The organism is Pseudomonas sp. FW305-20, from assembly GCF_058788075.1.
Genome location: NZ_JBYTAJ010000004.1, coordinates 1 through 115343, shown reverse-complemented (window position 1 = coordinate 115343; position 115343 = coordinate 1). Strand labels below are relative to the sequence as shown.

The window sequence follows — 115343 nt, the reverse complement described above, 5'->3', positions numbered from 1 at the left end:
AGATTGAAAATGGCCTACGATTTTGACCTTTATGTGATTGGTGCCGGTTCCGGCGGTGTGCGGGCTGCGCGTTTTGCTGCCGGTTTTGGCGCGAAAGTGGCTGTGGCCGAGAGCCGCTACCTGGGTGGCACTTGTGTGAATGTCGGCTGTGTGCCGAAGAAACTGCTGGTTTACGGCGCGCATTTCGCCGAAGACTTCGAACAGTCGCAAGGTTTTGGCTGGACGCCGGGTGAAGCGAAGTTCGATTGGGCGACACTGATCGCCAACAAGGATCGCGAGATCAATCGACTGAACGGTATCTATCGCAATCTTCTGGTTAACAGCGGCGTGACCTTGCATGAAGGCCACGCCAAAATCGTCGACCCGAACACGGTCGAGATCAATGGCGAGCGCCACACCGCCAAGAACATCCTGATTGCTACCGGTGGCTGGCCACAGATTCCGGAAATTCCGGGGCACGAGCACGCGATCAGTTCCAACCAGGCGTTCTTCCTTAAAGAGTTGCCCAAGCGCGTTCTGGTGGTAGGCGGTGGTTACATCGCCGTCGAATTCGCCGGGATCTTCCATGGTCTGGGCGCTGAAACCACGTTGCTGTATCGCGGTGAGCTGTTCTTGCGCGGCTTCGACGGTGCGGTGCGTAAACACCTGCATGAGGAGTTGACCAAGCGCGGCATGAACCTGCAATTCAACGCCGACATCGAGCGTATCGACAAGCAGTCCGATGGCAGCTTGAAGGTGAGCCTCAAGGACGGCCGTGAGCTGGAAGCGGATTGTGTGTTCTACGCCACCGGTCGACGTCCGATGCTCGATAATCTTGGGCTGGAAAACACCGGCGTCAAACTCGACAAGAAAGGTTTTGTCGAAGTTGACGAGCAGTATCAGACGGCTGAACCGTCGATCCTGGCGCTTGGCGATGTAATCGGTCGGGTTCAGCTGACGCCAGTCGCTCTGGCCGAAGGCATGGCCGTGGCGCGACGTTTGTTCAAGCCTGAGCAGTATCGCCCGGTGGATTACAAGATGATCCCGACCGCGGTATTCAGCTTGCCGAACATCGGCACGGTCGGTTTCACCGAGGAAGAGGCCCGGGAGGCCGGTCACGATGTGGTGATCTTCGAAAGCCGCTTCCGTCCAATGAAGCTGACCCTGACCGAATGCCAGGAGCGCACCCTGATGAAGCTGGTGGTGGATGCCAAGACCGACAAGGTTCTGGGCTGTCACATGGTTGGTCCGGATGCTGGAGAAATTGTGCAGGGCTTGGCAATCGCCTTGAAGGCGGGTGCCACCAAACGCGATTTCGATGAAACCATCGGCGTGCATCCAACTGCCGCCGAAGAGTTCGTCACCATGCGCACGCCGGTCGCGGGTTAATCGTCCTTTTGAGGCTCTGATGCGTCTGGCGCTGTCGCAATGACGGCTGCCAGGCGCACGGTCTCATCAAGGCTCGCCTGAGTCTTGATTAGCTCAATTTCCAGCGCTTTGTTTATCTGCGACTGTTCATCGACGTTCTGTTTCAGTGACTGGCTTTCCAGCAGGGCAGCGCGCAAGCGTTCCTGGAGGAGGGTGCGTTCGCTGTCGATGCGATTGACCTGTTCCAGCAGCTGATCCTGTCGAGCGTTGGTTTGCTTGAGTTGATCTTGCAGCAGGCTCAACTCTCTCAGGGTGCCACGGTTCTCCGTCAACAAACGTTCGTTGTCGCGGTGCAGTTGCGTGATCTCATCCTGGCGCACCAATGCGCTTTGCTGGGCCTGGCGCAACTCCATTTGAATCTGCTGCACCTGGCTTTCGTGGCGGCGCTGCTCCTGCTCGCGCTGTTCTTTGACGGCATTGCGGTAATGCTCCAGGGCATCGCGAGCGTGCAGGTGCTTTTCTTCCAATGAGCGGATCTGCTCATCCTTGTCTTGCAAGCGTAATTCGAAATCGGCCAGTGCCTGGTTCAGTCCGGCGTTGCGGGTTTGCTCGGTCTGCAGCATGGCGCTTGTTTCCAGCAGGGCTTCGGACTCTTGAGTCAGTGCCAGGCTTTGAATCTCGTACTGCTGCTGTAGTTGCGTGTTGGCTTGTTGGGCTTCATGCAACTGCGTATCCAGCGCATTCTTTTGTTTATCGAACTGCTCGCGGGCCTGATCGATGGGCTCCTGAGCCTGCTCCTTGAGTCTTTGTGCCAACCGCGAGACCAGTCCCGCCAGCTCGTCATCAATCGGTTCTGGCGCTACCTCGATGCGCTCGGCACCGTCATCCAGCTCCTTCAAATAGCGATGAATCGTGGTTTTCGAGCCAGTGTTGCCCATCTCGATCCGTACCGCATCGATGCTTGGGTTTTCACCACGCGCCAGAATTGCCAGGCGCGCCGCTTGCACCACCGCTTTGTTTACACCGCCACGAGCCATGAGTTCTCCTACGATTTCGTACTGTGGTACATGCCACTTAAGTACGCAATGTACCACGCCAAACCAAAACTTAAAATACGACAAGTATTCATGCGGGATATACTGGTATTACCCCGTGTGATGAGCCCTCTGGCGCGTTTTCACCCGCCAAAGCGGTACGTTTTAGAGAGTTGAGCCCATGACTGAGCTGGATCGTTATCTGCAAGCCGCCACCCGCGACAACACCCGTCGCAGCTATCGGGCGGCCATCGAGCATTTTGAAGTCAGTTGGGGCGGTTTCCTGCCGGCGACCAGTGACAGTGTGGCGCGCTACCTCGTTGCTCATGCGGGAGTGCTGTCGATCAATACCCTTAAGTTGCGTTTGTCAGCGCTGGCGCAATGGCACAACAGTCAGGGTTTTCCCGATCCCACCAAGGCGCCGGTGGTGCGCAAAGCCTTCAAGGGCATTCGCGCGCTGCACCCGGCTCAAGAAAAACAAGCCGAGCCATTACAGCTTCAACATTTGGAGCAAGTGGTTGCCTGGCTGGAGCAAGAAGCGCACACCGCAAAATCTGAACAGGATCAACCTGCTCTGTTGCGGGCCAGGCGCGACAAAGCGTTGATCCTCTTGGGCTTCTGGCGCGGTTTTCGTAGTGATGAGTTGTGCCGGTTACAGATTGAGCACGTGCAAGCAGTTGTCGGCTCAGGCATCACCCTGTATTTGCCGCGAACCAAGAGCGACCGCGAAAACCTCGGCAAGACTTACCAGACGCCAGCGTTGCAGCGCCTATGCCCGGTGCAGGCGTACATCGACTGGATCACCGAAGCCGCATTGGTCCGTGGACCGGTATTCCGGGGCATCGACCGTTGGGGTCACCTGAGCGAGGAGGGACTGCACGCCAATAGTGTGATCCCGTTGTTGCGCCAGGCGCTGGAGCGCGCCGGCATCCCGGCCGAGCATTACACCAGTCATTCCTTGCGGCGCGGCTTTGCCACGTGGGCGCATCAGAGCGGGTGGGACTTGAAGTCGTTGATGAGTTATGTGGGTTGGAAGGATATGAAGTCCGCCATGCGCTATGTTGAAGCCAGCCCGTTTCTCGGGATGACACCGCTCGCGGAAAAAACCATTGGCGCCGCCAAGTAAGTTTTCTTCTATTAATACGTTCGGCTAATAGCGAAAACCAATGAGCAACATGAGCTTTGCCAATGAGCCATCCGGCAATCGAGTCGGTAGGATTCACGCCATCAACTTCTCAACCAAACTTTTCAACCCTGACGGAGAGTCATCGATGCCTATCATCAACAGCCAAGTTAAACCGTTCAAAGCTACCGCCTACAAAAATGGCGACTTCGTACAAGTGTCGGACGCTGACCTGAAAGGCAAGTGGTCTGTCGTGTTCTTCTACCCAGCCGACTTCACCTTCGTTTGCCCGACCGAACTGGAAGACCTGGCTGACAACTACGACGCGTTCCAGAAGCTGGGCGTCGAGATCTACAGCGTTTCCACCGATACCCACTTTGCCCACGCTGCCTGGCATAACACTTCGCCAGCCATCGGCAAGATCCAGTACACCATGATCGGCGACCCGACTCACGCCATCTCCCGCAACTTCGACGTGCTGATCGAAGAAGCTGGTCTGGCTGACCGTGGCACCTTCGTGATCAACCCTGAAGGCCAGATCAAAATCGTTGAGCTGAACGATGGCGGCGTTGGCCGTGACGCTTCCGAGCTGCTGCGCAAAATCAAGGCTGCTCAGTACGTCGCTGCTCACCCAGGCCAGGTTTGCCCAGCCAAGTGGAAAGAAGGCGAGGCCACTCTGGCTCCGTCCCTGGACCTGGTCGGCAAGATCTAAGTCTGTGGATCGCATCATCAGGGCGGGTTTCCGCACCTAAGTAAGCTGCAACCGCCCAATAAAAACGCCCGGGCGAGATTCGCTCGGGCGTTTTTTTACGAAATGAAAAAAAGGAAATCGCCCGTATGTTGGACGCCAATCTTAAAGCCCAGTTGAAGTCGTACCTGGAACGGGTCACCCAGCCGATCGAGATCGTTGCCTCCCTCGACGACGGTGCGAAATCCCAGGAAATGCTCGCTCTTCTGAAAGACGTTGCCAGTCTTTCCAGCCAAATTACCTTGCTCGATAACGGTGACGATGCACGTAAACCATCGTTCTCGATCAACCGCCCGGGTGCCGATATCAGCCTGCGTTTTGCCGGCATCCCGATGGGCCACGAATTCACATCCCTGGTGCTGGCCTTGCTGCAAGTCGGCGGTCACCCTTCGAAAGCCAGCGTTGAAGTGATCGAACAGATCCGCTCGCTCAAAGGTGAGTTCAGCTTCGAGACTTACTTTTCGCTTTCCTGCCAGAACTGCCCGGACGTGGTCCAGGCACTGAACCTGATGGCTGTGCTGAACCCGAACATCCACCACGTCGCCATTGACGGCGCGCTGTTCCAGGCGGAAGTCGATGACCGTCAGATCATGGCCGTGCCAAGCGTTTACCTGAACGGCGTGACCTTTGGCCAAGGCCGCATGGGCCTGGAAGAAATTCTCGCCAAGATCGACACCAGCGGCATCGAGCGTCAGGCCGAGAAGATCAGCGCCAAAGAAGCTTTTGACGTATTGGTCGTCGGCGGTGGTCCGGCCGGTGCTTCGGCCGCGATCTACGCTGCCCGCAAAGGCATTCGTACCGGTGTGGCGGCTGAACGTTTTGGTGGGCAGGTGCTCGACACCATGGCCATCGAGAACTTCATCTCCGTGCAGGAAACCGAAGGGCCAAAACTGGCCGTAGCACTGGAAGAACACGTCAAGCAATACGACGTCGACATCATGAACCTGCAACGCGCCGACAAGTTGCTGCCGGGCAAAAATGGTGAGTTGCACGAAGTCCACTTCGCCAGCGGCGCGACCCTGAAAGCCAAGACCGTGATCCTGGCGACCGGTGCGCGGTGGCGTGAAATGAACGTCCCGGGTGAGCAGCAATACCGCAACAAAGGCGTTGCGTACTGCCCGCACTGCGACGGTCCGCTGTTCAAAGGCAAGCGCGTGGCGGTGATTGGCGGCGGTAACTCCGGCGTCGAAGCGGCCATTGACCTGGCGGGTATTGTGTCCCACGTAACGCTGCTGGAGTTCGACGTACAGCTGCGCGCCGATGCGGTCTTGCAGCGCAAGTTGCACAGCCTGCCGAACGTCACCGTTATCACCAGTGCGCAAACTACTGAAGTGTTGGGCGACGGCCAGAAGGTCAACGGCTTGCGTTACAAGGATCGTCAGTCGGACGAGTTGCGTAGCGTCGAGCTGGAAGGGATCTTCGTGCAGATCGGTTTGCTGCCCAACACCGACTGGCTCAAAGGCACAATCGAGTTGTCGCCTCGCGGCGAGATCATAGTCGATGCCCGCGGTGAAACGTCGATGCCGGGTGTGTTCGCTGCCGGTGACGTGACTACCGTGCCGTACAAGCAGATCGTGATTGCGGTGGGCGAGGGCGCCAAGGCTTCCTTGAGCGCATTCGATCACCTGATCCGGACCTCGGCTCCGGCATAAATCCTCGGTGCTGAAAACACAAAAAAACCCATGAGCGATCATGGGTTTTTTTTGTGCCTGAAACTGATCGTGGGAACGATCAGTGGCAGCAAACTTTTTACATCGGTGCGGGCTGGATGATCTCGACCCAGTAAGCATCCGGGTCTTTGATGAACGCCAGGCTCTTCATACGGCCGTCATTCAGGCGTTTCTGGAAGTCGCAGCCCAACGCTTCGAAGCGCTCGCATGCAGCGACGATATCCGGCACCGAGATGCAGATGTGGCCAAAACCACGCGGGTCGGTGTTGCCGTTGTGGTAAGCGAAGTCCGCGTCGTTTTCGGTGCCATGGTTGTGGGTCAACTCGAGAATGCCGGGAATCGACTTCATCCACTCGGTGCGAGCAGCAGCGTCGGCCGGAATCTGGTTTTTATCAACCAGTGCCAGGAAGTACAGGCTGAACTCGGCTTCCGGGAAGTCGCGTTTCTCCACCAGCGAAAAACCCAAAATGCGCGTGTAGAAATCCAGCGACTTGGTGATGTCCTTGACTCGCAACATGGTGTGGTTGAAGACGAACTTCTGGGTGGCGGTGTCAGGTTGGGCAGTCACGCCTGGGAAGGTGTTCAATTCGTGCAGGCTCATGGGCCCTCCGGAAAATAAGTGGAGCTAACGAATGGCGACAATGATACGCAAGGGTTCTGACATCACCAAACTCAAACAGTCGGCTCTTGCCTGACCGACGGGCGAGGCTCAGACTTTGCGGCTCAATCCGTGAGTGTTCATTGCAATGATGCGTATCTGTAAATCGATGTTCGTCCTGATCTGCGTGCTTGCAGGTATTAACAGCGCTCATGCAGGCGAGCCAATCATGACCTGGCCCAACGGCTGGGAGGTTGAAGCTGTCCCGCAAGCTGACGCCAAAACTCAGGTGTCCCGTCAGCGCGCGGTGAAAAACGATCAGGACGGCACGCCGGTGATGGTGATGGAATTGACCATGTCCCAAGTGGAAAGCGGACATCACGTGAATCTACAGGGCGTGTTGCTGGAGATGCGCAAGTCGGTGCAAAAGGATTTCTTTCAAGGCGGTTATCAAAGTGTCTGCAACAAGATTCACCCGACGACCTTGAGCCGCTTATCAGCGCTGGAAACTACCTGCACGATCACGCAGAACGGAAGGCATGTGCTCTCTCAAACATTGGTTGCCGCCGTGGACGGCGATAAGGCCTATGTTCTTTCCTACGCGGGGCAGGCAGAGGTTTATAAGGCAAGTCAGGATGAAATAGAGGCGGCCCGTAACAGCCTGAAACTTTAGTTAAAGATTTCAATGGCTGCCGCTTTCAGCACATTCGGAAATTTTTAGATACCCAAACGGATTAAGCACAAAGTTATTCAACAAGTAGCGAGTTGATCGACGCCAATCGTTGCATTTAGAAGGCATCCATGAAAAAGCCCTGCATCGGCAGGGCTTTTTTGTCACCGCGAGTGCTTAGCCACGCAGCCAGGAATCAACGGTAGCTGCACCGTACTGTTCCTTCCAGGCTTTCAGGCCGCGGTGGTTGCCACCCTTGGTTTCAATCAGTTCACCGGTGTGCGGATTCTGATAAACCTTGACCACGCGAGCGCGGCGGGTTTTGGGTGTTGCCTGTTGCAGCCCGGATTTTGCCGGGTTCGGATCGAGAATGGCGATGATGTCGCGCAGGCTCTTGCCGTAGGTTTTCATCAGCCCCTGGAGCTTTTCTTCGAATTCGATTTCTTTCTTGAGCCCGGCATCATTCTTCAGGGTTTCCAGCTGTTTGAGCTGCTCTTGAAGGGCCTTTTCAGCTGCACGAAATTCAGCGAGTCTGGACAATATCTTTACTCCAATAGTGTGTTTGGCTGATACCAACCGCAAACAAAGCTATAAGCCAAGAGCCTTGAAGCGACCCGGTGATAATGGCTCACCTGCCAATCTAGCGCAGGCATGAAAAATTGTAGTAGTTAATTGGCCAAGAGTAAATCCTGTCTTTTTCTTCATGTAACAACAGTAGTCTTTTGATTCAAATTGGTGCGTGATTTCTTGTCGCATCGCTGAGCGCCGCTAGTTAATGGTGACTTAATGCGTTAATGAAGTCCGTGCCGGGCATTGGCCGGCCAAACAGATAACCTTGCAAGAAGTTCACGCGGTGAGCGGTCAGATAATCGGCAGGACCGGACGCCTTCCAAAAAGAGTTCAGGTAGAGGCCATGATAGTTGGCCCTCGGTAAGTGTGCCGCTTAGCGGTAGTTCAGACGTTCGGCCAGCTTGATGAAAGCCAGCGCCGCAGGGGATGACTGGCGTTGATCGAGGACTGCCAGACCGACCTGACGGGCGACCTGTGGCGACAGCGGTTTTTTCACGTAGCGATTGTCGCGGTCGTCCGGCAATGAGCTTTCGGCGACGACCGTCAGCGCGTCGCCCCGGCCAACAGTATCCAGTGTGCTCAGTAGCTGTGAGCAGCGATAACGGATGTTCGGTGTCAGCCGCGCGGCACTGAATAGCCGCGATACCAGTTCCGACGAACCGGCCTCGGTCAAGACAAAAGGGTCGTTGCACAAATCGCTCAAGCTCAGGCTGTCGTGGTGGGCCAGCGGATGATCGGCGGGCAGCAGCGCGACCATTTGGTCCTCGATCAGCGCAAAGGTGTCGAATCGTTCCTCGGGCAATACCACAAAGCCGATATCGATACGCCGCTCCTCCAGCCACTGGATCACTTGCCGGTCCGGGCCTTCATCTATATGGACCTCGATGCCCGGGTGAGCCGCGCGGTAGTGCTGCAGGATCTGCGGCAGCAGTTTGATCGATGAGGTCGGGCCGAACGAGCCGATGCGCAACGTGCCGCGTTTCATTCCACGAGCATCGGCCGCTTCCTGACGCAAGGTGTTGGCCAGGCCCAGCATCGCCCGGGCACGCAGCAAAAGCTGTTGGCCGATGTCGCTGAGTTCGACCTGGGACTGATGTCGGCGCAGCAGCTCGACGCCCAGTTCCTGTTCCAGAGACTTGAGGGCGTGAGAGACCGCGGATTGGGAAATCCCCAAGCGATTGGCTGCAGCGGTAAAACCGTTCAGCTCGGCGACCAGGGAAAATATCTCCAGTTGAGTAAGGGTCATGAGTTTTTACTCATTTTACGATGAGAGGGTATTAGTCGAATGATACGTCATCTCTCCCAATTCTCCGTCCTGGAAACTTATGACGACTTATGAGCAAAGCTTGTCCAACCCGTCGGACATCCCGGTTTATCTGAAACTGGCTGCCGTCACCATGATCTGGGGCGGCACCTTTGTCGCCGGGCGGTTTCTGGCCGACAGCCTCAGCCCCTTGTTTGCCGCCAGCCTGCGATTCTTGCTGGCCAGCGGGGCGTTGCTGGTGTTTCTGCTATTGGCCCGGGTGCCACTTGCAAGGCCCGCCCCCAGGCAATGGCTGCAATTGGCGCTGCTGGGGTTCTTCGGGATCTTTTTCTACAACCTGTGCTTCTTTTATGGCCTGCATTACATCAATGCTTCACGGGCGTCGTTGATTGTGGCGTTGAACCCGGCCGTGATCGGGCTGGCGTCGTGGCTGTTGTTCAAGGAACGCTTGAGTCGCATAAAGGTTTTCGGAATCGCGATCTGTATTGCCGGGGCGAGCCTGGTGATCGTCAGCCGTAACCCGCAATTGTTGGCCGACAACATTGATGCCTGGATCGGCGATCTGTTGATCTTCGGCTGTGTGCTTGGCTGGGGCGTTTATTCGCTGTTCTCCAAAGATTTGAATCAAACCCTGGGGCCGGTGCAAACGGTGACGTATTCGATTCTGTTGGGCACGCTGATGCTGTGGGCGACCACTGCGGTTCGCGGTGAGTTGAGTGTGGCTGCACTCGCCAGCCTCGGACCAACCCAATGGATGAGCCTGATGTACCTGGGCGTGTTGGGTTCGGCGCTGGCCTATATCGGCTATTACGACGGCATTCGCAAAATCGGCGCGACGCGTTCAGGCGTGTTCATCGCCCTGAACCCGCTGACGGCGGTGATCCTCGGTGCACTGTTGTTAGGCGAGCAGTTGACCCTGGCGATGTGCCTGGGGGGAGGGCTGATCCTCGTGGGGATTTTCCTGTGCAACAAACCCCTTGCGCGAGCAGGGAAAAAGGGGATTTGATACAGAAGGCGGACAAACCTATTTACGCTGTGTAGAATCGGGTTACGCATATAAGAATAATCGTCTTCTGCAAAGCAGAAGCCTCGCCCGCAAGAGCCTTGGGTCGACAATGAAGAGTTTTGGGTTTCAATTGATCTACGGTGACTTCCTCGCCCGCAGCGTGCGGGGCATCTCCTGCGCGCCACCCGCCGTTCTCAGCATTGCTAGCAACTAACGATCCGTTAATTGACAAGAAAATGATGAGGCGCCAACCATGGCAGATTTATACGAAAACCCAATGGGCCTGATGGGCTTTGAATTCATCGAATTCGCATCGCCGACCCCGAACACCCTGGAGCCGATCTTCGAGATCATGGGCTTCACCAAGGTCGCGACCCATCGTTCCAAAGATGTGCACCTGTATCGCCAGGGCCAGATCAACCTGATTCTCAACAACGAACCCCACAGCGTTGCTTCGTACTTCGCGGCCGAGCACGGTCCGTCCGTGTGCGGCATGGCATTTCGCGTCAAGAATGCCCAGCAGGCGTTTGCCCGGGCCCTGGAACTGGGCGCCCAGCCGATTCACATCGAAACCGGCCCGATGGAACTGAACCTGCCCGCGATCAAGGGCATCGGCGGCGCGCCGCTGTACCTGATCGACCGTTTCGGCGAAGGCAGTTCGATCTACGACATCGACTTCGTGTTCATCGAAGGTGTCGACCGCAATCCGGTCGGTGCTGGCCTGAAAATCATCGACCACCTGACCCACAACGTTTATCGCGGTCGCATGGCCTACTGGGCCAACTTCTACGAGAAGCTGTTTAATTTCCGCGAAATCCGTTACTTCGACATCAAGGGCGAATACACCGGCCTGACCTCCAAGGCCATGACCGCGCCAGATGGCATGATCCGCATCCCGTTGAACGAAGAATCGTCCAAGGGCGCCGGGCAGATCGAAGAGTTCCTGATGCAGTTCAACGGCGAGGGCATCCAGCACGTTGCCTTCCTGTCCGATGACCTGATCAAGACCTGGGATCACCTGAAAAGCATCGGCATGCGCTTCATGACCGCGCCGCCGGAAACCTATTACGAAATGCTCGAAGGTCGTTTGCCGAACCACGGTGAGCCGGTTGATCAACTGCAGTCGCGCGGCATTCTGCTGGACGGTTCGTCCGAATCAGGCGACAAGCGTTTGCTGTTGCAGATCTTCTCGGAAACCCTGATGGGCCCGGTGTTCTTCGAATTCATCCAGCGTAAAGGCGACGATGGTTTCGGCGAAGGCAACTTCAAGGCGCTGTTCGAATCCATCGAGCGCGATCAGGTTCGTCGTGGTGTACTCTCCACCGACTAAGCCATTTCAGATGTAAAAAAGCCCGGTCAGCAGCAATGCTGGCCGGGCTTTTTCGTGCCGGTTCTACATCGATTTACGTCGATGCCGGACCAGATGCTTGAACCCTTCGAACACCAACACAACCACCGCCAACCAGATCGGAATGTAGGTCAGCCACTCACCGGGCTTGATGCTTTCCCCCAGCAGCAACGCAACGCCGAGCAACAGCACCGGCTCGACGTAACTCAACAACCCGAACAGGCTGAACGGCAACAACCGGCTGGCGATGATGTAAACCACCAGCGCCGAAGCACTGATGATGCCAAGCACCGGGATCAGCAGCGAGAGCCACGGGTATTGATCGAACACGTTGAAACCCTGTTCACCGCCCTGAACGAACCAGAGCGCCACCGGCAACATCAAGGCCATGTCCATCCACAAACCGCCAAGGTTGTCGGTCGCCAGTCGTTTGCGCAGGATGAAATAGAGCGGATAACCGATGACGACCAGCAAGGTCGCCCAGGAAAAACTGCCGACCTGATACAGCTCGTTAAGCACCCCGAGGGACGCAAAAAACACGGCAACCTTTTGCAGGTAAGACAGGCGCTCGCCATAGGCGAACCGTCCGGTCAGCACCATGGACAGCGGCAACAGGAAGTAGCCCAAGGACACGTCGAGGCTATAGCCATTGAGCGGCGCCCACATGAACAACCAGAGTTGCAGGCCAAGCAGGGTCGCGGAAACGATCAGGCCGGCAAGCAATTTTGGTTGAGCAACCAGCCGCCGGAAAAGGGCGATTACGAGTTTCCATTCACCAGAGACCACCATGAACACTGTCATGCAAGGCAGGGTCAGGAGCATTCGCCAACCGAAGATTTCCACGCCGCTCAAAGGCGTGAGCAACGATGTGAAGTAATACATGACGGCAAACAGCACCGAGGCTGAAACCGATAGAGCGATACCTTTAGACAAACTGTCCTCGCGAAGTTGAACGTGAAACGGCTGCGGAGGATACGTGGTTTTCGAGTTGAATATTGATCAACAGAGCCTGATCGTTCCCACGCTCTGCGTGGGAATGCAGCCCGGGACGCTCCGCGTCCCTTTCGAGAACTGGAACGCGGAGCGTCCCTTGAGGCATTCCCACGCAGAGCGTGGGAACGATTAAGCATCAAGTGATCAAGGGATAAATCTCAAGCCAGACGCGGTTTGCGTCCCGATACAAAGTGGCTCACATCATTAAACCCCGGTGTCGACGCGTGCCCAGGCACAACCAGCGAATCAATGAACGCTTCATCCTCAGCCGTAATCTTCACCGCTTGCGCCTTGGTGTAGGCATCCCATTGTTCTTCAGTACGCGGCCCTACGATGGCCGAGGTGACGGCGCTGTTATTCAGCACCCAGGCGATGGCGAATTCGACGATGCCCACGCCGCGATCCTGGGTGTACTGCTGGATCTGCTGCGCAATGCGCAGGGATTCGACGCGCCATTCGGTTTCCAGAATGCGCTTATCGGCGCGGCCGGCGCGGCTGTTGGCGTCTGGCTTCACGTCCGGCGCGTATTTACCGCTGAGCACGCCACGCGCCAGCGGGCTGTAAGGCACCACGCCCAGGCCATAGTTTTGCGCGGCGGTGATCTGCTCGGTTTCCGCCTGACGGTTGACGATGTTGTACAGCGGCTGACTGATCACCGGCCGATCGACACCCAGGTGATCGGCCACACGAATCACCTCGGCGATGCGCCAGCCACGGTAATTCGACAAACCCCAATAGCGAATCTTGCCCTGGCGGATCAAGTCGCCGATGGCCGACACCGTGACTTCCAGCGGCGTGTTGTGGTCTTCGCGGTGCAAGTAATAGATGTCGAGATAGTCGGTGCCTAAACGCGTCAGGCTGGCGTCGATGCCATTGAACAGGTGCTTGCGGCTCAGGCCGCTGCGGTTCGGAACGCCGTCCACCGGGCCGAAACCGACCTTGGTCGCCAGCACCCATTCGTGACGGTTACCTGCAATCGCTTCGCCGACGATCTCTTCGGAGCGGCCGTTGGTGTAAACGTCCGCGGTGTCGATGAAGTTGATGCCCTGGTCCCAGGCCTTGTCGATGATCCGCAGGGAATCTTCGGTGCTGGTCTGTTCGCCGAACATCATGGTACCCAGGGTCAGGGTGGAAACCTGTAAACCCGAATGACCCAGCGTGCGGTAGCTCATGACGAAATCCTTTTACCGGTGGGAGAAAGGCTCAATCAAATACCAGAACGACTGTCCAGAGCAAACGCAAATCTCGAACATCCGGTGCCGATCGTTCCCACGCTCTGCGTGGGAATGCCTCAAGGGACGCTCCGCGTTCCAGCTCTCGAAAGGGACGCAGAGCGTCCCGGACTGCATTCCCACGCAGAGCGTGGGAACGATCAATCAAGGGACCCTCGTCAGACGCGCAGGGTGCGGGTCATGCGTAGCGCCAACAAACTCCCGCAAACAATCACGCCCGCCAGCAGGTAAAGCGCGGCATCGGTCGAGCCGGTGCTGTCCTTGACCCAACCCACCAGATACGGACTCAGGAACCCGGCCATCTGCCCCATGGAGTTGATCAGCGCCAGACCACCCGCCGCAGCGCCCGCGCTCAGCAGCGCAGTCGGCACCGGCCAGAACATCGGCAGGCCGGTGAGGGCGCCCATAGTAGCGATGGTCAGGCCAAGGATGGCGATGGCTGGCGTAGTCGCAAAGTTCACCGCGATCAGCAAACCGACCGCGCTCATCAGCATCGGCACCACCAAGTGCCAGCGACGTTCTTTGCGCAGGTCCGCAGAGCGGCCGACCATCAACATGAACAGCGCTGCCAGCAGGTACGGAATTGCACTGAGCCAGCCGATTACCAGGTTATCGCTGAAGCCCATATTCTTGATGATCGACGGCAGCCAGAAGTTGATCGCATAGACGCCGCTCTGGATGCAGAAGTAGATCAGACCGAAAGCCCAGATAGCGGGATTCTTGAACACGGCCAGCAGCGAGTCGGTGGTGGTTTTCGGTTTGTTGGCCAGATCGATAGCGTGGTCGGCTTCCAGCACCGAGCGCTCGAACGGCGTGAGCCATTTGGCGTTGGCGTAACTGTCGCTGAGCAGGAAGTAGGCGAGGGCACCGAGGATCACCGTCGGAATGCCTTGTAGCAGGAACATCCACTGCCAGCCCGCCAAACCACCTTGGCCTGCGGCGAAGTGATTGAGAATCCAGCCGGAAAACGGGCTGCCGAGTAGGCCGGACACTGGGATCGCGGACATGAACAGCGCCATGATGCGGCCACGGCGGAAGGTCGGAAACCACTGCGAAAGGTAGAGCACCACGCCCGGGAAGAACCCGGCTTCAGCCGCGCCCGTAAACAGACGCAAGGTGTAGAACTCGGTCGGAGTGGTGACGAACAGCAAACAGGTCGACAGCGTGCCCCAGACGATCATCATCAGCGCGATCCAGCGGCGCGGGCCGAATTTGGTCAAGGCCAGGTTGCTGGGGACGCCGCACAACACGTAACCGATAAAGAAGATCCCGGCCCCGAGGCCGTACACGGTTTCGCTGAATTTCAGCGCATCGAGCATCTGCAGCTTGGCAAATCCAACGTTCACCCGGTCGAGGTAGTTGAACAGGTAGCAGATGAAGATGAAGGGGATCAAACGCAAGGTAATGCGTTTGTAGACGGCGTTTTTTTCGTCAACGATGGCCTGGGTAGCGGCGGCGCTCTGTGACATGGCGGGCTCTCTCTTTATTATGATTTTTTGCGATGCAAGGGTAACGTTGACCGCCCGGTGAGTCTCGGCCACCGCTTGGGTCATTGTCTTTGTGCCTGAGCACAGGGTTTGCAACCAAGGCCTGTGCGGGTGAACAATCCGCTCCATCACGCTTTCAAGGATCCGCGCTATGTTCGAACTCGATCACGACCTGGCCCAGGACATCGTCGACCGGGCAATGGCTATCCTGCCGTACAACGTCAACGTCATGGACAGCCAGGGCCTGATTCTTGGCAGCGGCGAACCGGAGCGGGTCAACACCCGGCATGAAGGCGCGCAACTGGTGCTGGCCAATGGGCGGGTAGTGGAAATCGACGCCCAGACGGCGATTCATTTGAAGGGCGTGCAGCCGGGCATCAACCTGCCGCTGTTGCTCGATCAGCGTTTGATTGGCGTGCTGGGCATCACCGGTGAACCCGAGCAATTACGCACCTATGCCGAACTGGTGCGGATGACCGCGGAGATGCTGGTCGGCCAGCGCAATCAGCAGGCCGAACAGCAATGGCGGCGCCAGCGATGCGACGATCTGCTGGCATTGCTGCTCAGCGAGGCCGGGGATTCGCCACGGTTGATCGATGAAGCGCAGCAGCTCGGGCTCAAGCCGCAGATGACGCGGGTGCCTTATCTGTTCGAGTTAGGGGTGGAGCATGGTCCGGGGCAAACCGTCGAAGCACTCAACGCCTGGCTGACCTCGCGCTACCCGGACAGTTGGTGCGTGAGTTCAGCCAAGTCATCGTTGCTCTGGTGCCGACCGGCGGCGCAGGCGATCGAGAATGACCGGTTGCTGGAAAAACTCGACGGCCTTGGCTGGAACATTTTGCGCATCGCCGTAGGCGGGCAGGCGGATGGATTGTCCGGGCTGCGTCGTTGCTATCGACGCGTCGGCGACTTGCTGGCCTATGGGCGAGAGGTGTTGCCACACTCGCGTTTGCTGACGCTCAACCGTTATCGGTTGCCGGTGATGCTCTGGCGCCACCGCAACGACGACGCGCTGGACGAGTTGCTCAAACCGCTGCGTAAAGTCATCGCCAAGGATGGCAACGGCCAACTGCTGGCGACTCTGCGCTGTTGGTGCGATCACGATGGCCAGAGCCAGGCTTGTGCCGATGCGCTGGGCATCCATCGCAACAGTTTGCGTTACCGGATGGAGCGGATTGCCGAGCTCAGTGGTGTTGATCCGCTAAGACTCGACGGGATGCTTGCGCTCTACCTAGGTGTCCAGCTACTCCCACAAACCGACGCACCGAACACCAACCTGTAGCAGCGCCACAACGGCAGCTGCTACAAGGAATGTGTAGGGACAGATAGGTTTTGTGGAAATGAACAATAAACGCCACACCGGCTTGTGCAGCGGACCGGCGTTATTGTTCTTGCCTGCTGGCAGCATGGAACGCATTGGAACTGGAGAATTCGCATGAAAATCGTCATCGCCCCCGATTCGTTCAAGGACAGCCTGAGTGCCCAGGGTGTGGCCGATGCCATTGCGCTGGGGTTAGCGCAGGTTTGGCCCGACGCGCTCCTGGTCAAATGCCCAATGGCGGACGGCGGGGAGGGAACCGTCGAGTCAATTCTGGCAGCGTGCGAGGGCGAACGGCGCCGCACCCAAGTCCGTGGGCCGCTCGGCGCAACGGTTGAGGCCGCTTGGGGCTGGTTGCCCCAGAGCCACACCGCGATCATCGAAATGGCCGAGGCCAGTGGCCTGCAACTGGTTCCGCCGGGCAAGCGTGATGCCTGCATCAGCAGCACGTACGGCACCGGCGAGTTGATCCGCGCGGCACTCGATGCCGGGGCGCAACGGGTCATTCTGGCGATTGGCGGCAGCGCCACCAACGATGGCGGGGCGGGAGCGATGCAAGCTTTGGGTGTCAAGCTGCTGGACGCCCAGGGCCAAAAACTGGCACCGGGCGGCTTGGCCCTCGCGCAACTGGCGCGAATCGACATAAGTGAAATCGACCCGCGACTGGCCGAGGTGCAATTCGACATCGCCGCCGACGTCAACAATCCACTGTGCGGCCCTCACGGTGCCTCAGCGATTTTCGGTCCGCAAAAAGGCGCATCGCCCGAGCAAGTCCAACAACTGGATCGCGCCCTCGGGCACTTTGCCGAACGCTGCGCTCAAGTCTTGAACAAAGACGTCCATGACGAACCGGGTAGCGGTGCGGCAGGCGGTCTGGGGTTTGCTGCCAAGGCGTTTCTGAGGGCGCAATTCAAGGCCGGGATCGAAGTGGTCGCCGAACTGGTTGGCCTGAACGATGCGGTCAAGGGCGCCGACCTGGTGATCACTGGTGAAGGTCGTTTCGATGCCCAGACCTTGCGTGGCAAGACGCCGTTTGGTGTGGCGCGTATTGCTCGGCAGCACGGCGTTCCGGTGATCGTCCTCGCGGGGACACTGGGCGAGGGTTATCAGGCGCTGTACGAACATGGCATCGATGCCGCGTTTGCCTTGGCCAGTGGGCCGATGACGCTGGAACAGGCGTGTGCCGAGGCACCACGGTTGTTGCGGGAGCGGGCGAGTGATGTAGCGCGGGTCTGGCAAGTGGCCGCTCGCAAAACCTGAAGCCCCCCGCGATCCTGTAGCAGCTGCCGAGCTTGCGAGGCTGCGTTCGGCTGCGCAGCAGTCGTAAATCCGGTAGCCGGTTTTTCCTGACACACCGCGGCGCATGACTTCACGACTGCTTCGCAGCCGAACGCAGCCTCGCAAGCTCGGCAGCTGCTACATGGAGCTAGAGTGTTTCATGGATGAAACACTCGCAACCTCCTGAAATTTATTTCTCAACGCCCCGCAGGAAACCTAATCCCCCGCCGATACAACCAATAGGCCCACACAAACCTATTCCAACAGTGGCGCCAAACTGACGCGCGTGCGCCGCCGCCCGCCCTTCAGCGATCACGCAAGGATGCTCGTAGCCTCATCACCCGAGAATCATCCTATGTCACTGCGTAATCTGAATATCGCGCCTCGAGCTTTCCTGGGTTTTGCCTTCATTGCCTTGCTCGTCATCGTGCTGGGTGTGTTTGCCGTGAACCGCATGACGAGCATCCACCAAGCCTCCATCGAAATGGAAACCACGCAGCTGCCCAGCGTCGGGTTTCTCGGAAACCTGACGGAAAACGTCCTGCGCATGCGCATTCTCTCGTTTCGGGTGTTGGTCAACCGTGATCCGGCCGCGTTGCAGGAAGCCCAGACGCGTATCGGCGTGCTGGTCGACAAGGTTCGCAGCGCCCAAGCCAGTTATGCCGCGTTGTCGGCCTCGCCGGAAGAAGCTGCGCTGTACAAGACGTTCACGGTAACGCTGGACAACTACATGCAAGCCCAGAACCAGATGCTGGAACTGTCGCGGCAGAACAAGCTCGACGAGATGCGCACGCTGATCAACACCCGGATCAAGGAAGGTACGGACCAGATGGGCGAGCAGTTGAACAAACTGGTGGCGCTGAATAATTCCGATGCGAAAACCGCATCGGCCGCAGCGGGCGATCTGTACCGCAGCGCGATTACCGGCATCGTCGCCGTGGCGGTCATCGCGGCGCTGATGACCGTGCTGCTGGCCTGGCTGCTGACCCGCAGCATCGTCACGCCGCTGAACCGCGCGTTGCTGGCGGCGCAAACCATTGCCGGCGGCAACCTGACCAATGTCATCGAGGTCGACGGCACTGACGAACCGGCCCGCTTGCTCAATGCCTTGTCCGCGATGCAGGCCAGCCTGCGCAAAACTATCGAACAGATCGCCGGTTCCGCCACCCAATTGGGTGCGGCCGCGGAAGAACTCAGTACGGTCACGCATGAAGCGTCCCGCGGTCTGCAACAGCAGACCAACGAAATCGAACAGGCCGCCACTGCGGTCAACGAAATGACCGCCGCCGTGGAAGAAGTGGCGCGCAACGCAGTGTCGACGTCCGAAGCCTCGAACCAGTCGACCCAGGCCGCCCGCGAAGGTCGCGACCGTGTGGTGGAAACCGTCGGCGCGATCCAGACCATGACCCACGATGTGCAAAACACCTCGGTGATGATCGAAGGCCTGGCCGCTCAGGGGCGCGACATCGGCAAGGTGCTGGACGTGATCCGCGCCATCGCCGAGCAAACCAACCTGCTCGCACTGAACGCCGCCATCGAAGCCGCCCGTGCCGGTGAAGCCGGGCGCGGTTTTGCGGTGGTGGCGGACGAGGTCCGGGCGCTGGCCCATCGCACCGCGCAATCGACCCAGGAAATCGAAAAAATGGTCGCCGGCATCCAGAACGGTACCGGCCAGGCCGTCTCGTCGATGCAACAAAGCAATCAACGCACCCAAAGTACCTTGGAGATGGCCCGCGCCGCCGGCGTGGCGCTGGAGCAGATCACTCAGTCGATCCAATTGATCAACGAACGCAACCTGGTGATCGCCAGCGCGTCCGAAGAACAGGCCCAGGTGTCCCGCGAGGTCGATCGCAACCTGGTGAACATTCGTGACCTCGCTACCCAGTCTGCCACTGGCGCCAACCAGACCAGCGCCGCCACGCACGAACTGTCGCGCCTGGCCGTGGATTTAAATGCCATGGTGGCGCGTTTCGTGATTTGAAGGCCTAAAGCTGGAGCGACTCAACGCTCCAGCTTTAGTGGAACAGTAGCGGTATAAGCTGGAAGAAATGAAAGAGTGCTGTTAGTTCTACAAGGCTCTCTACAACCGTTTTGTTTTTACATTCCACGCACTCTGATTGGCTGATACCGAGAATTGCGTCCTTCGTTACCGGCGCGGTCGTTCAGCGAATAGAACGCGAAGTGGTCTCCATCGCCTTTCGCACGAATAATGTCCCCTTTGAGTTTGAAAACCGTGTCGGAAGCTGAGTCATGGACGGATATCTGCAGACCATTATTTTCGGTCGCAGCGCCAAAATAGAACGTGATGACGTCGCACGGCCGTTGACCTAAATAACGTGCGATGGTGACTTCCACCTCGTCGTTGTGTGCTACCAGGTATTCGGGAGTGATGGTGCGATCAATCAAATCCTGTGGAAACAAAGGCAATGGGCCAGGATTACCCAAGTTTGGTGGAGTCCTATCGACGGTGAAGGTGTTGAGGTGCGACACGTACTCATTTCCTCCGATATCTAACTTATAGTGGACTTCGTATTCGCCCTCCTGCGAAAAAAGCTGGGGTGCAATTTCTGCGGTATAGGGGAACAGGCCGGGGTTGATTGGTGGTTCGAAATAGTATTCTGTGACTGGCAGGGTTTGCCCATTCCAGCCTAACCAGAGTGTCAGAAATGCGGGAGATTCCAGCTCTTGCCAGGTGGGAATGGCCACTTTAAGCGGCTCGAAAAGCAATGCCCTTGGCAGCAGATTATTTTCACTACCTGGAAAATTGGGCAATACTCCAATAATTTCGGGGCGCGCCAGTTCAAGGACTCCATCATTCAAATTCGACATGTCGATGCTCCATCGTTAGGTAGTTTTCGGCAGGAAACTGCATCGGGAAAACGAAATTCCTGACGTCATTGAGCCGCCCGATAACACCCTCGTCTACTGTCAGATCTGTCAGGTAGACGGCCCACGAGAATGCAGCCACATTAGTGGGTTTTACACCGCGAGCTGCGGGTGATGCCAAATAGCTGGCGCGTTTCGTGATTTGAGATAGGGTTGTGGCTTGGAACCTGCGCGACTGGAGAATTACATGCGCTATTCAGCCTTGACCAAACGAATCGCCGGTGACGGCGCTGCGGCCTGGCAGATTCATGATCGAGCACTGGAATTAATTGAGCAGGGTGTTGATGTGCTGTTGCTATCGATCGGCGATCCCGACTTCGATACACCGCAGCCTATCGTTCAGGCGTGCATCGATAGCTTGTTGGCCGGTGACACCCACTACCCGTCAGTACGTGGTAGTCGGGGCTTGCGCGACAGCATTGCCAACCGTCATCGACGTCGCAGTGGTCAAGCGGTGGAGGCCGATCATGTGATCGTGTTGCCGGGCGCGCAGTGTGCGGTGTATTCGGTCGCGCAGTGCCTGCTCGATCCGGGCGATGAAGTGATCGTCGCCGAGCCGATGTACGTGACCTATGAAGGCGTGTTCGGTGCCTGCGGCGCCAAAGTGGTGCCGGTGGCGGTGCGCCCCGAGAATGGCTTTCGGGTCGATCCGGCGGATGTCGCGGCGCTGATCACACCCAAGACCCGCGTCATTTTGCTCAACAGTCCAAACAATCCTTCCGGCTCCAGTTTGCCGCTGATGGTCTGGCAGGAACTCGCATCGCTGTGTGTTCGTCACGACCTGTGGCTGATCAGCGACGAGGTCTACAGCGATCTGTTGTACGAAGGCGAGCACATCAGCCCGGCGAGCCTACCGGGCATGGCCGAGCGAACCGCGACCATCAATAGCCTGTCCAAATCCCACGCCATGAGCGGCTGGCGCGTGGGCTGGGTGATCGGGCCGAAACCTTTGGCCGAACACTTGGTGCACCTGTCGTTGTGCATGCTGTTTGGCATTCCGGATTTCATCCAGAACGCCGCGCAATTGGCGCTGGACGAAGATCTGCCGGAAGTGGCGTTGATGCGCGAGGAGTATCGCCAGCGTCGCGACCTGGTGTGCGCGAGCCTGAGTGATTGCCCGGGCATCCGGCCGATCCGGCCTGATGGCGGGATGTTCGTGATGATCGATGTACGCCAGACCGGGTTGTGTGCCCAGGGTTTTTCCGAGCGGCTGCTGGAAGGTTATGGTGTGTCGGTGCTGGCGGGTGAAGCGTTCGGCCCGAGTGCGGCGGGGCATATTCGATTGGGGTTGGTGGTGGATCAACTGAAACTGGCGGATGCGTGCCGACGGATTGCGTTGTGTGCGGCGGACCTGCTGGAGGCGCGTCGGGCCTGAAAGTCTGTATTGCCATTGCCGGCCTCTTCGCGAGCAAGCCCGCTCCCACAGGGATCTCTGGCGTTCACAAAACCCTGTGGGAGCGGGCTTGCCCGCGAAGGCTGCCTGACAGGCGCCGAATTTCTTAAGCCTTCCACGCCCCGACATTCACCAGATTCTTCGGCCGCTCACCCGCCAGCGCCGCCAGTAGATTGTCCACCGCGCACGTGGCCATCGCCTCCCGCGTCTCATGGGTCGCCGAACCAATATGCGGCGTCGCCACAACATTGTTCAGCTGCAACAGCGGCGAGTCGGCGTTAAGCGGCTCGCGTTCGAACACATCCAGCCCCGCTGCGCGAATCTGCCCCTCACGCAAGGCCCGGATCAGCGCCGACTCGTCCACTACCTTGCCCCGTGAAATGTTGATGAAGATGGTTTCCGGGCGCATCAGAGCGAATTGCTCTGCGCCGATCAGCCCTTCGGTTTCAGCGGTCAGCGGCAAGGTCAGACAAACGAAATCCGCCTGCTGCAACAGCTCCGGCAAGCTGCGGTATTGCGCATTGAACCGCTGTTCCACCGCCGGTTTCGGCGAGTGACTGTGGTAAATCACCGGCATGCCAAACCCGAAATGTCCACGCTGGGCCAGGGCCTCGCCGATCCGCCCCATGCCAATGATGCCCAGGGTTTTACCGTGTATATCGGTACCGAATTGCGCGGGACCGACATTGCGCGTCCACTGGCCGGCACGAACCATGTTCGCCAGTTCCACCACGCGCCGGGCGGTTGCCAGGATCAGTGCAAAACCGGTATCGGCCGTGGTTTCGGTGAGTACGTCCGGGGTGTTGCTGAGCAGGATCCGTCGTTCGGTCAGGTAGTCGATGTCGTAGTTATCGACCCCCACGGAGACACTGGCAATGGCTTCCAGGTCCGGTGCCAGATCCAACAATCCGGCATCCAGTTTCAGGCTCGCACCGAGCAACCCGTGGGCGCGGGGCAGGGCTTCGCGCAGCGTTGCCAGGCCATCGGCATTGAGGTTGTCGATCAGCGTGACCTCGGTCTGCTCGTGCAGGCGAGCCATCAGCAGCGGCGAGAGTTTCTTGTACAGCACAACCTGCTTTTTCATCGTCATCATCTCAACTTCAATTCAGGAATGAGCGGCCGTAGACCGTTGCACAGCGGCCTTGGCCACGACCCGGTCACTGGCGCCGGGCTTGAGGAAAATCGTCAGCACCACCGAGAGCATCAACGCGCCGCTCATCAACAGATAAGAAGCAGCCGGCGAGCCGGTGGAGCTGTTCAGGTAACCGACCAGATACGAACCACCAAACGAACCGAGCGCGCCCATGCTGTTGATCAGCGCCATGGCACCCCCGGCCACGTTGGCTGGAAGGATTTCCGGAATGATTGCGAAGAACGGACCGTAAGGCGCGTACATGCAGGCGCCAGCGATCACCAAAAGGGTGTAGGACCACCAGAAGTGTTCAGCGCCCAAGGCGTAGGAGCCATAGAAAGCAATCGAGGCGATCAGCAGCGGCGGCCAGACGAAGCGTTTGCGCTTCTGCATTTTGTCCGAGCCCCAGGACACCAGCAGCATGCCAATCACCGCCGCCAGATACGGCAGCGCCGAGAGCCAGCCGGCTTCGATCATGTCCATCTGTGCGCCAGCCTTGAGGATCGACGGCAGCCACAACACGAAGCCATAGACGCCGATGCTCCAGCAGAAAAACTGCAAGGCGAGGATGATCACCTTGGGCGAACGGAAGGCCTCGGCGTAGTTTTTCACCGCTTTGATGCCCACCTGTTCGGCGGCCAGGGCGCTTTCCAGATCGTGCTTTTCCTGGTCGCTCAGCCACTTGGCCTGGGCAGGACGGTCATCGGCCAGACGCCACCAGATAAACGCCCAGAGCACCGCCGGTAAACCTTCGATGATGAACATCCAGCGCCAGCTGTAATGCTGCACCAGATACCCCGAGACCACCGACATCCAGAGCATGGTCACCGGGTTGCCGAGGATCAGGAAGGTGTTGGCGCGCGAGCGTTCGGCACGGGTGAACCAGTGGCACAGATAGATCAGCATCGCCGGCATCACCGCGGCTTCGACCACGCCGAGCATGAAGCGAATGACGATCAGCCAGTAGGCGTTGGAGACGATCCCGGTCAACGTGGCCAGGCCTCCCCAGAGAATCAGGCTGACGAAAATCAGCTTCTTGACGCTGTGTTTCTGGGCGTAGATCGCGCCCGGCACCTGGAAGAAGAAGTAGCCAAGGAAGAACAGTGCGCCGAGCATCGACGACAGGCCCGGTGTGATCATCAGGTCGGCAGCCATCCCGGAGGCGGCGGCGAACCCGTAGTTGGCGCGGTCCAGGTACGCCAGGCTGTAGGTGATGAACACGATCGGCATGATGTACCACCAGCGGCGGGCGGCGAGTGTTGCGGTTTTCATAGTGGTGCTCCTGAGCTTGTTGTTTTTGTCGCAGCAGGTTCAATAAATCGATGGTCTGTCAGGGCCTCATCGCCAGCAGGCTGGCTCCCACAGGTTGCGTGATCGACACAGATCCAGTGTGGGAGCCAGCCTGCTGGCGATTGGCAGTTTCAAATTCAGTGCAGAGTTCAGCCCTGGTCGGCAACCCCTCCATATCCCCACGGCTCTGCACCGCGCGGCTGCCAATCCAGTTGGCACGCTTCACGGCGTCGGCAAAGCTGTGGTTTTCCAGCAGGGCGCTGATCATGCCGACGGCAAAACCATCGCCGGCACCGACGGTGTCGACCACCGTTTTCACCGGCACGCCCGCCACGAAACCCTGGTCCAGATGAGTGCGGTAATACGCACCGTGCGGGCCCAGTTTGATCGCCACGGCTTCGGCGCCTTGGTCGAGGTAGAACGCTGCGATGTCGGCCGGGTCTTCGAAACCGGTCAGCAAACGGCCTTCACTCAACCCCGGCAGCACCCAATGGGCGAGGGCGGCGAGACGGTTGATCTCGCTAATCATCTGTTGTTCGCTGGCCCACAGGCTTGGGCGCAGGTTCGGGTCGAAAGACACGCTGCGCCCGGCATTGCGCATGCGGGTCATCAATTCGAAAGACATTTCCCGAGCCGTTTCGGACAGCGCCGGGGGAATGCCAGTGGCATGCAAGTGCCGGGCGTTCAGTAACTCAGGCGCGATCGACTGCCGCGACAGGTGACTCGCCGCCGACCCACGGCGGAAGTACTCGACCACCGGATCGCTGCCGTCGTCGGTGCGCGACTTGAGCTGAAAACCGGTGGGGTGCGCGGTGTCGAGGGCGACGTTACTGCAATCCAGACCTTCCTTTTCCAGGGTGTCGATCACGAACCGTCCCAGAGAATCAGCGCCCACCCGGCTCAACCAGGCCACGTTGAAACCCAGCCGCGACAAGCCAATCGCGACATTGCTGTCAGCGCCGGCAATGCGCTTGTGGAAACGATCTACATCGGCCAAATCACCGTTCCGCTCGGCGACGAACATCGCCATGGTTTCGCCGAACGACAGGATATCGATCTCAGACATGAGCGCTCTCCAACCGGGTTTGACCGAGGCGGGCGAGGGTGGCGACGTGCTCGGTGGTCAGCTGCACCAGGTCGTCGCCTTGCAGCGGATATTCCGCCGCCCGCATCACGCCTTGGGCCATGTGCCGCAGCAGTTGCTCCCACAGATGCAGGTCACTGACGGCCGGCGGTATGGCGACCAGTTTGCCGTCGGCCCGGCGCGTCACGGCTTTGCAGTGCACATAGCCGACGTGGCGACCGAGCAACCGCGCGGCACTGGCGGCGGACTGGTCTTGCCAATGCCAATTGCCGATGTCGAAGGTCATTTTGACCGGCAGCTTATGTTGCTCGATTTCAGTGAAAAAGCGCTGGAACGGTTCGATGCGGCCACCGTGCAGGGTTTGATCGTTTTCCACCAGCAACTGCACCGCACTTTTGCCCAGTACGCGGGACAAGGTCTGGAGGTCGCTGTTGTCGGTGAAATATCCCAGGGACACTTTCAGCCATTTGGCACCGAATGCCTGGGCGCGCTGGAGCGCAGAGATCAGTTCGGGATTGGGTCTGGACTGGCCGGCCAGCCACAATTCCATCGGTGAGGAATACACGCTTTCGAGGCCTTGGGCCTGAGAAGCTTCGGCCAGTTGGGCGGGATCTTCGACGGTCAGCAGCTCTTCGCGCCATTCGATACGCGTGGCGCCCGCGGCGGCCAATACATCGATGAAGCTGCCTTGGCCGCGTTGCCGAACAAGGTCGGCGCCGTAGCTCGACAGGCTGATGGAGACAGGTGGTTTATTCATTGTTGTATACCTCTGAAACCGGTTTCATTTTTGTTCAAAAAAAAGGTTGATGACCTTTAGGACTCTTCGCGAGCAGGCTCTCTCCCACACTGGTTCTGTGAGCGCCGTAGGCCCCTGTGGGAGCGAGCCTGCTCGCGATGAGGCCAGAACTGTCACCGAGAATTTCCAAGGGTCGACCCCCGCACAATCAACCGCGCCGAAAAATCCAGGGTCCGCACCGGCCCGTCATCACCGCGCAAACGCTTGAGCAAACACTCAAACGCGCTGGCACCAATCTCGGCCGTCGGCTGGGCGAGGGCGGTGATGCCGCTACCCACCAGCGGGTACCAATCCAGATCATCAAGGGCAATCAGGCCGACATCCTCGAACAGATTGCACTTCAACTCACGCAACGAATGGGTGCTGGCCAGCGCGGCGATACCGTTGGCGCAGAACAGCGCTTTCGGGCCGGGGCCGGGCGTGTCGAGGAAGGTTTTTAAACGCGTGCTCAGATCGCTGCCGGTCTCGGCAATGGTCCCTTGAAGTATCGGACGTTGATCGATCTGCGCCTTGAAACTGCTGACCCGCTCGATCCGCGAACTGGTGCCGTCAAACGGCTCGGTCACCAACAGCACATCGCGATAGCCGCGTTCTTGCAAATGGGCGAGGGCCATTTCAACGGCGTCAGGATTGTCCAGCCCGACCAGATCGCTTTCCAGCTGCTCGACCTTGCGATCCACCAGCACCAGCGGCATTTCCCGGTGCAGTTCACGTAATTCGTCGCGGTGATGACCGAGGGTGTTCACGATCAAGCCTTCGATGTTGTACGAGCGCAACAACGCCAGGTGCTGACGCTCTTGCTCGTCATCGCGATCGGTGTTGCACACCACCAGGCTGTAGCCATGCTGACGGCAAGCGGTTTCCACCCCGTGCATCACGGCAATCGAATAAGGGTTACGGATATCGGCCACCAGCATGCCGATCAGGCGGGTTCGCCCGCGCTTCAGGCCACGGGCCATCTGGTTCGGGCGATAGCCCAGTTCGGCAATCGCCTGCTCGATGCGCAAGGCAATGGCATCGGAGAGCAGGGCGCGGTCATCGCCGATGAAGCGCGAGACGCTGGCCTTGGAGACGCCGGCGTGTTCGGCGACGTCGAGCATGGTCACGCGGCTGCGTTGGGCGGCGGAGAAATCGTTCAAAAGGTTGACCTTTCTATTGGAGTTATTAGGCTCGAGCATACTGCGCTGAAACCGGTTTCAGGAAACTCCATTAAGGGTCGTACGTCAAGCAAGTCGTGCCGCGATCGATGGAGCTAAGCGTTGTTATTCCGACGAGCGGTCGCGCTACCTGTCAAATGTGACAGTAGGCGGCAATGAGATAAGCGGGTCTAATTTGTTCCATGCGCACCCAATTACTCTGAACCGGGGAACAACAAATGGCTTCTACAACAAATACCGGAATTGGTTTGTTCGCCCGAGCGTTCACTGTGGAGGGCGTAGATCCAAACGACCCGACGGCGCAGTTGCCGCCTGATGCATCGACCAAAGGCGTGTACCTGAACATTCCCATGTGGGAGGGGCCATCCGTCTGTATTGGTAAAAGCGACTTGTTGGAAATCTGGGTGCTGGAGCCGGGTGTACTGCTTGAAAGGCTTTTCTATAGCAACCTTTTTCCTGTCCCGGTAACAATCCCCGCGCGGTTCCATCTGCCGGCACAGTACCTGCAACGTGAAGGTGAGATCAGCCTGTGGTATCGGGTGACGTTAGGAGAAAACGGGAACCCGGATACAGCGTTGCCACAACGGTTCACGTTGAAGCGCCAGGTGCCGACCAATTTGGCTAAACCGGTGTTCCCCAGCGCAACACTCTGGGGGTACTTCATTTGCTGTTCAGTGCCGCGAATGTGGGACGAAGTAAAAGTGCGCGTTCCAGCGCAACCCGGCCGGTTTTCCGAAGATGATGAGTGCATCCTGGATTGGGAGGGTTTCTACACACTGAACGGCGTTAGAGCAATCCCCGGTACTGCGGGCCGGTTTGTAAAGAAGCTGACTAAACAGGATGCCGACTCCCCCATCGGTTTCGATTTTGTTTTGGGGGCGGACAAATTTGAACGATACATCGCACCAATGGGCAAGATAGAGATAAAGACAGATGGCAAGGCAGGCACGACAGGTTCGGCGTCGGCACGTTACACACTTTATCGCGGTGGAACTGCGATGGGCCAATCCGATGTAGGTTGGGCTAAGTTTGACCGGGTTGTTCCAGGTGAAATCTTTCATTGTGATCGTGAACATGACACCTGTAAAAGATAGGCATGTTAAAGAATCGGAAAATGTTGTTTGGATGTAAGTGAGTTGAATGTTTGAAGTTTTGATAGGTTTTATAGGCCGTAAACCCTGATTGACGCTGCAACTAAGCGTTGTCGAAGCATGTCGCTTCAAAGTAAATCAGGTGAGTTGTAATTGGTAGATGTTTTAACGCTTGTCCCGTACGTCTTGTGCCGCTTCAAAGCCGGATTTTTTGCACTTGCAGTGCATGAAACATGCAGCTGTTGTCGCGAAGCTCTCCGCCGGCTCAATAAGTAAGCGCAAGTCAATAATCAACGCTTGGCTGGAGTCTCTGAAAATGAACGTAAAGGCAAATATGGGCGGTGGCATTTTGGCTGTGGCACCGGTGATTGACGGTTTGACCCCCGACGGCAGGTTTACGTATGAGCAATTGAGGGTGACGAGAACGTTTACCGTACGAGTGACAACACTTACGGACCCGAACAGTACATCGGTGGAACTTCATTTTTTCGCTACTTTACCCACGTCCGTAAACTTCGATGACGCCAACAAATCCAGCCGGGTCGGGAATGCCATGTTGAGGGCCGATCAGCCAGGAGGTGTCTGGCCGACAAACATTGAATTTACAGTCAGCCTCGATGATCGGGTCGGTGATAAATCCGATAGCCTGACCCTTGGGGCATTGATGTTGGATCACTACCATGCAACAGGCGACTACGCGCCCTATTACTTCGGGTTTGCGGTCTATGACGAGTTCGAAAACCCGGATACAACGCCCGTGGCCAACCTTGCCCGTCCGCTGGTGGACCTTACTGCCCCATATCAGGTCCAGCCGGAGCGGGCCAAGCTGCGGCCTGCACTGGTGACAGTGCCCAATGTGATCATCAACGACGCCTGGCTCGCCGACCCTGCCAATGCCGGTGGTTTGAACGTGACCGTTCCCACCGCCTACACCAAGTTTGAAGCCGGTGTGGACGTCATCAACTTCTACATTTCGACGCGATTGACTTTTGCACTGATGCAAGGTGAGCCGCCGGCATTCAGCGGCGTATTACCTGCCAGTGGCATTATCAATATCCCGCTGGCCTTCCTGCGCGGGCTGCCCGAGGGGGAGCACTATTACGCTTATAACCTTCGGGACCTGCCGGGCAATATCAGCCACAACTCGCAAATTACTAACATTTTCTCGGTGGTCAAAGCCCCCGCCCCTGTTCTGAGGCCAGCAAGAATTCCAATCACAGGCGCTGACGGCCTTACGCCGATTACCTTCGCGGCCGTAAGAGATCCTGCGCCTAGCCGCGTGGTGATGGAAATTGAGTTTCCGCTCCATTCGTTAGAGGGGGACAGGATTATTCCGTCCCTGAGTTCAATCCACGATACTGTCTTTCTGCCGGAGCAGTCTATTCCGCCGGATGGAACCCTTGGCCCTCTGCGCTTTGTTTTGGAGTATGAAACCGACCTGGCGCCGCTTTTTGGCAACGCCAATGGCACTGATGATGTATCGATCGACTATGGGTACGAGTTGGTGCGGTCAACGATTCCAGTACCCCCTGTTTCTCCGCTGGCAACAGCGACTGTTGATTTCACCTATGCCGGTCCAGAGCAACCCAACCTGCCCGGTGAGGACAACCTCAATATCCTTCCAGTCGTGGTCCAAGGCGCGGGAACGCCAGCACCCACCCCCAACACACTGGGGCCACAGCAAGCCCTTTTGGACGCCACGATGACTTGGCCGCTTTGGCCCACGGACCCGGCCCGGCCGGTGACCGGGCGTGAGATTGTCACGTTCTACTATCAAGGCAAACAGGTCGGAGCACCCATCCCGGTACGAGCTGGCGACACTGCAGTCACTACCACTCTGCCGTGGGAGACGATTCAGACAGAGAAAAACGGAACTGGCGTGAACGCCCGAAAAGCCTATGTGACGGTCGGGTTCCCTGGCGGTGCCAATCCAATGAAACAAGCGATTGATACCAATGTTGATGTCACGGCTATTGTCATTAACTTGCCTGCGCCGCAAATGATTGGTTCAGTCTTCGAAGCGCCGGATCGCGTGGCGACCGTGCTCAATTGTCCGAGCCTGAATCATCAATTGACAGTGGGGCCGCCAGCAACTTATCTCCCCCGGGCCCTGCGGATCAGAGTCAGACGCGATACCAATATTCCCACCGGCGCGATGGTCAATCTGCGATTTGAGGGGCAGACAACTAACACCGTGGGAGCTCCGGTAATTCCCAATACTCTGATCGAAGCGTCGTTGCCGATGCCGGCGACGGGTGATCTTGAGTTCCGATTAACCAATTACGCGGCCATGCGCGAGATTCAACTGCCTCCAGTGCCACCAGTACCGCCGGCAACCACGCCGACGCGACCTGCTACTCGTTATGCGCGCATTGCTTATACCGTCAACGGAACGGAGTCTTCGGTGATCGTGCCGGTCGCGCTAATTAACTCCAGCTTTGTGTACTGCGAAGTAGAGCGCCCGGAAGCACTTTGATCGGCATGTCACGTCAGTAATCCTCTCCATATGGGCGTAAGAACTGTCGCCCATATGGAGGGGTTGACGAAATCTCCTACATCGTTTTTTTCGAGTCATCACAACGACTGAGGACTTTTCATACGTCTCGCAGGATTAATCCTACATAACAATGTGCGGATAAACAGTAGGCTGGCGGCCTTTAAATAGTCCGACTCATTAACTTCCTGGGTTGTTGGCTTGTTTGTCTTGGAATGTAATAGAGCGGGAAATTCAGAATGACATTACAGTCAGTTAGTTGTTTGAAACGAAAACACATCAGTCTTTTGGTGTCTTCATCCTTGTTCGCCATGAGTGCGTCAATGACGCAGGCAGCCATTGTTTTACCTGGGGGCAACCAGACACTTGATAACACCACTGCACAGGATTTCTGGCAGCTTGGGGACAACGCCACGCTAACAGGCACGGGGGCTGTCACCTTCGGTTTAACCAGCAGTGCCGGCGGTGTCATCAACCTGACCAACTCGACGGCTACTTCTTCGGGAGAAGGTGGGCTGACCAGAGGTATTGTGTTAACCAATGCCAGTGCGACGCTGAATCATTCAACCGTTATCAGCACCAACGACATCGGTATATCCGCCGTACGCAACGTGGCAGTCCCCAGTGGTTCAACCGTAACGCTAAATAACGGCAGTGTTGTTCGCGGTTTACTGGGTGGTATTGCGGGTAATCGTTTCAGCGAATTAAACCTTAACAACTCCACAGTGCAAGGCACTGGGGCGAACAGTTTCGGTGTACGCCTGCTTGAGGGAACCCTCAATGCCAGCGGCGCCACGATCATCGGTGGCCGGGACGGGTTGACGATTGGTACCGACACACTCCCGACAGCGTTAGTTTCTTCGACGATTACTTTGGACAGCACGCGGCTAGAGGGCTCGACTGGCTCAGCCATTGTTGTGGGCCTGAACAACTCGCTCGTACCGACGTCGGCAAACCTGGTGGTCCGTAATGGCTCGACGCTGATCGCGGGTAACGGCACCCTCGTGGCCATCAACAATCGAGCCACGGCCAACCTGGTGGTGGACAACAGTGCGCTGAGTGGCAATGTGGTGGCCGCTTCTGGAAGTACCGCCAACGTCACGTTGCAAAATAATGCATCGCTGGTCGGTAACTTGCAAAACGTCAGTACCGCGACTCTCAATAATCAGGCGCGTATGACTGGCAATGTTGTGGGTGCATCCAGTCTGATCATCGACAATGCTTCAACACTTGTCGGTGACCTGGAAGGTGTCGCCAGAGTATCGATCAATAACCAAAGCAACATGACCGGCAATGTGACCGCTGCGCCTGGCAGCGTTTCCACGCTGACATTGGATAACCGTTCTGTACTCACTGGGCAGGTCAACAACGTCGCCAGCCTATCGATCAATAATCAGGCCCTGTGGCAGATGACCGACAGTCAGTCGATCAACAGCCTTGCACTCAACGGCGGTCGTGTTGGATTTGGCACTAACGCGCAATATTTCCAACTGAACGTCGCCAATCTGTCTGGAAGCGGTACGTTCGAGATGGGTACTGATTTCTACAGGGGTACCAGCGACCTGTTGAGCGTCACGGGCAGCTCGGCCGGTAGTCACCAGTTGCTGGTCGCCAGCAGCGGCGCTGACCCGGTGGTTGATACACCGATCAAAGTCGTACAAACCCAAGGTGGCAGTGCTCAATTTGGTCTGGCCAATGGTCCGGTTGATGTGGGTGCCTTCACCTATGGTTTGGTCAAGGAAGGCGATGATTGGTATCTGAAGCCAAATAAAGAAGAGGTCAGTACTCCGACGCGTTCGGTATTGGCGATATTTGGCACCGCGCCTACCGTGAGTTACGCAGAAATGGTGTTGTTGAACAACCGCATGGGCGACTTACGGGTCAATGGCGGCCAGACGGGCGGTTGGGCTCGCACATTCGGCAGTAAATACACCATCAGTAACAATGCGTATGGGGATGGCTATACACAAAACCAATATGGTCTGTCGATTGGTGTCGACACGCCGGTTCAGATCGCTGGCGAGGAAGTATTGCTCGGCGTTTTTGCCGGCTACAGCAAATCCAGCCTGGACTTGAAGCGCGGCAGCTCAGGGGACATCGACAGTACATCGCTGGGTGTTTACGGCACCTGGCTGGGCGACAGCGGTTACTATCTGGATGTATTAGCCAAACTCAATCACTTCCGTAACGAGGCCGACGTTACTATGAGCGATGGCACCAAGACCAAGGGGAACTACAACAATTTCGGCGCCAGTACATCGGTCGAGTTCGGCAAACACATCGAGTTCCAGAACGGTTACTACATCGAACCGTTCACTCAGTGGCAAGCGGCAGCGGCACAAGGAAAAGAATTTAGCCTGGACAATGGGCTGAAGGCGGACGCCGATACCACGCGTTCCTTGCTAGGCAAGGCAGGTGTGACACTGGGACGCGGCATGACGCTGGCCAATGGCAGCAAGTTGCAACCGCATATTCGTGCCGCGGTGGTCCAGGAATTTGTCAAAAATAACGAAGTTCGAGTCAATGACAACCAGTTCAATAATGACCTGTCCGGTACTCGATTCGAAGTAGCCACCGGAGCGTCCTGGACATTAAACGAACGCTGGCAGTTGCATGCGGAACTGGACACCAGCAAAGGAGATAACGTAACCAAAGACTTTGGTGTGAACATGGGGGCACATTTCAGTTTCTGAACCTTGGCGCAGAAACACATAGGCATTACCAGACGCCCGGGCACTGTCTCGGGCGTTTTTACAGGTACGCTGAATGAACTGGACTAAAAAGGCGCGCAGATCATTGGCAGTAAAAAAAGGGAAGCTATGGCTTCCCTTTTTTATTGTGGCTGGGAGCTTACGCCTTCAATACTTGGAAATTACCTTTGATAACAAAGGTCTTGCCATCACTGTCAGGCACTTCGACTTCTACTTTGAAACTACCGGCCATGTTTTTGTCGTCAAGGGGCGGATTGAGGGTGATCTCACCGGCGACGCTTTCATAAATGTTGTCGTCGACTTTCAGACCGAAAGACACTTGGCCATTGTTCTGTACGTTATAAGTCCGGGGCGTAAGGTCGGCGGGAACACTGATATAGATTTCCCGAAGTTTTTTATTTACTCGCTCAATGGCAGTTAGTAACACAACTTCAGTGCTGCCGACTTTGATTTTTTCAATCAGTCGCGAAGTGGCAATAAATTCCGGGAAGTTACTATTGCTCTGAGCTGAAGCGGTGACAAAATTTCCTTCAGCAAAGCTGACTCGTTTAACGACTGCGTTCATGGATGCGCTCTCCGTTATTCGTGAAGTAGGTTATCCAAAGTTCGGAAAGGATAGCCTTACTCTGGATGTCCCATAAGAGCGTGCTTCGAGCCTCTTGTAAACTGTCATGCTTGACAGTTTACAAGAGGCGGAATCTGTGAGTGTAAAGTGTCTTCTTAAGTTGTATTGGGGAGTGATTAACGCCGTTATAGCGATGTCGTCCATATCATTAACAGCGGTAACCAGACTGCGCCACAAAGGAGAATTCCCATCGCTCGGTTGAAATACTTCTGCGCGTGGGGGGAACGTAGCCGTCTGCCCGCCTGAGCGCCCACTACCGCCCATGCACCCAGGCAGGGAAGCGCCACCAGAAAAAAGATCACAGAGAGTTGCAACAGCGCGGTGCTTTTCTCATTGTCGTCTGGCACAAATACACTGACCACTGCGAGCGCCATCATCCAGGTCTTGGGATTGATCAATTGAAGGGCTGCAGCATCCACCAAGCCAGGTTGTCGTGGCTGCACGGACGGTTTTTTGGTCGGAACCATTGAGTCGAGCGGCGCGCAGAAAAATCTGCCAGGACAGGTATGTCAACCAGACATTGCCGATTACCTGCGTCGCTGTTCCAGTTCCCGGGTATGTGTTCAGCACTTTGCCAAACCCGCTGCCCACCAGCCAGACAATCATCGCGGCACTGATGCAAGCTCCAAAAATAAATGGCAATGCGGCTTTGAAGCCGTACCTCGCGCTGTTGCTCAGCACCAAAATGTTTGTCGGCCCCGGCGTAATCGAGGCGACGAAAGCGAACAGTAAAAATGGCAGCAACGTGGGAAAGGTGGACAACATGGCAGCGGACTCCGTGAATGATCTCAGGAGCTGATGCTCACAAAGTCCGGGTCATGCGTCTGGAAGATTTGAGCAGCGCTTGCGGTACAACGCCGGCGTCAAGCCATAGGCCCGGACGAACCAGCGGCCCAGGTGGCTCTGATCGGCAAACCCCAGCTCCATTGCCACCGTCGCCGGTTGCTCGCCACGGGCAAGCATCCGTCGGGCGGTCGCCAGGCGCAATTGCACGAGGTAAGCGTGCGGTGCGATGCCATAGGCGGCCTTGAAGGCGCGGGTCAGGCGGAAGCGATCAACGCCCGTTGCTGCGGCCAGGTGGTCGAGGCCGATGTCGTATTGAGCGTTGGCGTGCAGGTACTCCCGCGCCTTCTGCGCCACCAGCGGCAGGCGCGGATCCTCGCCATAGCGGGCGCGCCAGTGCAGGTGACTGGTCAGGCGTTCGAGCAAACCGTCGAGGGCGGTCTGGCGGACGATTTTCAGCTCACCGTGATGCAGGGTTTGAAACGCCAGGCTGGTGGCATGGGCGAGTCGCGAGTCGCTGGCCAGGGTGTTGGCGAAACTCAGTTCACTGTTGTCGGGGGCATTGTCGAAGACTGCGCTGAGTTCACGTTTCAGCCACTGCGGGTCGAGGTACAGCATGCGGTAGGTGAAACCGTCTTCGGTCGGTGCTTCGCCGTCGTGGATGTCGCCCGGTTCGAGCAGAAACACCTTGCCCGGCGTGCTTTGGTGCTTCGCCCGGCGGCAATTGAACTGCTGAACGCCTTGTTCGGTGACGCCCACCAGGTAGCTGTCATGCCAGTGCGGGTCGTAGGCATGGCCTTCGAAATGCGCGCGCAGGGTCTCGATGCCGGTGTCGGCGTCCTGGGCCAGGTCGATCCAGTTGTGAGAAGTCATGCTGCACCTGCGAGACGGGTTACCGACTTATTTAACGCCGCACCAATGGGGATGACTAGAACGTTTGTGCAGGGCTCAATTGAACAGTCCCGCGGCGATGTTGATCGAGAACCCCAGAATGGCCGTGTTGAACAGGAAACCGATCAGCGTCTGCGCCAGGACAATCTTGCGCAAGTCCCGGGTCGCCACGCCGACATCGGACGTCTGGACCGCCGCGCTGATGGTGAAAGAGAAATACAGGAAGTCCCAGTAGTTGGGCGTTGTCAGATTTTCAGCAAAACGCAGCGCAGGGTCTTTGCCGGCCCAGGTGTAGAACAGACGGGCGTAGTGCACGCTGAAAATCACCCCGATCAGCAGCCATGAGCCGATTACGGTCAATGCCGTAAAGCCGTAGTGCAACAGTTTGCGGGTGGTTTCCAGCTCCCTGCTGCCGGCCAGTTCAAAGGCGATGGTCGCCAGGCTCGCAATCGCGGCGATGCTTACAATAAACAGCACCAACCCGGCGTTTTCGTCTTCGACCTCGGCAATACGTTTCACATCCGGCGCTTTGGCGCGCGCGGTGAGCCAGAACATCAGGACCAGGTAAATCCAGACTCCGGCGTTCCAGCCGAAGAGGATTTTGCTGATGACCGAGTCGGACGGCGCCAGGATGCCCACGGCAATGCCAAGCGCAGCGGCAGAGGTGAGGCGAGGGTGGGTGCGGGCGAGGAAGAACATGGAGGCTCGATGCGTCAGGGCTTTGCAAACACCTTAGCCCAGCGCGTCCTGTTGTGACCATCAAGGTGAGGTCGAATGTGAGCAAGCTTGCTTGCGATGGCGGCCTTAATCGCAGTAACGGATTTACACTCCCATCGAAATCACCCTTGCGAATGCCTTTTCATTCACCCACACCCGTTATCCCCTCAGTTAACAAAACATAACGTGGCGTCGATTGTCATACCTTTCCAAACCCCGATAGGATAAGCCCAGCTTCCGAAGTGGCTCTAGATTGCGTATTTCAGGACTATGCTTCAGAAAAGGCAATCTAAAACAGCAGCCCTTACGGCGCCCAGAAAGGTTGAACGACCTAACAATAATAATGGGGGAAGGTCTATGAGTGAGCCTGTCATGGGTGTGGGTATCTGCCGCCCGCCGGCATTACGCAAATTCGCGTTGCTGGCTACAGCGCTCTCGCTGTTGGGCTGTGCCATGCTGTCGGCACCTGTGCTGGCCGCTGCTGCGCCAGCATCCGACATTGTCTATTCCGTTGAATCTGCCAAAGCCAGCAAAAGCCTGATGCTCGACGTCGTTCACGCCGGCAAGCGTCTGGTGGCGGTCGGTGATCGCGGGCACATTTTGTATTCCGATGACCAGGGCGCGACCTGGACCCAGGCCAAGGTGCCGACGCGGCAACTGCTGACGTCGGTGTATTTCGTCGACGACAAGCACGGTTGGGCCGTCGGCCATGATGCGCAGATCCTCGCGAGCGAGGACGGCGGCGTCACCTGGGCCAAGCAATTCGAAGACCTGAAACGCGAATCGCCGCTGCTCGACGTCTGGTTCCAGGACGTCAACAGCGGCTTTGCCGTAGGCGCTTACGGCGCGTTGCTGGCCACCACCGACGGCGGCAAGAACTGGGAAGATGTCAGCGATCGCCTCGACAACGAAGACCAGTACCACCTCAACGCCATCGCCGCGGTCAAGGATTCCGGTCTGTTCATCGTTGGCGAGCAGGGCAGCATGTTCCGCTCCGCCGACTGGGGCCAGAGCTGGGAGAAGCTTGAAGGTCCCTATGAGGGCTCACTGTTTGGCGTGATCGGCACCGCTCAAGCCAATACGCTGCTGGCCTACGGACTGCGGGGCAATCTGTTTCGCTCCACCGATTTCGGTACCACCTGGGAGCCGATTGAGCTCCAGGCCGCTCGCGGCGCACTGGAATTCGGTCTGTCTGGTGCGACGCTGCTCGACGACGGTTCCATCGTGATCGTCGGCAACGGTGGCTCGGTGATCCGCAGCAACGACGACGGCGAAACCTTCAGCGTGTTCAACCGCCCGGATCGCATTTCCGTCTCGGCAGTCACCGCAGCGGGCAACGGTAATCTGATCCTGGCAGGACAGGGTGGCGTTCGCGTCACTTCGCCAACCGGCGCCGGCGCAGAGAACGGAAAAAATGGGTCGTCCAAATGAGCCGGGCAAATAATAAGAAGGCGGGTCTATGACATCCTTGAGCACTCATCATCAAGACAAGGCGACGTTTCTCGAACGCCTGATTTTCAACAACCGCCCGGCAGTGATCTTCATCTGCCTGCTGGTCAGTATCTTCCTGTTCTGGCAAGCGACGCTGATCCGGCCGTCCACCAGTTTCGAAAAAATGATCCCGCTCGAGCATCCGTTCATTCAAAAGATGATGGAGCATCGCAACGATCTGGCGAACCTGGGCAACACGGTGCGGATCTCGGTGGAAGCCACTGATGGCGACATCTTCTCCAAGGAGTACATGGAGACTCTGCGTCAGATCAATGACGAGGTGTTCTACATTTCCGGTGTTGACCGTTCCGGTCTCAAGTCGCTGTGGAGCCCGAGCGTACGCTGGACTGAAGTGACAGAGGAGGGCTTCGCCGGTGGCGAAGTGATTCCGCAGAGCTACAACGGCTCCCAGCAAAGCCTCGACCTGTTGCGCAACAACGTACTCAAGTCGGGTCAGGTCGGGCGTCTGGTGGCCAACGACTTCAAGTCGAGCATTGTCGATATCCCGCTGCTGGAGTCCTACCCGGACCCGCAGGACCAGGGCAAGTTGCTGGCGCTGGACTATCGCAAGTTCTCCCACGAGCTCGAAGACAAGATCCGCAACAAGTTCGAAGCCCAGAATCCTAACGTGAAGATCCACATCGTCGGTTTCGCCAAGAAAGTCGGCGACCTGATCGATGGGCTGGTCATGGTGGTGATGTTCTTCGGCGTCGCCTTCGTCATCACGTTGGTCCTGCTTTACTGGTTCACCAACTGCATGCGCAGCACCGTGGCGGTGTTGAGCACCACGCTGGTGGCGGTGGTCTGGCAGCTCGGTTTGATGCATTTCTTTGGTTTCGGGCTCGATCCCTACTCGATGCTGGTGCCGTTCCTGATCTTCGCCATTGGTATTTCCCATGGTGTGCAGAAGATCAACGGTATCGCCTTGCAGTCCAGCGAGGCAGAAAACGCCTTGACTGCGGCGCGGCGCACGTTCCGTCAGCTGTTCCTGCCCGGCATGATTGCGATCCTCGCGGATGCGGTAGGTTTCATCACGCTGCTGATCATCGACATCGGCGTGATTCGTGAACTGGCCATCGGCGCGTCGATCGGCGTGGCGGTCATCGTGTTCACCAACCTGATTCTGCTGCCAGTGGCTATTTCCTACGTTGGCATCAGCAAACGCGCAGTCGAACGCAGCAAGAAAGACGCGCACCGCGAACACCCGTTCTGGCGCCTGCTGTCAAATTTTGCCAGCCCGAAAGTGGCGCCGGTGTCGATCATCCTGGCCTTGTTGGCCTTCAGCGGCGGCCTCTGGTACAGCCAGAACCTGAAAATCGGTGACCTGGACCAGGGCGCTCCGGAACTGCGTCCGGACTCGCGTTACAACAAGGACAACAACTTCATCATCAGCAATTACTCCACCAGTTCCGACGTGCTGGTGGTGATGGTCAAGACCAAGTCCGAAGGATGCTCGCGCTACGAGGCCATGGCGCCGATCGACGAGCTGATGTGGAAGATGCAGAACACCGAGGGCGTGCAGTCGGCGATCTCGCTGGTGACCGTGTCCAAGCAGATGATCAAGGGCATGAACGAAGGCAACCTGAAATGGGAAACCTTGTCGCGTAACCCGGACGTGCTGAACAACTCGATCGCTCGGGCTGATGGTTTGTACAACAACAGTTGCTCCCTGGCGCCGGTGCTGGTGTTCCTCAACGATCACAAGGCCGCCACGCTGGATCGCGCCGTGCATGCGGTGCAAGACTTCGCCAAGGAGAACAACAAGGAAGGCCTGGAATTCATCCTGGCGGCCGGTAACGCCGGGATCGAAGCGGCCACCAACGAGGTGATCAAGGAGTCCGAGCTGACCATCCTGATCCTGGTGTACATCTGCGTGGCGACCATGTGCATGATCACCTTCCGTTCCTGGGCCGCGACCTTGTGCATCGTGCTGCCGCTGGTACTGACTTCGGTACTCGGCAACGCCCTCATGGCCTTCATGGGCATCGGCGTGAAAGTCGCGACCTTGCCTGTCGTGGCGCTCGGGGTGGGGATTGGCGTGGACTACGGGATCTACATCTACAGCCGTCTGGAAAGCTTCCTGCGTGCTGGTCTGCCGTTGCAAGAGGCGTACTACCAGACGCTGAAGTCCACCGGTAAAGCCGTGCTGTTCACCGGCCTGTGCCTGGCGATCGGCGTGTGCACCTGGATCTTCTCGGCCATCAAGTTCCAGGCCGACATGGGCCTGATGTTGACCTTCATGCTGCTGTGGAACATGTTCGGCGCGCTGTGGCTTTTGCCGGCGCTGGCACGCTTCCTGATCAAACCGGAGAAACTGGCGGGGCAGAAAGGCAACTCGCTGTTCGCTCACTGATTCCAGGCTGTAATAGAAAAGCCGCAACCTCAGGGTTGCGGCTTTTTTATGGGTGCCAAACGCGGATCAGCGTGGTTCCAAGGGTAGAAAGCTTTGCTCGGCCAAGGATTTAGTGATGAATCCATGATGTATTTCGATCTTTTGTTTCGGGTCCTTGGCCTTCGCCAAGGCCGATTCATAGGTTTCGTAGCGTTGCTCCCTGGTTTTCAAGTGTGCCTGGGTGTAGTTCGCCTTGGCATCGTTGGCCTTTGCGTAGTGAAAATGACCATACCACCAGGGTTGGTTTTCACGGTTGAGCAAGACGTACTCCTGCACGAAATCCTTGCGCCCGGTTTTCAGCTGGACCCGTGCGCCAATGATTCGCGCGTAAAGTTGGTTGTGATGTTGCAGGTATTCCAATCCCTCGCTGGTGGGAGCCTGGTACAACGTCATGCGGGTGCGCAGTTCCGTTGCCTTGTTCTCCAGAACCCGGGCCTTGTCCCGCAGTTCGGTGAGAAGTGTGGCGTCTTTTTCGCCGGTTGACGGGGCGTGCTCATGGTTTTCCAGCTTGTCGGCGAAATGCATGAGCTTTTGCGCTTCACGTTGCAACTGCTCTTCGATTTCCTTGGGTGAGCTTGCACGTTGTGCGTAGCCCTCGATCTTCCTGACCTGCTCATCGACTTTCGCCAACGCTTTGCGGGCGTCGCCCTTGAGTTGCGGGTAGGGGCGGGAGGTGGCTTTGGGTTCCGGTGTTTTGGCTGCAACCATTTCGACCCAGACATCGGGCGAGTCTTCACGGAAAGACGTCAAGGGGCTGTCTTCCATAGGCCCTTTTATGTCAACGATTTCGCCGCCCTGATTGTCGGTGTTCGGGCGAACGTCGCCAATCAACATACCTTTGGACGTTTTGATCACCTTTTTCCGGCTGGCCGTGGAAGGCTTCCTGCCACCGGCTGTTCCTTTCGAAGTACCCGCTTCTTGCGTGGATGATTGCGCCTGTGCGGGTGACGACCTTTGAAGTTCATCGGCCAGGCGCTGCTCGGCATCGACGCGCAATTGCTCGATGATCTCGCGCAAGCGGTTGAATGCCGGCATATGTAACTCATCGGCGCTGAAGATTTCGATACTCCCCAGGGCGTCCTGCGCCTTGTTGTAGCGGTCGACCAGGTTGTCGAGCACAGCGATGCGGTCCGAGGATTCATAAACATGGGCAGACTGTAATTCCGCATGGGACCGGGACAGCATCACCAAGGGGTCGATGGCTGCTTCCAGGGCGGTGGTGGTGTCGCTCAGGAGTGTCTGGACGCTGAGGATTCGCAGGGTAATCAGTTGAAAAATCTTGACCCTTAGGGCTGTCAGCTCGTTTTCCGGTCGACCCTTGTTCAACTCTTCCAGCGCTTGCGCACCCAGCTGGGGGATCTGTTCAAGTTCTTGCAGCCGCTTGTCCACTTCTTCATAGGACTTGATCATGACTTCATTGATTTCGCTGGTTGTGCGTACAAAGTCGAGGTAGCGATCCCAGAGTCCTTCGTCCCCGGTAATCAGCGCCTCATAAAGTCGCCCTGCAGTGCTGAACTCAGAGGAGTTCGCGTTGGCGGCTTCACGATCATGGTCAGCCATGACAATCCGTTTACGTTCATTTTTGATGATGTTGCCCAGCAATACGCTGCGCATTTTTTCGTCGACAGGTAGGCCCGTCAAAGCGCTTTTTTCCTTGATGCCGGCGATTAGCGTTACGTAGCTTTGAGTCTGGATGTCCAGCTCCTGGACGTACCGCTGGCGGAAAGTGGAGCGCTCTTGCTCAGTGCTGGAAGGGCTCTTGAGTTTCAACTGTGCCAGGTTGTCGGCAATGTCGACGCGTCTTACCGTGCGATCCTGCTGATCGAGAAAGTCCTGAAACTGCTGCTCCAGCTCCCCGATTCGCTGTTGTTGTTGCTCGCGCAACGCATCAATTCTTTTTTTGCGGCCACCGCCGAGCAGTTTCAGCCCTTGGTCCAGGGTCCATCTGCCTTGGCCATCGGACTTCAGTTTGAAACCGGGATGATCAGGATGTTCAGGGTGTACCAGATAGACCTCGCCAAATCCCGGTACGGTGCTCACGCGAAAAAACAGGGCTGCGACGGTGGCGTGCCATTTGTCGTTGATTCGGTACAGCCCTTTGAATGGGCCGGAGGCAATCGGGTCTGGCAGCTTAGCCGGCCACGGAACCCGCACGGCCTTGAGTTTTTCGAACAATCGGGCCGAGGCTGAATCGCGAGCGGTAGACAGGTTGAAGTCCAGCAGGGTGTTGCCACTGCCCGGTGGCTCGGAGGGTAATCCCGGCGAAGCCTCGGTGATTTCAGCCCTGGTTGTATCGAAGGGGTGCGCGGTGGGCTGACGCAATGGGGCCAACACCTGCGCAAACTCTGGGGCAGCGTTGGGGGGGAGTGCGTTGGGGCTGGCTTCGCGAAGTGGCGCATGCAGCAGTAACAGCCCAATGTTAAGCAACACATCGACCCAGGCTTGCTCCCGCGACATGGCGTCATTGCTGTCCAGCGCTGGCAGGTCCTGGATCAGGCTATGGGTAATTTGCAGCATCCAGCCCACCAGCATGGCGGGGCCGCGCGCCAGGGGTAAAAGCAGGTTGTTGAACAGCAGCCAGCCACCTTCGAGGATGATCGCCCAGCGGCTCTCGGCATTGGACACCGATTGCCGGTCAGCCAGTTCGACCAATGCACGGGCATTACTATCGAACAGTTGCATTAGCAACCGACCGTGTTCCAGCGCCGCGATCCAGTCGGCGGCGGCTTCGTTGCCTGCCAGAATCGCCGGTTTCGGCTTTTGAAGTGGTACGAAATCATCGCCAACGTGGAAGTGAATAATGTGTGGTTCGTTGAGTCCGTTGTTGTCGTAGACAGGTCGTGCACGGTCCGTCAGCCACGTCAGTACGCTGCTCTGCAATTGACCCGGTTGCGCAATGGCGCGCCACAGGGCTTGGCGGGTCGGGAATTGCTGGAGCGCCGGAACATACAGCGGTCGGTAGAGGATGTGCGGACCATCGGCGTGCAGATCACGGGGTTCGATGATGAACATGTTGCTGACCACGTCGCACTCGGCCTGTGGCTTTCTTTGGAAAGCCAGGGGGCGCAGGACAATTTCCTGCTCGTCCACGAATCGCTCAGCCCTGGTGCCGTGCATCAACGCTTCGACGTAGCGATAGCCCTGACGAGTGAAGCCTTGTTCAGCCTTGATCGCCTGTTCCAGGGCCAACATCGGCAAGTGAACGGCAAGCTCCAGGCCGAACAGTCGCTGGCGTTCCCGCGCTTGCGGGGTGTCGTCAAGCAATTGGGCCTGAATTAACTCAGGGTACTGTTTGCCGATATTCACCCGGTTGACCAAATCCAACAGATAAGCCTCGGTGACCCAGTCTTGAATCACCAGGCCTGCGGTGTGACGGATGGTTATTCGGCCATTGGGTCTACTGGCCAGGTTATTGATTGCCAGTTGAGTCAACGACATTTTGGTCCGGTGAATATAACCGCTGCCCAAGTCGCCGACGGGTACATGGAAGGTGAGCTCCAGCTGATCGGCGTCATAGTCGGGGGCGGTGGGTCGATCTTCGCTCATCTGCTGACGCAGCGCTTTTTTGGCGAAGGTATGAAGGTCGTCGATACCCGTCTGAAACGAGCGGCCTGCCGCCTGTTGCTTGAGGCTTGCGAGGGCCAGCACCTGTTTGCGATAGGCCATGCGGTCGGTAGCTTCGGCCTTTTGCAACCACTGGGGAATCGTTTCCTGTATTAGGGGAAGGTGAGTGAGGTCTGTTCCAATGCTCGCCTGGGCGCCAATGAATCGCGTGGCCGGATCGGTGATGGCCTCGTAGCGTTTTTCCAGGTCGTCCAGGCTAGTGCGTGCCGGCAGCGTCAGCGCGGCCAGGTCTTCGAGCTGTTGGTTCAGCAGCAGGGCTGCCTGGGTGTCGAAAAGGTTGCCGTCAGGTTCGTAACGTTTCCAGGCAATGGCATCGGCCATCAGGCCCGGTTCAAACCGTGCGCACCAGGCCCGCCCGAACGCCTCAAGGGACGGAAATGATTCGATGTCACCGGACACGCTGCACAGCAGACGGGTTTCACCGCAGATCAGCAAAATGTCAGGACTTTGCAGGCTGACCGACAGCTGATCTTTGCTCAACGTGGTTTCGATGAAGCAGGCGTGGATCCTGCCTTTGGACCCGGGAGCCTCAAGGCGCTGCTGTTTATCGGGGTTGTTGCAGAGCTCGGTGAGGAGGTCGGCTTGCAGGCTGTTGGTTGACGAGTGGCGAACAGAGGAGGTTTTCAGCACGCCGGCCAGCAAATCAGCAATCCATTGCCAGCGACTGACGCTATTGTCGGTCGCTGCGTTCCAATAGGCACTGAGGTCTTCCTGGAAGCCGATATGAACAGTGGCGGTCAATTCAGCCATGATGCCCGCGATAATTTGCATATCAGGTTCACGACGGCGGGTGCTATCGACCGACAGGCGCACGGGCGCTTTGTTGGTTAGAAAACACTGGCGACCGTACTGTTCGTCCAGCCGCGGTGCAGTGCCGCTCGCCAGGTAGTTGAGCGCCACGTCGAGCAACAGGGTGAGCGTCCAGCCGCCCCCGGAGAACGGCTGTGCGAGACGAGTGCGCTCGGGATCGAAATCCAGTGACGGATATTTTTCCAGCAGGCTGCTCTGGAGCAGGTGGGCGGTTACCGAGCGTAATGTCGGACGAGTGCCAAACTGTGCGCTGACCGCGCGGGCTGTGACGTCGGTATACGCCGTGGTGTCCGGCGATGGAGCTGTAGGCATGATGCAATCCTTTGCATGATTGGAATCATGAGCCTACGGGACAGGCGATTGCCGGGTGCGGTAGCCGGATACCGCACCCTCATTGGTTGAACAGGGTCGTGCCCCTGACTGCTGATTACTCGGGATCAGCGCCCAACACCGCATTCAACGCACTCCGCGCATCATCCAGCTGCACCAGCGTCGCATGCCGCGCACCCAGCGCATCCCGGTTCTCGATCGCCGTCAGAATTGCCTTGTGCCGGGGCAATGCCAGTTCATGCAGGTTCGGTCGCTGGTTGGAATGCTTCAAGGCTTCGGCAATCGCCACCGATAGCATGTTGCACAGGTTGGCCAGCAAGTCGTTATGGGTCGCATCGGCAATCCGGCTATGGAAATCCAGGTCCGGTTGCAGCAGCGCTTCCGGTGTCGGCGCCGCTTCCATGCGTTGGTAGGCTTCACCGATGGAGGCGATGTCCGCGTCCGTGGCGAACTGTGCGGCGAGGGCGGCCGCGGCGGGTTCGATGATGCTGCGTACGCTGGTCAGCAGGTCGAAGAATTCATTTTGCGGGCTGCTTTGCATCAGCCAGTGCAGCACATCCGGATCGAGCATGTGCCATTCCTTGCGCTGCTTGACCACCGTGCCCACGCGCGGACGGGAATACACCAGACCCTTGGCGACCAAAACCCGGGTGGCTTCGCGCAGGACTGGGCGACTGACCGCGTACTCTTCGCATAACAAGGCTTCGGCAGGCAGTTTGTCGCACGGCTTGAAGCGTCCGGAAACGATCTGCATGCCCAGTTCCTGGACGATGCGCGAGTGCATGCTTTTTCGGTCGGAGGGTTTGCGGTAATCCATGGGGAGCGGCGCGATCCTGTGGGGTGGGGTGCCGCGCATGATAACAGGCGCGCGGTGATCGTTCCCACGCTCTGCGTGGGAATGCATCAAGGGACGCTCTGCGTCCCACGCGGGAAGTGACGCGGAGCGTCACGGGCTGCATTCCCACGCAGAGCGTGGGAACGATCAACGGAAGGTGTTAGTGGGAGTGGCGCGGTACTTCTGAGCCACGGCAGCCGACCAGGAAGTCGAAATCGCAACCCTGATCCGCCTGCAACACATGATCGATGTACAGCTGACGATAACCCCCCACGATCAGTTGCTGCGGCGGTTGCAGATCGGCCATGCGCGCGGCCAGTTCGGCGTCGGGAATGTCCAGGTGCAGACGACCGTTGGCGCAATCGAGTTCGATCCAGTCACCTTCTTTCACCGTCGCCAAAGGTCCGCCAGCGGCCGCTTCCGGGGCGACGTGCAGAACGACAGTGCCGTACGCCGTGCCGCTCATGCGCGCATCGGAAATGCGCACCATGTCCGTCACACCCTGGGCCAGCAACTTGGCCGGCAAGCCCATGTTGCCGACTTCGGCCATGCCCGGATAACCCTTTGGACCGCAGTTCTTCATCACCAGAATCGAGTTGGCATCCACCTCAAGCTCCGGATCGTTGATCCGCGCCTTGTACATGTCGAAGTTCTCGAACACCACCGCACGCCCGCGATGTTGCATCAGTTCGGCGCTGGCGGCTGAAGGCTTGAGCACCGCACCCAGTGGTGCGAGGTTGCCGCGCAACACACAAATGCCGCCGTCGGCACGGATCGGGTTGTCGAGGGTGCGGATCACTTCGTCCTGCCCATAGATCGGCGCGTCCCTGGTGTTCTCGCCAAGGGTCTTGCCGTTGACGGTCAAGGCATTCGGATGCGGAATCAGGTTGGCCTCACCCAGACGACGCAGCACCGCTGGCAGGCCGCCAGCGTAGTAAAACTCTTCCATCAGGAAACGCCCGGACGGTTGCAGGTCGACGATGGTCGGCATACCTCGACCGATGCGGGTCCAGTCATCCAGATCCAGCTCGACACCGATGCGCCCGGCAATGGCTTTCAAATGGATCACGGCGTTGGTCGAACCACCAATGGCAGCGTTCACGCGAATGGCGTTTTCGAAGGCTTCTTTGGTGAGGATTTTCGACAGCTTCAAGTCTTCGCGAACCATCTCCACCGCGCGCATGCCGGACATGTGCGCCAGCACATAACGACGCGCATCGACCGCTGGAATCGCCGCGTTGTGGGGCAGGGAAGTGCCCAGTGCTTCGGCCATGCAGGCCATGGTAGACGCGGTGCCCATGGTGTTGCACGTGCCGGCCGAACGGGACATGCCACCTTCGGCCGCAAGGAAATCGTCAATAGTGATGGTGCCCGCTTTTACTTGTTCGCTGAGTTGCCAGACCACGGTGCCCGAGCCGATGTCCTGGCCCTTGTGTTTGCCGTTGAGCATCGGCCCGCCGGTGACGACGATCGCCGGCACGTCGCAACTGGCCGCGCCCATCAACAACGCCGGGGTGGTTTTGTCGCAGCCGGTCAGCAGTACGACACCGTCAATCGGGTTGCCGCGAATCGCTTCTTCGACGTCCATGCTCGCCAGGTTGCGGGTGAGCATGGCGGTCGGACGAAGGTTCGATTCGCCGTTGGAGAACACCGGGAATTCCACGGGAAAGCCCCCAGCTTCGATCACCCCACGTTTGACGTGCTCCGCAATCTGGCGGAAATGCGCGTTGCACGGGGTCAGTTCCGACCAGGTGTTGCAGATGCCGATGATCGGCTTGCCATGGAACTGGTGGTCAGCGATGCCCTGATTCTTCATCCAGCTGCGGTACATGAAGCCGTTCTTGTCGGCAGTGCCAAACCATTGGGCGGAGCGCAGGGTGGGTTTCTTATCAGTCATGATCGGTTCTCTTATTGTATGACTATATTGTTCGAGCTGAGGCGTAACATAAGCGCAAATTCGCCTGTTTGGAAGTGTTGTTGCGTAAATAGTATTACTATATAGTCCAGTTCAACGGAGGGATTGCCCTGGCGGTTTTCCGCGAGAGGCGTCCCCCGAGGTTCTATAACAACAACAATCGGAGACCGATCTCATGAGCCAGGAACTGCGGCTTATTCGTCGCATCACGCTAAAACTCATTCCTTTCCTGATCCTGCTGTACCTGATCGCCTATGTGGATCGCTCTGCCGTAGGCTTCGCCAAGCTGCACATGGGCGCCGACCTCGGCATCGGTGACGCCGCTTACGGGCTGGGTGCCGGGCTGTTTTTCATTGGCTATTTCCTGCTGGAAATCCCCAGCAACCTGATGCTCGAACGCTTCGGCGCACGGCGCTGGTTCGCAAGGATCATGGTCACTTGGGGCGCCATCACCATCGGTATGGCCTTCGTCCAGGGGCCGCACAGTTTCTATGTGATGCGCTTTCTGCTCGGTGCGGCGGAAGCCGGGTTCTTCCCGGGCGTTCTCTACTACATCACCCAGTGGTTCCCGGTGCGCCATCGCGGCAAGATCCTCGGGCTGTTCATCCTGTCGCAACCCATCGCCATGTTGATCACCGGCCCGGTGTCCGGGGGGCTGCTCGGCATGGACGGGATTCTTGGCCTGCATGGCTGGCAGTGGCTGTTCATCGTCATCGGTGCTCCGGCGATCCTGTTGACCTGGCCAGTGCTGCGTTGGCTGCCGGACGGTCCGAAACAGGTGAAGTGGATGGACCAGGCTGAAAAGGACTGGCTGACCGGCGAACTGAAAAAGGATCTTGAAGAATACGGGCAGACCCGCCACGGCAATCCGTTGCACGCCCTCAAGGACAAACGCGTGTTGCTGCTGGCTTTGTTCTATCTGCCGGTGACGCTGAGCATCTACGGCCTGGGCTTGTGGCTGCCGACCTTGATCAAGCAGTTCGGTGGTACGGATCTGGTGACCGGTTTCGTGTCGTCGGTGCCGTACATCTTCGGGATCATCGGGTTGCTGATCATTCCGCGCAGTTCCGACCGCTTGAATGATCGCTACGGCCACTTGGCGGTGCTTTACGTGTTGGGTGCCATCGGCCTGTTCCTCAGCGCCTGGCTGACGGTGCCGGTGCTGCAACTGGCGGCGTTATGCCTGGTGGCCTTCGCGCTGTTTTCCTGCACCGCGGTGTTCTGGACTTTGCCGGGCCGCTTCTTTGCCGGCGCCAGTGCGGCGGCGGGAATCGCGTTGATCAATTCGGTGGGCAACCTCGGCGGCTACATCGGTCCGTTCGTGATCGGCGCGCTCAAGGAATACACCGGCAACCTGGCTTCGGGTCTGTATTTCCTGTCGGGTGTGATGGTGTTCGGGTTGGTATTGACCGGTGTGGTTTATCGCCTGCTGGAGCGCAAGCACGTATTGCCAACCGACCAGTTCGCTGCCAGTGCCCGTGGGGCTACCCGCACCTGACCCGCATATTGTGATGACCACCATCCCTGTGGGAGCGGGCTTGCCCGCGATAGCAATCTACCTGACACATCATTTGTGAATGTGCCGCCGTCATCGCGGGCAAGCCCGCTCCCACAGGGATCGGTGGTGTTTTGAATAACAGGAGAAGGTTCATGCGTTTAGTTCAGTTCGAATTGAGTAACGGCGAGCGCCGGGTGGGCGTGGTCGAAGACGGTCGGGTGCGCGAAGTGCAAGACGCGCGCACCGTTCGCGACCTGGCGTTGGCCGCGATAGAGGCCGGGGTCAATCTTGAGCAGCAGGTGAAAACCCTGGGCCTGGGCATCAGCCATGACTATGCCGAACTGCTGGCCAAGTTGCGCATCCTGCCGCCGCTGGATCATCCGGACCCGGCGCACATGCTGGTCAGCGGCACGGGCCTGACCCATCTGGGCAGCGCGTCGGCCCGGGACAAGATGCATCAGCAAGTCGGCGATGAAGCCGCGATGACCGACACCATGCGCATCTTCAAATGGGGCGTTGAGGGCGGCAAACCGACAGCGGGGCAGGCCGGCGTACAACCGGAATGGTTCTACAAGGGCGACGGCAGCATCGTCGTGCGTCCGGGCCAACCGTTCCCGTTGCCACCGTTCGCCGAAGACGCGGGGGAGGAACCAGAGCTCAGCGGGCTCTACGTCATCGGCCACGACGGCAAACCGTATCGACTCGGCTTTGCCGTGGGCAACGAGTTCTCCGATCACGTGATGGAACGCAAGAATTACCTGTACCTGGCCCACTCCAAATTGCGCAGCTGCAGTTACGGACCGGAACTTCGCGTCGGTGAATTGCCGCAGCATCTGGCAGGCACCAGCCGCATCCTGCGTGACGGCGAAGTGCTGTGGCAGAACGAGTTTCTCAGTGGCGAGGCCAACATGTGCCACAGCCTGGAAAACCTCGAGTACCACCATTTCAAGTACAGCCAATTCCTGCGCCCGGGCGATGTGCACATTCATTTCTTCGGCACCGCGACGCTGTCCTTTGCCGACGGCATTCGCACCCGGCCGGGTGACGTGTTCGAGATCAGTCAGGCCGAGTTCGGTGCACCGTTGATCAACGGGATTGCACCGGTTGAAGCAGCGTTCGAGCCCGGCACCGTTAGCCCCCTTTAAGGAGATAGGCATGACCCGAATTCTTGGTCACAACTACATCGGCGGTCAGCGCAGTGCGGCCGGCCAGCTCAAACTACAGAGCGTCGACGCCAGCACGGGCGAAGCCCTGCCGTACGATTTCTCCCAGGCGACGCCGGAAGAAGTCGATGCCGCCGCCAAGGCTGCCGCCGCGGCTTACCCGGCCTATCGCAGCCTGAGCGCCGAACGTCGGGCGCAATTTCTCGACGCGATTGCCGATGAACTGGACGCGCTGGGCGATGACTTTGTGGCGCTGGTCTGCCGCGAAACCGCGCTGCCCGCCGCTCGGATTCAAGGCGAACGCGGTCGCACCAGCGGTCAGATGCGTTTGTTCGCCAAGGTGCTGCGTCGCGGTGATTTCTACGGTGCGCGGATCGATCAAGCGTTGCCTGAACGCCAACCGTTGCCGCGTCCGGACCTGCGTCAGTACCGCATCGGCCTCGGCCCGGTGGCCGTATTTGGTGCCAGCAACTTTCCGTTGGCGTTCTCCACAGCTGGCGGCGACACCGCATCGGCATTGGCCGCCGGATGCCCGGTGGTGTTCAAGGCCCACAGCGGTCACATGGCCACGGCCGAACAGGTGGCCGACGCGATCATCCGCGCCGCCGAGAAAACCGGTATGCCGGCCGGCGTGTTCAACATGATCTACGGCGGTGGCGTCGGCGAAGCGCTGGTCAAGCATCCGGCAATTCTGGCGGTTGGTTTTACCGGTTCGCTCAAGGGCGGCCGGGCGTTGTGTGACATGGCCGCAGCACGTGCGCAGCCCATTCCGGTGTTCGCCGAGATGTCGAGCATCAACCCGGTAATCGTGTTGCCGCAGGCGCTGCACGTTCGCGCCGAATCGGTCGCTCGTGACCTGACTGCTTCGGTGGTCCAGGGTTGTGGTCAGTTCTGCACCAATCCCGGCTTGGTGATTGGTATTCGTTCGCCTCAATTCACCACATTCGTGCAACAGGTGGCGGGGCTGATCGGCGATCAGCCGGCGCAAACCATGCTCAATGCCGGGACCCTGAGCAGCTATGGCAAAGGCCTGCAAAAACTCCTCGCTCACCCCGGCATCGAGCACCTGGCCGGCAGTGCGCAACAGGGCAATCAGGCGCAACCGCAGCTGTTCAAGGCCGATGTCAGCCTGTTGGTCAATGGCGACGAAGTGCTGCAGGAAGAAGTGTTCGGCCCGACCACGGTGTTCGTCGAGGTCGCCGATCAGGCGCAACTCAGCGCCGCGTTGAACGGCCTGCGCGGCCAGCTGACGGCGACGATCATTGGCGAGCCGGCGGATTTTGAGCAGTTCGCTGAGCTGACGCCGTTGCTGGAACTCAAGGTCGGACGGATCCTGCTCAACGGCTATCCGACTGGCGTGGAAGTCTGCGATTCGATGGTCCACGGCGGTCCGTATCCGGCCACTTCCGATGCGCGCGGAACCTCGGTGGGCACTTTGGCCATCGACCGTTTCCTGCGCCCGGTGTGCTTCCAGAACTATCCGGACAGCCTGCTGCCGGAGGCCTTGAAGAATGGCAATCCGCTGCGTATTCAGCGGTTGGTGGATGGGCAGCCTTCGCGCGAAGCCCTCTAAACCTGTGACTGATCGTTCCCACGCTCTGCGTGGGAATGCAGCCCGGGACGCTCTGCGTCCCTTCAAAGCCGAACGCAGAGCGTCCGAAGAGGCATTCCCACGCAGAGCGTGGGAACGATCATTGCGGTGTGATGAGCTATCATTGCGTCTTTCCCATTCAAAGATTGACTGCCATGACCGCCCCAACAGACACCTTGCTCGCCACCCTCGAACACTGCGATATGGTGGAAATCGACGGGCTGCACGCCTTTGAATTCTCCCTCGATGAAGACGACAACCTGCACATCGAATGCCTGGACGGTCGTGTGTCCAAGCACTGGGAGTTCACCCCCGCCGAGGTCGAGGCCGCGACCTTCGATCCAGACCTGCAAAGCTGGCTGATCACCGGCAGTTCCGGTGAGCACCGCTTGGTGTGCATGACCGCGTTCCGCGGTGATGACGACGAGGAAGAAACGAATGAGGATGCGTAAGCTCTGGCCACTGTTGATGGTCGGCAGCGTCGGCGCAACGGGTTTTCAAGTTGCGTCGGCTGACGACTATCAGTTGCTGGTCGGTTCCTACACGGCCGGTCAGAGCCAGGGGATTTATCGCCTGAACTTCGACAGCGCTGCCGGGCTGATCGACGCCAAGCCGTTGCAAGTGATCAAGAGCGAAAACCCATCCTGGCTGACCCTGTCCAAGGATCAGCGTCAGCTGTTCGTGGTCAACGAAAACGGCCCGGGGCAGACCGATCCGGTAGGGCGCGTCAGCAGTTATGCGATCGATCCGAAAACCCATGAGCTGAGCCTGATCAATCAGGTGCAGAGCCTGGGCAACGAGCCGACGCATTCGGGCCTCAGCGCTGAAGCCAGTCATCTGTTTGTCAGCAACTATTCGGTGTCTGAAGATCCGGGCGGCACCCTGGCGGTGTTGCCGGTGGACGCTGATGGCAAGCTCAAACCCGTGGTGCAGATGAGCAGCCATCCATCGAGCCGGGTCAATCCTGAACGGCAGATGTCGGCGCACGTGCATTCCACGGTTTCCTCGCCGGACGGCCAGTATGTGTTCTCCAATGACCTGGGCGCCGACAAGGTCTTTGCCTATCGCTTCGACCCCAAGGCCAACCCGGAACTGCCCTTGACTGCTGCTATACCGGCGTCTGTCCAGATGCCACCCGGCAGCGGTCCGCGTCATCTGCTGTTCAGCGCCGATGGCAAGCACGCGTGGCTGACCATGGAAATGAGCGCGCAGGTTGCGGTGTTCGATTACAAGGACGGCCAACTCAAGCAAACGCAGATGGTCGAGTTGGCGACGGGGCAACCCGTTTCGGACAAGGCCGCCGCTGCGCTTCACGCGTCGAGCGATGGCAAGTTTCTCTACGTCAGCAACCGTGGCACCACCAATCAGCTGTTGGTATTCGCCATCGATCCTGTGACCGGGCACCTCAAGGAACTGCAGCGCCGTTCCGTTGAAGGTGATCACCCGCGCGAGTTCAGCCTCGATCCGAGCGGCAAGTTCGTGTTGATCGCCAATCAGAAAAGCAACCAGATTGTCGTCGTCGAGCGCGATTCAAAGACAGGCTTGCTGGGTAAAACCGTGCAAAAACTGCCAATGGATGCCCCGAGCGACCTCAAGTTCCTGGTGCGTCAATAGGCCGCAGGCCCCGGTTGATGGGGCCTGCATCCTTCTATTAATGACGCTGATATCTGCTAATGCTACAAAAGATTTCAAGGTGCCAACCTCGACGGTTAAGTTTGCTTCACGGCCCCACCGGGCAAGCAAGCCAACTGAATCCGAGGAACAACGCCATGAACTTCAATCTCTTCTCCGTAATCGCCGCTTCCGCCATCTCTGCCACCGTTGCGTTGCCAGCCAACGCCAACATTGAAATCAGCGATAAAAAATCCCACGCCCAAAGCTACACCCAGAAATACCTGCAACAGAGCGCTAACTTTTACGCCGCACTGGATCACAAGACCCAAGCCTGAAAGTTGAACCCTGCACCCTTTATGCAGGAGCGAAGTCACTTGCGCCGATCGAGCTGAAGCTTCGAGAAGCGTGAGTGATGTCGCTCCTGCATAACGCATTTACGACAGCATCATATTGCTATCAAACTAGTAATTGATATCACGGGGCCATTAGTTTAAATTTGACGCTGATTTTTTGACTCCTTCTCCTGATAAGGATCGACAGCATGGCAATGCGTCTGGCCGTGGTTCTTCTGTTTCTCTATTCCACCCCCATTCTTTCGGCTGCCCAGCCCGTTCCATCCGAGCCGGATGCGGCCCGCGAGCGCCTGATGAGTTTTATTGAAGACTGAGATAGTTTGGTTTAATGATTAACGAAGCTGATGGTTACTATGGATAACCCTGAGTGGTTATCACCGCTTTCTTGATCGATTCTGTGGGCATCGAAACATGCCTGCGGAGAACATCATGGTCAGCGCAATCATCACTTCTGCCAAACACGGCGCCTACCTGGCTATCGCTCTTTACGTGATCCTGGTGCTGCTTGTCAGCCTTTCGCCTCAATCGCGTCAGCCTCTTGAAGCGCCAGTTCAAGTCGCTCATCCCGGCATCCAGTTTGAACACCGTTCGCACACCGCGATGGTCGATCAGGCTGAACTCGCGGGAGTCGCCGGGGAATGAAAGGGCACAGACTTTGGGTCATCGCCTTCCTGGCGTTCATGACCAATGGATCTTCCTTGTTGGGGATAGGGCAGGGCTCAGCGGGGTCAGTGGCACGGACTATCGAAGCCAATCACAACCTTGCTCGTAACATTGAAACCGCGAAGGCCCTGGGTCTGCTGACCGGCAATCCGCCAATCGAACGCCAGAACGATTTTTTCGGGCCGTTCCAGGTGGATTGCTCGGCGTTGCAGATGTGTGAAGTGTTGGCGTGAGTCGCCTAGACGACGCATCTGGTAGCAGCTGGCGAAGCCTGCGTTCGGCTGCGCAGCAGTCGTGAAACCAGAGTACGCGGTCTTCCAAGTAGATCTGACATACAGAATTTACGACTGCTGCGCAGCCGAACGCAGGCTTCGCCAGCTGCTACAGGGATCGGTGCGGCTACTTGCGCATCACGTCAGTAAATAGCTCCGACTCCAGAAACCGCTGCAACCAGGCCTGCAAACGGCGATAGGGCGATTGCCCAAACCACTCGCGATCCACATGGGCGAATTGCCGCACGAACGGCATCAGTGCCACATCCGCCAGGCTCGGATGCTCGGCCAGCAAGTAGTCGCGTCCCTCCAGCAACTCATCGAGCCTGCGCAAAAACACCTCGCCCTCAGCTCGATAAACCGTCATTGGCTGCTCGGGGTATCGCTCGGCGTACTTGTAGCGATTCAGGTGAACCTTGAACACCTGGTCGTTTTCTTCAATCAGCTCGGTGATCAGTTGCTGGCCGACAGGATCATCCTTGAGCAACCAATCCTGCGGATCGTTCTGCGCCAGGGCCCAGTTCATGATCGCCAGGCTTTCATCGATCACCTGACCGTCGACGCTCAGCACCGGCACCGTGCCTTTGCTCGACAGCGCGAGCATTTCGGCAGGTTTGGCCTTCAGGCTGACCTCGACAATGTTCACCGCAACCCCGGCGTAGCGCAGGGCCATGCGCGCCCGCATCGCGTAGGGGCAGCGGCGGAAGGAATACAGCGTATTCAATTCACCTCCAGCGTACTCAGGCCGTTGCCCTGACGGCGCACCTGAATCTGCACTGGAATCCGTTCGTGCATTTCCTGCACGTGTGAAATCACCGCGACTTTTCGTCCCTGCGCCTGCAAGCCGTCGAGCGCATCCATGGCCAGTTGCAGGGATTCCGGATCGAGGCTGCCGAAGCCTTCGTCGATGAACAACGATTCGATTTTCAGCGTGCTCGATGCCATCGATGCCAGACCGAGCGCCAGGGCCAGCGATACCAGGAACGTCTCGCCGCCGGACAACGAATGCACCGAACGCAGTTCATCCCCCATCTCGGTGTCCATCACCAACAACCCGAGCATGCTGCCGCCACGTTTGAGGCGATAGCGCCGCACCAGTTGCCGCAACTGAACATTGGCGTGATGCACCAGCAGGTCGAGGTTGTAGGCCTGGGCGATCTTGCGGAAGGTGTCGCCCGTGGCCGAACCGATCAGTGCATTCAAACGTGCCCAGCGCTGGTATTCGGTGTAGGCGTCGGCGATCTGCTGCGCAAGGGCCTGATTGGCGTTTTGCCGGCGCTGATCCTCGGCCTGTTGGGCGCGGAGTTCGGCGCAACGGTGTTCGCTGGCAGTGAACAGGTTTTGCAGCTCGACAAGCGCTGTCGCCAGTTGTTCGGCGTCGAGATTGCCGTTGTGTTGTGCCTGGTGATTGAGCAGACGTTGATCGCGTTCCTGCAACAGGACTTTGGTCTGTTCGATGGCTTTTTCGCTTTGCTGCAATTGCTGGCGCAGTTCGCTGACCTGCTGGTCGTCGACACTCAGCAGAGCTTCCAGGCCACCGTCATCCAGTTCCGGATGCAAAGCGCGCCAGTCGGCTATCTTGCCGCTCAGCTCGCGATCTTCAGCTTCCAGTGCCTGCGCGCGTTCCTGCTGGGCCTTGAGTTCGGCGCCCAACTGCACCAGCCGCGTACGCACGGCTTGCAGTTCCTGATTGGCGGTCGCCTCGGCATTGCGCGCCTGTTCGACGGCTTGATCCAGTTGCTGCTGCCACTGCTCGGCGCTGTTGTGTTCGCCGAGCAATTGCCTGAGTTTTTGTTGGCAGGCCTGTTGCTGGTCGGCGAGGGCGGTGAACTGCTGGCGGGCCGTTTCCAACTGCTGGAGGCGAGTGAGTTGGCGGTCCTGTTCTTTCTCCAGCGTCTGCTGCCGTTGTTGCTGTTCGCCCAGTTCATCGCGTTGCTGATCGAGTTGCTCCAGGCGCTGGCTGATCTGCCGGTCCAACTGCATGAAGGTCGCGGCCGGTTCGTTGCGCAGCGCTTGCAGCGTATCGGCCGGGAGCAGGGTGCTGAACGCCGTCAATTCCTCGTCCAGACGCTGGCGATCGCTGCTCAACTCACGTTGCTGGTTGGCCAGGTGTTGGGCTGCTTGTTGGCTCGCCGCTTCAGCGCTACGCAGTTGCTGTTGAAGGCGCGCGGCGTCTTGCTGCAAGGTGAGCAGGGCGGTTTGCCGTTGTTCGTCTTGAGCGATGCTTTGGTTCAACTGATTGTTTTGCTGCATCAGCCAGGCATCGCGTTTAGCCGCATCCTGCGTGAGCAGCTGCGCAGCTAACGGATGTGCTTCAAGGCTCGGCGCCAGGCTCTGTTGCTGGGTCGCGAGGTGTTCTTGTTGCTGCAGCAACTCCTTTTGCTGGGCAATCACGCCGCCCACTTCAGCGCGCAGGTCAGTGAGCTGTTCTTTCAGCAGGTCGACGGCTTTTTGGGCGTTGGCCTGTTCGCTTTCATCATGCCGGCCAAGGCTCTGCAGCAGGGCTTCGGGCTGATGATAAGGATGGTCGGGGCTGCCACAAACCGGGCATGGCTGATCGTCCTGCAGCTGCTCGCGCAGTTCTTCGACGCTGGCGCTGCGAGCCAGGCGCTGGCGTTCCAGCAGTTCGCGGGTGACGGTCAGGGTCTGTTCGGCGACGAGCAATTCGCTCTTGGCTTTCACACCCTCCTGGGTCAGACGTTCTCGTTCTTGCTGAGCGATCATCTGACGCTGCTGGAGCTCGGACGCGCGTTTGTCCAGTTCCTGCTGACTGGCCCACAGGCGCGTCAGTTCCTCTAAGGCCCGCTGCTGCTTGCGGTTATCTTGCAACAGACTCCCGAGAATCTGGATCTGCTCGGCCACCGCTTCCGGTTCGGCGCCGGCCTCCTTGTACAGCACTTCAAGGTTCTGGCGCTGAGTGGACAGGTCCTCGGCAGCGCGAGCGGCGCTTTGTTCCAGGGCGGCCAGCTCGGCCTGGCCCTTGTTCAGGCGATTGCCGATCAGCATCAGCTGTTGCAGGCGATCACGGTAGGCGTTCCAGGCATCGCTCAAGGGCGCCAGAGGGGTGCTTTGCTCAAGCTCCCCGGCAATCCGCTGCAAACGCTCGGCGACCTGTTTCTGTTGGTCGAGCAAGCCTTGGATCGTGTTTTGGCCCTGAGTGCAGGCCAGTTCCGCGTGCTGCTTGAGGTCGGCACTGAGACTGGCATCCTTGACCAGACGGGCGAGGGTGCTTTGCTCTTCGAAGGCCTGACGCAGCAGCGGAGCGCTTGAGGTGTGTTGGCTTTGCGCCTCGACCAGCGCGGTCTGCGCAGTGCTGAGGCTGTGTTCGAGTTGCGTCTGGCGCTCGTTCAGCTCGATTTGCTGTTGGGTGTGCTGCTGAATCTGCGCGGCCAGCGGTGTGAGCTGGGCGGTGAGCTCAGTCTTGCGGGCGAACTGGTGCCGTTGCGGGGCCAGTTGTTCCAGGCGAGTCAGCTTCAAGCGTTCGCCGGACAGGCCCTCCCAGTGCTGCCGGGCCGCTTGCAGTTGTTCGGTGGCGCTCTGTTGTTCGTCCTGTAACTGACGCAAGTCCTTGAGCCAGGTGTGTTGCAGTTCCAATTGCTTGAGTTGCGCTTGCTGGGTCTTGAGTTGTTGCTGAGCCTCGTTGAAGCGTTCATCGAGTTCCGCCCGGGCCTCCGGCGACAACGGCGTCACGCCGGTGGCCTGGTCCTGCAACAGTTTGTGGGTGTCGCGAGCCTCTTTGGTTTTGTCGAACGCCCGGCGACCGAGGCGCGTATACAACGCGGTGTCGGTGAGTTTCTCCAGCAGTTCGCTACGTTCGTTGTCGTTAGCCTTGAGGAACGCACTGAATTCGCTTTGAGCCAACAGCACCGCACGGGTGAATTGCTCAAAGTTCAGGCCCAGTACAGATTCGAGCTGGGTTTTGAATTCAACTTTCTGACTGGCCAGCAGTTGATCCAGATCGATGTCGCGCAAGCTCTGGCGACTGGCTTGCAGCTTGCCTCCGGCCTTTTCGCGGGCGCGATTTGCTTCCCAGCGAGCGCGGTAGCGACGGCCATCGATGCCAACGAAATCGACTTCGGCATACCCTTCACCTGTGCCACGACGCAGCAACGTGCGCGGGTCGCCGGTGCTGATCTCGCCGTCGGCGTCTGGAGCTTTGGCAGACACCTGGGCATTGCTGAGCCGAGGCACAGCACCGAACAGCGCCAGGCACAAGGCGTCGAGCAAGGTGCTTTTACCGGCGCCGGTCGGCCCGGTGATCGCGAACAGACCGGCGCTGGCCAGCGGCTCAGCGGTAAAGTCGATTTCAAAAGGCCCGGCCAGTGAGGCGAGGTTTTTCAGGCGGATCGCGAGGATCTTCATGGTTGTTCGCTCTCCATCTGCACGTCCTGCAATAGCTCGGCGAAGTCCTTGAGGGTTTGCTCGTCGACCTCGCTGCCGTAGTTGTCCTGCCAGGCGCGGCTGAACAGTTCCTGAGGTGAGAGCTGGTCGAGTTCGATCAAGGTCGTGCCGTCATCCACGCCGTCGCGGCTGCCGTTGCCGGCGTATTCAGCGGCGATCCGCACCAGACGCACGGCTTTGCCTTGCAGGGCGGTTTCCACTTGATATCGCAAGTCCGGTTGCGGCTCATCGAGACGCACCCGAACTTCCAGCCATGGCTGGCGCTGGATATCGGCCAGCAGATCGATGTTGGGCAGGTCGGCCAGTTGCAGGAGGATTTCCGCCAATGGCGCGGGACCGATGCGTTGCAGATTCACCGCCCGGGGGATCAGTTTGGGTTCGACGCTGACCAGGGTTTCGCCTTTCAGTGTGATGTCGAGAATCTGGTGCTGATAGCCAATCTCGGAGAACGACAACGGAATCGGCGAGCCGCTGTAGCGGATGCGCTCTTCACCGTTGACCTTCTGCGGCTTGTGCAAGTGACCGAGGGCGACGTAACTGATGCTTGGCCCGAACAGGCTGGCGGGCAGTGCTTCGGCGTTGCCGATGATCAGGCTGCGCTCGGAGTCTTCCGACACCGAACCGCCGGCCATGTGCGCGTGGCTGATGGCGATCAGCGCTTGTCCCGGTTTGCGCTTGGCATTGGCCGCTTCGATCAGCCATTCGTGAACCTGACCGATACCGCGCAGGTAGTTGTCACCCAAATGCGCGCCAGTCACCTCGGCGGGGCGCAGGAACGGCAGCGCCAGGCACCAGGCGACGGTTTTGCCTTTGGCATCCGGCAATGGCAGCAGCAGGCGCTCAGCGTCGAGTTGACCGTCATCCAGCCACAGCACACGACCCAGCGCATGCGTACGCAAACGCCGCATCAATGGCGCGGGCAGTTCGATCCGCGAACCGGAATCGTGGTTGCCGGCGATCATCACGATAGTCAGCTTCGGCTGTTGTTCATGGGCACTGACGATGAAGTCATAGAGGCGTTCCTGGGCTTTGACCGGCGGGTTGACCGTGTCGAAGATATCGCCGGCAATCAGCAGCACGTCAGGCTGGTCCAGCTTCAGCTGGCGCAGCAGCCATTCGAGAAAGCAGGCGTGTTCGAAATCGCGTTCCTGGCCGTGCAGGTTTTGCCCAAGGTGCCAGTCGGAGGTGTGAAACAGACGCAAGGTGAACTCCGTAGGAAATAAGGTGATGGCCGCGAGGAAAATGATGGCGGCTAAAGGGGAGGGAGTTTACTGGCAAACACGTTGCAGGTGGTCAACACCACAACCCTGTAGCAGCTGGCGAAGCCTGCGTTCGGCTGCGCAGCAGTCGTAGAACCAGCTTGCATGGCTTGTCTGATACACCGCATGTGCCGATTTTACGACTGCTGCGCAGCCGAACGCAGGCTTCGCCAGCTGCTACAGGGAATGCGGTGGCAGTGGTTATTTGGGGTAGAGCGGCGGGAGGCCACTGTCGCCCACCGGGTCCTGAACCCGCTCGGCAATTGGAATCGCCTTGATCGCCCGCCACAGGTCTTCACCTTGCCAATGCTGGCCGGTTTCGCTGTAGAGCGCGCCGTTCAAGCCATCGAGGGCGTCGGACAACGGCACAAAGCGCGCCGCCATATCGGCCAGGGTTTCCGGTTGTTGTCGGGCCCAGGCGTCGAGGGCCTGGCGGGTGGCGTGGGAATCGTTGGCCTGACAGGCGCGCTTGAGATCGTCGAGCACGGTGCGCGGGCTCGGGCCAGTCTGCGCCGCGCGCAGGATCGCCGGTTGCCAACGGGCGCGCCACCAGAGGCCGAAGCCCAGCAGAGTGGTGCAGGCCAGGATCAAGGTGCTGAGTTTCCACCACCAGAGGGCTTCGTTGTCGGCCGCGGAAAAGACTTGAGGCATGCCGGTCGGGGTGTCGACCATCAGGCTCGGATTGTTCGCCACCGGTAGGGTTTGAGCCGGCAGGCTGCTGTGATCGAGGTGGTCCTCGAAGGTGTTCCACCAGACGACTTCGACCGCTGGCAACTCGATTGCGCCAGCACGCGTTGGCACCAGGGCTTCGCGGTCTTCGCGGCTGCCGATCAGGCCGCGCTCGCTGTTCTGATTGCCCAGCACCGGTTGATCCGGGTAGCGGCGCAAGCCGTTGACGTCGGTGGCAGGCAGCGGCGGCAACTGCGAACTGTCCAGGCCTTCAGCCTTTACGGTCAGGCTGCGGGTCAACGAATCACCCACCTGCGCATGCCCCGGTTCCGGGTTCCAGCTTTCGCTCAGGCTGAGGCTACGGGCCGGCAGCCACGGCACGTCGGCCGGGTAGGAGGCGGGTTTGGCCTTGACCGTCAGCAGGATCTCGGCGGAGCTGACACGCATCAGTTTGCCGGATTTCGGTGCCTGCGCGACGGCGTCCTTGGCAGGCTGTGCGTCCACCAGTGCGGCATTGAATACCTGCGGTGGAATGACCAACTCACCGCTGTGTTGCGGGTAGATCGCGTAGCGCTTCTCGATAACGCCGTGACGCAGGCCATTGATGTCTTTTTCGTAGGTGCGCGCCTCGCCCAGTTGCTCGATGCGCACATCGGGGATTTGCAAAGGGGGCAGGCTGCTGTCGTCGTACAGCGACACCGAATGGTAGATACGCAGGGTCAGGATCGCCTGGGCTTGTACGTACACGCTGTTTTGATCGAGGCTGGCGTCGATGAACACCGGAGCCTGTTTGGTCGGGCTGTCCTGGGTTTCGGTTTCGACCACTTGCACGCTAATCGACTGGCTCTGTACGTCCCCCAGTTGCAGTGACGGAATCACCACGCTGCCGTTCTGCCGAGGTAGCAGGGTAATGATCCAGCGAGTGGTCGCACGGTTATCGCCGTTCAGGGTGGTCAGCTGGTTGACCTGACGGCTGCCGCGCACTTCGAACAACGCCTCCAGCGGTGTCAGATCAGGCTTGCCGAACTGCGTGACATCGTTGGTTTCCAGGGTCAGTTCAACCGTTTCGCCGCTGTTCAGGCGACTGCGATCCACACTGGCGACCAGCCCCGCAGCCTGGGCCTGAACAGTGCAGAGCAGCAATGCGAACGAGAAAGTGGTGAAGCGGGTCATCGAGTTTTTTCCTGATCCTGATGTTGTTGCTGTTCGTACCAGAATTTGCGCCTGAGCAATTCACCCGGGTCATCCGGGATCTTGCGCAGCCATTGTTCCAGCGCCTGGCGCTGTTCGCCATCGATGCTATCGTTGGCCGGGCGCATTGGTGGTCGGGTGCTGTCTTCATTCCCCAGCTCGCTGCCCGGGACTTCGTTGGTGCCGGTTTTCGGCGGCGTTTTGCTCTGTGGGTCTGAGTCCGCCGTGGTTTGTTGGCCGTCGGTTTTCGGTTCGCCCTCATCCAACGCTTGCGTGGTCGCGCCCGGCGGCGGTTCTTGCGTGGGGGGCTCGGTCTGGTTGTCAGTGTTTTTGTCCGGATCAACGGGCGGTGAAGTGTTTTTCTGCTTGAGCAGGCTTTCCACCAACGCTTTGTTGGTCAGGGCCGGACGCAAATCCGGTTGACGCTCCAGCGCTTGATCGTAGGCATCCAGCGCGGCTTCCAGCTCACCGCTTTTGGCCAGGGCGTTGCCACGATTGTAGTGGGCGTGGGCGTCGCTGCCTTCGGCGAACCGCTGGGCGGCACCGCTATAGTCGCCAGCTTCGTAGCGCGCGACACCTTGCCATTGTCGATCTTCGAAATGCTGCGCAGCCTCGGCCGGGCGCTTCTGCTTGAGCAAGATCAGACCTTGTTGGTCTGCTCGCAGCCACAAATCTTTGAAGTCGAAGGCATAACTCGGTTGTGGCAGTAAAAACAGCAGGGGCAGGCAGAACAGCCAGCCGCGACGACCGGCGCACGCCGCCAGCAGCAGCAACGGCAACAATAGCCAGTAACCCTGATCGGCCCATGTATCGAGGCGCAAGGTCTGGCCGTCGTTGCGCAGCATGCGTGGCCCCTCGAGCAAGCCGAGGGCGCGCAGGTCGGCATCGTCCAGGCGTGCGTGGGTATAGCGTCCGTCCAGGTCGTTGGCAAAGGCTTTCAGGCTTGGCTCATCCAGATGCGGCACCAGAATCGCGCCCTGATCGTCTTTCAGAAAACTGCCGTCCTCCTGGGTAATCGGCGCGCCTTCGGCAGTGCCGATGCCAATCATCAGAAATTGTGTCGACTTGCCGTCCAGCGCCTGCTGGATCCCCTGGCGTTCCAGTTCGGTCAAGGTTGAGCCGATCAGCAGGATCCGCCCCTCGCCGAGGGCACCCTGTTCCAGCAGGGCAAGAGCCTTGGTCACCGCCAGATCGGCGCGATGTCCCACTTGGGGCATCAGCGAAGGCTTGAGGGCATCCAATAGATTGCGGCTGGTCGACAGGTCATCCGACAGTGGCACCAGCGTGTGAGCGCTGCCGGAGTAGACGATGATCGCGGTCTGGGCATCGCTGCGGTTTTCCAGAAGATCGAACAGCTTGCGTCGGGACTGCTCCAGCCGGTTGGGGGAGACGTCGGTGGCGAGCATTTCCGGGGTTAGCTCCAGGACCACGACCAGCGGATCGGCGGGTTTCTGGCTGGCTTGCTCGACACGTTCCCAGCTGGGTCCGATCAGCGCCAGAACGGTCAGCACCCAGGCACATCCCAGGATGACCCACGGCAATTTGCTGTCGCGACCGTTGCCGCCACTGAGCAACGCGGCATGGAAGGCCGGCGGCAGAATCATCTGCCAGCGCCCGGCGCGTTTCTGCCGATGCCAGAGTTGCCAGAGCAACCAGCCGAGCAATGGCAATAACAGCAACCACCAGGGGCGGAACAAGTACGGCCAGAGCGCGCTCATCGGCGCCTCCGCAGGCGCAGGCGCTTGAGCCGCTGGCGCCAGTCAGGCAGTTGAGTTTGCAAAAGATCCTTGGTGAACAGTCGCCGCAACGGGTTATCAGGCCAGCGCTCGCGAACCACCAGCAGCATGCTCAATAGCAACCCCATTGCCAAAGGCCAGTGGTACAACGCCTGAGCCGGGCGGGCCTGAGTCGGTTGCTGGGTTACCGGTTCCAGTTTGTCGAGGGTGTCCTTGATCGCTTGCAGCTCCTTGTCATCATGGGCGCGAAAATACCGGCCACCGGTGGCTTCGGCGATCGCCATCAAGGAGGGTTCGTCGAGGTCGAGGCTCGGGTTGACGCCCAGAAAACCCAACGTGCCGCTTTGCTCCGGATCGGCGCCGATACCGATCGTGTAGATTTTCACGCCTTCGCTGGCTGCCAGGCGCGCAGCCGTGAGCGGGTCGATTTGGCCACCGTTGTTGGCGCCGTCAGTGACCAGAATCAGTACGCGACTTTGTGCCGGGCGTTGGCGCAGGCGTTTGAGGGCCAGGCCGATGGCATCACCGATGGCGGTGTTCTTGCCGGCGATGCCGATCCGCGCCTCGTCGAGCCACACGCGCACCGTGTGCCGGTCGAACGTCAGCGGTGCTTGCAGATAGGCCTGGCTGCCGAACAGGATCAGGCCGACGCGATCGCCGTCGCGACTTTCAAGGAAGTCACCGAGCAAGTGCTGTACCAGTGTGAGACGACTGACTTCTTCGTCCTGCCATTGCATGTCGGGGAAATCCATCGAGCCGGACACGTCGACCGCTACCAGCAGATCGCGACCGCTGGCGGCGATGGGCAGCGGTTCGCCAAGCCATTGCGGTCGCGCCGCGGCGATCAGTAGCAACAGCCACAGCAGAATGAACGGTGCCTGTTGGCGCCAGGCCGGCAGGTTGGCTCGGGCGCGGCGGCGGACCAGGCCTTCGAGGTCGCCGAGGAAACTGACTTTGAGCGCCGGCTCGCCACTGTCGGCGACAGGCAGCACGATGCGCATCAGCCACGGCAGCGGCAACAGGGCAAAGATCCACGGCCAGGCGAACTCAAACATGTTTACGAATCCAGGTGTCGACCGCTTGAGTCAGGCCGGCAATGGCCTTGTCGTCGAGCTTGCATTCAGGTTTGTAGGCGCCTTCGACCAGCACCATCCAGCGGGTCAGGCCGGCGGCCGGGCAGCGATTGTCGAGGAATGCCAGCCATTTGCGCCCATTGAGGGTGTGGCTCTGGCTGTAGGGGTAATGGTTGCGGCACAGGCGTTTGAGCAAACCGTTGAGTTGCTGCAACCAGGCACCGGCCGGAGCACCGTCGTAGGGTTTGGGCATGCGCGCGAGTTCTGCCAGCGCGGCGAGGCGTACCGGGTCCAGCGGTTGTTCGGCGCGCACGATCGGGCGTTTGTTCAGAAGGAAAAGCCTTGCCTTCCACAGACCGAAACCGACGAGCGGCAGTAACAGCAGCAGCAACCACCAACCCGGTGCCGGTGGCCAGAATTCGATGGGCGGCGGGGAGATCAGCGGTTGCAGTTGATCGAGGCTGCTCATCGGCCTTTCCCCGGTTTCTGCGGGTTCAGGTACTCGCGCAGTTGCTCGACCATCTCGCTCTGGGTGCTCAGGGGCATCAGCAATACCCGCAGCTTCTGCGCCAGCAATTCCCAGCGAGCGAGGCGCGCTTCAGCCTGGGCGCGATAGGTCTGGCGCAGCTCGAAATTCAGGGTGTCGAGTTCCAGTTGCGCACCGCGTTCGGCAAAACGTAAAAGTCCGGCGGCGGGCAGGGCGTGATCGAGAGGGTCGGATACCGGCAGCAGCAATAGATCGCAATGCCGCGACAACAGGCTCAGCTGTTGTTCGGCGCCCTCGGTCAGGGTGCGTTCGTCGCAGATGATGATCACCAGGCTGCCGGGACGCAGTACCTCCCGGGCGCGACGCAGGGCAATGTTGAAAGCGTCCCGGTCCGGCTCGTTTTCCGTGTGCAGCGACTGATTGACCCGCACCAGACGGTTGAGCAATTGCAGCAGGCTCTGTTTGCTGCGTCGTGGCTTGATTTCATAATGCTCGTTGTTGCCGAACACCAGTCCGCCGACCCGATCGTTATGACCCAGTGCGGCCCAGCCGATCAGGCTCGCGGCCTGGGCGGCGAGCACTGATTTGAACATCAGCCCCGAGCCGAAAAACAGTCGGCGACTTTGCTCGACCATGATGAAAATCGGCCGCTCGCGCTCTTCATGGAACAGCTTGGTGTGGGGTTCCTGGGTGCGGGCGGTGACGCGCCAGTCGATGCTGCGCACGTCATCGCCGGCCTGATAGACCCGCACCTGATCGAAATCCACCCCGCGCCCGCGCAGTTTGGAGTGGTGCAGGCCGATCAGCGGGCTGCGCTGGCTCGGTGTGGAAAACAGTTGCACTTCACGCACGCGATGGCGCATCTCGATCAGCTCGGCAAGGCTGACACGGATGCCCGGTTCGGGCGGCAGGATGGCTTTCATCGGGGTCAAGCGACGGCTACGACGTCGAGAATCCGCTGGACCACCCGGTCCTGGTCGATGCCCGCGGCTTCGGCTTCAAAGGAAAGAATGATGCGGTGGCGCAGTACGTCGAACAGCACCGCTTGAATGTCTTCGGGGCTGACGAAGTCGCGCCCGGCCAGCCAGGCGTGGGCCCGGGCGCAACGGTCAAGGGCAATCGAACCGCGCGGGCTGGCGCCATAGGCGATCCACTCGGCCATCTCCGGGTCGAACTTGGCGGGGGTGCGGGTGGCCATGACCAGTTGCACCAGGTATTCCTCCACAGCGTCGGCCATGTACAAACCGAGGATTTCCTTGCGCGCGGCAAAAATCGCCTGCTGGCTGACCCGGCGCTCGGGCTTGGTTTCGCCGTTCAGCGCTTCACCACGGGCCTGTTGCAGGATCCGACGTTCGACGGCGGCGTCCGGGAAGCCGATTTTCACGTGCATCAGGAAGCGGTCGAGCTGCGCTTCGGGCAATGGATAGGTGCCTTCCTGCTCGATCGGGTTTTGTGTGGCCATTACCAGAAACAGCGGCGACAGTTCGTACGTGCTGCGCCCGACGCTGACCTGGCGCTCGCCCATGGCCTCGAGCAGGGCCGATTGAACCTTGGCCGGGGCGCGGTTGATTTCGTCCGCCAGCACCAGGTTGTGGAAGATCGGGCCTTGCTGGAACACGAAGCTGCCGGTTTCCGGGCGATAGATCTCCGTACCGGTGATATCGGCGGGCAGCAGGTCGGGGGTGAACTGGATGCGATGGAACTGTGCTTCGATGCCTTCGGCAAGTTCTTTGATGGCCTTGGTCTTGGCCAGGCCCGGAGCGCCCTCGACCAGCATGTGGCCGTCGGCGAGCAAGGCGATGAGCAAGCGCTCGATGAGTTTTTCCTGGCCGAGAATCTGCGTTGAAAGAAAGGTTCGCAGCGCTAGCAGCGCTTCACGATGTTCCATCGATGACTGTTCCTGGAAAGGTGACCGAAGACGTTCGAATAACGCCAGGGCTGGGGGCGTTACTTTAATCTATCGCGGGGGGCGGCGACTAACGGCATTTTGTGCAAAGTGCGGGAATTGATTGGCGAAATTGTTTGAATTTTGTAGGACCCAGAGGCTGGTGGTGTTCTTTCGGGCCTCATCGCGAGCAGGCTCGCTCCCACATTGGAATTGTGCTGGACGCAAATTTTGCATCCGCGGGAGCCCCCCTGTGGGAGTGAGCCTGCTCGCGATGAGGCCGGTTCAGGCACTACAGAACTGGTTTATACAGGTGCCAGTGCCCCTTGGGATGTTCTGCAATGTCTCCCACATTGGAATTGTGCTGAGTGCAAATTTTGCATCCGCAGGAGATCCCCTGTGGGAGTGAGCCTGCTCGCGATGAGGCAGGTTCAGGCGCCCGAGATTCTGAAGCTCAGAGCTGGCTTATATAGGTGCCAGTGCCCTTGAGAATGTTCTGCAATGTCTCTTCCACTTCAGCCAGATCGCTCGCATCAGTGCTGTGAATGATTTCCAGCGAATCATCACCATTGAGCGCATCGGCGTCAGCGGCGGCGATTTCGATCAGCAGGCGGGTAGGGCTGAGGGTGACTTTTACGCCGTCCAGCGTTGAAGGCTCGTCGCCGAGGCTGATGTCCAGCGCATCCTCGTCCGGGTAGCGGGTCATCAGGAACATATCGCCCTGATCGCTGTGGCAGCAGAGCATGGCCATGTTGTCTTCTTCGTCGTCGCACGGGTTGACGATCAAGAGGGCGGTGGTCATTTGCATGGGGAATTCCTGGCTCGACGAGCGTTGTGAAGACGAACAAAGGGCGATTCTGCCAGCCCTCGGGAATTTCTGCTCGCCTGAGTGTCTGAGGATGTGTCATGAGCATCCAGGGTGTTGCTGGTCATTTCTGGTACGGATGTGCCGCAAAACCAGGCTTGAACCCACCGTTTTGCCGTGCGGCTGCTAGTGTTGTTCGATGCACAAGGCGCAAGCTGCGTACCGATGACCGAATATGTCGCAGCGCTGCAAGCACGGGCCTTGCCGCACTGGTTAAGCTGCGCAACGGATGAGCACCTGTAAAGGCATTGCGCTGTACCTTGCCCAGTCGTTTTTGCAGATGCCCATTCATGGAAGGTGAATGTGACCTGAGTGTCTCGTCCAGCTTCACCCACCTGTCATCCTGTTTCCTCTGCCCGAGAATCAGGAACAGGGTGACGGATTGCCCCGAAAGGGGTTTGCACGCGACGCTTCCATCAATAACAAGCCCAAGCGGAGTACCACAGATGGCGTTCTTCACCGCAGCCAGCAAAGCCGACTTCCAGCACCAACTGCAAGCGGCACTGGCCCAGCACATCAGTGAACAGGCACTGCCACAAGTGGCGCTGTTCGCGGAACAATTTTTCGGCATCATTTCCCTGGACGAGCTGACCCAGCGTCGGTTGTCCGACCTCGCCGGCTGCACCCTTTCTGCGTGGCGCCTGCTTGAGCGCTTCGATCACGCGCAACCGCAAGTGCGCGTCTACAACCCCGATTACGAACGCCACGGCTGGCAGTCGACCCACACCGCGGTCGAAGTGCTGCACCACGACTTGCCATTTCTGGTGGACTCGGTACGCACCGAGCTGAACCGTCGCGGCTACAGCATCCACACCCTGCAAACCACTGTGCTGAGCGTGCGTCGCGGCAGCAAGGGCGAGCTGCTGGAGATCCTGCCGAAAGGCACCCAGGGCGACGACGTTCTGCAAGAGTCGTTGATGTACCTGGAAATCGACCGTTGCGCCAACTCGGCGGAACTGAATGTCCTGAGCAAGGAACTGGAACAGGTTCTCGGTGAAGTCCGCGTTGCGGTCGCCGATTTCGAACCGATGAAAGCCAAGGTCCAGGAAATCCTCACCGGCCTGGACAACAGCCAGTTCGCTGTCGATGCTGAAGAAAAAGCCGAAATCAAAAGCTTCCTGGAATGGCTGGTGGGCAACCACTTCACCTTCCTGGGCTATGAAGAGTTCGTGGTTCGCGATGAGGCCGACGGCGGCCACATCGTCTACGATCAGGACTCCTTCCTCGGCCTGACCAAATTGCTGCGCACCGGCCTGACCTACGATGACCTGCGCATCGAAGACTACGCCGTGAACTACCTGCGCGAACCGACCCTGTTGTCGTTCGCCAAGGCTGCACACCCAAGCCGTGTACACCGTCCGGCTTACCCGGATTACGTGTCGATCCGTGAAATCGACGCCGACGGCAACGTCATCAAGGAATGCCGTTTCATGGGCCTGTACACCTCCTCGGTGTATGGCGAGAGCGTGCGGGTCATCCCGTACATCCGCCGCAAGGTCGAGGAAATCGAACGTCGTTCCGGCTTCCAGGCCAAGGCTCACCTGGGCAAGGAACTGGCGCAGGTGGTTGAAGTGCTGCCGCGCGACGACCTGTTCCAGACCCCGGTCGACGAACTGTTCACCACCGTGATGTCGATCGTGCAGATCCAGGAGCGCAACAAGATTCGCGTGTTCCTGCGCAAAGACCCGTACGGTCGTTTCTGCTACTGCCTGGCCTACGTGCCGCGCGACATCTACTCCACCGAAGTGCGCCAGAAGATCCAGCAAGTGCTGATGGATCGCCTGAAAGCCTCGGACTGCGAGTTCTGGACTTTCTTCTCCGAGTCCGTGCTGGCCCGCGTGCAACTGATTCTGCGTGTCGATCCGAAAAACCGTCTGGACATCGACCCGGTTCTGCTGGAAAAAGAAGTCGTGCAAGCCTGCCGCAGCTGGCAGGACGACTACGCAAGCCTGGTGGTCGAAAGCTTCGGCGAAGCCCACGGCACCAACGTGCTGGCCGACTTCCCGAAAGGCTTTCCGGCCGGTTACCGCGAGCGTTTCGCCGCGCATTCGGCTGTGGTCGACATGCAGCACCTGTTGAGCCTGAAAGAATCCAATCCGCTGGTGATGAGCTTCTATCAGCCATTGGGTCAGGTTTCCGGTCAGCGCGAGCTGCACTGCAAGCTGTATCACGCCGATACTCCGCTGGCGTTGTCCGACGTGTTGCCGATCCTGGAAAACCTCGGCCTGCGCGTGCTGGGTGAGTTCCCGTATCGCCTGCGTCACAACAATGGCCGCGAGTTCTGGATTCACGACTTCGCGTTCACTGCCGCTGAAGGCCTGGAACTCGACATCCAGCAACTCAACGACACCTTGCAGGACGCGTTCGTCCACATCGTGCGTGGCGATGCCGAGAACGATGCGTTCAACCGCCTGGTGCTGACCGCCGGCCTGCCATGGCGCGACGTCGCGCTGCTGCGTGCCTACGCCCGTTACATGAAGCAGATTCGCCTGGGCTTCGACCTGGGTTACATCGCCAGCACCCTGAACAACCACACCGACATCGCTCGCGAATTGACCCGGTTGTTCAAAACCCGTTTCTACCTGGCGCGCAAGCTTACCGGCGACGATCTGGAAGACAAGCAGCAACGCCTGGAGCACGCGATTCTCAGCGCACTGGACGACGTTCAGGTACTGAACGAAGACCGCATCCTGCGTCGCTACCTGGACCTGATCAAGGCCACCCTGCGGACCAACTTCTACCAGACCGACGCCCACGGTCAGAACAAGTCCTACTTCAGCTTCAAGTTCAACCCGCACCAGATTCCAGAGCTGCCGAAGCCAGTACCGAAGTTCGAAATCTTCGTTTACTCGCCACGCGTCGAAGGCGTGCACCTGCGCTTCGGCAACGTTGCTCGCGGTGGTCTGCGCTGGTCTGATCGTGAAGAAGACTACCGCACCGAAGTCCTGGGCCTGGTAAAAGCCCAGCAAGTGAAGAACTCGGTCATCGTGCCGGTGGGCGCCAAGGGCGGCTTCCTGCCGCGTCGCCTGCCACTGGGTGGCGGTCGAGACGAGATCGCGGCCGAGGGCATCGCCTGCTACCGCATCTTCATCTCGGGCCTGTTGGATATCACCGACAACCTGAAAGACGGCGCGCTGGTACCGCCGGCCAACGTCGTGCGTCATGACGACGATGACCCGTACCTGGTGGTGGCAGCGGACAAGGGCACTGCAACCTTCTCCGACATCGCCAACGGTATCGCCATCGACTACGGCTTCTGGCTCGGCGATGCGTTCGCATCGGGCGGCTCGGCCGGTTACGACCACAAGAAGATGGGCATCACCGCCAAGGGCGCGTGGGTTGGCGTTCAACGTCACTTCCGCGAACGCGGCATCAATGTCCAGGAAGACAACATCACGGTAGTTGGCGTCGGCGACATGGCCGGTGACGTGTTCGGTAACGGCTTGTTGATGTCCGACAAGCTGCAACTGGTCGCAGCGTTCAACCACCTGCACATCTTCATTGACCCGAACCCGGAGCCGGCGAACAGCTTCGCCGAGCGTCAGCGCCTGTTCGACCTGCCGCGTTCGGCCTGGTCGGATTACGACACCAGCATCATGTCCGAAGGCGGCGGGATCTTCTCCCGTAGCGCGAAAAGCATCGCGATTTCCCCGCAGATGAAAGAGCGCTTCGACATTCAGGCTGACAAGCTGACCCCGACCGAACTGCTGAACGCCTTGCTCAAGGCACCGGTGGATCTGTTGTGGAACGGCGGTATCGGTACGTACGTCAAAGCCAGCAGCGAAAGCCACGCCGATGTCGGCGACAAGGCCAACGATGCACTGCGCGTGAACGGCAACGAACTGCGCTGCAAAGTCGTGGGCGAGGGCGGTAACCTCGGTATGACCCAGCTGGGTCGTGTCGAATTCGGCCTCAATGGCGGCGGTTCCAACACCGACTTCATCGACAACGCCGGTGGTGTGGACTGCTCCGACCACGAAGTGAACATCAAGATCCTGCTGAACGAAGTGGTTCATGCCGGTGACATGACCGACAAGCAACGTAACCAGTTGCTGGCGAGCATGACCGACGAAGTCGGCAACCTGGTGCTGGGCAACAACTACAAGCAGACTCAGGCATTGTCCCTGGCGGCACGCCGCGCCTTCGTGCGGATTGCCGAATACAAGCGCCTGATGAACGATCTGGAAGGCCGCGGCAAGCTGGATCGCGCCATCGAGTTCCTGCCGTCCGAAGAAGCGATCAACGAGCGTCTCGCGGAAGGCCATGGCCTGACCCGTGCAGAGCTGTCGGTGCTGATCTCCTACAGCAAGATCGACCTCAAGGAAGCGCTGCTCAATTCCCTGGTGCCGGACGACGATTACCTGACGCGCGACATGGAAACCGCTTTCCCGCCGACCCTGGTGAGCAAGTTCTCCGACGCCATGCGCCGTCACCGTCTGAAGCGTGAAATCGTCAGCACCCAGATCGCCAACGATCTGGTCAACCACATGGGCATCACCTTCGTTCAACGACTCAAAGAGTCGACCGGCATGAGCCCGGCGAACGTGGCCGGTGCTTACGTGATCGTGCGTGACATCTTCCACCTCCCGCACTGGTTCCGTCAGATTGAAGCCTTGGACTACCAGGTTTCTGCCGACGTGCAACTGGAGCTAATGGATGAGCTGATGCGTCTGGGCCGTCGCGCTACGCGCTGGTTCCTGCGCAGCCGTCGCAACGAGCAGAATGCTGCCCGTGACGTCGCGCACTTCGGTCCACATCTGGCAGCGCTGGGCCTCAAGCTCGACGAACTGCTGGAAGGCCCGACCCGCGAAGGCTGGCAGACCCGTTATCAGGCGTACGTTGCGGCTGGCGTTCCTGAGTTGCTGGCGCGCATGGTTGCAGGCACCACTCACCTGTACACCTTGCTGCCGATCATCGAAGCGTCCGACGTGACCGGTCAGAACCCCGCCGACGTGGCGAAGGCTTACTTCGCCGTGGGCAGCGCGCTGGACATCACCTGGTATCTGCAACAGATCAGCGCTCTGCCGGTTGAAAACAACTGGCAGGCCCTGGCTCGTGAAGCGTTCCGCGACGATGTCGACTGGCAACAACGTGCGATCACCATCTCTGTCCTGCAACAGGGCGACGGCACCCAGGACGTGGAAACCCGTCTGGAGCTGTGGATGGAAGAGCACGAAGGCATGATCGAACGCTGGCGCGCCATGCTGGTAGAAATCCGTGCCGCCAGCGGCACTGATTACGCCATGTATGCGGTGGCCAACCGTGAGTTGCTGGATCTGGCGTTGAGCGGTCAAGCGGTAGTGCCAGTCACTGCCACTAGCATTGCCAGCGCTGAGTTGGAGCCGGCTGCCTGATCAGGCGCTGAATGAAGAAGCCCCGCATTGAGAGATGCGGGGTTTTTTTTGCCTGATATTTTTGTGGCGTTTGGTCGGGCCTCATCGCGAGCAGGCTCACTCCCACATTAGTTTGCATCGTACACAGAACTAATGTGGGAGCGAACCTGCTCGAGATGGGGCCATTTGCCTCAATACAACTTTTGACCTGTTGTGTTATCGATCATCGACACTTTATCTGTCGGCCTGGTCAATAAATTACTGAGCGACCGGTCAAACTTCTGCAGCGCCCGAACTTGCACATTCTGTTGTTCGTTTATATCGGCAACGATCTCTTCGCTGCGCTTATAGTCCGCCCATATCGGACTCAGTTCTTTAGCGTCATGACCTTGCGCAGTGCCGATGTAGTTGAAGTTGGAATCGTAGAACGACGCGCTGACATTCGCGCTGATATCCGAACTGCGCGAGGTCATCAATTGACTGCGCGTATCGACGATGGCGACCACGTCCGGTTTAGCGGCCCTTAGACTTTGCATGTCCGGGTACACCGTCACCGAGCCAAACTGACGTTGCAAGGATGCTTTGACCCAGTCCACCGCCAGGTCCGGTTTGGAGGTGGCGACGTAAGCGTCGTGAATCGACTGCACCAACAGGCTCTGGCCGAAACCGGTGCCGGCGTTGGCCTGGTAATCCTGAAGGTAGGCGCGGTTGGTTTGAGTGTTGCGGCTGTACACGATGCCCAGGGACACGTTGCTGCCATTGGTGATATGCGTGGCGCTGCTGCGGCCCACCGGCTCGGTGAAAATGCCGTCGAGCGAAGAAACAGCCTTCGGTGCAGTGGGAATAGAACAACCCGTTAAAAGAACCGTCATCGACAAGGTACTGACAAGTGCAAGTTTCATGGTGTTTCTCCCGTGAAACAACTTGAGTCGGAAAGTTAATAGGTCGGACACAGTTGGGGAGATTCCAGACTAAACCTATCGTCATTGAATGAGTTGGCCAATCACCGTACTTGTGAGGCGACTACTAGTTTTGTTTGGTTTAAAAGCCCCCGGTTAATTACGCCGGGAAATAAAAAGGCCCGAATGCTTAATTCGAGCCTGTTTATTTATGGCTGACGTAACAGCTATCAGTTTTCCAAAGGGATCAATATTTTTTCTTCTGGCGCTAACACCATAAACACCAACAGTTTGGCGGGTTTGCTGGTACTGGCATTTTTCGAGACCAAATGCTCCGAGCCGGCCGGTTCGTACCAGTATTCACCGGCCTTGTACGTGATCGCCTTTTCGCCTTTGACCTGGGAAATGATTTCTCCCGAAAGGACGTAAGCCATGGCCGTGCCCTCGTGCTTGTGGGCGATGGATGATTGGCCGGGTTTGTAATCGACTTCGATCATCAGCGCTTTTTTACCCGGCGCGTTTTTCAGCATCTGGTCCTGCAACACCGTGACCTTTTCCGAAGGGGCGGCTTCGTGAGCGTATGTCGCGGCGCAAAAGGTCAGGGCCAGGGCGGCGAGGGGCGCAGCACAGTAGCGGAAGGCGTTCATGGGTTATCACCTGCTGTGGTTAGTGGCAGGGACCACAGTAAGTCTCGGCCGACGCCAATCAAACAGCCAATTTTCCTGAAGGCGAGGGGGCCAATCATGGGCGTTGAAACAACAAGATCGCCGCCTCCAGCCACTTCTGCAGAGGTACCCATAGCCCTGCAGGAGTAGCCGAAGGCGGCGATCTAATTTCTAAACGATAGGAAAGCTGTTGAAATCGACGCTGTTGGCCAGGCGGCTGTCGATCAGGCCGATAAAGCCTTGGACTTCAGGGCAGTTGAAGTGCATTTGCATGGCCGCTTCCGATTGCCAGCGGGCGCTGACCGTCCAGCGGTTGTCGTCCTCGGGGCAGCGGTCGACCATATAGGAATCACAGCCCGGTAGTTCGCGCAGGGTGTCGACAATCTTTTGCAGTTGCTTGCCCAGTTCGTCCGAGCGGCCGGCGGCGGCCTGCACCTTAACGGTATTGATCACTTCGTTGGACATTGCTCACACTCCTGAATCAGGCCGGACGAATCCTGCTCATTGAGGGATAACGTTTATGCAGGATAGGCCTGCATCCCCGGACCACCAATAGCCAATCGCGGGATAAAAACGCAGACCAATCCGTCAGGCAACCTGCTGCAAAATGTCCCGCAGGCGGTCCAGGGCGATGTCGATGTCGAGGGTTTCGATGGCGCCAAAACCGAGGAAAAGCCCGGACTGCGGCGCTTGTTGATAGAAAAAACTGTCGATGGGATACACCCCGACTTCGACCTTTTTCGCCAGGTCGATCACCAACGGAATATCGATAGACACTTTGCACATAACCACCATGTGGAACCCGGCAGTAGTCGGCACCGCCTCGAGCCACGGCGACAGATCGCCGGCCATGCGTTCGAGAATCCGCTCACGACGCCCGGCATAGATCGTATGGCAGCGCCGGATGTGCTTGAGCAGACAGCCTTCGGCGATGAACTTGGCCAGCGCCCATTGGGGCAGGGTGGAGGTGTGCAGGTCGGTGAGCTGCTTGGCGCGAATGACCGCGTCGAGAATCGCCGGTGGCAGGACCGCATAACCCAGGCGCAACTCCGGTAGCAGGGTTTTCGAAAAGGTCCCGACGTAGGCGACGATGCCGCGTTCGTCCATGCTTTGCAGCGAGTCGGTGGGCCGGCCTTCGTAGCGGAACTCGCTGTCGTAATCGTCCTCGATGATGATCGCACCCAACTCATGGGCTCGTTCCAGCAGCGCCACCCGGCGCGCCTGGCTCATCGGCATGCCGAGGGGGAACTGGTGCGACGGCGTGACGTAGATCAGGCGGGTGCCGAGGGGGATCTTGTCCACCTGAATGCCTTCCGCGTCCACCGGAACGCCGATCACCGTGGCACCGTGGGTCCCGAACAACAGGCGAGCGGGCGGATAACCGGGGTCTTCCATGGCGACGATGCTGCCGGGACGCGTGAGCACCCGGGAAATCAGGTCCAGCGCCTGTTGCGCGCCATTGCACACCACCACGTCTTCGTCCTGACAATTGACCCCGCGAGAAAACGCGATGTGCCGGGCAATCGCATTGCGTAACGCCGGCAGGCCTTCGGGCAGGCTGTAGAAGCCCTTGGACGCGGCGATCTGGCGCAAGGCGTGAGCGGTGCAGCGCCGCCAGTCATCCTGGGGAAACTGGCCCTTGCTGGTGGCGCCACCGATGAAGTCATAGCGCAACGAGCCTTCCAGCGTCGGATGGCGCAGGAACACCGGCAGGTTGCGCCAGGACTCGATGACCTCGGCACTGGCCAGCTCCGAATGGCTCTGTTTGCGGGTGATTTTTGCCGGTCGGGCGTTGACGTAGGTGCCTTTGCCGATGACCCCAGTGAGGAAGTTTTCGTAGGTCAGTTGCGTGTAGGTATCGGAAATGGTCTTGCGCGAAATGCCCAGTTGTTCTGCCAGCAAACGGCTGGGCGGCAGCTGCGTCCCGGCTGCCAGACGACCGGATTCGATGGCGCTGCGCAGTTGGTTGTACAACTGGCCTGCCAGGTCCTTGCGGCCGTTGATGACAACGTGAAGTTCCATACCAGCGAGGCTCCTGGGGCGATTGAGGCGCGTGTGCGTCGGGCCAGATTACCCGCATGAACGCCTGCGCAAAAGTTGCGTGGGCGAAAAACCTCCGATTGGTCTGGTGCCTGAGTGGTCCATGGGTATTTCGCAGAATTGGATCTGTAACGCCTGTGTATCAACGCCTACCTTGAGGGGCACACATTCGATCCGCGAGGTCACTTCATGAACGTCCGCCTGGATTACTACAGCGCATCGCCCAAGGCGATGAAAGCGATGATTGCCATGGAAGCCTTGACCAGCAACCTCAGCATCGAGCCGCCTTTGCTGCACTTGATCAAGATTCGTGCCTCGCAGCTCAATGGCTGCGCCTTCTGCACCGACATGCATTCGGTGGATGCCCGGCGACTCGGCGAGACTGACCGTCGCTTGTATTCGATCGTGGTCTGGCGCGACAGCGGCTTCTTCAATGCGCGAGAGCGCGCGGCGCTGGCCTGGACCGAAGCCGTCACCTTGCTCGCTGAAAGCCATGTGCCGGACGACGTCTACGCGCAGGCTCGGGAGCAATTCAGCGAAAGCGAAATGGTCGACCTGACCATCGCCGTCACCACCATCAACAGCTGGAATCGCCTGGCGGTGAGCTTTCGACAAACCCCTGGAGGCTGAATCGATTTTCCACCCCGAGTGTCACGTCAGGTTCATAAACCCTGCGCAGGATGAGGCTTTCAAGGACAGATCGACAGGGAGTCAGCGATGCCATTCATGGAAACCACAAATCAACAAGTTGCCCAGTACCGCTCGCCCATAGAAAAAAGCTCATCCTGGCGCGCACAGGTGGCAGGGATCGATCCGGTACTGGCGCAGTCTTTTCGGGTCAGCGCCCGCTGCGGCTGTTTCATGCAGGCGGCTCGCAGTCTCAATATCAAGGCCACCCAACTGCGCAAACACTTGGCGCAACTTGAAACGCAACTGCAGTGTTCGCTGTTCAGCCACTCAGAGAATGGCGTTGCCCTGAGTCGGGACGGATTGCAGCTGCAATCGCAGTTGATTGCCTTGGCCCACGAACGCGACTTGCCGGTGATCGAACAGCCGTTGGTACGCCTGGCCGTCGCCGAGTCGATCCTGCATGACATTCTCGGTCGCGATCTGGTTGCCTTATTGCGCCGCAACGCCAGCGTGCGTCTGGACATCATCACCCTGGACAGTGAACTGTCCCTGCAAGCGGTCAGCGCCGATGTGGTGCTGTGGCTGGCCGGCACCGAATCACCGCTGCCCGGACCCAGTTTTGCCGTCAGCGAGCCCCGGCGTCTGGCGCGGCTCGACTACCTGCCCCATATCGCCAAACGGTATTCACGGGTCGCATCGCGGCCAGACAGCCTCGACGACCTGGCGGACTTCCTGCTGGTGCAATGGCAGCATAACCGTCAGGTCGACAGTTTCCGGCCGTGGAATAACCTCGTGGACCAGCGCCTGGCCGGGGTAGTGCAGTTGCATTCCTATGAGCTGATGCTGGAGATGATCCGTTGCAGCGCCTGCATTGGCCTGCTGCCCGGATACATCAGCCGCTTCGACCGCGGCCTTATTGAACTGCCGGGACTGTTCAGCCAACCGATGCAGCGTCAGGTGTGGATGGCGGTCAATGCCGAGTCCGAGGGGGCCGCGCAGGTGCAGATGATCGTTGAGCTGATCCAGAATACTTTCAACGAGCGCCGAGAGTGGTTCGAACAACCTACGGCGGTATAGAGTGGGCGGCCATGTCTGTCATCAAGGATGAATCACCCATGCCCGCCACTGACGCTGTCATTACCCTCGAACGTTTCAACGAATCCCACATCGACGGCATTACCGCGCTTTACAACGACCCGGCCATCACCCGCCAGGTGTTGCAAATGCCGTTTCAGTCTGTGGAAATCTGGCGCAAGCGTCTGGCGCCGGACAATGAGCGTGTGGTGCAACTGGTGGCGCTGCATCAGGGGGCGGTCATTGGCAATATTGGCCTGGAGCAGTTTTCGCGGATCCGCCGCAGTCATGCCGGCAATCTCGGCATGGGCGTTGCGGTGGCCTGGCAGGGCAAAGGCGTTGGCTCGAAATTGCTGACGGCGGCGTTGGACATCGCCGACAACTGGATGAACCTGCAACGGCTCGAGCTTTCGGTGTACGCCGACAACGAAGCGGCTATCGGGCTGTATCGCAAGTTCGGCTTCGATACCGAAGGGCTGTTTCGCGACTACGCCGTGCGTGATGGCGGATGGGTCGATGCCTTGAGCATGGCGCGGCTGCGTCGCACACCCAAGGCCGGTTGAGTCACTCGCCCAACGCGAATGTCACCGCCGCCTGCGCATGCAGTTCGGTGGTGTCGAGCAAGGGCAGGGCGCTGTGCTCGGGTTTGATCAGCAGGCCGATTTCCGTGCAACCGAGGATGATCGCCTGGGCACCACGTCGGGTCAGCGATTGGATGACTTGTTGATACACCTTGCGTGACACCTCGCTGATCACCCCGACACACAACTCGTCATAGATGATCCGGTGGACGGCCTGACGTTCATCGGCCTCCGGCACCACAACGGTCAGCCCCATCGAAGTGAGGCGCTCCTTGAGGAAGTCCTGCTCCATGGTGAACGCTGTGCCGAGCAATCCGACCTTCAGAGCGCCAGCCTCGACGGCGGCCTGACCCGCCGGGTCGGCGATGTGCAGGAACGGAATACTGATCGCGTCCTGAATTTGCCCGGCCACTTTGTGCATGGTGTTGGTGCACAGCACCACGCAATCGGCACCGCCAGCCTGCAACCGCTGCGCCGCGTCCACCAGAATCGCTGCCGCATCGTCCCAACGCCCGGCGTGCTGGGCCTGTTCGACAGGGCCAAAGTCGACGCTGTACATTAGCAATTTCGCCGAACGCAAAGGCCCGAGTCGGTCGCGTACCTGCTGATTGATGAGACGGTAATACTCGGCGCTGGACTCCCAGCTCATGCCGCCGATAAGGCCGATGGTGCGCATGTAGTGCTCCTGTTGATGGCAACCCTTTATTTTTGAGCATGCCTTTATTTGAGAGTACCCGTGGCTCTTCATCGCGATCTATCAGGAAATTTCACATGCCAGCGGTGCTGAGCCAAGAGCTGCTGGACGGCAGGCTCTGCTTGCAGCTTTTGCCCCGCGCCGCTTACAGCGCGCGTGATCCTGTGCAATGGCAAACCCTTGGGGTGACGCTGGAACGTCAACAGGGCGTGCACGCCATCGATTCGGATCACCGGGTGGATTTCGACACCTTGCCTGGCGTGCTGGCTTACACCCCGGTCGGCGTGGAAGTGTTTTCCGAATCGGCCAGCGGTGGCGAGTATCTGCTGATGCGTCTGGGCGAACCGTTGGCCCATCAGCATTTACCCTCGGTTGACCACCGTGTGCAGTCTTCAGGCAACCGCCGCGCGCTAATGCTGGGCCGGGAGCTGCGGCGCCTGTTGCTCGCTCCGCAACCGGACAGGCTGGCGCTTGAGCAAAGGGCGGTGGAACTCGTTGGTTTGATGAACCCGCAGGCCAATACCGCGCACCGTGTCATGCCCAGGGTTTTCACCCGAGTGCTGGACCAGATCGCCGCGCAGTTCCACGAGCCCCTGACCCTTGGACAATTGGCCGCCACCTACGGGCAAAACGAGCTGCGCTTTCTGCGCGACTTCACCCGGGCCATCGGTCTGACACCCCACGCTTACCTCGTTGAGGTGCGGCTACAGGCGGCACGCCGGATGATCGAACACACCGACCTGGCCCTGGCCGGCATTGCCCTGGACGCAGGCTTCGCCCATCAGTCCCACATGGGCAGTGCCTTTCGCAAATACCTGGCCATGACCCCCAGCCAATACCGTTCACGCTTTTAGTCGTACGCCGGCAGCGCGCATCTGCCATGCTCAAAGTCCGCAGCACCGCTTCAACAAAGGAACACCGCAATGGACGATGTACAGCAACTGGGTGAGATGCTTCGCCATTACGCAGAAAGCGAAGCGCACAAGAAACAACTGTTCGAGTCGCAATCGGCCGTGTGGGCGACGCGCATTGGTGAACTGTTCGATCAGATCCAGCAATGGCTGGAACCGGTCCAGGCGCCGAATCTTCTGGAGGTGAGCCGCGAGGCCTATGTCGCCTCGGGGCCGAGCGTGCCGGTCGAAACATCGACCTTCAAGACTGAGAAACTGTCCATTGTGATCGCCGGCAAACCGGTGGAATTTGTGCCGGATGTGATGGGTGCCGGTGGTCAGATTTCACTGGCCGTGATGGGCCTGACAGCGGCGCGGTACGGCAGCATTTCGCTGGTGTGCCTGCCACCGTCCAGCAGCTGGCAATGGCGCAAGACCAATGGCTTGAAAGACCCGGATACCTTTGCGTTCGATGCGAACTTTCTGGCGCAGCAGTTGCAGAGCCTGATTCCCCGCGAGCGCAGTTGAAGTCACAGATCGTTCCCCACGCTCTGCGTGGGAATGCAGCCCGGGACGCTCTGCGTCCCATTGGAACGCGGAGCGTCCCTTGAGGCATTTCCACGCAGAGCGTGGGAACGATCATCGTGGCGTCAAATTTCGAGATTGCCCCAACCCGGTTTTACTTCTTCCGGCGCCACCGCCTTCACGGTTTTCCCCGTCGCCAATTCCACCCGCCGCGCCACCTCCGGGTCATCGGCAAACGGAATCAAACTGGCTTCATCCAGACTCTCGGCCGTCTGGTGTTTCAGGCAGTATTCAACTGCCAGCCAAAGCCCCACGACGCCCAACACATTCAGCACGATCTCAATCATCTCAAGCCCCTTGCCTCAGGCAATCTGCGCTTCGCGGTGGGCCATTTCGATGTCCGAAACCCGCACCGTGCGCCAGACGTTGTAAGCCATCAACAACATGCCGCTGAGGAAGAACACACCGCCGACGAAGCGCACCACGAATCCTGGATGGCTGGCCTGCAAGGCCTCGACGAAGGAGTAAGTCAGCGTGCCGTCATCGTTGATCGCTCGCCACATCAAGCCCTGGGTAATGCCGTTGACCCACATCGAGGCGATGTACAGCACGGTGCCAATGGTCGCCAGCCAGAAGTGCAGGTTGATCAGCGGCGTGCTGTACATCTGTAAACGCCCGAAGACTTTCGGGATCATGTGGTACAGCGCGCCGAAGGTGATCATCGCCACCCAACCCAAAGCGCCGGCGTGGACGTGGCCGATGGTCCAGTCGGTGTAATGGGAGAGGGCATTGACCGTCTTGATCGCCATCATCGGCCCTTCGAAGGTCGACATGCCGTAGAAGGCCAGGGACAACACCAAAAAGCGCAGGATCGGGTCGGTGCGTAATTTATGCCAGGCGCCCGAGAGCGTCATCATGCCATTGATCATCCCGCCCCAGCTCGGTGCCAGCAGGATCAGCGACATGGCCATGCCCAGCGACTGCGCCCAGTCCGGCAGCGCGGTGTAGTGCAAGTGATGCGGGCCGGCCCAGATGTACAAGGTGATCAGCGCCCAGAAATGCACGATCGACAGCCGATAGGAATACACCGGCCGCCCAACCTGTTTCGGCACGAAGTAATACATCATCCCCAGGAACCCGGTGGTCAGGAAGAAACCCACTGCGTTGTGCCCGTACCACCACTGCACCATGGCGTCGGTGGCCCCGGAGTACACCGGATAGGACTTGAACCAGTCCACCGGAATCGACAGGTGATTGACCACGTGCAGCATGGCGATCACCACGATAAACGCGCCGAAAAACCAATTGCCGACGTAGATGTGCTTGGTCTTGCGTTGCACCACGGTGGTGAAAAACACGATCGCATAAGCGACCCACACCACGGTCATCCACACCGCGCCGGAGAACTCGATCTCGGCGTATTCCTTGGTGGTGGTATAGCCCAGCGGCAGGGTGATCAGCATCACCACGATCACCGATTGCCAGCCCCAGAAAGTGAATGCCACGAGCTTGTCGGAAAACAGCCGCACCTGGCAGGTACGCTGCACCGCGTAGTAACTGGCGGCGAACTGCGCGCTGCCGGCAAAGCCGAAAATCACCAGGCTGGTGTGCAGCGGGCGCAAGCGCCCGAAGGTGGTCCATGGCAGGTCGAGGTTCATTTCGGGCCACACCAGTTGTGAGGCGATCCACACCCCCATCGCCATCCCCACGACACCCCATACCACGGTTGCCACGATGAATTGGCGGACGACCTTGTAGTTATAGGCCTGTCCGATTGTTGCTGTGCTCATGGTCAATGCTTCCACGGTTGCAAAGTCTTGCCAGGCCACCCGGACTGGCATGTCGTGCACTGTAGAAACCTTGCCGGAAACAAAACAGACTCAGGAAAAGCTCATTTATGCGGATCAGATTTGAGGTAACCCTGTGGCCATTTACCACAACCTGATACGGTTTTTTAGCGTTCAGCTGAATCTGTAACGCACTGCGCCGCAGGTCCATAGTCGCTACCACAAGCACCGCCAAAGAGCATGCGATCAATTCTGATGAGGTAGCCACATGTATCAGTACGATGACTATGACCGGGCCCTGGTCTTTGAGCGGGTCGCGCAGTTTCGCGATCAGGTCGAGCGCTTCATGGCGGATGAGTTGAGCGAAGAAGAATTCCTGCCGCTGCGTTTGCAAAACGGCCTGTACATGCAAAAACACGCCTACATGCTGCGCGTGGCGATTCCTTACGGCACGTTAAGCGCGCCACAAATGCGCACGCTGGCGAGCATCGCCCGAGACTACGACCGTGGCTACGGCCACTTCACCACGCGGCAGAATATGCAGTTCAACTGGATCGAACTGGCCCAGGTGCCGGACATCCTCGAACGCCTGGCGCAAGTGGAAATGCACGCGATCCAGACTTCCGGCAACTGCGTGCGCAACATCACCACCGAAGCCTTTGCCGGGGTGGCCGCGGATGAAATGATCGACCCGCGGCCGCTGGCGGAAATCCTCCGGCAGTGGTCGACCATCAACCCGGAATTCCTGTTCCTGCCGCGCAAGTTCAAGATCGCCATCTGCTCGGCTGAACAGGACCGGGCGGCGATCATGATGCATGACATCGGCCTCTATCTTTACCCGGGACCCGACGGACAGATGTTGCTGCGGGTCATCGTTGGCGGTGGGTTGGGGCGCACGCCGATCCTTGGTTTACAGATTCGCGAGGGGTTGCCGTGGCAGCACTTGCTGTCCTACGTCGAGGCGGTACTGCGGGTCTACAACCGACATGGCCGGCGTGACAACAAGTACAAGGCGCGGATCAAGATTCTGGTCAAGGCGCTGGGCATTGAAGCTTTTGCCCGGGAAGTGGAGGAGGAGTGGCAGTACCTCAAGGACGGCCCGGCGCAGTTGACCGACGTCGAGTATGAGCGCGTGGCCAGTGCCTTTGTGCCGCCGGACTACCGCGCTCTGGCGGGCACCGACCTGGATTTCGGCACACGCCTGTCTGAAAACCCGGCCTTCGCCCGTTGGGTATCGCGCAACGTTCAGCCGCACAAAGTGCCGGGCTATGCCAGCGTGGTATTGTCGACCAAACCGGGCATCGCCTCACCGCCGGGTGACGTCACGTCCGAGCAAATGGAGGCGGTGGCCGACTGGTCCGAGCAGTTCGGTTTTGGCGAAATTCGCATCGCCCATGAACAGAACATTGTGTTGCCCGACGTGCCCAAGGCTGATCTCTACACGCTCTGGTGCCTGGCCTGCGAACAGGGCCTGGGCTGCGCCAACATCGGTTTGCTGACCGACATCATCGCCTGCCCCGGCGGCGACTTCTGCGCGCTGGCCAATGCCAAGTCGATCCCCATCGCGCAAGCCATTCAGGCACGCTTCGAAGACCTCGACTATCTGCATGATCTGGGTGACATCAGCCTGAATATCTCCGGCTGCATGAACGCCTGCGGCCACCACCACATCGGCAACATCGGCATTCTGGGGGTCGATAAGAACGGCAGCGAGTGGTACCAGATCACCCTCGGCGGTGCTCAGGGCAAGAACAGCGCATTGGGCAAAGTCATCGGCCCGTCCTTCAGCGCCGCCGAAGTGCCCGAGGTGATCGAGCAGATCATCGCTACGTTCGTCAATTACCGCGAGAGCGAGGAAGTCTTCGTCGACACCTTGCAGCGCATTGGCCTGGAACCGTTCAAAGAACAGGTCTATCCGAAGCTGCTGGAGGTGTCGGCATGAATAATCTGCTGCGGTTGGAGGAGGGTGTGGCGCGGATTGTCGCTGATGACCCCTGGACGCTGGTCAGGGATGTCAACGATGAATGGCCGGCGGGTGCAGTGATTCTGCCGTTGGCCCGCTGGCTTGAAGGGCCACCGCAAAAGGGCGTGTGGTTGGGGCCGGACGATGAGGTGGAAAGCCTCAAGCCGTGGTTTTCACACCTGCCGTTGATTGCCCTGGATTTTCCGAGTTTCCGTGACGGTCGCGGTTACAGCCAGGCGTACTTGCTGCGCACGCGATTGGGCTGGACGGGCGAGTTGCGCGCGGTCGGCGACGTACTGCGCGATCAACTCAGCCACATGCGCCAATGCGGGTTTGACAGCTTCGCGGTGCGTGAGGACAAGTCGGCTGAAGATGCGCTCAAGGGGCTGGCCGGGATGAGTGTGCTGTATGGGCGTTCGGTGATCGAGCCACGACCGTTGTTCCGGCGGCGGTAAAAAAAACAAGTCAAAAGATCGCAGCCTGCGGCAGCTCCTACACGGGATTGCGTACCTCTGAAACATTGCGGGTGTACGCAGTCGATGCAGGAGCTGCCGTGAACGAGGAGTTTTTCGAGTCGACCTGAAATTTCGAGTCGCGCTCAGGTTTTGAATGGCTTGAAGATCGGCTCCCTTTCCCCTCGCCCCCGTGGGGAGAGGGTTGGGGTGAGGGGGTGGATCTAAAGGATGTACTCCAGATCACTTCAACGCCGGATCCCCCCTGTTCATTTTCTTCCAGCCCTGCAGCAGCACCTGTGCCTTCGGTTCCTGTCCGTTGTCCAGGTAGTACTGGATCAACGACAACCGGGCATTGCGATTGGCCGGTTGCACTTTCAGCAACCGCTCCAGCTCTTCACAGGCCTCATCGACTTTGCCGCTGTCGTGCAGTGCCACGGCCAATACATACCCATACTGCGCGTTCTGAGGTTCCAATTGCGCCGCCTTGCGCAGAGCCTGCATGGCCAGGGCTGATTTGCCTGCGCGCACCAGTGACAGGCCTTGAGTGTGTTGCAGCAGCGCAGCATTCGGGTGTTCTTTCAGGCTCTGCGCCAGCAGCGCCTGAGCTTCCTGGCTGCGTCCGTTTGCCTCCAGCCATTGCGCCAGCGTCACCAGCGCCGGGTAGAAATCCGGATCGCGCTGCAGGGCAGTGCGCAGCAACGCTTCGACTTCACCGCTCCGACCGTTGGCCTGATAGAGCATGGCCAGGTTGAGGTTGGCTTCGGCGCGTTCGCTCAGGTTCTTCTGGACCGCCTCGTATTCGGCGATGGCTGCATTCCAGTTGTCTTGGGCGCTGCCCAAGCCATTACGGGCCACGCTCAGCAAGTCCCGGGCTGCGGCTATCCGCACAGCTTTCACCGGGTCGGCCAGCAATGGCGTCAGTAGCGATGCGCGCTCCGGCGGCGGCAGGAACGCACTGATCGCCCGAACAGCGCTTTCACGCACTTGCGGTGCCGGGTGGCTCAAGTCCTGAGTGGCCAGTTTCAACGCCTGTTCGCTGGGATACAGCGGCAACTCGGCGAGTAGGGTCGCGCGCTGAATCGCTGGCAATTGGCTGCGTTGCAGCTGCTCGTACAAGGCTTGTGCCGCGCCAGGCTGACCGTTGCGAATCAGCCACAGGCTTTCGTCGTAACGCGGTGCCTGTGCGGTAGTGGTGTTCCAAAGCTTGAATTGCTCGGTGACCTTGTTGCCAGCCTTGCCTTGGTGGCAGGTCAGGCAAGCGTCCGGTGTACCGAGTTTTTTCGCCCGCTCAGGGTTGGGGATGCTGAAACTGTGGTCATGCCTGAAGTCATTACCCATGTAGAACTTGCCGGGCATGTGGCAATCCACGCACTGCGAACCCGGCTGGCCCATGGTGTGGCGGGTGTGTTCGATGGAATCGTAGTTCTTCGCTTGCAGCCCTTTGCCGTCGACTCCGTCTACCGAAGTCTTGCCGGCAGTGTTGTGGCATTGCAGGCAGACACCATTGCCCGGTGTCTTGAGCTCGGTGCTGTGCGGGTTGTGGCAGTTGCTGCAGCGCACGCCCTTGTCGAACATTTTGCTCTGGGCAAAGGAGCCGTGTTCGAACACTTCGTCCTTGATCTTGCCGTCCAGCGCGTACAAATCGCGGGTCAGTGGGCTCGGCAAGTAGTCATCCATCAAGCGTTTACCGGTGGTGAAGCCGTCGCCCAATGGCGCGCGGCGCGAGTGGCAACGGGCGCAGGTTTCGATTTCGACAGTGGCGTTCTTGTCTTTCAGGTCGACGGCAAAGCCGGCATGGACCAGGTCACCTTTTTTTGCCGTCCATTCCAGGTGATTGGAGGCTGGGCCGTGGCAAGCCTGACAGCCGACACCGAGGCTGTTCCAGTGACTGTCGAAGGTGTTTTTCGCGGCATCGAAATTGCGCTTGTAACCGGTGGTGTGGCACTCGACGCACATGAAGTTGGCGTTCTGGCTCGGCTTGCTCCAGTGCAACGGGTCCTTGAAGTTCACGCCTTGGCCCGGATAGAGGTGAAACCAGCGGTGCTTCTCGGTATCCCAGGCCACGCCAAGGGCCTGCAACCGACCTTCGCCGACCTCGATCAGGTATTGCTGCAGCGGCGCGATGCCGAAGGTGTAGGCAACCTTGAAGTCGGTATTCTTGCCATCGATGCCGGGGGTATTGACCCAGAACCCGCCGTCCTTGCGCGAAAAACGGGTGGTTTCGTTTTCTGCTTTGAAGGTGACGTTGTTGAAGTCGCCGAGCATCGTTTCGGCGTTGGCTTCCTGCATCGCCAATTGGTGATGGGAGCCTTGCCAGTCCTTGACCTGCTCGCTGTGGCAGCCTTGGCATTGTTGCTCATCGACCATCGTTGCCGGTGCCACGGCGACCGGTTGCGGTTTTGTCGGCTGAGCGATCGGAGCGGTGACAGGCGAATAGGGCACCGGGGCCGGTTTGCTGCTGAACAGAAACCAGCCGATGCCCGCGATAGCCAACAGCAAAACGCCGAGGGTGACGGGAAACAGGTAACGGTTAATCAAGGTCGGTGGCGAATCAGGGGTTGGCTGTACTGCTTTATTTTTATGTTTCGGCATTGCGACTTCCATAGTCCGGGTGCGTTTGCCGTCAGGCGCGCGTTCAAGCTCGATGCAGCTTTGCCGGATGGCCGGCGCCTGTCAAATGATGGTTGTGAGGTGCTGAGCAGCGTCCAGGTCATGAAGGCTGATGAAGCTCAAGTCCAAGTGATGCGTTGAGGCTGTGGGCCCCTTCGCGAGCAAGCCCGCTTCCACATTTGACCTCTGTTGTGTACAGAATGCTTGATCAACGCAGATCCAGTGTGGGAGCGAGCCTGCTCGCGATGACGGTCTGCCAGGCGCTGCATCACTCCCCGACAAACCACCGAAAATACGGATTCCCCCCATCTCCACGCATCACCTCGCGAATATCCCTGGCCCACGCGTCCCGGTCACCGTCATAAGCATGCAGACTCGCCCGATAGAACTGCATCAGGCGTTGTTGGTGTGCGTTCATTCGCTCGTTGAAACCTGCATCGGCATTCACCAGCGGTGGCGCTATACGCAGGTCCAGCAGGGCCGGCAGTACGCGGCTGATCTCCTTGGCACGCACCCATGGCGCATATTCGATACGCGGCTGATCGTCGGTCACCGGTTGGGCGTCGGCGGCGAACCGCTCCAGGCCTGCACGATCGGTGACCCAGGTCGAGAGCAACGCAGGAGCGGAGCCGATGCCCACGTCCTGTAAGGTGCTGCGCACGGTGTCCTGTTGGAAGCGTTGGCTGATTTTCGCCGCGTCCAGTTCGATCGGTTCCATCGAGCCCACCAGCAGCATTTCGTGGAACTCGCTGGTCCACAGGGTGGCGTAGGGGAAGACGTCGAGAAAGCTGCGCACCAGTGAGCGCGAGTCGTCGATGTTCTGGGTGGGCAGCGGCAACCACTGAGCAACCAGGCCTTGTTTCTCCAGGCGACTGGCGGCCAACTGATAGAAGTCCCGTGAATACAAATTCACTACCCCGGCAGCGGAGGGCGGCGGCGGTTCGAGGGTGATCAAGTCGTAGCGCTGTGGGTTGCGCAGCAGCTCCTGCCGGCCATCCTGCAGGCGTACGTCAACGCCGGGGTCGGCGGCCGCATTGAAGTTGCCTTTGAACAACGGCGCGGCTTTGACCACCGATGGCAGCAACTCGGCCACGACGCGGTGCTCCAGCCCCGGATAGCGCGTCAGGGCGCCAGCGGTGATGCCGGTGCCAAAACCGATCACCAGCGCCGAGCGCGGTTGGCCATTGTGGATCAGCAGCGGCAGCAACGCCTGAATACGCATGTAGCGCAGGGACGGCATGGCGTCGCCAGTGTTGGACACGCCCTGGATGTACAAGCGCTGGAACGCTTTTTGTCCTCTGCCTTGGGTGGCCACGGCGACGGTCCCACCGCGTCCTTCCTCGTAGAACGCCAATTTCGCGTTGCGTGCACCGGGAAGCAGGCTGGCGAGTTTGTCCACTGGCGTAAAAACGGCCACCGCAATCGACAATAGTCCAATAGCGACCACCGCCTGGCGCCGGCCTTTCTTGACCCCATGACCCTTGCGCACCGCGAAGTAACCAATCCCGGCGGCGACAATCGCCAGCAGGCCCAGGGTTCGGACCAGCCCCAGTAACGGGATCAGCACAAAGCCGCAGAGCATCACCCCGACAATCCCGCCCAGCGTATTGAACGCCACCACCGCGCCGACCGCCTGACCGACCCGCTCGCGGCCGACGCTCAAACGCAGGGCCAGCGGAAATGCGGCGCCGAGCAACAGGGTCGGCACAAACACGATGCTCACTGCCGCCACCACAAACCGTGCGGTCATCCCCAGCAGATCACTCGCCCCCAACGACAACACCCAGGTTTCAGCCAGGCTTTGGGCGACCACCAGCCAGCGTCCGAGCAAGGTGATTTCCAGCAACGCGACGAGTCCGGCACCGGCAATCAACAAGCCGAATACTCCCCAGGGATCGCGAATGCGCTCAACCCGACGGGCCAGCAGCATGCTGCCGAGAAACAGCCCGGTGAGGTACGTCGCCAGTACCACCGCAAAGGCGTAAGTGCGAGTGCTCATGAACTGCACGATGGATTGCGACCAGACCACTTCGTAACCGAGGGCCACGCCACCGGCAATTGAATACAGCCACAAGGCAAGGCGATCGGGGGCTTTGTCGGCGTGGTGCTTGACCGGCGCAGCATCATTCGGCAGTGAACGGTGGCGTTGGAACCACAAGGCACCGACGGCGGCCAGCAGGTTCAGCATCGCCGCCGCCAAGGCACTGCCGCGTACACCGAGGGTCGCAATCAACACAAACGCGGCGAGCAGGGTGCCGGCGATGGCCCCGGCGGTGTTCGCGGCATAGAGCTGCCCACCAGCCTTGCCCAGCTGTTGCGGGTTTGCTGCCAACGAACGAACCAGCACCGGCAGGGTGCCGCCCATCAGCAGTGCCGGAATGCCCACCAGCGCAAACGGCAATACCCAGGCGAGCAGACCGACATGTTGCTCTAGCCAGGCAAATGGGCTGGCCGCGAGACTCATGGCAAAGGTCGCACCGACACCGAGCACGGCCACTAGCACCTCAAGCCCTGCATAGAGCAGAACCGGCTTTTGCAAGCGATCGGCCCATTGACCGAACAACAAGCCGCCTAACGCCAACCCGGCAAAAAAGGCGCTGATCCCGGTGGTGATGGCATACACCTCGACGCCGACTACCAGCGACAGCTGCTTGATCCACAGCACCTGATACACCAGCGCTGCGGCACCGGAGACGAACAGCAACAGGGCGGGAATCAGCAACGCCGGAGCTTTGATCCGAGTGGCGGGTAGGGCCGACGACTTGCTGGCGACACGTGAGGACATTGCGGATTGCCTTGTGCAGAACCTGAAATAGTTATGTTTCTACGGTGGACACAAACCTTTGTAGCAGCTGCCGAAGGCTGCGTCCGGCTGCGAAGCAGTCGTAAGTTCAGACGACTCGCTAGACCAGACAGTCCGCGGCGCATGTGGAACGAGGACTTCGTCCTCGAACGCAGCCTTCGGCAGCTGCTACAGGGAGTTGTGTGCACGCAAAACAAGGCCGCTCGCCGGTGCAGGCGAGCGGCAGTCAAGCGGTCTTACTGTGCAGGCTGGTTCTTCATTTTTTCAGCGATCTTTGCATCCACGGCCGCGCGGATCTGATCAATGCTGAAGCTGGCCGGTTTCTGGCTTGGCGGATACTCGATGAACGTTTGCAGGAACTGCGCCGACTTGCCGACGGCTACAGAGGCCAGATAGACGTTCTTGGTTTGCCAATCGTAATACTGATCGGAAACGATGTCGGCCCGCTCATACGGATCCATCCGCAGATTGAAGATTTTCGGTACCCGCAAGCATACGAACGGCTCGCTCCACACCTTGAACCCGCCCGGCGCGCGTTGTTCGCAGAACACTGCTTTCCAGTTATCGAAACGCATGGACACCAGTACACCGTCGTCGTTGAAGTAGTAGAACTCCTTGCGTTCGCCTTTAGGTTGTTGGCCGGTCAGGTAAGGCAGTTGGTTGAAGCCGTCCAGGTGCACTTTGAAGTTGTTGCCACCCGAAGTCGGCGCCCAGCCTTTGAGCAGTTTGCCTTTCACGTCCGCATCGCCTGCTGCCGCCAGCAGGGTTGGGAACCAGTCCATGCCCGAGAACATCTCGTTCGACACTTCACCCGCCTTGATCTTGCCCGGCCAGCGAACGATCGCCGGTACCCGATAGGCGCCTTCCCAGTTGGAGTTCTTCTCGTTGCGGAACGGCGTGGTCGCCGCGTCCGGCCAGGAGAACTGGTTCGGGCCGTTGTCCGTGGAGTAGACGACGATGGTGTTGTCGGCGATTTTCAGGTCGTCGAGGGTTTTCAGCAGTTTGCCGACGTCACCGTCATGCTCGAGCATGCCGTCCGCATACTCGTTGCCCGGCATGCCGCTCTGGCCCTTCATCGAATCGCGCACGTGAGTGAACAAGTGCATGCGGGTGGTGTTCATCCAGACGAAGAACGGCTTGTCCGCCTTGGCCTGTTTCTCGATAAATGCTTGTGCCGCAGCAGTGGTTTCGTCGTCGATGGTTTCCATGCGCTTGGCGGTCAAGGCGCCGGTGTCTTCGATCTTGCCGTCAGCGAAGCTGTGAATCACACCACGCGGGGAGTTGGCCTTGACGAACTCAGGGTCATCCTTGGGCCAGTACGGGCGTTCGGGTTCTTCTTCGGCGTTGAGGTGGTACAGGTTGCCGAAAAACTCGTCGAAACCGTGGTTGGTCGGCAGGTACTCATCCCGGTCGCCCAAGTGGTTCTTGCCGAACTGGCCGGTGGCGTAGCCCTGGGACTTGAGTGCCTGGGCGATGGTGATGTCACGTTTTTGCAAGCCCACCGGGGCACCCGGTATACCGACTTTCGACAGACCGGTGCGCAACGGAGTCTGCCCGGTGATGAATGACGAACGCCCCGCAGTGCAGCTGTTCTCCGCGTAATAGTCGGTGAACATCATGCCTTCTTTGGCAATTCGGTCGATGTTCGGCGTCTTGTACCCGACCACCCCCATGGAATAGGCGCTGATATTGGTCTGGCCGATGTCATCGCCGAAGATCACCAGAATGTTGGGTTTTTCAGCGGCTCCGGCTGTTGCCGAAATCGCCATCACCGAGGCTGCCACCAGGGCGAATTTCGGTAGCCACTTGTGTATGCGAGTCATCTGACTTGCTCCTTTGCTCACTTGCGTCGCTCAAGCGCGACAAACGTTTTTTGCAGTCCTGCGTTTACGCTTTTTTATTGCACGTGCTCGGGTGAGACGGCCTCGAAGGGATAGATCCGGCGCCATTCGGCGGCCATATCCACGATAGTCCAGCCACGGGTTTTTGCTTCGTCCAGAGCCTTGTCCAGGCGACCGATTTGGGATTGACGGTCATAAGCCCATTCGCGTTTGGCGTCGGTGTGATGCACCAGACCCATGAAGCGTTTGCCCGGTCCGGCGGCAGTCCACTGCAACATTTGCAGGTCGCCGTCGGAGTTGCCGAACGCAAGGATGGGACGTCGGCCAATAACCGCGTCGATGCTTTCCGGTTTGCCCGGGCCATCATCGTTGTGGGCCAGTTTGGCGGTGCGCAGGATCGACGGTTGGCCGTCCTTGAGCTGGTAGGCGGTGACAAACGTGGTGCCGATCACTTGTTCCGGCGGGATGCCATAGACCTTCTCGGCGAAGGCGCGCATGAACGCGGTGTCACCGCCGGAGACGATGTAGGTTTTGAAGTCCTGGCTGCGCAGGTAGTCGAGCATTTCCAGCATCGGCTGGAAGATCATCTCGGTGTACGGCTTGCCGGTTTTCGGATGGCGCGCCTGGGACAACCAGGTTTTGGCGTAGTCGTCGAAGGCTTCGGTGGTCATGCCGGTGTGGGTGGCGCCGAAGATTTTCAGGATGCCGTCCATGCCTGACTCGCCCAAGGCCTTGTGATCATTTTCGAGCACGGCCTTGAAGGGCTGGGTGGTTTTCCATTCCGGGTGCTGCGGTGCGGTGCGCTTGACCTCTTCCAGGGCAAACAGCAATTCGAAGTACATCGGCTGCTCGCTCCACAGCGTGCCGTCGTTGTCGAACACGGCGATTCGATCGGCGGGTTTGACGAAGTCCTTGCCGCTTTGATCGGTCACCGCCTGGACGAACTCGATGATGTTCGTTTTCGCCGGGCCGTCGTTCCACGAGGGCAGGGGCTCGCCGGTCTGGGCGAGCGCCGGGAGGCTCAGTGCAAGGGTTAACAGCAACGTCAGCCCATAGCGGTGGCGTAGCGATATCGGGTTCGTCATGGCACATCCTTCTCGTGAGCGGGATTGAGTGGACGCAGTGCAGGTGCGGCTGACGCTGTGTCGCGTTTGGCCTGACTATGCAGCGTAGCCAAGGATTGCTTTAGTTGGCGCAGCGCTTGGTCTGCGCTGGGTTGACGGCTGTAACAGGCGCGCAGCAGGTCTTGCAGGCGCGGACCAAGGTTCGTCAGTTTCAGGCCCATGCGGCTACGTCTGGCCCACAGGTACAGGGCGCTCAACTGTGCGGGTTTGCCGTCGATTTGCCTCGGAATCTGCCGCCAGGCGTAATCGGCGGACTCCAGCCACGCGGCGCGTCGGGCTCGGCGCCGGGTTTGCCATTGAAGGTACACACGATGGACGAGCGGACGGGCAAACCAGCCGAGTAATGTCACAGCCACCAGCAGCGCTAAAAGCACCAGCCAATGCCCGGAGAGATGCACGCGACCTTGCTGACCGAGTTCTTTCAGGTCTTCGGTGATCGAAAATACCGGTCGATAGGCGCTGTTGGCCCTGGCATCGAAGGTCACGGCCGGGACTTGGGCCATTCGGGTCTGTCCGGTGCTGGCGTCCCACCATTTCAGTTCGATTGCCGGCAGGTGATGGCGGCCTTCGGTGTCGATCCGATAGGTTGCAGTGTCGATGCGCTGGCCGCCGTTGAAATGGCCGCGACCGTCGCCAAGGTCGCTGATTTGCGCGGCTTTCGGATAACGGCTGAGGCCGTCGACATCGTCCAGTGACGGCGCGGGCAGTGACATGGCCAGGGCGTTGTCGGCTTGCAGCGTGAGTTGCCGGGTGATGCTGTCACCGACCTTCAGGGGTGTTGCCGAGTTGACGATGGTTTGCGTGAAGCGCAGCCCTTGGGCCACCAGCACCGGTTCGCCGGACTGGAACCCCGGTGGTTGTGTGGCGCGAAAGTGCAGTGGCTGGCTTTGGGCGGACAACGGCGCGCTCGCCTGACCGGGCATGGCGCGCACTGTCAACGCCGGAATGTCGAAACCCTGGGCCAGATTCGGGGTGATCCGGTAGCGGTAGCGCATGCCGTTGAACGACTTGCCGTCGAGCGTCTGGTTCAGGTGTTCGGCATGGCCGTCGGGCGGCATGACCAGTGCACCGGGCAGTTTCAGGTCGGGCAGGGTGGGTGCGTCGGTGAACCAGCTGTCGGTGAGGACATCGAGTTGCAGTTCCAGAATGCCGCCGACCATGACCGAGTCTGCGGGTTGCAGGCGGGTCTGGATTCGCAGCTCGGGTTCGGTGGCCAGAGCAGCGGTGGTGATCAGGCACAGGAGTAAGGTGCGAAGACCTTTGGTGACTGGACGGGCGCCATCGCGAGCAGGCTCGCTCCCACATTTGATCCGGGTGCACCGCAAATTCCCTGTGGGAGTGAGCCTGCTCGCGATGGCCGCAACTCGGCCTACCAGACGGATCATGGCTTGCCCCCCGCCTGATCCTGCACACTGAATTTCTGCTTCAGGAATTTCGCCGGCGACGTACTGAGGTTTTGCAACCACAGCGCATCCGACGCCGCTTGCTCGGTCTCGACCGGTTTGCTCTGGCCCTTGCCCGGCGCCTTGTCCATTTTGATGTCGTCGGGTTTGACCTCAGGTGCGTTCTGTTCAGCGCTGTCGGTGTCTTTCTGCAAGGCGATGGCCAAGGCCAGGTTGGCGGTGGCTTCATGGAATTGCGGTTGCAGCTTCAACGCCTGGGTATACGCGGCGATAGCCTGGTCAAACTTGAAGCGGCGCACGTAAATATTGCCCAGATAGAAATACACCTGCGGTGTGTCCAGTCGCGCGAAACTGGCCAATGCCAGGTCGTAATCGGCAGCGTTGTAGGCAGCGATGCCTTTCCAGTAGGGATCGACGAAGTGCGTGGCGGCCTGCGGGAAATGTTGGTGCTCGAAAGCCCAGCGGCCTTGCTGGTCAGGGGTGAAAAAGGCATCTGTCAAGGGGTTGGCTTCGGCCGGTGCTGGTTGCAAGCCAAATCCCAGTGCCAGCAACCACCCGGCCGTCCAGTTCACACTCCAGCCCTTGCGCACGCTGAAGAAGGCGATCAGCAGCAACGGCCAGCACAGCCAGTAACCGGCATCCTTCCAGTGCAGTTCACGCTGTTCATCGCTGGCCGCCTGGAAGTGCTGCTGGGCGTGCAGCTCGATCCAGTCCAGGTCGTCGTCGTTGAGCGTCAGGCTGCCCAACGGCGCATCCAACGTTGATCCCAGCTGTTTGAGTGCGCCCTGATCAAAACGGCCAAGTGCCGGACGACCGTTGCTGTCGGTACGTGGCTGGCCGTTGGCATCGTGGATGACCCCGCCATCCTCGCTGCCGACGGCCAGAATCAGCACTTGCAGCGCGCTGTCGTCCAGTTGCTGGTCCAGACCGCTGAGTTGTGAGGTGTCGGCGCCGTCGGTGATCAGCAGCAAGGTCCCTGGCGTTTTCTCGGCGATCAGCAGGCGTTTGGCTTGCTCGACTACCGCGCCGACATTTTTCCCCGGTTTGGCAATCAGGTCGGTGCTCAGGGCTTGAATGAAGGTGTCGAGCAGGGCGGGATCGTCGGTCGGCGGCAACACCAGATGCGCGCTGCCAGCATAGGCGATCAACCCGCTGCGAGCCCCGGCGCGACGCTGGATCAGGTCATGCAGCTTGTGTTTGGCCGCTTCCAGACGACTTGGCTGTATGTCGGTGGCGTCCATCGACGGTGACAGGTCGATGGCGATGATCAGTGGCGCGCGGTTTTCCAGAAAGTCCGGACGGTCCTGCTCCCAGGTCGGCCCGGCAGCAGCGATGGCGCCCAGCATCAACACCACGCAGGCCAGATGCACGGGCCGAAAACGCTGCTGATCCTGCGGCGTAATCAGCAAATGCGGCAACAAGTGCTCGGCGATGTTGCTACGCAAACGCCGTTGCACGTCACGGCTGCGGCGCCACAGCCAGGGCAACAGGGCGCCGAACGGCACCAGTAACAGCCACAGTGGACGCAGGAAATGGAAGTCACTGAGATTGATCTCCATCTCAAGCCTCCTGCCGCTGACGCGAGAGTGTCAGCTGCGGACGGAGCAGGGCGCCTAAGTGGTAGAGCGCGAGCAATCCGATCGCGGTCCCCATTGGCCACCAGAACAGATCCTTTTTCGGTTGATGGCTGAGGGTTTTCACTTGATGCGGCGTGAGTTTGTCGAGGGTGGCGTACACCTGATCCAGCGCATTGCGATCTTCAGCACGGAAGAACTTGCCGCCCGTGGCCTCGGCGATTTGCTGCAAACCCTGAAGGTTGACCTTGGCTTCACCCGAAGCGTCAGGGTCGCCAATGCCGATGGTGTGAATGACCACGCCTTTGGCAGCCGCCATGGACGCCGCGTGATCCGGGGTAATGGCGCTGCTGGTGTCGTTGCCGTCGGTGAGCAGGATCAGGACTTTTTCCTGTTCGTGGGCCTGGTCGAGCAACTTCAGGCTCAGACCGATGGCGTCGCCGATGGCCGTGTTGGGCCCGGCCATGCCGATGCCGATGTCGTCGAGTAACAGCGACAGGCTGGTGTGATCGAGGGTCAGCGGCGCCTGCGGGTAAGCACCACTGCCGAACACGATCAGGCCCAGCCGATCATCTTTGCGCTTGTCGATAAAGCCATGAACCACGTCCTTGACCGCCGCCAGACGGTTGATCTCCAGACCGTTGGCGTCGGTGAAATCGGTGGTTTCCATGGACTGGGAAATGTCGATGGCCAGCATCAGGTCGCGCACCGGTTGCTGGCGCTCGATCGGTTTTTCGACGAACACCGGGCGAGCGGCGGCCAGCAGCAATAGCGCCCAGACCAGCAGGTTCAGCGGTAACTGCCAGCGATTGCTGCGGGTACCGGCCTGGCTGGGTGCCTGGCCGACCGCCCGGCTCATGGCAGCGAAAAACGGTACGCGCACGGCGCTGCGGGCTTCGCGGTAATCGGGCAGGAAGCGGTAGCCGAACCATGGCAAAGGCAAAAGGACCAGCAGCCATGGGTAATCAAACTGCCACATGGTGATGCTCCACCCAGTGTTTGCAGGTAGCGAACAGTTGATCGCGCTTATCGTCCGGCAGGGTCGATAACGTTGCATCGGGCGCATAGGCTAATTGCGCCAGTTGCTGGCTGAAATCCGCCGGTAATGGCTGCGCACTGTGCAGCTCCAGGAATGCTTGCCAATCTTTCCCGCCTAACGCCGTCACCTGTGGGAGCGAGCCTGCTCGCGATGGCTTCAGGTCAGTCGACATCAATGGTGAATGTAAGGGCCTCTTCGCGAGCAGGCTCGCTCCCACAGGGGGGGTATTCCAATCGGTGGGCATCGACAGGGCTACGCGTTTGAGTAGCTCTGGCAGTTCGCGCAGGGCGCCGAGTTGATCGTCGCTGTTTTGCAGTTCAACCAAACGCACCAACGCCTCGCGCCGATAGCGATCCCGCCGCCACTGCCAGTACCTCCGTGCGCTGACCAGCAAAACGGCGATCACTAACAGGCAGAGCAGAACCCACCAACCCCACGTCTGCGGCGCATAACTCACCGGCGCGGGCAGGGCGATCTCCTTGAGCTGTTCGATGCTCGGGATGTTCGGGTTCATCGCCGCCCTCTGCCGAGCTTGCCCAGTTCGGCGCGCAATTGTTCCTGTGCCTCGGTGGCGGTGCTGAACATCATCAGCGGCACCTGACTGCGGCGCAGCAACGTAGCGACGTCTTTGAGCCGACCACTGAGAAAGTCCCCCAGCGGCTGATGAACGCTGCGTTGCTCGACGGCCAGTTCCACCTGCAACTGACCTTGAGTGATCAGCAAACGGCCATTCTTTGGCAGGTTCAGCGCCAACGGGTCGTAGACCTGCATTGCAATCACATCGTTGTGAGCCGCCAATTGGCGCATCAACTGCAAGGTGCGTTCACCGGCGCCGGCAAAGTCGCTGACGATGCAAATCAGGTGATCGTGACCGGCCACCGCCAGGCAACGCTGTAAAACCTTGTCGAGTTGATCCTCACCTTCGGCGTCCGGATTGGCTGCGTTCAGTTGTTGATTCTGCTCAGCGATGCGACTGCACAGCGCTTCGACACGTTTACGGCTGCGCAGCGGGGCAATGGCCTCGATGCGCAAATCATTGAACACCAGGCCGCCGACCCGATCTCCCGCGTGGAACACCATCCACGCGGCCAACGCGCCAAGTTCGGCGGCAATGGCGGATTTGAAACTGCGCTGGGAGCCGAAGAACATCGACATGCGCTGATCGACCAGAATCAACGCCGGGCGGTCGCGTTCTTCGGTGAAGGTGCGAACCACCGGTTTGCCGGTGCGCAGTGATGCCCGCCAATCCAGATGACGCAAGTCGTCTCCCGGCTGATAGCGGCGCAGTTCATCGAAGTTCAACCCACGGCCACGCAGGCGCGAGGCATGGTTGCCGGCGAGAATGCTGCCCTGCGGCTGACGCGCGAGGAAACTCAGGTCACGCGCCTTGAACTCCAGGGCCATCAACTGCGCGAGCGAGACATAGACCAGACCGTCTGCACTGTTCATTTCAACCTCAGGCCGGAATCGCGACGTTGTCGAGCAGGCGATCAAGCACCTGATCGGCAGAGACACCGTCAGCGACCGCGTCATAGCTCAGTTGCAGGCGATGGCGCAGCACCGGATGCACCACGGCGCGAACGTTGTCCGGCGAGACAAAATCCTGCCCCTGCAACCAGGCATCGGCCCGGGCGCAACGATCCAGGCCGATACCGCCGCGAGGGCTGGCGCCGATGGCGATCCAGCGACCGAGGTCGGCATCGTAATCGGCCGGGTGACGGGTGGCATTGATCAGGTCGATCAGGTAGCGGTCGATGGCCGGGGACACGTGAATGGCGCTGACTTCCCGACGCGCTGCGAAGATCACCTCCTGGGATAGCGCGAAGCCTTGCACCGCAGCCGTTTTCGCGCCCAGCGCAAACTCCTCTTCACGCAACAGGCGCAGCACCTGGCTTTCGTTTTCTGCGCTCGGGTAATCCAGCAGAACTTTCATCAGGAACCGGTCCATCTGCGCTTCCGGCAGCGGGTAAGTGCCTTCCTGCTCGATCGGGTTCTGGGTCGCCACCACGATGAACAGCTCCGGCAGCACATGGCTGTTGCCGGCCACGGTGATTTGCCGTTCTTCCATGGCTTCAAGCAATGCCGCTTGTACCTTGGCCGGGGCGCGGTTGATTTCGTCCGCCAGGATCAGGTTGCCGAACAGCGGGCCGGGCTGGAACCGGATCTCGTTCTTGCCATCGATCTGGTGCAGCACCTCGGCACCGGTGATGTCTGACGGCAGCAGGTCGGGGGTGAACTGGATGCGGCTCATCTTCGCGTCCAGGTGTTTGGCCAGCGCCTTGACCGTGCGGGTCTTGGCCAGGCCGGGCAGGCTTTCGAGCAACAAGTGCCCGTTGGCCAACAGGCCGAGGATAATCTGGCGGATCACCTGATCCTGGCCGAGTACGGCTTCGGCGATGCTGGCTTGCAGGGCGTTGAGGTCTTGGAGTGCAGTCATGGGATGTTCCTCTCCTAGAAAAACGCCAACGTCAGGTTGACGCTGAAGCCGTTGCCTTCAGGGCGGTTCTTGGTGTCGAACTCCGGTACCCAGCGCGCGCTGACGCTGGCCTGGGCATCGGCAAATTTTCCGGCCCAACCCACCACCGGACCGGCTCCGACGGAGCGGCCGCGAAAGCCGTTGAGTGAATCGGCGGTCTGGCCCTTGTCATCGGTGATCTGCTGCACGTAACCGCCGACAATGCCGGCGCTCCAGCCATTGCCGAAACCGTGGGTCCACAGCGCATCGAGGGTGAAGATGTTGCCGTTGCGATAGTCCGTGGCGTCGTTCTCGGTGTAGAACTCCAGGCCGCTCGACAGGGTGAACTCGCCGCCCTTGCCGTCCAGATGGGTGAAGGCCACGGTGGGCATGAAGGTGTAAGTGTTCTGGCCGGGGTTGGCCAGGCGATCGTCGTTATAGGCACCGGTCGGCACGTAGATCGGCAAGGAAAGCGAGAGGTGGTTGACCTCGTCGAAGTGGTAGCCGGCGGCGATCGGCGTGATCAGCATGTCGGCGAACTGTGTGCCGGTGTCTTCGGTGCCCAGTGTCCGCCCGCGCGGGCCGGTAATACTGATGCTGACGTCGGTGTACTGCACCGGCACGCCGATGGCCGAGGCGTAGTTCCAGCGACCTTTGCCGGTGTCCCAGATATGGGTGAAGTTGGCCATCGTGTAGGAGACTTTCATGTCCAGGCCTACACCGACTTCACCGGAAATCGGCGCACCCTTGCCACCCTTGAGCTCACCGTCATACCAGATGCTGGTGAAGGACGTGACCCAGCCGGGTTCTGGCGGCACGATCCCGGCATTGGAAAACACCTGTTGCCCGGTGATCGGCCGACCGACACCGCCCTCCGCCCCGAGAGTCAGTGGGCTTGTACCGAGCACGCACAGGGCCAGTAAAGGACGCACAACATAAGGCCTGAGCATGACGGCCCAAGCGCTGGTGCTCAGGGCGATCGACAGTGCGGTGAGCAGCATGCGGTTATTCATGAAACTTCCTTATAAAACGCTTGGGCGTCATTCCACAGCCGTGATGTCGTCGAGTTTCCAGCTTTTATCGAAGTAGGCTTCGGTGGGTGCGTACAGACGGAAATAGCTGAACCAGTGTTTGCCCGGCACGGTTTGCACCCAATTGTTTTCGAACCCTTGTGGCGCGGTCGGGCCGAAGTACAGGTCCACCGAGCCGTCAGGGTTCTTTTTCAGATCCTGACGGGACGACAGATCGGCCTTGCGCTGCGGGTTGTCGATCAGGCAGCGGCTGTCGATGTCATAGACGGTCATCGACCAGAACTGCTTGGCCGGCGGGTTGGCGCCGACGTGCAGGCGATAACTTTTGCCACCGTCGAGCCAGTTGCCCTTGGCGTCGGTGTAGGCGCCGAGGTAGGTCTGGCCCAGGCCCGGTGTCTTGGAAACCATGCCCTTGGTGTTGGTCACCGCTTCGTAGAACCAGGCGCTGCGCTCCCACAACTGGTCGTAATAAGCCACACGCTGGGACGGCTCGGCGATGTTCAGCACGGTGTCCCATTGCCGGTCTGTCCAGTACTGGGCGTCTGGAAAACGCTTGGCGAACGTGTTGGCCTTGGCGATCAGCTCTCCGACTTGTGCGCCTTGTTCCAGCGCCTTGCGTTGGTTGTCGTTGGGGTTGAAGGGTTTGTCTTTTTCGATGCCCAGGCTGGCCAGCATTGCCATGTAGAAGCGATCACGTTCGTTGACCGGTTCTTTCTGAATGATTTGATGCAGCCGTTCCCAATAAGCCAGGCCGCGCGGCTGGGTGCCGGACCAGGCCTTGCCGCCGGGGGAGAGCAGTTGGGTCTTGGCCGGTTCGGCGCGTTTGGCGTACGGGTACATCTTGAACTGTTCGACCAGCGCCTTGCCCTTGGCCGGGTCGGGATCGAGGACGCGAAAACCCACCAGCACGTTCATCGTTTCCGACTTGGCGAGGTAATACTTGCCAGCGTCGGCCGGTGGCTCGGCACCCGGAGGCAGCACCAGATACTTGCCGCCCTTGCCTTTGTCGGGGCCGGTCTGGCCCATGTCGATGATTGCACGCTGCCAGAAATCACCCACACCACCCGCCGTCGGGCCGGGCGGCAGTTCGATCACCAGCGGACCGGTTTCATTCAGGTCGACGAAACCGAGGATGTACGGCGTGGTGGCGTTGGCGGTGATCACACCCAGTTTGTCTTCGTAACTGTCGAGCACCATCAGGTCGCCGCTGTGGGCGCCGAGTTTGTCGCGAAACGCTTTCTGCCATTGCGCGTAGGACACCAGCGGCAAGGCCCACAGGTAACTCTGGGTCGCCTGTTGGAAATCCAGCTCGGCGTAGAGTTTGGCAATGGATTCATGGGCCGGCAGTTCGCCTTCCATCGCGATCTTGCCGATCCGCGTATCCAGCTCCTGGGCGCCGACACCGCAACTGACAAACATGGTCATCAGGCTGAAACCGGCTGCGCGAATTGCACCGTGCATAGGAAAGTCCTTATTTGCCAAACGTGACATTGATCCCGGCAAACAGCGTGAACTGCGGCAGGCCATCGCCTTTGCGTTCCACTGTCCACTGAGGTTCGATGAAGGCATTGAGAATATTGGAACCTGATTTCCACACTTTGCCGCTACCGAACCCGATGGGGATGTAATGGGTGTCGTTTTTCAGGTCGAACGTCCAGATGCCGGTCGAACGCAAATACCAACCCTTTTCCAGGTTATGGATGATGAAAGGTTGCAGGGTTGCGGTTTCGACGTGGGCGCGATCATGGTCACCGGCGAACGAACTCTGGTACTGGACCAATGCGCCGAGCAGGCCTCGAGGCGATGAATCAATTGCAATGGCCGCCAGGCCCGCCTGCCATTTGCCAGTGCCCAGTTCGTCCTGGTCGGCAGTGGGTGCGGTGATCTGGGGGCCGATACCCAGCTGCACACCGTCAGTCTTGAGAAGGAAGATGTCGAAAATATTCAGATCACCTTCACCAGTGCTGTAGCCGCCGTTTGGATCGGGGCGAGTGCTGATCGGCACGGTGGCGCGCAGCAATTGCGGCACACCAATGAAGTCATTGGGTGCGATGGGCAAAGTGCCGCGCATCAGGAGGTCGTTGGTGTGGGCATTGGTGTCGTAAAGCTTGGGTGTGTAGTAATCCTGAAGGTTGACGCCGGGCGCCAGGTTCAGCGGGTTGTTACTTTTGTTGGCCGTATCGGCGTTATCCGCGTGGGCATAAACGGCAGACGCCATCGATGCTGCCAATAGAAAGGCGTGTGTTCCCCAATTGTTCAACATGATTCCCCCCGTTCCTTCGTGGCTTATTGGACAACTCGGCACTGGGCGGCCGTACTGCGAAATCTCTTTCCTATCAAGCCTGTAGGACACGTCTGTTGAAGCTAGCAGCTAACTCGGGGTTCGCCAGTCGATGAGGGGATCTTTGTTTTTTTGTACACGCTAGCGGGAGTTTGTGCGTACTAAAAAGTTAATACGAAACAGAGGAGGTTGAGATCGACGGACTGCTTGATGTGGCGAGAGGACAAGCCCCTTCGCCACAACGATCGGACTATTCAGAGTTTCTTCACCTGTGCACGCAGCCGCTCTTCCTGTTCCCGCAGTTCCGGTGTGAACTCGTCCCCGAAATCCTCGGCCTCGTACACCTGGCGAATCTCGATCTCGGCGTCGGTGCCTGGCATCGGGTTGGGGCAACGCTTGACCCATTCGATCGCCTCCTGTTTCGACTCCACTTGCCATATCCAGTAGCCGGCGATCAGCTCCTTGGTTTCGGCGAACGGGCCGTCGATCACCGTGCGCTGGTCACCCGAGAAACGCACGCGGGCGCCTTTACTACTGGGCTGCAGGCCATCGCAGTCGATGAGGATTCCCGCCCTGGCCAGTTCCTCGTTGAAATTGCCCATTGCAGTCATCAGTTCTTTGCTGGGCATCACACCGGCCTCGGAATCGGGGCTGGCTTTCACAATGATCATGAATCGCATGGTCTTGCCTCCGCTGGATGTGAGTGACTCACTGACTGGTCGAATGGCCGTCATTTAAATCGACAACGCTGGCTGCCTTTCGTCATGAACACCGGGTTGCAGGCGGCGAGGGCGGTACGCTGTACACCGCTCCCACAAGGGAATTGTGTTGATTGTCAGAGTTGTATCCAGTTTAGGGGGACAACACTTCACAATTTGTATTCTGGGCATAGGTCGTCGGGCCATTTCGTGGTTAACTTCGGCCTCTTCAAAATTCTCTACAACAACGTTCAGAAGGACTCCGTTCATGGCTCAAGTCACTCTTAAAGGCTCCCCGGTTCAAGTCAACGGCCAACTGCCACAAGCCGGTTCCAAGGCGCCAGCCTTTTCCCTGGTTGCCGGCAATCTGTCCGACGTGACCCTGGCGAGCTTCGCCGGCAAGCGCAAAGTGCTGAACATCTTCCCAAGCGTCGATACCCCGACCTGCGCAACGTCGGTTCGCAAGTTCAACGCCCAGGCCAGTGATGTCGCCAACACTGTCGTGCTGTGCATCTCCGCTGACCTGCCGTTTGCTCAAGCGCGCTTCTGCGGCGCCGAAGGCCTGGAAAACGTACAGAACCTGTCGACCCTGCGCGGTGCAGAGTTCATCGAGAACTACGGCGTTGCCATCGCTGACGGCCCGCTCAAAGGCCTGACCGCCCGTGCCGTCGTGGTGCTGGACGAAAACGACAATGTTCTGCACAGCGAACTGGTCAAGGAAATCGCTGACGAACCGAACTACGAAGCAGCACTTGCCGTTCTTAAATAAGTAAAGCATTACAATTGTTAACGGCCTGGCCCTGTCCAGGCCGTTTTCATTTGTGCTTCAGTGTCTTAGATAAATCTCCTGTTACGTAAGCCGAAGGTAAATTGCCGGTAAAGCCGCTTTGCTTAATGCCCGCCAGTGCTTATCGTTCAGCCTCCTGTAGAAGAAGCCCACGCGCCCAATGGTTGATCATTCCATGCAATCCTCCGTTTCCCGTAGTCCCCGTCGCTGGCTGTTCGGCCTGCTTGTCCTGTTGGTCATCGCTGGCCTGTGCTGGAAATTCTGGCCCGCCGGCACTGCCCAAAAAGAGGGCGCTGGGCAAAAAGCCGTTGCCGGGCAAACCGGCAGGTCGGGGGGAATGCGTCCCGGTTTCGGCGGGGCAACCGGGCCCGTTCCGGTGCGTGTCGCGCCAGCGGTCAAGGGTGATTTCCCGCTGTACTACAAGGCGCTGGGCACTGTGACGGCGCTGAACACCATCAATGTGCGCAGCCGTGTTGGCGGTGAACTGATGAAGATTTCCTTCGAGGAAGGGCAGATGGTCAAGGCGGGCGATCTGCTGGCTGAAATCGACCCGCGTCCTTACCAGAACGCCTTGCTTCAGGCCGAAGGCACGTTGCTGCAGAACCAGGCCCAACTGAAAAACGCCCAGGTCGATGTCGAACGCTATCGCGGCCTGTATCGCGAAGACAGTATCGCCAAGCAGACCCTGGACACCGCCGAAGCGCTGGTGGGCCAGTATCAGGGCACGGTCAAGACCAATCAGGCGGCGGTCAACGACGCCAAGCTCAATCTGGAATTCACCAAGATCCGTGCGCCGATTGCCGGGCGTGTGGGCTTGCGTCAGCTGGATGTCGGCAACCTGGTGGCAGCCAACGACACCACCGCGCTGGTGATCATCACCCAGACCCAACCCATCAGCGTTGCCTTCACCTTGCCGGAAAACAGCCTGGAAACCGTGCTGGCCCGTTATCGCACCGGCGCCAAATTGCCCGCCGAAGCCTGGGACCGCGGCGACACCAAGTTGCAGGCCACCGGTGTCTTGCAGAGCCTGGACAACCAGATCGACGTCACCACCGGCACACTGAAATTCAAGGCTCGTTACGAGAACCGCGATCAGGCGCTGTTCCCCAACCAGTTCGTCAACGTCCACCTGCTGGCCGACACCCTCAAAGACGTGGTGCTCGCACCTTCGGCAGCGATCCAGTTCGGCACCAACGGTACGTTTGTCTACGCTCTCGACGGCGACAAGAAAGTCACGATTCGCCAGTTGAAAGTCGGTGCCAGTAATGGTGAAAACACCGTGATTACCGAAGGCCTGGCCGCAGGGGAGCGCGTGGTCCTTGAAGGCACCGACCGCTTGAAGGAAGGCAGCGAAGTGGAAGTGGTCAACGACACCAAGGATGTACCGACCACCCCGACCGGGCACCTGCAAGGCAAATCGGCCGCCACGGTGCCTGACGCGACGACCACCGACAAGGCGAAAAAGGGCGGCGCATGAACATCTCGCGGCTGTTCATCCTTCGCCCGGTCGCCACGACCCTGAGCATGCTGGCCATTATCCTGGCCGGCGTGATCGCCTATCGGCTGTTGCCGGTGTCGGCATTGCCACAGGTCGATTACCCGACCATCCGCGTCATGACGCTGTATCCCGGTGCCAGCCCGGATGTCATGACCAGTGCTGTGACCGCGCCCCTTGAACGTCAATTCGGGCAGATGCCCGGCCTGACCCAGATGGCGTCGACCAGTTCCGGCGGCGCTTCCGTGCTGACCCTGCGTTTCAGCCTCGACATCAACATGGACGTCGCCGAGCAGCAGGTGCAGGCGGCGATCAACGCTGCGACCAATTTGCTGCCCAAGGACCTGCCGGCGCCGCCGGTGTACAACAAGGTCAACCCGGCGGACACCCCGGTGCTGACACTGGCCATCAGCTCCAAAACCATGCTGCTGCCCAAGCTCAATGACTTGGTCGACACGCGCATGGCGCAGAAAATCGCCCAGATCAGCGGCGTCGGCATGGTCAGCATTGCCGGCGGCCAGCGTCAGGCCGTGCGGATCAAGGTCAACCCTGAAGCACTGGCGGCCAATGGCTTGAACCTGTCGGACGTGCGCACCCTGATCGGTGCATCCAACGTCAATCAGCCCAAGGGCAACTTCGACGGCCCGACCCGGGTGTCGATGCTCGATGCAAACGATCAACTGACCTCGCCCAAGGACTACGCCAACCTGATTCTCGCCTACGCCAACGGCGCGCCGTTGCGGTTGAAGGACGTGGCAGAGATCGTCGATGGCGCGGAAAACGAACGTCTGGCGGCGTGGGCCAATGAAAACCAGGCGGTGCTGCTGAACATCCAGCGTCAGCCTGGCGCCAACGTCATCGAAGTGGTCGACCGGATCAAAGCCCTGCTGCCGAGCATCACCGACAACCTGCCGGCGGGTCTCGAAGTCACCGTGCTGACCGACCGCACCCAGACCATCCGCGCCTCGGTCACCGACGTGCAGCACGAATTGTTGATCGCCATTGCGCTGGTCGTGATGGTGACCTTCCTGTTCCTGCGTCGAGCCAGCGCCACGATCATCCTGTCGGTTGCAGTGCCACTGTCGTTGATCGGCACCTTCGGCGTGATGTACCTCGCGGGGTTCTCGGTCAACAACCTGACCTTGATGGCACTGACCATCGCCACCGGTTTCGTGGTGGACGATGCGATCGTCATGCTGGAGAACATTTCCCGATTTATAGAAGAGGGCGACAGCCCCCTGAATGCGGCGCTCAAGGGCGCCAAGCAAATCGGTTTCACGCTGATCTCCCTGACCCTGTCGCTGATTGCAGTGCTGATTCCGCTGCTGTTCATGGCCGACGTGGTGGGGCGGCTGTTCCGCGAATTTGCCATCACCCTGGCGGTGGCGATCCTGATCTCCCTTGTCGTCTCCCTGACCCTGACGCCGATGATGTGCGCACGACTGCTCAAACGTGAGCCGAAGGAAGAAGATCAGGGCCGTTTCTACCGGGCCAGCGGCGCCACAATTGATTGGATGATCGCGGCTTACGGGCGCAAGTTAAAGTGGGTTCTCAAGCATCAACCGCTGACCCTGCTGGTGGCCGTTGGCACGCTGGTGTTGACCGTGTTCCTTTACATGGTGGTGCCCAAGGGCTTTTTCCCGGTGCAGGACACCGGGGTGATCCAGGGCATTTCCGAAGCGCCGCAGTCGATTTCCTTTGCGGCCATGAGCGACCGTCAACAGGAACTGGCTAAAGTGATCCTGGCGGATCCGGCGGTGGAGAGCCTGTCGTCCTATATCGGCGTTGACGGTGACAACGCGACGCTGAACAGCGGTCGTCTGCTGATCAATCTCAAATCCCACAGCAATCGCGACTTGAGCGCCACCGAGGTGATCGCACGTCTGCAACCGGAACTGGACAAACTCACTGGCATCCGCCTGTTCATGCAACCGGTGCAGGACCTGACCATTGAAGATCGCGTGAGCCGGACTCAATACCAGTTCAGCATGTCGTCGCCGGATTCCGAGCTGCTGAGTCTGTGGAGCGGTCGTCTGGTGGACGCCCTGGCCCAACGGCCGGAGCTGACCGACGTTGCCAGCGATTTGCAGGACAAGGGCTTGCAGGTGTATCTGGTGATCGACCGCGATGCGGCGTCGCGGGTCGGTGTGTCGGTGTCGAACATCACCGATGCGCTGTATGACGCATTCGGTCAGCGGCAGATTTCCACCATCTACACCCAGGCCAGCCAGTACCGCGTGGTGCTGCAATCGCAGTCGGGCGAGAAGATAGGCCCGGAGGCGCTGAACCAGATTCACGTAAAAACCACCGACGGCGGGCAAGTGCGCCTGTCCAGTCTGGCGCACATGGAAGAGCGTCAGGCCCAACTGGCGATCACTCATATCGGTCAGTTCCCGGCGGTAATGATGTCGTTCAACCTCGCGCCCGGCGTGGCGCTGGGGCATGCGGTGGAACTCATCGACCAGGTGCAGAAAGACATCGGCATGCCGATTGGCGTGCAGACCCAGTTCCAGGGCGCGGCCGAGGCATTCCAGGCGTCGCTGTCGAGCACTTTGCTGCTGATTCTGGCGGCGGTGGTCACCATGTACATCGTGCTCGGCGTGCTGTACGAGAGCTACATCCACCCGATCACCATTCTTTCGACCTTGCCCTCGGCGGCGGTCGGTGCCTTGCTGGCGTTGCTGTTGAGCGGCAATGATCTAGGGATGATTGCGATCATAGGCATCATTTTGTTGATCGGTATCGTGAAAAAGAACGCGATCATGATGATCGACTTCGCCCTCGACGCTGAACGCAATCAGGGCATGGATCCGGAAACGGCGATCTATCAGGCGGCGCTGCTGCGTTTCCGGCCAATTCTGATGACCACACTGGCCGCGTTGTTCGGCGCGGTGCCACTGATGCTGGCGACCGGTTCCGGCGCGGAACTGCGTCAACCGTTGGGTCTGGTGATGGTGGGCGGCTTGTTGCTGAGCCAGGTGCTGACGCTGTTTACCACTCCGGTGATCTACCTGTACTTCGACCGCCTCGGTCGGCGCTGGGGCCGCAAGTCTGAAACCGTGGACGCGGCAGAGCAGCCATGAACCTGTCCGGACCTTTTATCAAGCGCCCGGTCGCAACGATGTTGCTGAGCCTGGCGATCCTGCTATTGGGCGGCGTGAGCTTCGGCCTGTTGCCCGTATCGCCGTTGCCGCAGATGGACTTCCCGGTGATCGTGGTCCAGGCGAGTCTGCCCGGTGCGAGCCCGGAGGTCATGGCCTCGACGGTGGCCACGCCGCTGGAACGCTCCTTCGGTGCCATTGCCGGGGTCAACACCATGAGCAGCCGCTCCAGCCAGGGCTCGACCCGGGTGATTTTGCAGTTCGACCTGGACCGCGACATCAACGGCGCCGCGCGGGAAGTGCAGGCGGCAATCAACGCTTCGCGCAATTTGCTGCCGAGCGGGATGCGCAGCATGCCGACCTACAAGAAGGTCAACCCGTCCCAGGCGCCGATCATGGTGCTGTCGCTGACCTCTGACGTGCTGGAAAAGGGCCAGCTCTACGATTTGGCCTCGACGATTCTGTCCCAGAGCCTGTCTCAGGTGCAGGGCGTCGGCGAAGTGCAGATCGGCGGCAGTTCCTTGCCGGCGGTGCGCATCGAACTCGAACCGCAGGCGCTCAACCAGTACGGCGTGGCGCTGGACGATGTGCGTAACACCATTGCGAATGCCAACGTGCGCAGGCCCAAAGGGTCGGTCGAAGATGGCCAGCGGCTATGGCAGGTTCAGGCCAACGATCAACTGGAGAAAGCCAAGGATTACGAGTCGCTGATCATTCACTACGCGGACGGCGCGGCCCTGCGCCTGAAGGACGTGGCCAAGGTCAGCGACGGCGTCGAAGACCGCTACAACAGCGGCTTCTTCAACAACGACGCGGCGGTACTATTGGTGATCAACCGCCAGGCTGGCGCCAACATCATCGAGACGGTCAACGAAATCAAGGCTCAACTGCCGGCGTTGCAGGCCGTGTTGCCGGCCAGCGTGAAGCTGAACGTAGCGATGGACCGGTCGCCGGTGATCAAGGCGACCCTGCATGAAGCGGAAATGACCCTGCTGATTGCCGTGGCGCTGGTGATCCTGGTGGTGTTCCTGTTTCTCGGTAACTTCCGCGCCTCGTTGATTCCGACCCTTGCGGTGCCTGTGTCGCTGGTCGGCACCTTTGCGGTGATGTACCTCTACGGATTCTCCCTGAACAACCTGTCGCTGATGGCGCTGATCCTGGCCACCGGGCTGGTGGTGGACGATGCCATTGTGGTGCTGGAGAACATTTCGCGGCACATCGACAAAGGCGTACCGCCGATGAAGGCCGCGTACCTCGGGGCGCAGGAAGTCGGCTTCACCTTGCTGTCGATGAACGCCTCGCTGGTGGCGGTGTTCCTGTCGATCCTGTTCATGGGCGGGATCGTCGAAAGCCTGTTTCGCGAGTTTTCCATCACGTTGGCGGCGTCCATCGTGGTGTCGCTGGTGGTTTCCTTGACGCTGACGCCGATGCTCTGTGCCCGTTGGCTCAAGCCGCATACGCCGGGTGAGGAAAACCGTCTGCAGCGCTGGAGTCAGCGCGCCAACGAGTGGATGGTCGGCAAATACGCCACAAGCCTGGATTGGGTGCTGCGTCATCGCCGGCTGACCTTGCTTAGTCTTATCGTTACGGTTGGCGTTAACATTGCGCTGTATGTCGTTGTTCCTAAAACATTTATGCCTCAGCAAGATACCGGCCAGCTGATCGGTTTCGTGCGCGGCGACGACGGACTGTCATTCAGTGTGATGCAGCCGAAAATGGAAACCTTCCGCCGCGCCGTGCTCAAGGATGACGCGGTGCAAAGCGTCGCCGGCTTCATCGGCGGCACCAACGGCACCAACAACGCCTTCATGCTGGTGCGGCTAAAACCGATCAAGGAGCGCAACCTGTCCGCGCAAAAGGTCATCGAACGTTTGCGCAAGGAAATGCCCAAGGTCGCCGGCGCGCAACTGATGCTGATGGCCGATCAGGACCTGCAGTTTGGTGGTGGCCGGGAACAGACCACGTCGCAGTATTCCTACATCCTGCAAAGCGCCGACCTCGGCGAGTTGCGCCAGTGGTATCCGAAAGTCGTTACTGCACTCAAGACCTTGCCGGAGCTGACGGCGATTGACGCCCGTGAAGGGCGCGGCGCCCAACAGGTGACCCTGATCGTCGATCGTGATCAGGCCAAACGCCTGGGCGTCGACATGGACATGGTCACCGCGGTGCTGAACAACGCCTACAGCCAGCGGCAGATTTCGACGATTTACGACAGCCTTAATCAATATCAGGTGGTCATGGAGGTCAATCCGAAATATGCCCAGGACCCGATCACGCTTAATCAGGTCCAGGTGATCACGGCTGACGGTGCACGGATTCCGCTCTCGACCATCGCTCATTACGAAAACAGCCTGGAAGACGACCGCGTCAGCCACGAAGGCCAGTTCGCCTCCGAGAGCATTTCCTTCGACATGGCCGAAGGCGTGGCGGTGGAGCAGGGCACAGCGGCCATCGAGCGGGCGATCGCCAGACTTGGCATGCCGGAAGACGTGATCGTGAAAATGGCCGGCACTGCCGACGCCTTTGCCGCGACCCAGAAGAGCCAGCCGTGGATGATTCTCGGGGCGCTGGTGGCGGTGTATCTGGTGCTCGGTGTGCTGTATGAAAGCTACATCCATCCGCTGACCATTCTCTCGACCTTGCCATCTGCCGGGGTCGGCGCGTTGCTGTCGATTTACGCGCTGGGCGGTGAGTTCAGCCTGATCTCGTTGCTCGGGTTGTTCCTGCTGATCGGCGTGGTGAAGAAAAACGCCATTTTGATGATCGACCTGGCCTTGCAGCTGGAACGGCATCAGGGCATGGCGCCGCTGGAATCGATTCGCAGCGCTTGCCTGCAACGTCTGCGGCCGATCCTGATGACCACCCTGGCGGCGATCCTCGGCGCGTTGCCGTTGCTGCTGGGCCGCGCCGAAGGTGCGGAAATGCGTCAGCCACTGGGCCTGACAATCATTGGCGGGCTGGTTTTCAGCCAGGTGCTGACCCTTTACACCACCCCGGTGGTTTACCTCTATCTCGACAAACTGCGCCATCGCTTCAACCACTGGCGTGGGGTGCGTACCGATGCTGCTCTGGAAACTCCGCTATGACTGACCGTTCGCTTATCACTCTGGCTGCACCGCTGGTATCGGCCCGAGGCTCGCGTTTGTTGAGCCTGGCGCTGTGCGTGGCGATGCTCAGCGCCTGCGCCATCGGCCCGGATTACCAGCGCCCGCCAGCGGCTGCGCCGGCGCAATACAAGGAAGCGGCAGGCTGGCGTCAGGCCAATCCCAGCGATTCCCTGACCCGTGGCGCCTGGTGGGAGTTGTATGGCGATCAGCAGCTCAACGGCCTGATCGAAAAACTCAACAGTGCCAACCAGACCGTTGCGCAGTCCGAGGCCCAGTACCGTCAGGCCCAGGCCTTGGTGCGCAGTGCCCGTGGCGCGTTTTTCCCGACCGTCGACCTGACCGTCGGGAAAAACCGCTCCAGCCAGGGCACCGGCAGCAGCAGTTCGAGCCTGACCAGTTCTTCCAGCGGGATTCGCGACACTTACACCGCACAGGCCGGGGTCAGTTGGGAGGCCGACGTTTGGGGCAAGTTGCGTCGAGGCCTTGAAGCCGACACCGCCAACGCCGAGGCAAGTTATGCCGATCTGGCGGCGATGCGCTTGAGCCAGCAGTCGGAACTGGTGCAGAACTATCTGCAACTGCGCGTGATCGACCAGCAGAAACGCCTGCTGGAAGCGACGGTCGAGGCCTATCAGCGCTCGCTGACAATGACTGAAAACCAGTACCGCGCCGGTGTCTCCGGCAAGGATGCGGTGGCGCAGGCCCAGACTCAACTCAAGAGCACCCAGGCTGACATGGTTGATTTGATCTGGCAGCGGGCTCAATTCGAGAATGCCATTGCCGTCCTGATCGGGTTACCGCCGGCCGAGTTCAACCTGGCTGAAACCAAAGACATTCCTGCGTTGCCCCAGATACCGCTGAGCCTGCCTTCGCAATTGCTCGAGCGCCGCCCGGACATCGCCTCCGCCGAACGTTCGGTGATGGCGGCCAATGCCAACATCGGCGTGGCCAAGGCGGCTTATTACCCGGACCTGACGCTGAGTCTGAACGGCGGTTACAGCAGTAGCACCACTTCCAACTGGATCAGCGTGCCGAACCGCTTCTGGTCGGTCGGACCGCAATTGGCCATGACCTTGTTTGACGGCGGCCAGCGCTCCGCAGAAGTTGACCGCAGCGAAGCGGCCTACGACGAGACCGTGGCCAAGTACCGTCAGACGGTGCTCGACGGCTTCCGTGAAGTGGAAAACTACCTGGTGCAGCTCAAGGTCCTGGAAGACGAAGCGGGCGTGCGCCAGGAAGCACTGGACGCGGCGCGTGAATCCTTGCGCCTGACTCAGAACCAGTACAAGGCCGGTGTGATTGCTTACCTGGGCGTGGTGGTGGTTCAGGCCACAGCGTTGAACAATGAACGCAGCGTGCTGAGCCTGTTGCAGAGCCGGTTGATTGCCAGCGTGCAATTGATCGCGGCCTTGGGCGGTGGTTGGGATGGGGCGTTGCAAGTGAGCGAAAAAGAGTAGATCCCCTTCTCTGAAGGCAACTCGATACTTTGTAGCAGCTGTCGAGCCTGCGAGGCTGCGTTCGGCTGCGCAGCAGCCGTAAAACCTGTATATGCGGTCTCCCTGAAACACCGAGTCGTCTGATTTCACGACTGCTGCGCAGCCGAAC

The 115343-nt window shown here is 59.3% G+C and carries 88 protein-coding genes and 1 pseudogene; 38 read left to right on the top strand and 51 right to left on the bottom strand.

Annotated features, from left to right (window positions below; all coding sequences use genetic code 11):
- Positions 1-9 precede the first annotated feature (9 nt).
- Positions 10-1368 carry a glutathione-disulfide reductase gene (gene gorA, locus AC3WP4_RS05120; protein WP_102614397.1) on the top strand — a complete coding sequence of 453 codons (1359 nt, stop codon included), beginning with the start codon at positions 10-12 and terminating at the stop codon, positions 1366-1368.
- Here the strand turns inward: gorA and AC3WP4_RS05115 are convergent.
- Entirely contained in the window at positions 1365-2384 is a 1020-nt protein-coding gene (locus AC3WP4_RS05115) for a DNA-binding protein (protein WP_102614396.1), read from the bottom strand. The genes gorA and AC3WP4_RS05115 overlap by 4 nt on opposite strands.
- 178 nt (positions 2385-2562) lie before the next feature.
- Between AC3WP4_RS05115 and AC3WP4_RS05110 the strand changes: the two genes are divergently transcribed.
- From AC3WP4_RS05110 to ahpF, 3 genes are all read left to right on the top strand, one after another.
- Positions 2563-3507, top strand: coding sequence for a site-specific integrase (locus AC3WP4_RS05110; protein WP_102614395.1), 945 nt, complete (start codon positions 2563-2565; stop codon positions 3505-3507).
- A 145-nt stretch (positions 3508-3652) separates the two neighbouring features.
- Positions 3653-4216: an alkyl hydroperoxide reductase subunit C gene (gene ahpC / locus AC3WP4_RS05105; protein WP_008155117.1), complete on the top strand. Its 564-nt coding sequence runs from the start codon at positions 3653-3655 to the stop codon at positions 4214-4216.
- 125 nt (positions 4217-4341) lie between these two features.
- Positions 4342-5904: an alkyl hydroperoxide reductase subunit F gene (ahpF, locus tag AC3WP4_RS05100; RefSeq protein WP_102614394.1), complete on the top strand. Its 1563-nt coding sequence runs from the start codon at positions 4342-4344 to the stop codon at positions 5902-5904.
- Between the two features lie 97 nt (positions 5905-6001).
- Here the strand turns inward: ahpF and gloA are convergent, their stop codons facing one another.
- Positions 6002-6523: a lactoylglutathione lyase gene (gene gloA, locus AC3WP4_RS05095; protein WP_033055156.1), complete on the bottom strand. Its 522-nt coding sequence runs from the start codon at positions 6521-6523 to the stop codon at positions 6002-6004.
- A 145-nt stretch (positions 6524-6668) separates the two neighbouring features.
- Here gloA and AC3WP4_RS05090 point away from each other — a divergent pair, with 145 nt between their 5' ends.
- A complete protein-coding gene (locus AC3WP4_RS05090; protein ID WP_074876928.1) occupies positions 6669-7193 on the top strand; it encodes a DUF4946 domain-containing protein in 525 nt (174 codons plus the stop codon).
- 174 nt (positions 7194-7367) lie between these two features.
- Here the strand turns inward: AC3WP4_RS05090 and AC3WP4_RS05085 are convergent, their stop codons facing one another.
- Complete coding sequence (locus AC3WP4_RS05085) at positions 7368-7730, bottom strand: histone-like nucleoid-structuring protein, MvaT/MvaU family (RefSeq protein WP_008155126.1); 363 nt, start codon at positions 7728-7730, stop codon at positions 7368-7370.
- Positions 7731-8133: 403 nt separating this feature from the next.
- Positions 8134-9006 carry a LysR family transcriptional regulator gene (locus tag AC3WP4_RS05080; RefSeq protein WP_102614393.1) on the bottom strand — a complete coding sequence of 291 codons (873 nt, stop codon included), beginning with the start codon at positions 9004-9006 and terminating at the stop codon, positions 8134-8136.
- A 79-nt stretch (positions 9007-9085) separates the two neighbouring features.
- Between AC3WP4_RS05080 and AC3WP4_RS05075 the strand changes: the two genes are divergently transcribed.
- Together AC3WP4_RS05075 and hppD are read left to right on the top strand one after the other, a co-directional pair.
- Positions 9086-10030 carry a DMT family transporter gene (locus AC3WP4_RS05075; RefSeq protein WP_102614392.1) on the top strand — a complete coding sequence of 315 codons (945 nt, stop codon included), beginning with the start codon at positions 9086-9088 and terminating at the stop codon, positions 10028-10030.
- 253 nt (positions 10031-10283) lie between these two features.
- On the top strand, positions 10284-11360 hold the full coding sequence (gene hppD, locus AC3WP4_RS05070; RefSeq protein WP_046054072.1) for a 4-hydroxyphenylpyruvate dioxygenase: 1077 nt from the start codon (positions 10284-10286) through the stop codon (positions 11358-11360).
- A gap of 63 nt (positions 11361-11423) precedes the next feature.
- Here hppD and rarD read toward each other — a convergent pair whose 3' ends face one another.
- The 3 genes from rarD to AC3WP4_RS05055 form a co-directional block, all read right to left on the bottom strand.
- Positions 11424-12311 (bottom strand): EamA family transporter RarD, encoded by an 888-nt coding sequence (rarD, locus tag AC3WP4_RS05065; protein WP_074876923.1) that lies wholly within the window; start codon positions 12309-12311, stop codon positions 11424-11426.
- Between the two features lie 218 nt (positions 12312-12529).
- Complete coding sequence (locus AC3WP4_RS05060) at positions 12530-13543, bottom strand: aldo/keto reductase (RefSeq protein ID WP_102614390.1); 1014 nt, start codon at positions 13541-13543, stop codon at positions 12530-12532.
- Positions 13544-13761: 218 nt separating this feature from the next.
- Positions 13762-15072: an MFS transporter gene (locus tag AC3WP4_RS05055; RefSeq protein ID WP_102614389.1), complete on the bottom strand. Its 1311-nt coding sequence runs from the start codon at positions 15070-15072 to the stop codon at positions 13762-13764.
- 169 nt (positions 15073-15241) lie between these two features.
- Here AC3WP4_RS05055 and AC3WP4_RS05050 point away from each other — a divergent pair, with 169 nt between their 5' ends.
- The 3 genes from AC3WP4_RS05050 to AC3WP4_RS05040 all read left to right on the top strand — a co-directional run bounded on the left by AC3WP4_RS05050 (position 15242) and on the right by AC3WP4_RS05040 (position 19667).
- The gene (locus tag AC3WP4_RS05050) at positions 15242-16372 is read left to right on the top strand and encodes a sugar diacid recognition domain-containing protein (RefSeq protein WP_102614388.1); all 1131 of its coding nucleotides are present in this window, start codon (positions 15242-15244) and stop codon (positions 16370-16372) included.
- A gap of 153 nt (positions 16373-16525) precedes the next feature.
- Positions 16526-17668, top strand: coding sequence for a glycerate kinase (locus AC3WP4_RS05045; RefSeq protein WP_102614387.1), 1143 nt, complete (start codon positions 16526-16528; stop codon positions 17666-17668).
- A gap of 373 nt (positions 17669-18041) precedes the next feature.
- The gene (locus tag AC3WP4_RS05040) at positions 18042-19667 is read left to right on the top strand and encodes a methyl-accepting chemotaxis protein (RefSeq protein WP_102614386.1); all 1626 of its coding nucleotides are present in this window, start codon (positions 18042-18044) and stop codon (positions 19665-19667) included.
- Between the two features lie 116 nt (positions 19668-19783).
- Here the strand turns inward: AC3WP4_RS05040 and AC3WP4_RS05035 are convergent, their stop codons facing one another.
- A complete protein-coding gene (locus tag AC3WP4_RS05035; RefSeq protein ID WP_102614385.1) occupies positions 19784-20515 on the bottom strand; it encodes a hypothetical protein in 732 nt (243 codons plus the stop codon).
- Between the two features lie 244 nt (positions 20516-20759).
- On the opposite strand from AC3WP4_RS05035, the gene AC3WP4_RS05030 reads away from it, so the two are divergent.
- Positions 20760-21947 (top strand): pyridoxal phosphate-dependent aminotransferase, encoded by a 1188-nt coding sequence (locus tag AC3WP4_RS05030; protein WP_102614384.1) that lies wholly within the window; start codon positions 20760-20762, stop codon positions 21945-21947.
- A gap of 124 nt (positions 21948-22071) precedes the next feature.
- On the opposite strand, the gene AC3WP4_RS05025 is transcribed toward AC3WP4_RS05030, so the two are convergent.
- The 5 genes from AC3WP4_RS05025 to AC3WP4_RS05005 form a co-directional block, all read right to left on the bottom strand.
- Positions 22072-23049, bottom strand: a complete 978-nt coding sequence (locus tag AC3WP4_RS05025; RefSeq protein ID WP_074880711.1) for a 2-hydroxyacid dehydrogenase — start codon at positions 23047-23049, stop codon at positions 22072-22074.
- 21 nt (positions 23050-23070) lie between these two features.
- Positions 23071-24369: an MFS transporter gene (locus tag AC3WP4_RS05020; protein WP_102614383.1), complete on the bottom strand. Its 1299-nt coding sequence runs from the start codon at positions 24367-24369 to the stop codon at positions 23071-23073.
- Positions 24370-24427: 58 nt separating this feature from the next.
- Entirely contained in the window at positions 24428-25453 is a 1026-nt protein-coding gene (locus AC3WP4_RS05015; RefSeq protein ID WP_102614382.1) for a sugar kinase, read from the bottom strand.
- The gene (locus tag AC3WP4_RS05010) at positions 25446-26228 is read right to left on the bottom strand and encodes a sugar phosphate isomerase/epimerase family protein (RefSeq protein ID WP_102614381.1); all 783 of its coding nucleotides are present in this window, start codon (positions 26226-26228) and stop codon (positions 25446-25448) included. The genes AC3WP4_RS05015 and AC3WP4_RS05010 overlap by 8 nt, the downstream gene beginning before the upstream one ends.
- 152 nt (positions 26229-26380) lie before the next feature.
- Entirely contained in the window at positions 26381-27406 is a 1026-nt protein-coding gene (locus AC3WP4_RS05005; RefSeq protein WP_102614380.1) for a LacI family DNA-binding transcriptional regulator, read from the bottom strand.
- 236 nt (positions 27407-27642) lie between these two features.
- On the opposite strand from AC3WP4_RS05005, the gene AC3WP4_RS05000 reads away from it, so the two are divergent.
- The 3 genes from AC3WP4_RS05000 (at position 27643) to AC3WP4_RS04990 (ending at position 33702) form a co-directional block, all read left to right on the top strand.
- Positions 27643-28518: a hypothetical protein gene (locus AC3WP4_RS05000; RefSeq protein WP_102614379.1), complete on the top strand. Its 876-nt coding sequence runs from the start codon at positions 27643-27645 to the stop codon at positions 28516-28518.
- A gap of 313 nt (positions 28519-28831) precedes the next feature.
- Positions 28832-30991: a hypothetical protein gene (locus AC3WP4_RS04995; protein WP_102614378.1), complete on the top strand. Its 2160-nt coding sequence runs from the start codon at positions 28832-28834 to the stop codon at positions 30989-30991.
- Between the two features lie 341 nt (positions 30992-31332).
- Entirely contained in the window at positions 31333-33702 is a 2370-nt protein-coding gene (locus AC3WP4_RS04990; protein WP_256581122.1) for an autotransporter outer membrane beta-barrel domain-containing protein, read from the top strand.
- Between the two features lie 157 nt (positions 33703-33859).
- On the opposite strand, the gene AC3WP4_RS04985 is transcribed toward AC3WP4_RS04990, so the two are convergent.
- From AC3WP4_RS04985 to AC3WP4_RS04970, 4 genes and pseudogenes are all read right to left on the bottom strand, one after another.
- A complete protein-coding gene (locus tag AC3WP4_RS04985) occupies positions 33860-34285 on the bottom strand; it encodes a hypothetical protein (RefSeq protein ID WP_102614376.1) in 426 nt (141 codons plus the stop codon).
- A 185-nt stretch (positions 34286-34470) separates the two neighbouring features.
- Positions 34471-35110: pseudogene (locus tag AC3WP4_RS04980) on the bottom strand (LysE family translocator).
- Between the two features lie 51 nt (positions 35111-35161).
- Complete coding sequence (locus AC3WP4_RS04975) at positions 35162-36001, bottom strand: AraC family transcriptional regulator (RefSeq protein ID WP_074876897.1); 840 nt, start codon at positions 35999-36001, stop codon at positions 35162-35164.
- A gap of 75 nt (positions 36002-36076) precedes the next feature.
- Complete coding sequence (locus tag AC3WP4_RS04970; RefSeq protein WP_102614375.1) at positions 36077-36718, bottom strand: DUF1345 domain-containing protein; 642 nt, start codon at positions 36716-36718, stop codon at positions 36077-36079.
- Between the two features lie 375 nt (positions 36719-37093).
- On the opposite strand from AC3WP4_RS04970, the gene AC3WP4_RS04965 reads away from it, so the two are divergent.
- Both AC3WP4_RS04965 and AC3WP4_RS04960 read left to right on the top strand, forming a co-directional pair.
- Positions 37094-38167 carry a WD40/YVTN/BNR-like repeat-containing protein gene (locus AC3WP4_RS04965; RefSeq protein WP_102614374.1) on the top strand — a complete coding sequence of 358 codons (1074 nt, stop codon included), beginning with the start codon at positions 37094-37096 and terminating at the stop codon, positions 38165-38167.
- 28 nt (positions 38168-38195) lie between these two features.
- Positions 38196-40580 carry an efflux RND transporter permease subunit gene (locus AC3WP4_RS04960; protein WP_074876892.1) on the top strand — a complete coding sequence of 795 codons (2385 nt, stop codon included), beginning with the start codon at positions 38196-38198 and terminating at the stop codon, positions 40578-40580.
- A gap of 66 nt (positions 40581-40646) precedes the next feature.
- On the opposite strand, the gene AC3WP4_RS04955 is transcribed toward AC3WP4_RS04960, so the two are convergent.
- The 3 genes from AC3WP4_RS04955 to AC3WP4_RS04945 all read right to left on the bottom strand — a co-directional run bounded on the left by AC3WP4_RS04955 (position 40647) and on the right by AC3WP4_RS04945 (position 48115).
- On the bottom strand, positions 40647-45365 hold the full coding sequence (locus AC3WP4_RS04955) for a dermonecrotic toxin domain-containing protein (protein ID WP_102614373.1): 4719 nt from the start codon (positions 45363-45365) through the stop codon (positions 40647-40649).
- Between the two features lie 115 nt (positions 45366-45480).
- Positions 45481-46200, bottom strand: a complete 720-nt coding sequence (locus tag AC3WP4_RS04950) for a FadR/GntR family transcriptional regulator (protein ID WP_156886757.1) — start codon at positions 46198-46200, stop codon at positions 45481-45483.
- Positions 46201-46378: 178 nt separating this feature from the next.
- Entirely contained in the window at positions 46379-48115 is a 1737-nt protein-coding gene (locus AC3WP4_RS04945; protein ID WP_102614372.1) for an IlvD/Edd family dehydratase, read from the bottom strand.
- 193 nt (positions 48116-48308) lie between these two features.
- Between AC3WP4_RS04945 and AC3WP4_RS04940 the strand changes: the two genes are divergently transcribed.
- The 9 genes from AC3WP4_RS04940 to AC3WP4_RS04900 all read left to right on the top strand — a co-directional run bounded on the left by AC3WP4_RS04940 (position 48309) and on the right by AC3WP4_RS04900 (position 55248).
- Entirely contained in the window at positions 48309-49631 is a 1323-nt protein-coding gene (locus AC3WP4_RS04940) for an MFS transporter (RefSeq protein WP_102614371.1), read from the top strand.
- Between the two features lie 152 nt (positions 49632-49783).
- Positions 49784-50776: an AraD1 family protein gene (gene araD1, locus AC3WP4_RS04935; protein WP_102614370.1), complete on the top strand. Its 993-nt coding sequence runs from the start codon at positions 49784-49786 to the stop codon at positions 50774-50776.
- Positions 50777-50786: 10 nt separating this feature from the next.
- The gene (locus tag AC3WP4_RS04930) at positions 50787-52367 is read left to right on the top strand and encodes an aldehyde dehydrogenase (NADP(+)) (RefSeq protein ID WP_102614369.1); all 1581 of its coding nucleotides are present in this window, start codon (positions 50787-50789) and stop codon (positions 52365-52367) included.
- A 173-nt stretch (positions 52368-52540) separates the two neighbouring features.
- Complete coding sequence (locus AC3WP4_RS04925; RefSeq protein ID WP_074876879.1) at positions 52541-52837, top strand: DUF5629 family protein; 297 nt, start codon at positions 52541-52543, stop codon at positions 52835-52837.
- Positions 52830-53999, top strand: a complete 1170-nt coding sequence (locus AC3WP4_RS04920) for a lactonase family protein (RefSeq protein WP_102614368.1) — start codon at positions 52830-52832, stop codon at positions 53997-53999. The genes AC3WP4_RS04925 and AC3WP4_RS04920 overlap by 8 nt, the downstream gene beginning before the upstream one ends.
- Before the next feature lie 155 nt (positions 54000-54154).
- On the top strand, positions 54155-54334 hold the full coding sequence (locus AC3WP4_RS04915) for a hypothetical protein (protein WP_074876875.1): 180 nt from the start codon (positions 54155-54157) through the stop codon (positions 54332-54334).
- 206 nt (positions 54335-54540) lie between these two features.
- Positions 54541-54666 carry a hypothetical protein gene (locus AC3WP4_RS04910; protein WP_256581124.1) on the top strand — a complete coding sequence of 42 codons (126 nt, stop codon included), beginning with the start codon at positions 54541-54543 and terminating at the stop codon, positions 54664-54666.
- A gap of 115 nt (positions 54667-54781) precedes the next feature.
- Positions 54782-54994 (top strand): hypothetical protein, encoded by a 213-nt coding sequence (locus tag AC3WP4_RS04905; RefSeq protein WP_102614367.1) that lies wholly within the window; start codon positions 54782-54784, stop codon positions 54992-54994.
- Positions 54991-55248: a hypothetical protein gene (locus AC3WP4_RS04900; protein WP_074876872.1), complete on the top strand. Its 258-nt coding sequence runs from the start codon at positions 54991-54993 to the stop codon at positions 55246-55248. Before AC3WP4_RS04905 ends, AC3WP4_RS04900 begins: the two co-directional genes overlap by 4 nt.
- 166 nt (positions 55249-55414) lie before the next feature.
- On the opposite strand, the gene AC3WP4_RS04895 is transcribed toward AC3WP4_RS04900, so the two are convergent.
- The 10 genes from AC3WP4_RS04895 to AC3WP4_RS04850 all read right to left on the bottom strand — a co-directional run bounded on the left by AC3WP4_RS04895 (position 55415) and on the right by AC3WP4_RS04850 (position 68796).
- Complete coding sequence (locus AC3WP4_RS04895) at positions 55415-56011, bottom strand: glutathione S-transferase (RefSeq protein ID WP_102614366.1); 597 nt, start codon at positions 56009-56011, stop codon at positions 55415-55417.
- Positions 56008-59649 (bottom strand): AAA family ATPase, encoded by a 3642-nt coding sequence (locus tag AC3WP4_RS04890; protein ID WP_102614365.1) that lies wholly within the window; start codon positions 59647-59649, stop codon positions 56008-56010. Before AC3WP4_RS04890 ends, AC3WP4_RS04895 begins: the two co-directional genes overlap by 4 nt.
- On the bottom strand, positions 59646-60890 hold the full coding sequence (locus AC3WP4_RS04885) for an exonuclease SbcCD subunit D C-terminal domain-containing protein (RefSeq protein ID WP_102614364.1): 1245 nt from the start codon (positions 60888-60890) through the stop codon (positions 59646-59648). Before AC3WP4_RS04885 ends, AC3WP4_RS04890 begins: the two co-directional genes overlap by 4 nt.
- Positions 60891-61148: 258 nt before the next feature.
- Entirely contained in the window at positions 61149-62789 is a 1641-nt protein-coding gene (locus AC3WP4_RS04880) for a BatD family protein (RefSeq protein ID WP_074876864.1), read from the bottom strand.
- Positions 62786-64525, bottom strand: a complete 1740-nt coding sequence (locus AC3WP4_RS04875; RefSeq protein ID WP_102614363.1) for a tetratricopeptide repeat protein — start codon at positions 64523-64525, stop codon at positions 62786-62788. Before AC3WP4_RS04875 ends, AC3WP4_RS04880 begins: the two co-directional genes overlap by 4 nt.
- The gene (locus AC3WP4_RS04870; protein WP_102614362.1) at positions 64522-65598 is read right to left on the bottom strand and encodes a vWA domain-containing protein; all 1077 of its coding nucleotides are present in this window, start codon (positions 65596-65598) and stop codon (positions 64522-64524) included. The genes AC3WP4_RS04875 and AC3WP4_RS04870 overlap by 4 nt, the downstream gene beginning before the upstream one ends.
- Positions 65591-66085 carry a DUF4381 domain-containing protein gene (locus AC3WP4_RS04865; RefSeq protein ID WP_102614361.1) on the bottom strand — a complete coding sequence of 165 codons (495 nt, stop codon included), beginning with the start codon at positions 66083-66085 and terminating at the stop codon, positions 65591-65593. Before AC3WP4_RS04865 ends, AC3WP4_RS04870 begins: the two co-directional genes overlap by 8 nt.
- On the bottom strand, positions 66082-67026 hold the full coding sequence (locus AC3WP4_RS04860) for a DUF58 domain-containing protein (RefSeq protein WP_074876855.1): 945 nt from the start codon (positions 67024-67026) through the stop codon (positions 66082-66084). Before AC3WP4_RS04860 ends, AC3WP4_RS04865 begins: the two co-directional genes overlap by 4 nt.
- Before the next feature lie 5 nt (positions 67027-67031).
- On the bottom strand, positions 67032-67991 hold the full coding sequence (locus tag AC3WP4_RS04855) for an AAA family ATPase (RefSeq protein ID WP_008150800.1): 960 nt from the start codon (positions 67989-67991) through the stop codon (positions 67032-67034).
- Between the two features lie 451 nt (positions 67992-68442).
- A complete protein-coding gene (locus AC3WP4_RS04850) occupies positions 68443-68796 on the bottom strand; it encodes a hypothetical protein (RefSeq protein WP_074876853.1) in 354 nt (117 codons plus the stop codon).
- Between the two features lie 503 nt (positions 68797-69299).
- Here AC3WP4_RS04850 and AC3WP4_RS04845 point away from each other — a divergent pair.
- Positions 69300-74207 carry an NAD-glutamate dehydrogenase gene (locus AC3WP4_RS04845; protein WP_102614360.1) on the top strand — a complete coding sequence of 1636 codons (4908 nt, stop codon included), beginning with the start codon at positions 69300-69302 and terminating at the stop codon, positions 74205-74207.
- 170 nt (positions 74208-74377) lie between these two features.
- On the opposite strand, the gene AC3WP4_RS04840 is transcribed toward AC3WP4_RS04845, so the two are convergent.
- From AC3WP4_RS04840 to pdxR, 4 genes are all read right to left on the bottom strand, one after another.
- Positions 74378-75088 carry an ATPase gene (locus AC3WP4_RS04840; protein WP_074876849.1) on the bottom strand — a complete coding sequence of 237 codons (711 nt, stop codon included), beginning with the start codon at positions 75086-75088 and terminating at the stop codon, positions 74378-74380.
- Positions 75089-75315: 227 nt separating this feature from the next.
- Positions 75316-75732, bottom strand: a complete 417-nt coding sequence (locus AC3WP4_RS04835; RefSeq protein ID WP_102614359.1) for a cupin domain-containing protein — start codon at positions 75730-75732, stop codon at positions 75316-75318.
- A gap of 189 nt (positions 75733-75921) precedes the next feature.
- Entirely contained in the window at positions 75922-76215 is a 294-nt protein-coding gene (locus AC3WP4_RS04830; protein WP_008150809.1) for a putative quinol monooxygenase, read from the bottom strand.
- Between the two features lie 123 nt (positions 76216-76338).
- Complete coding sequence (pdxR, locus tag AC3WP4_RS04825; RefSeq protein WP_074876845.1) at positions 76339-77772, bottom strand: MocR-like pyridoxine biosynthesis transcription factor PdxR; 1434 nt, start codon at positions 77770-77772, stop codon at positions 76339-76341.
- Positions 77773-77979: 207 nt separating this feature from the next.
- Between pdxR and AC3WP4_RS04820 the strand changes: the two genes are divergently transcribed.
- From AC3WP4_RS04820 to AC3WP4_RS04810, 3 genes are all read left to right on the top strand, one after another.
- The gene (locus AC3WP4_RS04820; RefSeq protein ID WP_102614358.1) at positions 77980-78420 is read left to right on the top strand and encodes a carboxymuconolactone decarboxylase family protein; all 441 of its coding nucleotides are present in this window, start codon (positions 77980-77982) and stop codon (positions 78418-78420) included.
- An 87-nt stretch (positions 78421-78507) separates the two neighbouring features.
- Positions 78508-79497: a LysR family transcriptional regulator gene (locus AC3WP4_RS04815; protein ID WP_102614357.1), complete on the top strand. Its 990-nt coding sequence runs from the start codon at positions 78508-78510 to the stop codon at positions 79495-79497.
- Positions 79498-79535: 38 nt separating this feature from the next.
- Positions 79536-80057: a GNAT family N-acetyltransferase gene (locus AC3WP4_RS04810; RefSeq protein ID WP_074876839.1), complete on the top strand. Its 522-nt coding sequence runs from the start codon at positions 79536-79538 to the stop codon at positions 80055-80057.
- 1 nt (position 80058) lies between these two features.
- Here AC3WP4_RS04810 and AC3WP4_RS04805 read toward each other — a convergent pair whose 3' ends face one another.
- Entirely contained in the window at positions 80059-80751 is a 693-nt protein-coding gene (locus AC3WP4_RS04805) for an aspartate/glutamate racemase family protein (protein ID WP_102614356.1), read from the bottom strand.
- Positions 80752-80846: 95 nt separating this feature from the next.
- Here AC3WP4_RS04805 and AC3WP4_RS04800 point away from each other — a divergent pair, with 95 nt between their 5' ends.
- Together AC3WP4_RS04800 and AC3WP4_RS04795 are read left to right on the top strand one after the other, a co-directional pair.
- Positions 80847-81623, top strand: a complete 777-nt coding sequence (locus tag AC3WP4_RS04800) for an AraC family transcriptional regulator (RefSeq protein ID WP_102614355.1) — start codon at positions 80847-80849, stop codon at positions 81621-81623.
- Positions 81624-81692: 69 nt separating this feature from the next.
- Positions 81693-82187, top strand: coding sequence for a hypothetical protein (locus tag AC3WP4_RS04795; protein ID WP_046046933.1), 495 nt, complete (start codon positions 81693-81695; stop codon positions 82185-82187).
- 122 nt (positions 82188-82309) lie between these two features.
- On the opposite strand, the gene AC3WP4_RS04790 is transcribed toward AC3WP4_RS04795, so the two are convergent.
- Both AC3WP4_RS04790 and ccoN read right to left on the bottom strand, forming a co-directional pair.
- Positions 82310-82531 carry a CcoQ/FixQ family Cbb3-type cytochrome c oxidase assembly chaperone gene (locus tag AC3WP4_RS04790; RefSeq protein ID WP_102614354.1) on the bottom strand — a complete coding sequence of 74 codons (222 nt, stop codon included), beginning with the start codon at positions 82529-82531 and terminating at the stop codon, positions 82310-82312.
- Positions 82532-82546: 15 nt separating this feature from the next.
- Positions 82547-83974: a cytochrome-c oxidase, cbb3-type subunit I gene (ccoN, locus tag AC3WP4_RS04785; protein WP_074876830.1), complete on the bottom strand. Its 1428-nt coding sequence runs from the start codon at positions 83972-83974 to the stop codon at positions 82547-82549.
- A gap of 265 nt (positions 83975-84239) precedes the next feature.
- Between ccoN and AC3WP4_RS04780 the strand changes: the two genes are divergently transcribed.
- Entirely contained in the window at positions 84240-85913 is a 1674-nt protein-coding gene (locus AC3WP4_RS04780; RefSeq protein ID WP_102614352.1) for a nitrite/sulfite reductase, read from the top strand.
- Positions 85910-86389, top strand: a complete 480-nt coding sequence (locus tag AC3WP4_RS04775) for a DUF934 domain-containing protein (protein WP_102614351.1) — start codon at positions 85910-85912, stop codon at positions 86387-86389. The genes AC3WP4_RS04780 and AC3WP4_RS04775 overlap by 4 nt, the downstream gene beginning before the upstream one ends.
- Before the next feature lie 240 nt (positions 86390-86629).
- Here the strand turns inward: AC3WP4_RS04775 and AC3WP4_RS04770 are convergent, their stop codons facing one another.
- The 14 genes from AC3WP4_RS04770 to AC3WP4_RS04705 form a co-directional block, all read right to left on the bottom strand.
- The gene (locus AC3WP4_RS04770) at positions 86630-88981 is read right to left on the bottom strand and encodes a tetratricopeptide repeat protein (protein WP_102614350.1); all 2352 of its coding nucleotides are present in this window, start codon (positions 88979-88981) and stop codon (positions 86630-86632) included.
- A gap of 286 nt (positions 88982-89267) precedes the next feature.
- Positions 89268-91784 carry a fused MFS/spermidine synthase gene (locus AC3WP4_RS04765; protein ID WP_102614349.1) on the bottom strand — a complete coding sequence of 839 codons (2517 nt, stop codon included), beginning with the start codon at positions 91782-91784 and terminating at the stop codon, positions 89268-89270.
- 254 nt (positions 91785-92038) lie between these two features.
- Positions 92039-93625, bottom strand: coding sequence for an arylsulfatase (locus AC3WP4_RS04760; protein WP_102614348.1), 1587 nt, complete (start codon positions 93623-93625; stop codon positions 92039-92041).
- A gap of 74 nt (positions 93626-93699) precedes the next feature.
- Positions 93700-94728 carry an HAD family hydrolase gene (locus AC3WP4_RS04755; RefSeq protein WP_102614347.1) on the bottom strand — a complete coding sequence of 343 codons (1029 nt, stop codon included), beginning with the start codon at positions 94726-94728 and terminating at the stop codon, positions 93700-93702.
- Positions 94725-96152: a BatD family protein gene (locus tag AC3WP4_RS04750; protein ID WP_102614346.1), complete on the bottom strand. Its 1428-nt coding sequence runs from the start codon at positions 96150-96152 to the stop codon at positions 94725-94727. Before AC3WP4_RS04750 ends, AC3WP4_RS04755 begins: the two co-directional genes overlap by 4 nt.
- Positions 96149-97729: a VWA domain-containing protein gene (locus tag AC3WP4_RS04745; protein WP_102614345.1), complete on the bottom strand. Its 1581-nt coding sequence runs from the start codon at positions 97727-97729 to the stop codon at positions 96149-96151. Before AC3WP4_RS04745 ends, AC3WP4_RS04750 begins: the two co-directional genes overlap by 4 nt.
- Before the next feature lies 1 nt (position 97730).
- A complete protein-coding gene (locus tag AC3WP4_RS04740) occupies positions 97731-98723 on the bottom strand; it encodes a vWA domain-containing protein (RefSeq protein ID WP_102614344.1) in 993 nt (330 codons plus the stop codon).
- Positions 98710-99297, bottom strand: a complete 588-nt coding sequence (locus tag AC3WP4_RS04735) for a DUF4381 domain-containing protein (RefSeq protein WP_102614343.1) — start codon at positions 99295-99297, stop codon at positions 98710-98712. The genes AC3WP4_RS04740 and AC3WP4_RS04735 overlap by 14 nt, the downstream gene beginning before the upstream one ends.
- Positions 99294-100232: a DUF58 domain-containing protein gene (locus AC3WP4_RS04730; RefSeq protein WP_074876809.1), complete on the bottom strand. Its 939-nt coding sequence runs from the start codon at positions 100230-100232 to the stop codon at positions 99294-99296. The genes AC3WP4_RS04735 and AC3WP4_RS04730 overlap by 4 nt, the downstream gene beginning before the upstream one ends.
- A gap of 7 nt (positions 100233-100239) precedes the next feature.
- Complete coding sequence (locus tag AC3WP4_RS04725) at positions 100240-101220, bottom strand: AAA family ATPase (protein WP_102614342.1); 981 nt, start codon at positions 101218-101220, stop codon at positions 100240-100242.
- A gap of 14 nt (positions 101221-101234) precedes the next feature.
- Entirely contained in the window at positions 101235-102188 is a 954-nt protein-coding gene (locus tag AC3WP4_RS04720; RefSeq protein ID WP_074880705.1) for a SphA family protein, read from the bottom strand.
- A gap of 90 nt (positions 102189-102278) precedes the next feature.
- A complete protein-coding gene (locus AC3WP4_RS04715; protein ID WP_102614341.1) occupies positions 102279-103730 on the bottom strand; it encodes a DUF1254 domain-containing protein in 1452 nt (483 codons plus the stop codon).
- A 10-nt stretch (positions 103731-103740) separates the two neighbouring features.
- Positions 103741-104532: a hypothetical protein gene (locus AC3WP4_RS04710; protein ID WP_102614340.1), complete on the bottom strand. Its 792-nt coding sequence runs from the start codon at positions 104530-104532 to the stop codon at positions 103741-103743.
- Positions 104533-104804: 272 nt separating this feature from the next.
- Positions 104805-105230 carry a YciI family protein gene (locus tag AC3WP4_RS04705; RefSeq protein ID WP_102614339.1) on the bottom strand — a complete coding sequence of 142 codons (426 nt, stop codon included), beginning with the start codon at positions 105228-105230 and terminating at the stop codon, positions 104805-104807.
- Between the two features lie 286 nt (positions 105231-105516).
- Here AC3WP4_RS04705 and tpx point away from each other — a divergent pair, with 286 nt between their 5' ends.
- The 5 genes from tpx to AC3WP4_RS04680 all read left to right on the top strand — a co-directional run bounded on the left by tpx (position 105517) and on the right by AC3WP4_RS04680 (position 115195).
- Positions 105517-106017 carry a thiol peroxidase gene (gene tpx / locus AC3WP4_RS04700; RefSeq protein ID WP_033054703.1) on the top strand — a complete coding sequence of 167 codons (501 nt, stop codon included), beginning with the start codon at positions 105517-105519 and terminating at the stop codon, positions 106015-106017.
- 178 nt (positions 106018-106195) lie between these two features.
- Complete coding sequence (locus AC3WP4_RS04695; protein WP_074876799.1) at positions 106196-107512, top strand: MdtA/MuxA family multidrug efflux RND transporter periplasmic adaptor subunit; 1317 nt, start codon at positions 106196-106198, stop codon at positions 107510-107512.
- Positions 107509-110613, top strand: coding sequence for an MdtB/MuxB family multidrug efflux RND transporter permease subunit (locus AC3WP4_RS04690; protein ID WP_102614338.1), 3105 nt, complete (start codon positions 107509-107511; stop codon positions 110611-110613). Before AC3WP4_RS04695 ends, AC3WP4_RS04690 begins: the two co-directional genes overlap by 4 nt.
- Positions 110610-113717: an efflux RND transporter permease subunit gene (locus tag AC3WP4_RS04685; protein WP_102614337.1), complete on the top strand. Its 3108-nt coding sequence runs from the start codon at positions 110610-110612 to the stop codon at positions 113715-113717. Before AC3WP4_RS04690 ends, AC3WP4_RS04685 begins: the two co-directional genes overlap by 4 nt.
- A complete protein-coding gene (locus tag AC3WP4_RS04680; RefSeq protein ID WP_102614336.1) occupies positions 113714-115195 on the top strand; it encodes an efflux transporter outer membrane subunit in 1482 nt (493 codons plus the stop codon). The genes AC3WP4_RS04685 and AC3WP4_RS04680 overlap by 4 nt, the downstream gene beginning before the upstream one ends.
- Positions 115196-115343: the final 148 nt, after the last annotated feature.

Coding starts and splice junctions, on each gene's coding strand:
- gorA (WP_102614397.1), top strand. CDS start 10: ATGGCCTACGATTTTGACCTTTATGTGATTGGTGCCGGTTCCGGCGGT.
- AC3WP4_RS05115 (WP_102614396.1), bottom strand. CDS start 2,384: ATGGCTCGTGGCGGTGTAAACAAAGCGGTGGTGCAAGCGGCGCGCCTG.
- AC3WP4_RS05110 (WP_102614395.1), top strand. CDS start 2,563: ATGACTGAGCTGGATCGTTATCTGCAAGCCGCCACCCGCGACAACACC.
- ahpC (WP_008155117.1), top strand. CDS start 3,653: ATGCCTATCATCAACAGCCAAGTTAAACCGTTCAAAGCTACCGCCTAC.
- ahpF (WP_102614394.1), top strand. CDS start 4,342: ATGTTGGACGCCAATCTTAAAGCCCAGTTGAAGTCGTACCTGGAACGG.
- gloA (WP_033055156.1), bottom strand. CDS start 6,523: ATGAGCCTGCACGAATTGAACACCTTCCCAGGCGTGACTGCCCAACCT.
- AC3WP4_RS05090 (WP_074876928.1), top strand. CDS start 6,669: ATGATGCGTATCTGTAAATCGATGTTCGTCCTGATCTGCGTGCTTGCA.
- AC3WP4_RS05080 (WP_102614393.1), bottom strand. CDS start 9,006: ATGACCCTTACTCAACTGGAGATATTTTCCCTGGTCGCCGAGCTGAAC.
- AC3WP4_RS05075 (WP_102614392.1), top strand. CDS start 9,086: ATGACGACTTATGAGCAAAGCTTGTCCAACCCGTCGGACATCCCGGTT.
- hppD (WP_046054072.1), top strand. CDS start 10,284: ATGGCAGATTTATACGAAAACCCAATGGGCCTGATGGGCTTTGAATTC.
- AC3WP4_RS05060 (WP_102614390.1), bottom strand. CDS start 13,543: ATGAGCTACCGCACGCTGGGTCATTCGGGTTTACAGGTTTCCACCCTG.
- AC3WP4_RS05055 (WP_102614389.1), bottom strand. CDS start 15,072: ATGTCACAGAGCGCCGCCGCTACCCAGGCCATCGTTGACGAAAAAAAC.
- AC3WP4_RS05050 (WP_102614388.1), top strand. CDS start 15,242: ATGTTCGAACTCGATCACGACCTGGCCCAGGACATCGTCGACCGGGCA.
- AC3WP4_RS05045 (WP_102614387.1), top strand. CDS start 16,526: ATGAAAATCGTCATCGCCCCCGATTCGTTCAAGGACAGCCTGAGTGCC.
- AC3WP4_RS05040 (WP_102614386.1), top strand. CDS start 18,042: ATGTCACTGCGTAATCTGAATATCGCGCCTCGAGCTTTCCTGGGTTTT.
- AC3WP4_RS05035 (WP_102614385.1), bottom strand. CDS start 20,515: ATGTCGAATTTGAATGATGGAGTCCTTGAACTGGCGCGCCCCGAAATT.
- AC3WP4_RS05030 (WP_102614384.1), top strand. CDS start 20,760: ATGCGCTATTCAGCCTTGACCAAACGAATCGCCGGTGACGGCGCTGCG.
- AC3WP4_RS05025 (WP_074880711.1), bottom strand. CDS start 23,049: ATGAAAAAGCAGGTTGTGCTGTACAAGAAACTCTCGCCGCTGCTGATG.
- AC3WP4_RS05020 (WP_102614383.1), bottom strand. CDS start 24,369: ATGAAAACCGCAACACTCGCCGCCCGCCGCTGGTGGTACATCATGCCG.
- AC3WP4_RS05015 (WP_102614382.1), bottom strand. CDS start 25,453: ATGTCTGAGATCGATATCCTGTCGTTCGGCGAAACCATGGCGATGTTC.
- AC3WP4_RS05010 (WP_102614381.1), bottom strand. CDS start 26,228: ATGAATAAACCACCTGTCTCCATCAGCCTGTCGAGCTACGGCGCCGAC.
- AC3WP4_RS05000 (WP_102614379.1), top strand. CDS start 27,643: ATGGCTTCTACAACAAATACCGGAATTGGTTTGTTCGCCCGAGCGTTC.
- AC3WP4_RS04995 (WP_102614378.1), top strand. CDS start 28,832: ATGAACGTAAAGGCAAATATGGGCGGTGGCATTTTGGCTGTGGCACCG.
- AC3WP4_RS04990 (WP_256581122.1), top strand. CDS start 31,333: ATGACGCAGGCAGCCATTGTTTTACCTGGGGGCAACCAGACACTTGAT.
- AC3WP4_RS04985 (WP_102614376.1), bottom strand. CDS start 34,285: ATGAACGCAGTCGTTAAACGAGTCAGCTTTGCTGAAGGAAATTTTGTC.
- AC3WP4_RS04975 (WP_074876897.1), bottom strand. CDS start 36,001: ATGACTTCTCACAACTGGATCGACCTGGCCCAGGACGCCGACACCGGC.
- AC3WP4_RS04970 (WP_102614375.1), bottom strand. CDS start 36,718: ATGTTCTTCCTCGCCCGCACCCACCCTCGCCTCACCTCTGCCGCTGCG.
- AC3WP4_RS04965 (WP_102614374.1), top strand. CDS start 37,094: ATGAGTGAGCCTGTCATGGGTGTGGGTATCTGCCGCCCGCCGGCATTA.
- AC3WP4_RS04960 (WP_074876892.1), top strand. CDS start 38,196: ATGACATCCTTGAGCACTCATCATCAAGACAAGGCGACGTTTCTCGAA.
- AC3WP4_RS04955 (WP_102614373.1), bottom strand. CDS start 45,365: ATGCCTACAGCTCCATCGCCGGACACCACGGCGTATACCGACGTCACA.
- AC3WP4_RS04950 (WP_156886757.1), bottom strand. CDS start 46,200: ATGGATTACCGCAAACCCTCCGACCGAAAAAGCATGCACTCGCGCATC.
- AC3WP4_RS04945 (WP_102614372.1), bottom strand. CDS start 48,115: ATGACTGATAAGAAACCCACCCTGCGCTCCGCCCAATGGTTTGGCACT.
- AC3WP4_RS04940 (WP_102614371.1), top strand. CDS start 48,309: ATGAGCCAGGAACTGCGGCTTATTCGTCGCATCACGCTAAAACTCATT.
- araD1 (WP_102614370.1), top strand. CDS start 49,784: ATGCGTTTAGTTCAGTTCGAATTGAGTAACGGCGAGCGCCGGGTGGGC.
- AC3WP4_RS04930 (WP_102614369.1), top strand. CDS start 50,787: ATGACCCGAATTCTTGGTCACAACTACATCGGCGGTCAGCGCAGTGCG.
- AC3WP4_RS04925 (WP_074876879.1), top strand. CDS start 52,541: ATGACCGCCCCAACAGACACCTTGCTCGCCACCCTCGAACACTGCGAT.
- AC3WP4_RS04920 (WP_102614368.1), top strand. CDS start 52,830: ATGCGTAAGCTCTGGCCACTGTTGATGGTCGGCAGCGTCGGCGCAACG.
- AC3WP4_RS04915 (WP_074876875.1), top strand. CDS start 54,155: ATGAACTTCAATCTCTTCTCCGTAATCGCCGCTTCCGCCATCTCTGCC.
- AC3WP4_RS04910 (WP_256581124.1), top strand. CDS start 54,541: ATGGCAATGCGTCTGGCCGTGGTTCTTCTGTTTCTCTATTCCACCCCC.
- AC3WP4_RS04905 (WP_102614367.1), top strand. CDS start 54,782: ATGGTCAGCGCAATCATCACTTCTGCCAAACACGGCGCCTACCTGGCT.
- AC3WP4_RS04900 (WP_074876872.1), top strand. CDS start 54,991: ATGAAAGGGCACAGACTTTGGGTCATCGCCTTCCTGGCGTTCATGACC.
- AC3WP4_RS04890 (WP_102614365.1), bottom strand. CDS start 59,649: ATGAAGATCCTCGCGATCCGCCTGAAAAACCTCGCCTCACTGGCCGGG.
- AC3WP4_RS04880 (WP_074876864.1), bottom strand. CDS start 62,789: ATGACCCGCTTCACCACTTTCTCGTTCGCATTGCTGCTCTGCACTGTT.
- AC3WP4_RS04875 (WP_102614363.1), bottom strand. CDS start 64,525: ATGAGCGCGCTCTGGCCGTACTTGTTCCGCCCCTGGTGGTTGCTGTTA.
- AC3WP4_RS04870 (WP_102614362.1), bottom strand. CDS start 65,598: ATGTTTGAGTTCGCCTGGCCGTGGATCTTTGCCCTGTTGCCGCTGCCG.
- AC3WP4_RS04865 (WP_102614361.1), bottom strand. CDS start 66,085: ATGAGCAGCCTCGATCAACTGCAACCGCTGATCTCCCCGCCGCCCATC.
- AC3WP4_RS04860 (WP_074876855.1), bottom strand. CDS start 67,026: ATGAAAGCCATCCTGCCGCCCGAACCGGGCATCCGTGTCAGCCTTGCC.
- AC3WP4_RS04855 (WP_008150800.1), bottom strand. CDS start 67,991: ATGGAACATCGTGAAGCGCTGCTAGCGCTGCGAACCTTTCTTTCAACG.
- AC3WP4_RS04850 (WP_074876853.1), bottom strand. CDS start 68,796: ATGCAAATGACCACCGCCCTCTTGATCGTCAACCCGTGCGACGACGAA.
- AC3WP4_RS04845 (WP_102614360.1), top strand. CDS start 69,300: ATGGCGTTCTTCACCGCAGCCAGCAAAGCCGACTTCCAGCACCAACTG.
- AC3WP4_RS04840 (WP_074876849.1), bottom strand. CDS start 75,088: ATGAAACTTGCACTTGTCAGTACCTTGTCGATGACGGTTCTTTTAACG.
- AC3WP4_RS04835 (WP_102614359.1), bottom strand. CDS start 75,732: ATGAACGCCTTCCGCTACTGTGCTGCGCCCCTCGCCGCCCTGGCCCTG.
- AC3WP4_RS04830 (WP_008150809.1), bottom strand. CDS start 76,215: ATGTCCAACGAAGTGATCAATACCGTTAAGGTGCAGGCCGCCGCCGGC.
- pdxR (WP_074876845.1), bottom strand. CDS start 77,772: ATGGAACTTCACGTTGTCATCAACGGCCGCAAGGACCTGGCAGGCCAG.
- AC3WP4_RS04820 (WP_102614358.1), top strand. CDS start 77,980: ATGAACGTCCGCCTGGATTACTACAGCGCATCGCCCAAGGCGATGAAA.
- AC3WP4_RS04815 (WP_102614357.1), top strand. CDS start 78,508: ATGCCATTCATGGAAACCACAAATCAACAAGTTGCCCAGTACCGCTCG.
- AC3WP4_RS04810 (WP_074876839.1), top strand. CDS start 79,536: ATGCCCGCCACTGACGCTGTCATTACCCTCGAACGTTTCAACGAATCC.
- AC3WP4_RS04805 (WP_102614356.1), bottom strand. CDS start 80,751: ATGCGCACCATCGGCCTTATCGGCGGCATGAGCTGGGAGTCCAGCGCC.
- AC3WP4_RS04800 (WP_102614355.1), top strand. CDS start 80,847: ATGCCAGCGGTGCTGAGCCAAGAGCTGCTGGACGGCAGGCTCTGCTTG.
- AC3WP4_RS04795 (WP_046046933.1), top strand. CDS start 81,693: ATGGACGATGTACAGCAACTGGGTGAGATGCTTCGCCATTACGCAGAA.
- AC3WP4_RS04790 (WP_102614354.1), bottom strand. CDS start 82,531: ATGATTGAGATCGTGCTGAATGTGTTGGGCGTCGTGGGGCTTTGGCTG.
- ccoN (WP_074876830.1), bottom strand. CDS start 83,974: ATGAGCACAGCAACAATCGGACAGGCCTATAACTACAAGGTCGTCCGC.
- AC3WP4_RS04780 (WP_102614352.1), top strand. CDS start 84,240: ATGTATCAGTACGATGACTATGACCGGGCCCTGGTCTTTGAGCGGGTC.
- AC3WP4_RS04775 (WP_102614351.1), top strand. CDS start 85,910: ATGAATAATCTGCTGCGGTTGGAGGAGGGTGTGGCGCGGATTGTCGCT.
- AC3WP4_RS04770 (WP_102614350.1), bottom strand. CDS start 88,981: ATGCCGAAACATAAAAATAAAGCAGTACAGCCAACCCCTGATTCGCCA.
- AC3WP4_RS04765 (WP_102614349.1), bottom strand. CDS start 91,784: ATGTCCTCACGTGTCGCCAGCAAGTCGTCGGCCCTACCCGCCACTCGG.
- AC3WP4_RS04760 (WP_102614348.1), bottom strand. CDS start 93,625: ATGACTCGCATACACAAGTGGCTACCGAAATTCGCCCTGGTGGCAGCC.
- AC3WP4_RS04755 (WP_102614347.1), bottom strand. CDS start 94,728: ATGACGAACCCGATATCGCTACGCCACCGCTATGGGCTGACGTTGCTG.
- AC3WP4_RS04750 (WP_102614346.1), bottom strand. CDS start 96,152: ATGATCCGTCTGGTAGGCCGAGTTGCGGCCATCGCGAGCAGGCTCACT.
- AC3WP4_RS04745 (WP_102614345.1), bottom strand. CDS start 97,729: ATGGAGATCAATCTCAGTGACTTCCATTTCCTGCGTCCACTGTGGCTG.
- AC3WP4_RS04740 (WP_102614344.1), bottom strand. CDS start 98,723: ATGTGGCAGTTTGATTACCCATGGCTGCTGGTCCTTTTGCCTTTGCCA.
- AC3WP4_RS04735 (WP_102614343.1), bottom strand. CDS start 99,297: ATGAACCCGAACATCCCGAGCATCGAACAGCTCAAGGAGATCGCCCTG.
- AC3WP4_RS04730 (WP_074876809.1), bottom strand. CDS start 100,232: ATGAACAGTGCAGACGGTCTGGTCTATGTCTCGCTCGCGCAGTTGATG.
- AC3WP4_RS04725 (WP_102614342.1), bottom strand. CDS start 101,220: ATGACTGCACTCCAAGACCTCAACGCCCTGCAAGCCAGCATCGCCGAA.
- AC3WP4_RS04720 (WP_074880705.1), bottom strand. CDS start 102,188: ATGCTCAGGCCTTATGTTGTGCGTCCTTTACTGGCCCTGTGCGTGCTC.
- AC3WP4_RS04715 (WP_102614341.1), bottom strand. CDS start 103,730: ATGCACGGTGCAATTCGCGCAGCCGGTTTCAGCCTGATGACCATGTTT.
- AC3WP4_RS04710 (WP_102614340.1), bottom strand. CDS start 104,532: ATGTTGAACAATTGGGGAACACACGCCTTTCTATTGGCAGCATCGATG.
- AC3WP4_RS04705 (WP_102614339.1), bottom strand. CDS start 105,230: ATGCGATTCATGATCATTGTGAAAGCCAGCCCCGATTCCGAGGCCGGT.
- tpx (WP_033054703.1), top strand. CDS start 105,517: ATGGCTCAAGTCACTCTTAAAGGCTCCCCGGTTCAAGTCAACGGCCAA.
- AC3WP4_RS04695 (WP_074876799.1), top strand. CDS start 106,196: ATGGTTGATCATTCCATGCAATCCTCCGTTTCCCGTAGTCCCCGTCGC.
- AC3WP4_RS04690 (WP_102614338.1), top strand. CDS start 107,509: ATGAACATCTCGCGGCTGTTCATCCTTCGCCCGGTCGCCACGACCCTG.
- AC3WP4_RS04685 (WP_102614337.1), top strand. CDS start 110,610: ATGAACCTGTCCGGACCTTTTATCAAGCGCCCGGTCGCAACGATGTTG.
- AC3WP4_RS04680 (WP_102614336.1), top strand. CDS start 113,714: ATGACTGACCGTTCGCTTATCACTCTGGCTGCACCGCTGGTATCGGCC.